General features: G+C 55.4%; 100 protein-coding genes and 1 tRNA gene (2 of these 101 cut by a window edge). 79 read left to right on the top strand and 22 right to left on the bottom strand.

Annotation, left to right across the window (positions count from 1 at the left end):
• From NR195_RS14000 to NR195_RS13935, 14 genes are all read left to right on the top strand, one after another.
• Window positions 1–289: the 3' portion of a type VI secretion system Vgr family protein gene (locus NR195_RS14000; RefSeq protein WP_256844631.1), read on the top strand. It extends 2,348 nt beyond the left edge of the window; 289 of the gene's 2,637 nt are visible here — the last part of the coding sequence; the start codon falls outside the window, past its left edge; its stop codon occupies window positions 287–289.
• Complete coding sequence (locus tag NR195_RS13995; protein WP_033772340.1) at window positions 282–821, top strand: hypothetical protein; 540 nt, start codon at window positions 282–284, stop codon at window positions 819–821. Before NR195_RS14000 ends, NR195_RS13995 begins: the two co-directional genes overlap by 8 nt.
• Window positions 822–829: 8 nt before the next feature.
• On the top strand, window positions 830–2,734 hold the full coding sequence (locus NR195_RS13990; protein WP_250488646.1) for a LysM peptidoglycan-binding domain-containing protein: 1,905 nt from the start codon (window positions 830–832) through the stop codon (window positions 2,732–2,734).
• Window positions 2,731–3,411, top strand: a complete 681-nt coding sequence (locus NR195_RS13985) for a hypothetical protein (RefSeq protein ID WP_033772338.1) — start codon at window positions 2,731–2,733, stop codon at window positions 3,409–3,411. The genes NR195_RS13990 and NR195_RS13985 overlap by 4 nt, the downstream gene beginning before the upstream one ends.
• Window positions 3,412–3,440: 29 nt before the next feature.
• On the top strand, window positions 3,441–3,707 hold the full coding sequence (locus tag NR195_RS13980) for a PAAR domain-containing protein (protein WP_071998046.1): 267 nt from the start codon (window positions 3,441–3,443) through the stop codon (window positions 3,705–3,707).
• A 3-nt stretch (window positions 3,708–3,710) separates the two neighbouring features.
• Window positions 3,711–4,871 carry a hypothetical protein gene (locus NR195_RS13975; RefSeq protein WP_256844630.1) on the top strand — a complete coding sequence of 387 codons (1,161 nt, stop codon included), beginning with the start codon at window positions 3,711–3,713 and terminating at the stop codon, window positions 4,869–4,871.
• Window positions 4,858–8,277, top strand: a complete 3,420-nt coding sequence (locus tag NR195_RS13970; protein WP_256844629.1) for an ImcF-related family protein — start codon at window positions 4,858–4,860, stop codon at window positions 8,275–8,277. The genes NR195_RS13975 and NR195_RS13970 overlap by 14 nt, the downstream gene beginning before the upstream one ends.
• Window positions 8,277–9,872 carry a type VI secretion system protein TssA gene (gene tssA, locus NR195_RS13965; protein WP_256844628.1) on the top strand — a complete coding sequence of 532 codons (1,596 nt, stop codon included), beginning with the start codon at window positions 8,277–8,279 and terminating at the stop codon, window positions 9,870–9,872. Before NR195_RS13970 ends, tssA begins: the two co-directional genes overlap by 1 nt.
• 20 nt (window positions 9,873–9,892) lie before the next feature.
• Window positions 9,893–11,656, top strand: coding sequence for a type VI secretion system baseplate subunit TssF (tssF, locus tag NR195_RS13960; RefSeq protein WP_158149145.1), 1,764 nt, complete (start codon window positions 9,893–9,895; stop codon window positions 11,654–11,656).
• Window positions 11,611–12,714, top strand: a complete 1,104-nt coding sequence (tssG, locus tag NR195_RS13955) for a type VI secretion system baseplate subunit TssG (RefSeq protein ID WP_182504375.1) — start codon at window positions 11,611–11,613, stop codon at window positions 12,712–12,714. Before tssF ends, tssG begins: the two co-directional genes overlap by 46 nt.
• A complete protein-coding gene (gene tssJ, locus NR195_RS13950; protein WP_171820335.1) occupies window positions 12,695–13,231 on the top strand; it encodes a type VI secretion system lipoprotein TssJ in 537 nt (178 codons plus the stop codon). Before tssG ends, tssJ begins: the two co-directional genes overlap by 20 nt.
• Window positions 13,224–13,676, top strand: coding sequence for a type VI secretion system baseplate subunit TssE (gene tssE, locus NR195_RS13945; protein ID WP_062758737.1), 453 nt, complete (start codon window positions 13,224–13,226; stop codon window positions 13,674–13,676). Before tssJ ends, tssE begins: the two co-directional genes overlap by 8 nt.
• A gap of 14 nt (window positions 13,677–13,690) precedes the next feature.
• Window positions 13,691–14,161: a hypothetical protein gene (locus NR195_RS13940; RefSeq protein ID WP_033788154.1), complete on the top strand. Its 471-nt coding sequence runs from the start codon at window positions 13,691–13,693 to the stop codon at window positions 14,159–14,161.
• Between the two features lie 91 nt (window positions 14,162–14,252).
• Window positions 14,253–15,638, top strand: a complete 1,386-nt coding sequence (locus NR195_RS13935; RefSeq protein ID WP_033772325.1) for a VasL domain-containing protein — start codon at window positions 14,253–14,255, stop codon at window positions 15,636–15,638.
• A 229-nt stretch (window positions 15,639–15,867) separates the two neighbouring features.
• On the opposite strand, the gene NR195_RS13930 is transcribed toward NR195_RS13935, so the two are convergent.
• Together NR195_RS13930 and NR195_RS13925 are read right to left on the bottom strand one after the other, a co-directional pair.
• Window positions 15,868–15,942: transfer RNA gene (locus tag NR195_RS13930), tRNA-Arg, on the bottom strand.
• Between the two features lie 304 nt (window positions 15,943–16,246).
• Complete coding sequence (locus tag NR195_RS13925) at window positions 16,247–17,182, bottom strand: formate/nitrite transporter family protein (protein WP_010671426.1); 936 nt, start codon at window positions 17,180–17,182, stop codon at window positions 16,247–16,249.
• Window positions 17,183–17,424: 242 nt separating this feature from the next.
• Here NR195_RS13925 and ccmA point away from each other — a divergent pair, with 242 nt between their 5' ends.
• From ccmA to mlaA, 10 genes are all read left to right on the top strand, one after another.
• Entirely contained in the window at window positions 17,425–18,042 is a 618-nt protein-coding gene (gene ccmA / locus NR195_RS13920; protein WP_022625094.1) for a cytochrome c biogenesis heme-transporting ATPase CcmA, read from the top strand.
• Complete coding sequence (gene ccmB, locus NR195_RS13915) at window positions 18,042–18,701, top strand: heme exporter protein CcmB (RefSeq protein WP_060680661.1); 660 nt, start codon at window positions 18,042–18,044, stop codon at window positions 18,699–18,701. The genes ccmA and ccmB overlap by 1 nt, the downstream gene beginning before the upstream one ends.
• A gap of 68 nt (window positions 18,702–18,769) precedes the next feature.
• Complete coding sequence (locus tag NR195_RS13910) at window positions 18,770–19,510, top strand: heme ABC transporter permease (protein WP_010257913.1); 741 nt, start codon at window positions 18,770–18,772, stop codon at window positions 19,508–19,510.
• A complete protein-coding gene (ccmD, locus tag NR195_RS13905) occupies window positions 19,507–19,740 on the top strand; it encodes a heme exporter protein CcmD (RefSeq protein ID WP_249654695.1) in 234 nt (77 codons plus the stop codon). Before NR195_RS13910 ends, ccmD begins: the two co-directional genes overlap by 4 nt.
• On the top strand, window positions 19,737–20,222 hold the full coding sequence (gene ccmE / locus NR195_RS13900; protein ID WP_061901238.1) for a cytochrome c maturation protein CcmE: 486 nt from the start codon (window positions 19,737–19,739) through the stop codon (window positions 20,220–20,222). Before ccmD ends, ccmE begins: the two co-directional genes overlap by 4 nt.
• A complete protein-coding gene (locus tag NR195_RS13895) occupies window positions 20,219–22,177 on the top strand; it encodes a heme lyase CcmF/NrfE family subunit (protein WP_256844627.1) in 1,959 nt (652 codons plus the stop codon). Before ccmE ends, NR195_RS13895 begins: the two co-directional genes overlap by 4 nt.
• Window positions 22,174–22,731: a DsbE family thiol:disulfide interchange protein gene (locus tag NR195_RS13890; RefSeq protein ID WP_010257920.1), complete on the top strand. Its 558-nt coding sequence runs from the start codon at window positions 22,174–22,176 to the stop codon at window positions 22,729–22,731. Before NR195_RS13895 ends, NR195_RS13890 begins: the two co-directional genes overlap by 4 nt.
• The gene (locus NR195_RS13885; protein ID WP_033788173.1) at window positions 22,728–23,180 is read left to right on the top strand and encodes a cytochrome c-type biogenesis protein; all 453 of its coding nucleotides are present in this window, start codon (window positions 22,728–22,730) and stop codon (window positions 23,178–23,180) included. Before NR195_RS13890 ends, NR195_RS13885 begins: the two co-directional genes overlap by 4 nt.
• On the top strand, window positions 23,180–24,388 hold the full coding sequence (gene ccmI / locus NR195_RS13880) for a c-type cytochrome biogenesis protein CcmI (protein WP_256844626.1): 1,209 nt from the start codon (window positions 23,180–23,182) through the stop codon (window positions 24,386–24,388). The genes NR195_RS13885 and ccmI overlap by 1 nt, the downstream gene beginning before the upstream one ends.
• Before the next feature lie 150 nt (window positions 24,389–24,538).
• On the top strand, window positions 24,539–25,303 hold the full coding sequence (gene mlaA / locus NR195_RS13875; RefSeq protein WP_022625091.1) for a phospholipid-binding lipoprotein MlaA: 765 nt from the start codon (window positions 24,539–24,541) through the stop codon (window positions 25,301–25,303).
• Window positions 25,304–25,439: 136 nt separating this feature from the next.
• On the opposite strand, the gene fadL is transcribed toward mlaA, so the two are convergent.
• Window positions 25,440–26,723, bottom strand: a complete 1,284-nt coding sequence (gene fadL / locus NR195_RS13870; RefSeq protein WP_010671434.1) for a long-chain fatty acid transporter FadL — start codon at window positions 26,721–26,723, stop codon at window positions 25,440–25,442.
• Window positions 26,724–27,081: 358 nt separating this feature from the next.
• Here fadL and NR195_RS13865 point away from each other — a divergent pair, with 358 nt between their 5' ends.
• From NR195_RS13865 to sixA, 4 genes are all read left to right on the top strand, one after another.
• Window positions 27,082–27,378 carry a YfcZ/YiiS family protein gene (locus tag NR195_RS13865; RefSeq protein ID WP_010671435.1) on the top strand — a complete coding sequence of 99 codons (297 nt, stop codon included), beginning with the start codon at window positions 27,082–27,084 and terminating at the stop codon, window positions 27,376–27,378.
• Between the two features lie 158 nt (window positions 27,379–27,536).
• Window positions 27,537–28,847, top strand: coding sequence for an acetyl-CoA C-acyltransferase FadI (gene fadI / locus NR195_RS13860; RefSeq protein ID WP_256844625.1), 1,311 nt, complete (start codon window positions 27,537–27,539; stop codon window positions 28,845–28,847).
• Window positions 28,847–30,943 carry a fatty acid oxidation complex subunit alpha FadJ gene (gene fadJ / locus NR195_RS13855; RefSeq protein WP_256844624.1) on the top strand — a complete coding sequence of 699 codons (2,097 nt, stop codon included), beginning with the start codon at window positions 28,847–28,849 and terminating at the stop codon, window positions 30,941–30,943. Before fadI ends, fadJ begins: the two co-directional genes overlap by 1 nt.
• A gap of 224 nt (window positions 30,944–31,167) precedes the next feature.
• On the top strand, window positions 31,168–31,650 hold the full coding sequence (sixA, locus tag NR195_RS13850; RefSeq protein WP_010257941.1) for a phosphohistidine phosphatase SixA: 483 nt from the start codon (window positions 31,168–31,170) through the stop codon (window positions 31,648–31,650).
• Between the two features lie 29 nt (window positions 31,651–31,679).
• Here sixA and smrB read toward each other — a convergent pair whose 3' ends face one another.
• Entirely contained in the window at window positions 31,680–32,228 is a 549-nt protein-coding gene (gene smrB, locus NR195_RS13845) for an endonuclease SmrB (protein ID WP_256844623.1), read from the bottom strand.
• A gap of 159 nt (window positions 32,229–32,387) precedes the next feature.
• On the opposite strand from smrB, the gene prmB reads away from it, so the two are divergent.
• From prmB to NR195_RS13815, 6 genes are read left to right on the top strand one after another with little or no spacing between them, the layout of a single operon-like run.
• The gene (gene prmB, locus NR195_RS13840) at window positions 32,388–33,320 is read left to right on the top strand and encodes a 50S ribosomal protein L3 N(5)-glutamine methyltransferase (protein WP_182504370.1); all 933 of its coding nucleotides are present in this window, start codon (window positions 32,388–32,390) and stop codon (window positions 33,318–33,320) included.
• Window positions 33,321–33,365: 45 nt separating this feature from the next.
• Entirely contained in the window at window positions 33,366–34,451 is a 1,086-nt protein-coding gene (gene aroC, locus NR195_RS13835) for a chorismate synthase (RefSeq protein WP_010257950.1), read from the top strand.
• A gap of 4 nt (window positions 34,452–34,455) precedes the next feature.
• The gene (gene mepA / locus NR195_RS13830) at window positions 34,456–35,280 is read left to right on the top strand and encodes a penicillin-insensitive murein endopeptidase (protein WP_010257953.1); all 825 of its coding nucleotides are present in this window, start codon (window positions 34,456–34,458) and stop codon (window positions 35,278–35,280) included.
• 8 nt (window positions 35,281–35,288) lie between these two features.
• Window positions 35,289–36,092: a sulfite exporter TauE/SafE family protein gene (locus NR195_RS13825; protein ID WP_010671439.1), complete on the top strand. Its 804-nt coding sequence runs from the start codon at window positions 35,289–35,291 to the stop codon at window positions 36,090–36,092.
• Between the two features lie 19 nt (window positions 36,093–36,111).
• A complete protein-coding gene (locus tag NR195_RS13820; protein WP_003854284.1) occupies window positions 36,112–36,657 on the top strand; it encodes an elongation factor P hydroxylase in 546 nt (181 codons plus the stop codon).
• A gap of 32 nt (window positions 36,658–36,689) precedes the next feature.
• Complete coding sequence (locus tag NR195_RS13815; protein ID WP_010257960.1) at window positions 36,690–36,974, top strand: YfcL family protein; 285 nt, start codon at window positions 36,690–36,692, stop codon at window positions 36,972–36,974.
• A 33-nt stretch (window positions 36,975–37,007) separates the two neighbouring features.
• Here the strand turns inward: NR195_RS13815 and mnmC are convergent, their stop codons facing one another.
• The gene (mnmC, locus tag NR195_RS13810; protein ID WP_256844622.1) at window positions 37,008–39,014 is read right to left on the bottom strand and encodes a bifunctional tRNA (5-methylaminomethyl-2-thiouridine)(34)-methyltransferase MnmD/FAD-dependent 5-carboxymethylaminomethyl-2-thiouridine(34) oxidoreductase MnmC; all 2,007 of its coding nucleotides are present in this window, start codon (window positions 39,012–39,014) and stop codon (window positions 37,008–37,010) included.
• A 154-nt stretch (window positions 39,015–39,168) separates the two neighbouring features.
• Here mnmC and fabB point away from each other — a divergent pair, with 154 nt between their 5' ends.
• Entirely contained in the window at window positions 39,169–40,389 is a 1,221-nt protein-coding gene (gene fabB, locus NR195_RS13805) for a beta-ketoacyl-ACP synthase I (protein ID WP_010257968.1), read from the top strand.
• An 85-nt stretch (window positions 40,390–40,474) separates the two neighbouring features.
• Here fabB and NR195_RS13800 read toward each other — a convergent pair whose 3' ends face one another.
• Entirely contained in the window at window positions 40,475–41,899 is a 1,425-nt protein-coding gene (locus tag NR195_RS13800) for a PLP-dependent aminotransferase family protein (RefSeq protein WP_010671441.1), read from the bottom strand.
• Between the two features lie 87 nt (window positions 41,900–41,986).
• On the opposite strand from NR195_RS13800, the gene NR195_RS13795 reads away from it, so the two are divergent.
• The gene (locus tag NR195_RS13795; protein ID WP_010671442.1) at window positions 41,987–42,430 is read left to right on the top strand and encodes a rhodanese-like domain-containing protein; all 444 of its coding nucleotides are present in this window, start codon (window positions 41,987–41,989) and stop codon (window positions 42,428–42,430) included.
• Between the two features lies 1 nt (window position 42,431).
• Here NR195_RS13795 and flk read toward each other — a convergent pair whose 3' ends face one another.
• Both flk and NR195_RS13785 read right to left on the bottom strand, forming a co-directional pair.
• On the bottom strand, window positions 42,432–43,481 hold the full coding sequence (flk, locus tag NR195_RS13790) for a flagella biosynthesis regulator Flk (protein WP_256844621.1): 1,050 nt from the start codon (window positions 43,479–43,481) through the stop codon (window positions 42,432–42,434).
• Between the two features lie 203 nt (window positions 43,482–43,684).
• The gene (locus tag NR195_RS13785; RefSeq protein ID WP_187484429.1) at window positions 43,685–44,584 is read right to left on the bottom strand and encodes a DMT family transporter; all 900 of its coding nucleotides are present in this window, start codon (window positions 44,582–44,584) and stop codon (window positions 43,685–43,687) included.
• Between the two features lie 97 nt (window positions 44,585–44,681).
• Between NR195_RS13785 and NR195_RS13780 the strand changes: the two genes are divergently transcribed.
• The 15 genes from NR195_RS13780 to hisP all read left to right on the top strand — a co-directional run bounded on the left by NR195_RS13780 (window position 44,682) and on the right by hisP (window position 59,042).
• Window positions 44,682–45,461, top strand: coding sequence for an AraC family transcriptional regulator (locus tag NR195_RS13780; protein ID WP_256844620.1), 780 nt, complete (start codon window positions 44,682–44,684; stop codon window positions 45,459–45,461).
• A gap of 55 nt (window positions 45,462–45,516) precedes the next feature.
• The gene (gene pdxB / locus NR195_RS13775) at window positions 45,517–46,650 is read left to right on the top strand and encodes a 4-phosphoerythronate dehydrogenase PdxB (RefSeq protein ID WP_033778724.1); all 1,134 of its coding nucleotides are present in this window, start codon (window positions 45,517–45,519) and stop codon (window positions 46,648–46,650) included.
• A gap of 302 nt (window positions 46,651–46,952) precedes the next feature.
• On the top strand, window positions 46,953–47,960 hold the full coding sequence (locus tag NR195_RS13770; protein ID WP_033778725.1) for an aspartate-semialdehyde dehydrogenase: 1,008 nt from the start codon (window positions 46,953–46,955) through the stop codon (window positions 47,958–47,960).
• 2 nt (window positions 47,961–47,962) lie between these two features.
• The gene (gene truA / locus NR195_RS13765; protein WP_045139793.1) at window positions 47,963–48,766 is read left to right on the top strand and encodes a tRNA pseudouridine(38-40) synthase TruA; all 804 of its coding nucleotides are present in this window, start codon (window positions 47,963–47,965) and stop codon (window positions 48,764–48,766) included.
• 29 nt (window positions 48,767–48,795) lie between these two features.
• Window positions 48,796–49,458 (top strand): DedA family protein, encoded by a 663-nt coding sequence (locus NR195_RS13760; protein WP_010257990.1) that lies wholly within the window; start codon window positions 48,796–48,798, stop codon window positions 49,456–49,458.
• Window positions 49,459–49,602: 144 nt separating this feature from the next.
• Window positions 49,603–50,517 carry an acetyl-CoA carboxylase, carboxyltransferase subunit beta gene (gene accD, locus NR195_RS13755; protein WP_010257992.1) on the top strand — a complete coding sequence of 305 codons (915 nt, stop codon included), beginning with the start codon at window positions 49,603–49,605 and terminating at the stop codon, window positions 50,515–50,517.
• Window positions 50,518–50,611: 94 nt separating this feature from the next.
• A complete protein-coding gene (gene folC / locus NR195_RS13750) occupies window positions 50,612–51,880 on the top strand; it encodes a bifunctional tetrahydrofolate synthase/dihydrofolate synthase (protein ID WP_187492446.1) in 1,269 nt (422 codons plus the stop codon).
• Window positions 51,870–52,652, top strand: a complete 783-nt coding sequence (gene dedD, locus NR195_RS13745) for a cell division protein DedD (RefSeq protein WP_010257997.1) — start codon at window positions 51,870–51,872, stop codon at window positions 52,650–52,652. Before folC ends, dedD begins: the two co-directional genes overlap by 11 nt.
• Before the next feature lie 265 nt (window positions 52,653–52,917).
• The gene (gene cvpA, locus NR195_RS13740) at window positions 52,918–53,403 is read left to right on the top strand and encodes a colicin V production protein (protein ID WP_003854265.1); all 486 of its coding nucleotides are present in this window, start codon (window positions 52,918–52,920) and stop codon (window positions 53,401–53,403) included.
• Between the two features lie 37 nt (window positions 53,404–53,440).
• Window positions 53,441–54,958 carry an amidophosphoribosyltransferase gene (purF, locus tag NR195_RS13735; protein ID WP_010258001.1) on the top strand — a complete coding sequence of 506 codons (1,518 nt, stop codon included), beginning with the start codon at window positions 53,441–53,443 and terminating at the stop codon, window positions 54,956–54,958.
• Window positions 54,959–55,070: 112 nt separating this feature from the next.
• The gene (locus tag NR195_RS13730; protein ID WP_010258003.1) at window positions 55,071–55,640 is read left to right on the top strand and encodes a UbiX family flavin prenyltransferase; all 570 of its coding nucleotides are present in this window, start codon (window positions 55,071–55,073) and stop codon (window positions 55,638–55,640) included.
• Window positions 55,641–55,899: 259 nt separating this feature from the next.
• A complete protein-coding gene (gene argT, locus NR195_RS13725; RefSeq protein WP_010258004.1) occupies window positions 55,900–56,682 on the top strand; it encodes a lysine/arginine/ornithine ABC transporter substrate-binding protein ArgT in 783 nt (260 codons plus the stop codon).
• 179 nt (window positions 56,683–56,861) lie between these two features.
• A complete protein-coding gene (locus NR195_RS13720; protein ID WP_010258006.1) occupies window positions 56,862–57,551 on the top strand; it encodes a histidine ABC transporter permease HisQ in 690 nt (229 codons plus the stop codon).
• Window positions 57,544–58,260 carry an ABC transporter permease gene (locus NR195_RS13715; RefSeq protein ID WP_256844619.1) on the top strand — a complete coding sequence of 239 codons (717 nt, stop codon included), beginning with the start codon at window positions 57,544–57,546 and terminating at the stop codon, window positions 58,258–58,260. Before NR195_RS13720 ends, NR195_RS13715 begins: the two co-directional genes overlap by 8 nt.
• An 8-nt stretch (window positions 58,261–58,268) precedes the next feature.
• Entirely contained in the window at window positions 58,269–59,042 is a 774-nt protein-coding gene (gene hisP, locus NR195_RS13710) for a histidine ABC transporter ATP-binding protein HisP (RefSeq protein ID WP_010258014.1), read from the top strand.
• Window positions 59,043–59,177: 135 nt separating this feature from the next.
• Here the strand turns inward: hisP and NR195_RS13705 are convergent, their stop codons facing one another.
• Complete coding sequence (locus tag NR195_RS13705; protein WP_010258017.1) at window positions 59,178–60,125, bottom strand: sugar-binding transcriptional regulator; 948 nt, start codon at window positions 60,123–60,125, stop codon at window positions 59,178–59,180.
• Window positions 60,126–60,320: 195 nt separating this feature from the next.
• Here NR195_RS13705 and dalD point away from each other — a divergent pair, with 195 nt between their 5' ends.
• Genes dalD through NR195_RS13690 form a run of 3 tightly spaced genes read left to right on the top strand, consistent with a single transcriptional unit; the run spans window position 60,321 to window position 64,489 of the window.
• A complete protein-coding gene (gene dalD / locus NR195_RS13700; RefSeq protein ID WP_010671449.1) occupies window positions 60,321–61,709 on the top strand; it encodes a D-arabinitol 4-dehydrogenase in 1,389 nt (462 codons plus the stop codon).
• Between the two features lie 2 nt (window positions 61,710–61,711).
• Window positions 61,712–63,181, top strand: coding sequence for a xylulokinase (gene xylB / locus NR195_RS13695; protein ID WP_033758495.1), 1,470 nt, complete (start codon window positions 61,712–61,714; stop codon window positions 63,179–63,181).
• A 27-nt stretch (window positions 63,182–63,208) separates the two neighbouring features.
• Window positions 63,209–64,489 (top strand): MFS transporter, encoded by a 1,281-nt coding sequence (locus tag NR195_RS13690; RefSeq protein ID WP_010258025.1) that lies wholly within the window; start codon window positions 63,209–63,211, stop codon window positions 64,487–64,489.
• 33 nt (window positions 64,490–64,522) lie between these two features.
• Here the strand turns inward: NR195_RS13690 and NR195_RS13685 are convergent, their stop codons facing one another.
• On the bottom strand, window positions 64,523–65,419 hold the full coding sequence (locus NR195_RS13685) for a TIGR01777 family oxidoreductase (protein WP_010258028.1): 897 nt from the start codon (window positions 65,417–65,419) through the stop codon (window positions 64,523–64,525).
• 182 nt (window positions 65,420–65,601) lie between these two features.
• On the opposite strand from NR195_RS13685, the gene yfcF reads away from it, so the two are divergent.
• Window positions 65,602–66,243, top strand: coding sequence for a glutathione transferase (yfcF, locus tag NR195_RS13680; protein WP_033767474.1), 642 nt, complete (start codon window positions 65,602–65,604; stop codon window positions 66,241–66,243).
• A 108-nt stretch (window positions 66,244–66,351) separates the two neighbouring features.
• The gene (yfcD, locus tag NR195_RS13675; RefSeq protein WP_010258035.1) at window positions 66,352–66,876 is read left to right on the top strand and encodes an NUDIX hydrolase YfcD; all 525 of its coding nucleotides are present in this window, start codon (window positions 66,352–66,354) and stop codon (window positions 66,874–66,876) included.
• A gap of 109 nt (window positions 66,877–66,985) precedes the next feature.
• Here the strand turns inward: yfcD and pta are convergent, their stop codons facing one another.
• A complete protein-coding gene (pta, locus tag NR195_RS13670; protein ID WP_031292718.1) occupies window positions 66,986–69,118 on the bottom strand; it encodes a phosphate acetyltransferase in 2,133 nt (710 codons plus the stop codon).
• 85 nt (window positions 69,119–69,203) lie between these two features.
• Window positions 69,204–70,406, bottom strand: coding sequence for an acetate kinase (ackA, locus tag NR195_RS13665; RefSeq protein WP_010258040.1), 1,203 nt, complete (start codon window positions 70,404–70,406; stop codon window positions 69,204–69,206).
• A 337-nt stretch (window positions 70,407–70,743) separates the two neighbouring features.
• Between ackA and yfbV the strand changes: the two genes are divergently transcribed.
• From yfbV to NR195_RS13650, 3 genes are all read left to right on the top strand, one after another.
• Window positions 70,744–71,196 (top strand): terminus macrodomain insulation protein YfbV, encoded by a 453-nt coding sequence (gene yfbV / locus NR195_RS13660; protein ID WP_010258042.1) that lies wholly within the window; start codon window positions 70,744–70,746, stop codon window positions 71,194–71,196.
• A gap of 145 nt (window positions 71,197–71,341) precedes the next feature.
• Window positions 71,342–71,836: a YfbU family protein gene (locus NR195_RS13655; RefSeq protein ID WP_256844639.1), complete on the top strand. Its 495-nt coding sequence runs from the start codon at window positions 71,342–71,344 to the stop codon at window positions 71,834–71,836.
• Window positions 71,837–71,849: 13 nt separating this feature from the next.
• On the top strand, window positions 71,850–72,509 hold the full coding sequence (locus NR195_RS13650) for a sugar phosphatase (RefSeq protein ID WP_256844618.1): 660 nt from the start codon (window positions 71,850–71,852) through the stop codon (window positions 72,507–72,509).
• 29 nt (window positions 72,510–72,538) lie between these two features.
• On the opposite strand, the gene yfbR is transcribed toward NR195_RS13650, so the two are convergent.
• Window positions 72,539–73,138 (bottom strand): 5'-deoxynucleotidase, encoded by a 600-nt coding sequence (gene yfbR / locus NR195_RS13645; RefSeq protein ID WP_010258048.1) that lies wholly within the window; start codon window positions 73,136–73,138, stop codon window positions 72,539–72,541.
• Window positions 73,139–73,213: 75 nt separating this feature from the next.
• Window positions 73,214–74,431 (bottom strand): pyridoxal phosphate-dependent aminotransferase, encoded by a 1,218-nt coding sequence (locus NR195_RS13640; protein WP_256844617.1) that lies wholly within the window; start codon window positions 74,429–74,431, stop codon window positions 73,214–73,216.
• 960 nt (window positions 74,432–75,391) lie between these two features.
• Between NR195_RS13640 and lrhA the strand changes: the two genes are divergently transcribed.
• The 15 genes from lrhA (at window position 75,392) to NR195_RS13565 (ending at window position 92,698) form a co-directional block, all read left to right on the top strand.
• Complete coding sequence (gene lrhA, locus NR195_RS13635; RefSeq protein ID WP_010258055.1) at window positions 75,392–76,315, top strand: transcriptional regulator LrhA; 924 nt, start codon at window positions 75,392–75,394, stop codon at window positions 76,313–76,315.
• A 638-nt stretch (window positions 76,316–76,953) separates the two neighbouring features.
• Window positions 76,954–77,397 carry an NADH-quinone oxidoreductase subunit A gene (locus NR195_RS13630; RefSeq protein WP_010258058.1) on the top strand — a complete coding sequence of 148 codons (444 nt, stop codon included), beginning with the start codon at window positions 76,954–76,956 and terminating at the stop codon, window positions 77,395–77,397.
• 15 nt (window positions 77,398–77,412) lie between these two features.
• Window positions 77,413–78,090, top strand: a complete 678-nt coding sequence (locus NR195_RS13625) for an NADH-quinone oxidoreductase subunit B family protein (protein WP_003854245.1) — start codon at window positions 77,413–77,415, stop codon at window positions 78,088–78,090.
• A gap of 113 nt (window positions 78,091–78,203) precedes the next feature.
• On the top strand, window positions 78,204–80,003 hold the full coding sequence (nuoC, locus tag NR195_RS13620) for an NADH-quinone oxidoreductase subunit C/D (protein WP_010258063.1): 1,800 nt from the start codon (window positions 78,204–78,206) through the stop codon (window positions 80,001–80,003).
• A gap of 2 nt (window positions 80,004–80,005) precedes the next feature.
• The gene (gene nuoE, locus NR195_RS13615; RefSeq protein ID WP_010258066.1) at window positions 80,006–80,521 is read left to right on the top strand and encodes an NADH-quinone oxidoreductase subunit NuoE; all 516 of its coding nucleotides are present in this window, start codon (window positions 80,006–80,008) and stop codon (window positions 80,519–80,521) included.
• A gap of 2 nt (window positions 80,522–80,523) precedes the next feature.
• Window positions 80,524–81,864 (top strand): NADH-quinone oxidoreductase subunit NuoF, encoded by a 1,341-nt coding sequence (nuoF, locus tag NR195_RS13610; RefSeq protein ID WP_029519446.1) that lies wholly within the window; start codon window positions 80,524–80,526, stop codon window positions 81,862–81,864.
• A 112-nt stretch (window positions 81,865–81,976) separates the two neighbouring features.
• Window positions 81,977–84,700: an NADH-quinone oxidoreductase subunit NuoG gene (gene nuoG / locus NR195_RS13605; RefSeq protein ID WP_256844616.1), complete on the top strand. Its 2,724-nt coding sequence runs from the start codon at window positions 81,977–81,979 to the stop codon at window positions 84,698–84,700.
• A complete protein-coding gene (gene nuoH, locus NR195_RS13600) occupies window positions 84,697–85,674 on the top strand; it encodes an NADH-quinone oxidoreductase subunit NuoH (RefSeq protein ID WP_003854240.1) in 978 nt (325 codons plus the stop codon). The genes nuoG and nuoH overlap by 4 nt, the downstream gene beginning before the upstream one ends.
• An 11-nt stretch (window positions 85,675–85,685) precedes the next feature.
• A complete protein-coding gene (nuoI, locus tag NR195_RS13595) occupies window positions 85,686–86,228 on the top strand; it encodes an NADH-quinone oxidoreductase subunit NuoI (RefSeq protein WP_003854239.1) in 543 nt (180 codons plus the stop codon).
• Window positions 86,229–86,238: 10 nt separating this feature from the next.
• On the top strand, window positions 86,239–86,790 hold the full coding sequence (nuoJ, locus tag NR195_RS13590) for an NADH-quinone oxidoreductase subunit J (RefSeq protein ID WP_010258075.1): 552 nt from the start codon (window positions 86,239–86,241) through the stop codon (window positions 86,788–86,790).
• Window positions 86,787–87,089 (top strand): NADH-quinone oxidoreductase subunit NuoK, encoded by a 303-nt coding sequence (nuoK, locus tag NR195_RS13585; protein ID WP_003854236.1) that lies wholly within the window; start codon window positions 86,787–86,789, stop codon window positions 87,087–87,089. The genes nuoJ and nuoK overlap by 4 nt, the downstream gene beginning before the upstream one ends.
• Window positions 87,086–88,921, top strand: a complete 1,836-nt coding sequence (gene nuoL / locus NR195_RS13580) for an NADH-quinone oxidoreductase subunit L (RefSeq protein ID WP_010258078.1) — start codon at window positions 87,086–87,088, stop codon at window positions 88,919–88,921. The genes nuoK and nuoL overlap by 4 nt, the downstream gene beginning before the upstream one ends.
• Window positions 88,922–89,131: 210 nt before the next feature.
• The gene (gene nuoM, locus NR195_RS13575; RefSeq protein WP_010258081.1) at window positions 89,132–90,652 is read left to right on the top strand and encodes an NADH-quinone oxidoreductase subunit M; all 1,521 of its coding nucleotides are present in this window, start codon (window positions 89,132–89,134) and stop codon (window positions 90,650–90,652) included.
• 6 nt (window positions 90,653–90,658) lie between these two features.
• Entirely contained in the window at window positions 90,659–92,116 is a 1,458-nt protein-coding gene (gene nuoN, locus NR195_RS13570) for an NADH-quinone oxidoreductase subunit NuoN (protein WP_010258083.1), read from the top strand.
• Window positions 92,117–92,239: 123 nt separating this feature from the next.
• The gene (locus NR195_RS13565) at window positions 92,240–92,698 is read left to right on the top strand and encodes a GNAT family N-acetyltransferase (RefSeq protein WP_010671456.1); all 459 of its coding nucleotides are present in this window, start codon (window positions 92,240–92,242) and stop codon (window positions 92,696–92,698) included.
• A gap of 34 nt (window positions 92,699–92,732) precedes the next feature.
• Here the strand turns inward: NR195_RS13565 and NR195_RS13560 are convergent, their stop codons facing one another.
• A complete protein-coding gene (locus tag NR195_RS13560) occupies window positions 92,733–94,391 on the bottom strand; it encodes a glucan biosynthesis protein D (protein ID WP_022625071.1) in 1,659 nt (552 codons plus the stop codon).
• A 335-nt stretch (window positions 94,392–94,726) separates the two neighbouring features.
• Here NR195_RS13560 and elaB point away from each other — a divergent pair, with 335 nt between their 5' ends.
• Window positions 94,727–95,038 carry a stress response protein ElaB gene (gene elaB / locus NR195_RS13555; RefSeq protein ID WP_010258091.1) on the top strand — a complete coding sequence of 104 codons (312 nt, stop codon included), beginning with the start codon at window positions 94,727–94,729 and terminating at the stop codon, window positions 95,036–95,038.
• 239 nt (window positions 95,039–95,277) lie between these two features.
• Window positions 95,278–96,474, top strand: coding sequence for a nicotinamide mononucleotide deamidase-related protein YfaY (locus tag NR195_RS13550; RefSeq protein WP_256844615.1), 1,197 nt, complete (start codon window positions 95,278–95,280; stop codon window positions 96,472–96,474).
• Between the two features lie 336 nt (window positions 96,475–96,810).
• Here the strand turns inward: NR195_RS13550 and yfaE are convergent, their stop codons facing one another.
• From yfaE to ubiG, 4 genes are all read right to left on the bottom strand, one after another.
• Complete coding sequence (yfaE, locus tag NR195_RS13545) at window positions 96,811–97,071, bottom strand: class I ribonucleotide reductase maintenance protein YfaE (RefSeq protein ID WP_010258095.1); 261 nt, start codon at window positions 97,069–97,071, stop codon at window positions 96,811–96,813.
• 2 nt (window positions 97,072–97,073) lie between these two features.
• Window positions 97,074–98,204 (bottom strand): class Ia ribonucleoside-diphosphate reductase subunit beta, encoded by a 1,131-nt coding sequence (nrdB, locus tag NR195_RS13540; RefSeq protein ID WP_010258096.1) that lies wholly within the window; start codon window positions 98,202–98,204, stop codon window positions 97,074–97,076.
• A gap of 72 nt (window positions 98,205–98,276) precedes the next feature.
• Window positions 98,277–100,562: a class 1a ribonucleoside-diphosphate reductase subunit alpha gene (nrdA, locus tag NR195_RS13535; protein ID WP_010258098.1), complete on the bottom strand. Its 2,286-nt coding sequence runs from the start codon at window positions 100,560–100,562 to the stop codon at window positions 98,277–98,279.
• A 526-nt stretch (window positions 100,563–101,088) separates the two neighbouring features.
• Window positions 101,089–101,814, bottom strand: coding sequence for a bifunctional 2-polyprenyl-6-hydroxyphenol methylase/3-demethylubiquinol 3-O-methyltransferase UbiG (ubiG, locus tag NR195_RS13530; protein ID WP_010671459.1), 726 nt, complete (start codon window positions 101,812–101,814; stop codon window positions 101,089–101,091).
• Between the two features lie 177 nt (window positions 101,815–101,991).
• Here ubiG and gyrA point away from each other — a divergent pair, with 177 nt between their 5' ends.
• Both gyrA and rcsC read left to right on the top strand, forming a co-directional pair.
• Window positions 101,992–104,664 carry a DNA topoisomerase (ATP-hydrolyzing) subunit A gene (gene gyrA, locus NR195_RS13525; RefSeq protein WP_010258103.1) on the top strand — a complete coding sequence of 891 codons (2,673 nt, stop codon included), beginning with the start codon at window positions 101,992–101,994 and terminating at the stop codon, window positions 104,662–104,664.
• 489 nt (window positions 104,665–105,153) lie between these two features.
• Window positions 105,154–108,006: a two-component system sensor histidine kinase RcsC gene (rcsC, locus tag NR195_RS13520; protein WP_010248396.1), complete on the top strand. Its 2,853-nt coding sequence runs from the start codon at window positions 105,154–105,156 to the stop codon at window positions 108,004–108,006.
• 54 nt (window positions 108,007–108,060) lie between these two features.
• Here the strand turns inward: rcsC and rcsB are convergent, their stop codons facing one another.
• Genes rcsB through NR195_RS13505 form a run of 3 tightly spaced genes read right to left on the bottom strand, consistent with a single transcriptional unit; the run spans window position 108,061 to window position 112,544 of the window.
• Window positions 108,061–108,711 carry a response regulator transcription factor RcsB gene (gene rcsB, locus NR195_RS13515; RefSeq protein WP_009089068.1) on the bottom strand — a complete coding sequence of 217 codons (651 nt, stop codon included), beginning with the start codon at window positions 108,709–108,711 and terminating at the stop codon, window positions 108,061–108,063.
• 1 nt (window position 108,712) lies between these two features.
• Window positions 108,713–111,370 carry a phosphotransferase RcsD gene (gene rcsD / locus NR195_RS13510; RefSeq protein ID WP_010248389.1) on the bottom strand — a complete coding sequence of 886 codons (2,658 nt, stop codon included), beginning with the start codon at window positions 111,368–111,370 and terminating at the stop codon, window positions 108,713–108,715.
• Between the two features lie 19 nt (window positions 111,371–111,389).
• Entirely contained in the window at window positions 111,390–112,544 is a 1,155-nt protein-coding gene (locus NR195_RS13505; protein ID WP_033767459.1) for an MFS transporter, read from the bottom strand.
• A gap of 737 nt (window positions 112,545–113,281) precedes the next feature.
• On the opposite strand from NR195_RS13505, the gene NR195_RS13500 reads away from it, so the two are divergent.
• A protein-coding gene (locus tag NR195_RS13500) for an Ig-like domain-containing protein (RefSeq protein ID WP_256844614.1) crosses the window boundary here: on the top strand, window positions 113,282–115,343 show its 5' end (the start). 15,941 nt of this gene lie beyond the right edge of the window; only the first 2,062 of its 18,003 coding nucleotides appear in the window; the start codon lies at window positions 113,282–113,284; its stop codon lies off the right edge, out of view.

Below are 115,343 nucleotides of genomic sequence, written 5' to 3'. Positions count from 1 at the left end.
GAAGTTTACTGCATCGTCTGTTGCAGGAGTTCCAGTTGCTGCCGCGGCATACATGTTGACATCGAGTAATGGGCAGAAATTATTTGGTAGAACAGACGAGAACGGTGAAACATTTCCTGTTTACTCATCAAACCCGAATGAGTCTTTTGAACTTGAAATGATTCAAAGTGATTATTGGTACGATAGTGAAAATATTGTGGACAGAGTACATTGCACATCATTTTCAGATATGTCATTCCAGGACGATGGCTGTCAATGCAGTGATTGTGAGGGGAATAAAAGTGCGTGATATTACTTTTAAGTTTAAAATTTTGTTATGTATGTTGCTGACTCCATCTTTTTCTTTTGCAAGTGGCACATGGAATGCTAAATCAGCACAAATGCAATGTGGCTCAGCTTTGGTAAAGGTCAGTGCTGAATGCCAGGTGAATCAAAAAAGCCCAACGGAGAATATATGCAAAAATTACCACTTGGAAATAAAGAACGGCACGAATAATAAAGAGTTTTCTTTGCCATACATCCCGAACAGCCAAAAAGCTCTCCTGGAAAAACAGGGTTATTCCTTCAATAATGTAGTTAAGCCTGGTGATTGGGCTCCCTCCACTATGAAATGCTATGACAATGAAAATATTGTGATCGGATACCATCTTGGGCTGGATGAAGATGAGAGCGTAAAGGGATCATTGTTGTCATATATTGATGCCCCATTTATTGATCTTTCAGGGAACTTTATTACAGGCAACAAGCTTTCTGAGCTTAGATCTCGAGAAATGAAAAACCCCTACGATAATACAAGCATAGACTTTATTAGCAATCGCTGAGGTATGGTATGTCTGATTTATATGAGTATTTAAATGCCAAAAAGGGAAAGGCATATTTTGATGACCAGATTAAACCATTTTCTTTAATCTCAATCTATCCGGATATAGATACATCCCGAAAGCTAAGAGGTAACAGTCGTACAATAGGAGATGCTAATAAAGATGTCCAGGATACTATTATAGATATGATAATTACCATAGCTGTCCGCTATGGATTAAGTTATAAAGAGATATCTTATATATTATTAACTACTAAGGTTGAGTCTGGATTTAATCCCGATGCGGCAGCGGGGACTACCAGTGCAGCTGGTTTAGCACAAGGAACGGTTGGTTTTATCAACGATGCATTGACACAATCTGAAGACATTCTTGGTTTTCAGCTAGATCTTCGTAATGAGGAAGTTTTTGACGCTGAAAAAGGATGCTATGCGGTTATTTATTCCTTTTTACTTAACAAATCGAAGGTGATGGAGAGTTACACATCAGATCAAAGTGAATACTGGGAATGGCTTTATTTGTTGCATCATGATGGTGCCTATAGTTTAGGAAAATATCTCGATGGTACACGTGAGAAAAGTGCAGATGGCGAGAAGTGGGCGCTTTATATAACTAAGCATTTATCAGTTGTGGAAGGGTTACTAAAAAATACTGAAGTTAATACTATATTTAAACTGTCTACCGGAAATAATACAGCATTCAAAAACAAAAATTATATTGCTGCAATTTTTCCATTTCCCATTTCAACATGCCCAAATTTAGTGTCAGACTATGAGAAAGCTCTAGTTTTTATCAAAGGCGTGACTGATGCAAACGGGATGACTAAATCAGTCAATGCTATCGCAGGTTCAGAAATTGTGTTTGCTATTCTTGCTGATAATTACAAAGAATTAGCCAAAGCAACTGTTGAAAAAAATACCAATGAAAAGCATAAGACTCTAACTTATACCGTTAAGAAAGGCGACACTTTATCAGCAATAGCGAAGAAATATCGTGTATCAGTAGAGAAATTGGCAAGAATTAATAAGATCCATAACGTCAACATGTTGCGCATTGGTGCGAAATTAAAAATACCTGATAGTAATCAAAACCATGGATATGTTAGCCGCTATGTTTCTGAGCAGACCAGGAAAGAGATTCTCAAAAGCATCGGAGTTGAAAATGCTAATGCTAAAGCAGCCATTGAGTATTCAAGAAGCCATATCGTTTTACCTAAAGGAAGCAAGTCAGCAGACTCGGAAAAGAAAAATAATGTAATTCATATTAAAACGACGACGACGGATAAGTCCGTTGCTCGCAGGAGTAAAAATGAACCAGAGAAGCATCAGACTACTTCAGAGGGAAAGGCAAAAGAAATTTCTGTTGTTAACGACTTTGAACCTCTAGTCAAGTTTCGAACTGATATATCTGAAAAATTACAGAGCTTGGTTTCTGCTCATTCAATTGATGTTATTAAAGGAATAATGAAATCTGCAGGTGTCCATAAAATTACTATCACTAGCACCCTACGCACTCCCGAAGAGCAAGTGGAAGCAATGTACAACAATATGTGCAACAAGGGTGTACAATCCCAGCTTGATTATTATGCTGCTGCGGGTCGGGAGGTTGTACAAGTAGGTATCGCTGTGGGTGGCATAGATAAAAGTAAGGAGAATCAGGTTAAAAAAGCCATGATTGATAAAGTCAATTCTTTACAAAAAGATGGACGTCTTGTTTCAAAACATTGTGTTTCGCTTGAATCGTATGCTCAGAGAAATGTATTTGATATAAGTAAAAGATTATTACCTGTCACTTTGCAGCGGGCTTTTGATAAGGCTATTACAAAATATGTAAAAGATAATCCAGGAAAAGTGAAATATATCAGTCCATTTGAAAATCGTGGTGAGCCAGCATTCCATGTGGAGATTGTACAATGAATAAAATATTGTTTTTTATTGCTGTCGTTCCTTTTTTTGCATTTTGCAATACTATTAAGGTAAAAGATGGTCTGTATTATGGATATTGGGTTTATAAAGATCATGGTGCCGTGAAAGAGTATGGTGTTTTAGCTAACGAACCTAGAAAATTGATGGGTGAATATATATTAACGCCTGTTCATAAGTTTACTGATGATAATGAAATATATATTAAAGTTAAGGGGGGTATCCCAATCGTATATTTTTATCAAAAAAGTGTTGGGTCTGATCTGAATACGGTTGGATGGGCTGGCGCTAGATTTACTGAGGGGGATATGATTATTTCTACAAGCACTATTCGAATGGTCACAGAGGATGCCACAGACCATATATTTGTTGGTGAGGAATTCTTAGGGAAACGGATAAGGCTTAAAAAGGATGAAGTGGTTCCGTTGTCATTAATTGATGACAATAGTTTTAATGTGGACTGTAATCAATACTTGGATATTAATGCTTATAGGGAGAATGGTATTCCTGATTATGAAGAGCCAGATCCAAAAGGACGGGAAGGGATAGGTTTATCTTATCCTGCAACGGTTTTTGCAGTCGGTGAACTCGGTGTTTGTTCTGCATTTCTCGATGATGATATTGTTCCTCAAATTAAAAACGGATGGATTCATTTCCGTCGACTCAATTAAAACATATAAACTAATTTGTTAGGTGTGATATGTCCAAAGGATTTGTATTGCCAGGAGATAAAACTACTCACGGCGGTGAGGTTATATCTGCATCTTCGACCATAATCGTGAACGGAAAGAATGTAGCCCTCGTTGGCGATGAAATTAATTGCCCTGTTGAAGGGCATGGTATTAATGCCATTATAGAAGGGTCACCAGAATGGATCTCTGATGGGAAGCCTGTTGTTGTGGATGGCTGCGAATGTGAATGTGGTTGCCATGTTATCTCCAGTGCGCCGGATTGTTCAGTAGGATAAGTTATGAGCTGGGAGCGTCAGAAAGCTACAATTTCTGCAGAACCTGATGAGCCGTCACTGGTCATCTGGCTGATTGCAGGCCTTATTGCTGTTATTGCTGGAGTGTTGCTCTTTGTACTCCACGCCAATCAGTTTCTGGATGAATTGCAAAAATTTAACCTCTGGATTGTTGCCGGAAGCCCTCTTTTTATCTGGTTCGTGACGATTTGTATTCGCGGCTGGATGTATAACCACGCAATGGATCGTCACCAGTTTGAATCTGATGAAGCAGATTATGCACAGCAGCAATGGATTTCCTGGGCCGGGCGTTATCTGGCGGTTCTGCATAGCCGGGTTATCCTGCCTCATGAATTGACGCCATCCACATTTCTGCAGGCCCCCAAAGATCTTGAGCAGGGTAGCTCTCTTTCTCGGGGAATAACGTTACCTGTGGGCGAAGATGCTTTTTCAGCATTGATTGGGGGCCTGGACATATCAGAATTACAGCGCTTAACTGACCTCCCTTTCCACGCAACCTTACTGACGGATTCACACGATCCTGATAAGACATTGCAGAGAGAATTTTCAGCATGCTGGCTCCAGTTAGTTGGACAGGCGTTTCCCGTACCGTTACTGACAATTCTTAAAGACCGAACCTTCGATTGGGTGGGCGAACGTCTTAAATCCCCGATTCTGGATGTTGAGCTTCTGTTAGTTCACCAGACTCAGGGAGGGAATGAGTACAGTGATTCGCTCTCGGCTTTAATGCTGACCTCTGATGATGTAGCAACGAAGTATCAGCTTAACCATCACGCTCGCCTTCTTCGGCCTATGTCGCTTGAATCAACCCAAATGCTGAGTGAAGAGCTTGATACCTTTTTCTCGACCCAATCACAGGCTATCGCTGCGCGTGCAATAGTGGGTGACAGCATGGAGTGGGGTTATGATTTTTCCACTCTGCTGGCCAGTGCAAAACAATATGAAGGCCGCTGGAAACCCCAGCAGTGCCATTGGCTGGAGAAATATGCCGGGCTCAGCGGTCCTTTCTCACCGTGGATTATGGCCGCCGTCGTCAGTGATATAGCTATGCTCACAAAAGAAGATTGCCTGATGCTTTCGGGTGACAAAGAGCAGCGATTTGTAAATACCGTAACTACAGGGAATCTGATGAATGGCGAAGGATAACTCAGTGTGGCGTGGTAACTGGGGACGCATCAGTATTACTGCGCTGATTGCTGTCGCGATCGGATTGGCTATCTGGAAAAAGGGGGATGCGTTCGGACTGACCAGTATTGGCCTTAAGCTGCTGGTATTTATGGCGGTGATAATCCTTCTGCTGCTTGTCCGCCATGGCAAAATCATTTGTCTTGCGATTAAACAACAGTGGTCGCGTTTTCAGGCAAAGCGTAAAAGTGTCCTGCCTGCCGATGAAGGACGTGTCAAACAGACCGCCCCACGCAATGTCACCGTCGACTCCATCCGCCTGGCCATGCGTAACCTCTACGGTCGGCGCTGGGGCCGTAAAACACGTATCCTGCTGATAACTGGTACTGCTGCAGAAGTGGAGCAGCTCACACCCGGCCTCACCAGCCAGCTCTGGCAGGAAGATCGCGGCACGCTATTGCTGTGGGGCGGTGACCTCAATACGCCAGCAGACAGCGCCTGGCTGACCGCGCTGCGCAAACTGCGCCGCGGTCCGGTGGATGGGCTGGTGTGGGTCACCTCGGCCTTTGACCAGCTCTCAGCACCGGGACTGGAACAGCCGCTGCCGGTACCGTCTGAAAGCACCATGGACTCCCTGTCTCATGCCATTAGCGCGCGTATGGAAACGCTTGGCTGGAAACTCCCGCTGTATGTCTGGTCCCTGCACCCGCGCGCCGATAAGCAGGAAGGGCGCATTACGCAGGCTACCGGCTGCCTGTTACCTGTCGGTTGTCGTACCGAAGGGCTGGCAGAACAACTCTCTGCCCTGACGCCGGATTTGACTTCACAGGGTCTGCAGCAGACCTGCTGTGAGGTGAAACATAACTTCTTACTGACGCTGGCTGACCAGCTCATTCGCGAACCAGAAAGTGTGACTGCACCGCTGTCGGTGATGCTCAATCCGTACCGCCCGCTGCCGCTGGCTGGTGTGGTGTTTAGTCAGCCCTCTGCCGGTGCTGAACGTGCTGTTACGCACCACTGGGGCATGGATAACCGCTGGGATATTCTGCCTGAATCCGTCCGGACGCTTCCTGCCGGACTGCGTCCGCGCAAGCCGGGCATTCCATGGCGCAAAGTGTTTGCGTCGGTTATCGCCCTGGCGATGGTGGGCTGGGCTGCATGGATGAGCATCGCGTATGTCACCAACCGCAGCCAGATTGACGGCGCGAATATCCAGACCGCACTTGCCGCCCGACAGAATCAGCCGCTGGAGCAGCGCCTGCACGCGCTGTCTGAACTCCAGAAAACCCTGGCTCGTCTGCAGTACCGCTCTGAGCATGGCGTGCCGTGGTACGAGAAGGCCGGCCTGAGCCAGAATAATGCCCTGCTGGCAGCACTCTGGCCACGCTATCAGGACAGTGCACTGCCGCTGTTGCGGGATGCGGCCGCAACCCATCTTCAAAAGCAAGTCAGCGCCTTTAACGCGTTGCCGCCGGGTAGCCCACTGCGTGAGCAGATGGCAAAAGCCACCTATGACCAGCTCAAGCTCTACCTGATGCTGGCGCGTCCGGAACATATGGACGCGGCCTGGTTCAGCCCGGCGCTGTTGCACGACTGGCCAAAACGCGATGGCGTGAAAGACGGTGTCTGGCAGGGCGTGGCGCCGTCACTGCTGTCGTTCTATGGTGCGCAGCTGGTTGCGCACCCTGAGTGGAAATTGCGGGCAGATGAGAACATGGTCAGCCAGGCGCGTTCCCTGCTGGTTCGCCTGATGGGCTTACGTAACAGTGAGTCGACCCTGTACCAGAAGATGCTCTCCCAGGTGGCGCATCTGTATGTCGATATGCGCCTTGAAGACATGACCGGCGATACCGATGCATCCCGTCTGTTCAGCACTACGGAAATCGTGCCGGGCATGTTCACCCGTCAGGCCTGGGAGCAGGCCGTGCAGCCCGCCATCGAAAAGGTGGTGAAGGCGCGCCGGGACGAGCTTGACTGGGTGCTGACTGACAGTAAGCGTCAGGTGAATAAACAGAACGAAACCTCGCCGGAAGCAATGAAAAAACGTCTGACCGAGCGCTACTTCGCTGACTTCGGCGGAGCCTGGCTGGAGTTTCTTAACAGCCTGCGCTGGAACCGGGCCACCACGCTGTCGGACTCTATTGACCAGCTGACTCTGATGGCTGATGTGCGTCAGTCACCTCTGGTGGCGTTGATGAACACCCTCAATGTGCAGGGGCGCACGGGTCAAACTGGCGAAGCGATTTCGGATTCCCTGGTTAAATCAGCGAAGAACCTGCTCGGTGGTGACAACAAAGATGCCATTGACCAGAGTGTCGGGGTTCATGGCCCGCTGGATGCGACCTTTGGCCCGGTGCTGGCGCTGATGGACAAGATCCGCACGGGCGCACAGGAGTTGAGTCTGCAGTCGTACCTCACTCGCGTCACGCAGGTGCGTCTGCGCCTGCAGCAGGTCACCAATGCCGCTGACCCGCAGGCCATGACCCAGACCATCGCCCAGACCGTATTCCAGGGTAAAGCGGTTGACCTGACCGAAACCCGTGACTACGGCAGCCTGATTGCCGCCGGTCTGGGGCAGGAGTGGAGCGGCTTTGGGCGTGCGGTGTTTGTGAATCCGATGGAGCAGGCCTGGCAGCAGGTGCTGACCCCGGCGGCCGACAGCCTCAATGCACAGTGGCAGCAGGCGGTGGTGGCTGAGTGGAACGCCGCCTTTGGCGGACGTTATCCGTTTAACAACTCCGGCAGCGACGTCTCCCTGCCGCTGCTCGCAAAGTACCTCAATGCGGATTCCGGGCGTATCGCGCAGTTCCTGCTGACCCGTCTCAAGGGCGTGCTGCACAAAGAAGGTAATCACTGGGTACCGGACAGCATTAACTCGCAGGGGCTGACCTTTAACCCGGCGTTCCTAAACGCCATCAACACCCTGAGTCATATCTCGGATGTGGCCTTCACTGAAGGCAATGCCGGCATGAACTTCGAGCTGCGCCCGGGCACCGCCGCTGGCGTGATGCAGACGGATATGATTATCGACAGCCAGAAGCTGACCTATTTGAACCAACTGCCAGCGTGGAAGCGCTTTTCGTGGCCTGCGGATACCGAAGTCCCTGGCGCGAACCTGAGCTGGGTTAGTATCCAGGCTGGCACCCGTCAATATGCCGAAATTCCGGGAGCATGGGGCTGGATACGCCTGCTTGATAAAGCCGCCGTCAGTGCTTACCCGGGTGTCGACAGCAGTTACAGTCTGAGCTGGAAAGCGCAGGATGGCCGTATGCTCAATTACACCCTGCGTACCGAAGCGGGCGAGGGGCCATTGGCGCTGCTGAAGCTGCGTAATTTTCGCCTGCCGGAAACCATCTTCAGCACCACCGGCGTCATACCGTCAGACCCGGCGACAGATACGGCCAGTGACGACGGGGAGGCGTACTGATGAGCACACTCAATGCCTTACTCAGTGCCTGCCAGGCAGAGCAGGAACCATTACTTTTAGAAACCCGTGTGCGTGTGGCGCAGTGGGGCAGCTGGCTGCAGCCGCTGTCCGGTTCATCACCCGTGGGCGAGGATCCGGGCTATAACGATGACTTCCAGCAGATGCGCGAGGAGGTCAACAAGCTCTCCGGCGCGGATACCGAGCTCATCTGCCGGCTGGCAGAGAAGCTGCTGACCACGACCGCCAAAGATATCCGTGTGGCGACGTACTACTGCTGGGCGAAGCTGCACCGCGAAGGTGAGCAGGGGCTGGCGGAAGGGCTCGAACTGCTGGCCGGTTTGCTGGAGCGCTTTGGACCACAGCTGCACCCGCAGCGTGACCGCAGCCGTAAGGCGGCACTGGAATGGCTGGCAGGGTCGCGCATGACCGACTCGCTTTCCCTGTACCCGGAAGTGGTCAGGATCGATGCGATGCGAACCACTGGTGCGCTGCTGCTGATATCACAGCTTATTGAGAATGAGCCCGATGAAACCCGTCCTGAACTCAATGCGCTGTACGGTGCCCTGGAAAGTCGTTTGCACAAAGCGGGGGGCGTGGATGCCGTGGTACCGCAGAACGCCAGTACCAGCGAAACCCCTTCACCTGCCAGTCACAACGATGCACCGGCTATCGGGCGTATCACTTCCGGCCAAGATTTGCTGGCCCAGGCCCGCACCCTCACCGAATATCTGCGTGAGCAGCCGGACGGCTGGCTGTCAGCACACCATCTGATGAAGAGCCTGCGTCACGACACCCTGCGGGCTATCCCGGCCCCGGATGCGCAGGGGCGTACACGCATCGAGCCACCAAGGGCGGATCAGCGCGCGTTACTCAAACGCCTCTACCTGCAGCAGAACTGGGCTGAAATGCTGGATACAGCAGACAGCACGTTTTCCCGTGGTGCCAACCATCTTTGGCTGGATTTACAGTGGTACATCCACCAGGCGCTGACGAAATCCGGCAAGGAAACGCTGGCCGACATTGTCACGGCTGATCTGAAAGGGCTGCTGTCGCGCCTGTCCGGGCTGGAGACGCTGGCGTTCAGTGACGGCACGCCGTTTGCGGACGAAGTGACGCTGAACTGGATCCAGCAGAGCGTGCTGGACACCGTCGGCGGTTGGGGTAATGACACGCCATCAGCCCCGGTCACCGCCGGTAACGATGACATTCTGTCGCTGGAGCCGGAAGCCGTAGCGCTGGCCGACAGTGAAGGCCCGGATGCGGCGCTGGGCTGGTTGCAGACCCGGCCCGGCATCGCCACCGCGCGCCAGCAATGGCTGTTGCGACTGCTAATGGGCCGCATTGCTGAGCAGTACGGTAAGAATGACCTGGCGGTGCACCTGTTTGCAGAACTGGGTGAGCGCGCCAGAGAAGTGACCCTCAATGACTGGGAGCCAGAGCTGCTGTTTGAGGTACAGGCCCGTCATCTGAAACTCCTGCGCCTGAAAGCCGGTCGCAGTGAGGCTGATAAGACCCGCCTTACGCCGGTAATGGACCAGTTACTTGCCGGGCTGATCGCCGTCGATCCCGCCCGTGCCGCCGTGCTTTGCGGTTAAATCCACAGGAACAGAAATAAATGGAAGATTTGACCCTGCGTTATTACGACGCGGAAATGCGCTACCTCCGTGAAGCGGCCAAAGAATTTGCTCAGACCCATCCGGATCGGGCCGCGATGCTGGATCTGGATAAGGCCGGCACACCTGATCCCTATGTCGAACGTCTGTTTGAAGGTTTTGCTTTTTCGATGGGGCGGCTGCGCGAGAAGATTGACGACGACCTGCCGGAACTGACCGAAGGGCTGGTCAGCATGCTCTGGCCACACTACCTGCGCACCATTCCTTCACTCTCAGTAGTGGCGTTCACACCTGCGCTTCAGGCCGTGAAGATGGCGGAAGTGATGCCAGCGGGTCTGGAAGTGTATTCCCGCCCGGTGGGGCCTAAAAATACGGTCTGTCGCTACCGTACTACCCGGGATGTGATGCTCAACCCGCTGAACATCTCAGGGGTGACTATGACCACTGAGCCTGACGGGCGTTCGCTGCTGCGGATGCGCTTTGCCTGCAGCACTCAGGCAGACTGGTCCCATGCTGACCTCAGTCACCTGAGCCTCTATCTTGAGGCTGACGCGCCCGTCAGTAGCCAGCTGCACCTGATGCTGACCAGAAGGCAGGCCGCTCTGTATATGCGCCTGCCCGGGCAGATCGACCGTATCCGGCTTGACGGGTATTTCTCACCGGGCGGGTTTGCCGAAGAGGATGGGCTGTGGCCGAAAGGCGACACCGCATTCAGTGGCTACCAGCTGCTGCTGGAGTATTTCACCTTCCGCAACAAGTTTATGTTTGTCCACCTCAACGGTCTGGACGACATTACGCCGCCTGCCGGGGCTGAGTACTTCGACATCGAAGTGGTCTTCAGCACGCCGTGGCCATCAGACCTGCCGGTCACCGATGATGCGGTTCGCCTCCACTGCGTGCCGGTGATTAACCTGTTTACGCTGGAGGCTGACCCTCTCACCATCACCGGGCTTGAAAGTGAGTACCTGCTGCGTCCTAAGCGGCTCCAGGACGGGCATACTGAGATTTATTCGGTGGATTCGGTTACCGGTTCAAACCGCACCAGTGATGCCGAATACGTGCCGTTCAGCAGCTTCCGCCACAAGGGCGGGATGATGCGCAGTCATGCGCCACCTCGCTATTACCACACCCGCGTTAAGCGGGGTGTCACCGGGCTGTATGACACCTGGCTGATTCTGGGCGGGCACCAGTGGGAAGATGACCGCCTGTTTGAGCGCGAAGCCGTATCGCTGCAAATCACCGGCACCAACGGTCAGTTACCGCGCCGGGCGCTTCAGAGCACGCTGCTCGACCGCAGTGAGCAGGTGGTCAGTACACCGCTTTCAGTACGCAACCTCTGTAAGCCCACGCTGCCGGTTTACCCGCCTGCGGAAGACCGTTTCCACTGGCGGGTATTGAGCCACCTCGGCTCCGGGTTTCTGAATATGATGAGTACTGCCGAAGTGCTGCGCGGGACGCTGGCACTCTATAACTGGCAGGGAGATGAACTGAATACCCGGCGTCTGGAGGCGATTCAGCAGGTGGAGCACCACCGCCTGCAACGTTTTGAGCAGGGCTACCTGCTGCGGGGGCTGGATATCGAAGTGACCCTCGACAGCAACGGCTTCACCGGCGAGGGCGATATTCACCTGTTCGGTGAAATGCTAAACCGGTTCTTTGCTCTGTATGCCGATATGAACCAGTTTAACCAGCTCACCCTCATTGTTCAGCCAGAAGGAAAATGCATCCGGTGGAAAGAGAATCACAGTCCGCGCCTGCCCGGCTGATAGCGCAACTGGGGGACCGGCTGCCATATATCAACTTTTACCGCTTCTGCCAGTTGCTGGAGCAGAACCAGCCGGACAAACCGGTTACGGGCAGTACCTGGCAGGTACGTCATGAACCGGTACGTTTTCGGCCACACCCGGGGATGGGTTTTCCGGCTTCAGAAATTAAAGGTATTGAGCAGTCTGAGCATTCGCATCTGCCGCCGACTGTGCGCATCACCTTTATGGGACTCTACGGCGTGGAGTCCCCGCTGCCGACGCACTATATCGATGACATTACCCAGCGACGGGAAGGGTATGAGGCCACCGCGGATTTCCTCGATATCTTCAACCACCGGCTGATTGCCCAGTACTACCGTATCTGGCGTAAATACTCATACCCGGCGACTTTCGAAGAAGGCGGTAAGGACAACACCTCGCAGTACCTGCTGGGACTTGCCGGGCTCGGGATTAACGGCTGCACGGACAGTATCGCGACTCCGGCTTCACGCTTTCTGGCACTGCTGCCGGTCATGTTGCTGCCGGGGCGTACCGCAGAAGGCATGGCCTCGCTGGTGCGCCTGCTGGCACCCAACACACAGGCGAAAATCTGGCACCACGATAAACGCCGCGCGCCGCTGAAAAAGCCCCTGACCATGAGCGTCAGCCAGCCCGTCACCCTGACAAACCGTCCGGTGATGGGCAGCTATGCCACCGACGTGAACAGCCGGGTGCTGATGCGCCTGACCACCTCTGACCCGGCTGAAGTACAGGGCTGGTTACCGGGCGGGGAGCTTCACACGGATTTAATGGCGCTGCTGCATGTCTATCTTGGCTCCCGCCTCGATGTGCGGTTACAGCTGTGTGTCGACCGAAGTCTGCTGCCTGACGCGACCATCAGCAGTAAACCGCAGGCAGGTGCCGTGCAACTGGGCCGTACCGCCGTGATGCGGCCGCTGAATGCAGCGAACACCGTCATGCACCCCAAAACCATAACCATCAATCTTGGCCGCTATGAGCGTGTACAGGAAAATATTCAACGCAGGGAGACCGATGAAGATGGCGATTACCGCTGGTAAATTTCCTCTGGTTGCACTGGCCGCGGGCATCACACTGATGCTCGCTGGCTGTGGGCTGACCCAGAAAGTGACAGACGGCACCGTTGCCGTGACCAAATCGATTTTTTACAAGCAGGTAAAAACCCTGCATCTGGATATCCGCGCCCGCGAGGCCGTTAACAGCAATGCAGGCGGGGTGGCGCTGTCGACGGTGGTGCGTATTTACCAGCTCAAAGACCGGAAAACATTCGACATGACGGACTATCCGTCACTGTTTAAGGCTGACAGTCAGGCCATCAAAGCAGACCTGGTGGCGGAGAAAGACATCCGCCTGCAGCCGGGTGGGGCAGTGACGGTTGATATGCCGATGGAAGAGAGTGCGCAGTATGTGGCGGTGGCCGGGATGTTTATGTCACCGGACCAGGAGAACAACACCTGGCGTGTGGTGCTGAGTCGTGACGATCTCGATCCGGATAAAGCACGCGTCATTGAGGCGGGGAACAACCGGCTGACACTTCAGGCGCTGAAAGATGAGTGAGTTATCCCGTCCTTCATTGTATGAAACACTCTACGGCAACTTCACCGGCGGCCTCGATCTCCATCAGGTCAGTGAACAAAATCAGGTGATTTTGTCCGTGCTCGATAACATGCAACGGATCCTTAACTGCCGTGCTGGCACGCTGGCGCATCTGCCGGACTATGGCCTGCCGGATATGACCAAAATCCTGCAGGGCATGCCGGGGACTGCCCATGAACTGATGGGTGCTCTGTCGGCTGTTCTGCTCAGATATGAGCCACGCCTGAGAAAAATAGCCGTTGTCCTGCTGGAACAGAACATCCCCGGTGAGTTGCGCTACGCCATTGATGCGGAACTTAACGGTGTTGGCCTCGTACGCTATGGCACAGAGTTTATGCCAGAAGGGCGGGTTCTCCTGCGACACCTGAAGCAACAGCAGTATCTCGACACAGCAACCCGGCTGTAAGGCCAGTTAATACCATGTCAGTAAAATCACAGTTCCTCGAAAAACTACAGGCCAGAGAGCCAGCCCCGATCTTATCTACCAGCAAGACTCAGGCCGATATTGCAGAGTTTCGCCTGCGAATGGTGCAGCTTCAGGAGCAGATGGATGCGTGGCTGGTGGGTACCGGATTGAATGTGGAAACATTTACCGTTGCTGTTACGGATCTGCTGGTGGAGGACAGGACTTTTGAGATTGCCGCTATCACCCTGCGTTACGACGATCGCTCTGTAAAATTTACACCGGTATTTTTGTACGGTCAGGGCGTGACAGGATGCGTGGAAGTGACTCTTCATGCAGAAGGCAGTGTGACGTCTGTGGGGCGCCTTTTCATGCGGGCAGGTCATTTCAGTGACTGGTCCTTTACTCCGCCGGGAGCATTATCCCGTCCCGGACAGAGTTTTGATGAAAGCACCTTTTTTAGTCTGATTCTGGCGCTTCTGCCATAACTGCTGGTATTGCAGTACCCGTTCCTCTGAATATGCCCGCATAAGCGTTAATCCTCCATATTTCCGTACGCGTCAAAATGGACAACTGGTCATGAATCACATCCCCCCACATAAAATCAAAACCGGTGGTGACCCGCGCACGCTACCGGATTATGCCGCCCTGCGTGATGAACTGAGTAAGCTGACACATCCGGCTCGCCCGGATGTGAACTGGCGTTATGCCGAAAAACGCTGTCTCTCACTGTTTGAGCAGAATGGTGTGGAGCTACAGACGCTGTCCTGGTACACGCTGGCCCGAACGCAACTGGCTGGTTTATTGGGGCTCAATGAAGGTCTGGCGATACTCGAGGCACTGATAAGCCATCAGTGGGGCGCACTCTGGCCGCAGCCTGTCCATGCCCGCATGAAAATCCTCAGCAGTCTGAGTCAGCGTTTACAGCAACTGATTCGCTCGCTCCCGCTAAATCACAGCGACCTCAGCCAGCTGTATCGGGCGGAGCAACAGCTTACCGCTCTGGGTGAGGTGCTGCAGGGCCTGGAGCTTAAGCATCTGAGCCAGCTCGATACGTTACGTACCTTGATGCACAACAGTGCTGCCAGGCTGGAACACAGCGATGGCATAACCAGCACCAGGCCGGACATTCAGCCAGGTATCAGGTTGCCTGCCACCGCGATGAATAGTGCCGCAGCATCCACGAGGGACCTTGCTGGTAGTCCGCCTGAAGATACGTCAGCAAGCGTAGTGAAGTGGGTTTATGCGGCGCTGCCGGAACACCAGGCGAATGCAGAAGCAATGGCGGCAATGCCCAATCAGGTAAAAAAATGGAAATTCTTCGCTGCCGGGATGTGTACCATGCTGGTGGTAAGCACAGTCACACTATGGAGCTGGCAGTTTCTTAATCGGCCAGTCCCGTTGCAGACTCAGCTTGCAGCCTCACTGGCTCCATTGCCTGCATCTCTCACGCCTGAACAACTGGATATGTGGCGTCAGCAAGCTCCGTTACCACAGGTTTTAATAACACAAACACAGCAGCAGCTTGCCCGGCTGGGTAAATTGCCTCCTGACTGGAATATTGAATACAGTCGACAGTTGCTGGAACAGGTCCGGGTACTTTGGCCGGAGCAGGCTAAGCCACTAATCCAGCAGTGGCAGCAACAACTTAATGCTGCCGCATTGCCAACAGAACAGCTGAATGGCTGGTCTCAGGGAATGGCGACACTACAAAAACTGAGTGACAGGCTGAACGAACTGGATGTGCAGAAAGGAAAATACCTGACGGTCAGTGAGCTGAAGTCAGTCGTTTTTTCCGCTATGCAGTCCTTTAATCAATCCATACCGGCTGAAGAGCAGCTAAGGGTATTGTCACAAAATCCAGCAGGCGAACCTTTGCCTGCTGCTGTCAGAGCTCAGCTGGAGATGCATCTGAAGCAACTGATTGCCCGTTATGCAGAAATAAAACAGGATTCATTAAAATAAAAAAGATATTTAAAGCACAGGTATCCAGCTAATAACCCAGACCTGGCAGGTCATAATCACAACTCATTCACTGGTGTTGATGGATTTGCCTAAAGAACATAGCCAGGGCCGGCAAATGATTATTGATTCTGAGAAGAAAAAGGGCAAAGGGGGATAGCCGTCAGTAATGGCTTGATATTGATTATTAAGAGTTTTAATTGATAGGGCGGGTTTAAGTACAGGGCAGGTCTGGTGTCCCCTGCAGGAATCGAACCTGCAACTAGCCCTTAGGAGGGGCTCGTTATATCCATTTAACTAAGAGGACAGCGGCGCGCAGTATAGCGCAAACAGGCAGTGAGATTCACTACATCGCCGTCCGTTTGCTCATTCCGTCAGCAATCCCGGTTTTCTGCACGCGCTAACGTTACGTGCAGAAAGCGGAAACAGCTGTACTGAAGTCCGGGATGTCATCCAGACTGAAGCGGCACCCCGACTCTTAAATCTTCACTCCCTCTTTACAGCAGACACTTCCAGTAAACGTTTTTCAGACGCCCGCCTGGCAAATCGCCTTCAGCAAACAGACCAGAAAGGCAGACAGAGTGGTTCAATCTGCTCTGCCTGCCCTGGATTTACTCAGCCTTTTCCTGCTCTTCACGCTGGCGACGTTTCTCCTGCTTCTTCTTCTCAGCCTTCGCTTTAGCCACGGCCGCTTCACTCATGTCGTTGCGGATCTGCGCGTGGCTGATCAGGGCAAAAATCAGCGTGCCGCCGGTAATGTTGCCGAGCAGCGTCGGCAGGGCAAACGGCCAGAAGAATTCATACCAGCTGATGCTGCCATTAAAGACCAGATAGAGCACTTCCACCGATCCCACCACGATATGCGCCAGATCACCCAGCGCAACCAGCCAGGTCATCATCACAATCACCAGCAGTTTGGCACCCCCCGCCGAGGGGAACATCCAGACCATGGTGGCGATAATCCAGCCGGAGATCACTGCATTGGCAAACATCTCGCCGGGCGTATTTTCCATCACCTTCATACTGATGTTGGTAAACGCCTGACGGGTAGCTTCGTCAAATATCGGCATCTCATTAAACGCCAGCGCACCCAGTGCCGTCCCGATCAGGTTACCCAGCAAGACGATGCCCCATAAACGTAATAGCAGGGCGCCATTACTCCAGGTCGGTTTGTGCATCACCGGCAGGACTGCCGTGACGGTATTTTCGGTAAACAGCTGCTGACGCGCCATGATGACGATAACAAAACCAAAGGTATAACCCAGGTTTTCAAGCAGAAACGCCCCTGGTACGCCATCCAGATGCACCTGAAATATCCCCTTCGCCATCAGCGAGGCGCCCATGGATAAGCCCGCCGCAATGGCTGACCAGAGCAGCGCCATACCGTCGCGCTCCAGCTCTTTTTCCCCATCCTGCCGTATCTCTTCATGGATGGCGGCGGCGCGGGAGGGTAAAGCCTCCTCATCGACTTCGATGTCAGTGCCCTTATCCTTCTCTTCACTCTCGACGTCGTTAGGACCCTGTTCATTACCTGATGAAGGCTTCATATTTTCTCCTGGTGATAGTGCTGTCGCGTAATAAGCGTAGCCGTTTTTTATTTGCCGATAATGTAACGATCGATGCGAATAAGCGTAACAACGTTTTTCGGAACTGCATTTTTATTCAGACTGCGGGCGATACCGCACGAATAAACCCATGGCATCGAAACTGAGCGGTGGCTCACACTTCGGCCCACAGCAACATTGTGGTAATATCCCGGCCACTTTTAGCTGGTGCGATTCCCCCCTCGATGTTGGAAATCATTACGCTCACTTGTGCATACGACGAACGTGCGCTGTTCCGGCAGCTCTCATTTCGCGTCTCTGCAGGCGACATTGTGCAGATTGAAGGTCCCAATGGTGCCGGTAAGACCTCACTCTTGCGCCTGCTGGCTGGCCTGAGCCGTCCTGAACAGGGTGAAATACGCTGGCAGCAGCGGCCAATCCTGCGGCAGCGCGAAGCCTGGCATCAGGCGATGCTCTATCTGGGCCATCATCCCGGTGTCAAAGGCGTGCTTACACCGCTGGAAAATCTGCGTTTCTACCATCCTGATTGCAGTGATGCGCAGATCTTTGCTGCGCTGGAAAGCGTCGATCTCACGGGAGACGAAGAGGTGCCGGTTAGCCGGTTATCGGCGGGTCAGCAGCGTCGGGTAGCGCTGGCGCGGCTATGGCTCAGCCAGGCCCGCATATGGATTCTCGACGAGCCGCTGACCGCCATCGACAAAGCGGGTGTTAAAAAATTAATGGCGAAATTCGCCCGGCATGCCGATAACGGTGGCGCAGTGATCCTGACAACCCATCAGGATTTGCCCGCGGATGCTGCGCGGGTGCGCAAAATTCGCCTCGGCGACGGGGAGGCAGGCTGATGCTGTTTCGCCTCATTCAGCGTGAATTGCGCATCGCCTTTCGCGGCGGGGCTGATGTGATCAATCCGCTCTGGTTTTTCCTGATTGTTATTACCCTGTTTCCGCTGGGCATCGGACCTGACCCGCAACAGCTGGCGCGTATTGCACCGGGCGTAGCCTGGGTTGCCGCGCTGCTGGCGTCGCTGCTGGCGCTGGAGCGGCTGTTTCGCGATGACTTCAGCGATGGTTCGCTGGAGCAACTGGTACTGCTGCCGACGCCGCTGCCGGTAACGGTTATCGGCAAAGTAGTGGCGCACTGGCTGGTCACAGGCGTGCCGCTGATTATCCTGTCGCCGCTGGCCGCGCTGCTGCTGTCGCTGGATTTTAATGGCTGGCGGGCGATGGCCCTGACGCTGCTGCTCGGCACGCCAACCCTGAGTTTTCTCGGTGCCATTGGTGTAGGTCTCACGGTGGGTTTACGGCGCGGTGGCGTACTGCTTAGCCTGCTGGTGCTGCCGCTGGCCATTCCGGTCTTGATCTTCGCCAGTGCGGCGATGGAGGCGGCCAGTCAGGGGTTGCCGATTAATGGCTATCTGGCGATTCTCGGCGCGATGCTGCTGGGCAGCGCCACGCTCTCCCCGTTTGCCACGGCGGCAGCGCTAAGAATTACTTTGCAATAACAGCCGTTGAAATAACCGCGCGTAAAAGACGCGGCAACACTCTTTTATCGTTAATGTGAGCATTTGATATGTGGAAAGCGTTACATCAGCTGGCCAGGCCCGAACGGCTCTATCAGTTTTCGGGGCGACTGGTGCCGTGGTTCGCCATCTCAGGGCTGGCGGCGTTGCTGCTGGGCTGGGCCTGGGGCTTTGGATTTGCTCCCGCTGACTATCAGCAGGGCGACAGTTTCCGCATCATGTACATTCATGTGCCCGCCGCGATGTGGTCGATGGGCATTTATGCCTCGATGGCCATCGCCGCCTTTATCGGCCTGGTGTGGCAGATGAAAATGGCCGATCTGGTTTCCGCCGCCATGGCACCGGTGGGCGCGGTCTTTACCTTTATTGCGCTGGTCACCGGATCCGCATGGGGCAAGCCGATGTGGGGGACCTGGTGGATCTGGGATGCACGCCTCACTTCGGAGCTGGTGCTGCTGTTCCTCTATATGGGCGTGATTGCGCTCTGGCATGCTTTTGATGACCGCCGCACCGCAGGGCGGGCCGCGGGTGTTCTCATTCTGGTCGGCGTAGTTAATCTGCCGATCATTCACTTTTCAGTACAGTGGTGGAATACCCTGCATCAGGGCTCGTCGGGCATTCTCCAGCAGGCGATTGCGCCAGTGATGCGAACGCCGCTGCGCTGGGCAATCATCGGTTATCTTCTGGTGTTTATCACGCTGACCCTGATGCGGCTGCGCAACCTGATTCTGTTAACCGAACGTCATCGTCCCTGGGCGATTGATGTGGCGAAGCGGGGAGAGCAGGCATGACACCCGCCTTTTCCTCCTGGCACGCTTTCTTTGAGATGGGGGGCTACGCCTTCTATGTCTGGCTGGCGGTTGCCTGCACGCTGATTCCGCTTGTCGGGCTGACGCTGCATACCCTGTTGCTGCGCCGCCGCCTGCTGGCTGAGATCCGCCAGCGCGACGCGCGGGAACGCCGCATCCGGGCAGCGAAATCTAAAAAAGCCGCGGCTGAAGCGGCAGGAGAGATATTGTGAATACCCGTCGACGCAACCGCCTCTATGCGGCAGTGGCGATTCTGCTCGGCCTCGGCCTGGCCACCGCGCTGGTGATGTATGCGCTGCGCTCAAACATCGATCTGTTCTATACCCCAGGTGAAATCCTTTACGGCAAAGGCGAGGCGCACGAGAAGCCCGAAGCGGGCCAGCGGCTGCGCGTTGGCGGCATGGTGATGCCCGGCAGCGTCCGGCGCGATCCGAATACGCTTGCCGTGTCGTTCAAACTTTATGATGCCCGCGGCGTGGTCAGCGTCAGTTTTGAAGGCATCCTGCCGGATCTGTTCCGTGAAGGGCAGGGCGTCGTCGCGCAGGGCGTGCTGGCGGCGGGCAACCAGGTGATCGCCAAAGAAGTGCTGGCGAAACATGATGAGAAATATACGCCGCCGGAGATTGAAGACGCGATGAAGAGTAATCACACCGGCCCCCAGTCGCTGTATCAGGCGGGAAATAAATCATTATGATGCCCGAGATTGGTACTTTTCTGCTCTGCCTGGCGCTGGGGCTCTCCCTGCTGCTGAGCAGCTATCCGCTATGGGGCGCAGTGCGCCAGGATGCCCGCCTGATGGCAATGGCACGTCCGCTGGCCTGCGGTCTGTTTATCTGCATCGCGGCGGCTTTCGCGCTGCTGGTCTGGGCCTTTATCAGCAACGATTTTACCGTTGCCTATGTCGTCACAAACTCCAACAGCCTGCTGCCGGTTTATTATCGCATCGCCGCCACCTGGGGCGCGCATGAAGGATCGCTGCTGCTGTGGGTGTTGCTGCTCAGCACCTGGACATTAGCGGTGGCGATATTCAGTCGCGGTATGCCACAGGATGCGCTGGCACGCGTGCTGGCGGTCATGGGCATGATCAATCTCGGCTTCCTGCTGTTTATCCTGCTGACCTCGAATCCGTTTGGCCGCACGCTGCCGGACTTTCCGATAGACGGGCATGACCTGAATCCGATGCTGCAGGATATCGGCCTGATCTTCCATCCGCCGCTGCTCTATATGGGCTATGTCGGCTTTTCGGTGGCGTTTGCCTTTGCTATCGCCTCGCTGATGGCCGGACGGCTGGATACGGCCTGGGCGCGCTGGTCGCGTCCCTGGACCACGGCGGCCTGGGTCTTTCTGACGATTGGTATTGTCCTTGGATCGGCCTGGGCCTATTACGAACTGGGCTGGGGCGGCTGGTGGTTCTGGGACCCGGTTGAAAATGCGTCGTTTATGCCGTGGCTGGCAGGCACCGCCCTGATGCACTCGCTGGCGGTCACTGAAAAGCGAGGCACCTTTAAGGCCTGGACCGTGCTGCTGGCGATTACCGCGTTTTCGCTGAGCCTGCTGGGGACGTTCCTGGTGCGATCCGGGGTGCTGGTGTCGGTGCATTCCTTCGCCTCGGATCCGGCGCGCGGGATGTTTATCCTCGCGTTTCTGGTGATTGTTATCGGCAGTTCGCTCCTGCTCTACGCGATTAAAGGCGGGCAGGTACGTGGCCGGGTGCAGAATGAAACCTGGTCGCGCGAATCGTTTTTGCTGGGTAATAACGTGCTGCTGATTGCCGCGATGCTGGTGGTTCTGCTCGGCACGTTGTTGCCGCTGGTGCACAAGCAACTGGGCCTGGGCAGCATTTCGGTCGGTGAGCCGTTCTTCAACACCATGTTCAGCTGGCTGATGGCGCCGTTTGCGCTGCTGATGGGGATCGGGCCACTGGTGCGCTGGCGTCGCGATGAGCCGCAGAAGCTGGCAAAGCGGCTGGCGCTGGCGCTGATCGTGACCCTGGCCTGTTCCGTCATCATTCCCTGGTGGCTGCAGGATCGCATTGAGGCGATGACCGTGGTTGGCCTGCTGATGTCACTCTGGATTATCGTGCTGACGCTGCTGGAACTGCATGAGCGCGCCACTCACCGTCATCCGTTCTTTGCCGGTTTACGTCACCTGTCGCGCAGTCACTGGGGCATGGTACTGGGCCATCTTGGGGTAGGAGTGACGGTGATCGGTATTGCATTCAGCACTCAGTACAGCGTGGAACGCGATGTGCGGATGAAGGCGGGTGATAGCATCGATATTCATCACTATCACTTTGTCTTCCGCGGCGTGCAGAATCTGCAGGGGCCTAACTACAGCGGCGGCATGGGCATCATCGATGTCACGCGCAACGGCAAACATGAAGCGACGCTGCAGGCAGAGAAACGCTTTTATACGGCCGCCCGCACCATGATGACCGAAGCGGCGATTGATGGGGGTTTCAGCCGCGATCTCTATGCGGCGCTGGGCGAAGAGCTGGAGGATGGCGGCTGGGCCGTGCGCATCTATTACAAACCCTTTGTCCGCTGGATCTGGTTCGGTGGTGCGCTGATGGCGCTGGGTGGGCTGTTCTGCCTGTTTGATCCCCGTTATCGTTCGCGCAAAAAAGCGGGAATTGAGGAGCGGATATGAACAAGAAAATCCTGTTTATTCCCCTGATGCTGTTTCTGTTGCTGGCGGCGGCGCTGCTGTGGCAGCTGACACGTAATGCCGATGGCGACGATCCGACCCGTCTCGAATCCGCTCTGATCGGCAAGCCGGTGCCGCTGTTCCGGCTGGAAGCACTCGATCAGCCAGGAAAAACCTACGACCAGCGCGTGCTGACGGATGGCAAACCGATATTGCTGAACGTCTGGGCGACCTGGTGTCCGACCTGTCGCGCCGAGCATCAGTATCTGAATACGCTGGCGGAGCAGGGCATTCGCGTCGTCGGGCTGAACTACAAAGACGATCGTCACAAGGCGGTTAACTGGCTGAATACGCTGGGCAACCCCTACGCGCTGAGCCTCTATGATGGCAACGGCATGCTGGGACTGGATCTCGGCGTCTATGGCGCGCCGGAAACTTTTCTGATCGACGGTAAGGGGATCATCCGTTATCGCCACGCGGGCGATCTCAATGCGCGCGTCTGGGATCAGGAAGTGAAACCCTTGTGGGTGAAATACAGTGCGGAGGCGGGATCATGAGAATGCTGTTACTGCTGTGCGGCCTGCTGTTCAGCATCAACCTGTGGGCAAGCATCGACACGCTGCAATTTGACTCGGTGGCCCAGGAAGAACAATACCGCGACCTGACCGCTTCACTACGCTGTCCGAAGTGTCAGAACAACAGCATCGCCGACTCAAACGCCATGATTGCCGCCGATATGCGGCTGAAAGTCTATCAGCTGATGAAGCAGGGCCAGAGTCGCCAGCAGATCATCGACTATATGGTGGCGCGTTACGGCAATTTCGTCAGCTATTCGCCACCGGTCACGCCCTCAACCCTGGTTTTGTGGGCTGGTCCGGCGCTGTTTGCGCTGCTGGGCGGCGCGGTGATTATCCTGCGCAGCCGTCAGCGCAAAACCCGCAGTGAGCTGGATGAAGATGAGCAACAGCGTCTTAATGCGCTACTGAAGTCAGACAGGAAGCCGTAATGAGTGCATTTTGGATCACCCTTTTTCTGTTACTGCTGGCGGCCTGTACGCTGTTTATGGCGGCGGGCTGGCGGCAACGTCAGGCCAGCACAGGCGATCGCGATCGCCTTAATCAGCGCTTCTACCATCAGCGGATAGATGAGCTGGCACAGGATGAAGATCAGGGCGTCGTCGCTGAGCGTCCGCTGATGGAGCGGGAGTTACAGCAGACACTGCTGGCGGATATTCCACCGGCACAGACGATGAAATCACACAGCAGCAGCCGCTGGATTTTGCTGCCGGGCCTGATCGTGCTGATTGGGGTATCGCTGGGAACTTACCTGAAAACCGGTGGCCTGGCACAGCTCACGGGCTGGAAGCAGGTGCAGCAGGCGTATCCTGAGCTGCGTGCCCGACTGATGGACCCTGGCGCTAAACCGCTGAGCATGGAGGAGCTGGCGCGTTTACAGCTCGGATTGCGTACCGCGTTGCAAACGGAACCGGATAATCTGGCCGACTGGACCATGCTGGGGCGGCTCGGCATGGTGCTGAATAATGCGGAGATCGCCAGCCAGGCGTTTGAGCATGCATTACAGCTTGCTCCCAACGATCTGGCGCTGAAGCAGGATTATGCGGAAGTCCTGACGCGATCCCCCGATCCGCAGGATAACCGTCAGGCGTCACTGCTACTGCAGGAATTGCTTAAAGCGGATCCGCAAAACCTGCGTACGCTTAGCCTGCTGGCATTTAATGCTTACGGACAGCAGCAATATGATCAGGCTATCGACGCATGGCAGACCCTGCTGGGTCTGTTGCCGGCCGGTGATTCGCGACATGCGATGATCGCCCGCAGCATCGAAAAGGCCAGAAGTGCCGCCGGGCAACAGAGTCGTCAGCTGGCGCTGACCGTGACGCTGGCACCTAAGGCAGAAAAAATGTTACCGCAGGACGGAGTGTTGTATATTTCGGTTTCTGACGGTGCTTCACCGGTGCCGGTGGCTGTTAAGCGGATGCCGCTCAGTCACTTCCCGCTGTCGCTGACGCTGGATGACAGCAACGCCATGATGCCGGATCGCCTTCTTTCGGCGCAGCATCAGGTCGAGGTCCGGGTGCGTATCTCCCGTGACCCAGCCAATCCCCGGCCGGGTGACTGGCTGGGCCTGAGCGCCGTAACGCCCTGGGATGGGCATCAGCCGATCGCGGTAGAGATTAATCAGCAGCTTCCCTGAACGCATCAACTGACCGCGTTCAGGATGATGCGTGCCATTGCCTGCTGCCTCTGGCACAAAGTCAGCTATGCTCATCGGGTAAGTCGATTCGATACCGGGCTGTGACCTGAACGATGGGTAGACCTTTTTCATCCGCACAGGGAGATTGGAATGAATTATCGCCTGACCAGCCTGGCTGTCGCCAGCGTCCTTCTGGTAGGTTGTGCCAGTTCAAAGCCGGCGAATAGCGATCCTGCTCAGCGCAGCGATCCGTTCGAAGGCTTTAACCGCACGATGTTTAACTTTAACTACAACGTGCTGGATCCGTATGTATTGCGTCCGGTCGCTGTGGCCTGGCGTGATTATGTGCCGGTGCCGGCACGTACCGGCCTGAGCAACTTCCTCGGCAACCTGGAAGAACCTGCCAGCATGGTTAACGCCATCCTGGTCGGTAACGGGCGTGATGCGGGTGTGCACTTTACCCGTTTCTTCCTGAACAGCGTGCTGGGACTGGGCGGTTTCATTGACGTTGCCGGTAAGGCGAATCCGGAACTGGCGCGTGAAGAGCCGCACCGATTCGGTACCACGCTCGGTCACTATGGTGTCGGCTACGGGCCTTACGTTGAGTTGCCTGCTTACGGCAGCTTCACGGTGCGTCAGGATGGCGGCGACTACGTTGATACGCTTTATCCGATACTTGGCTGGCTGACCTGGCCAATGTCGATTGGTAAATGGACGCTTGAAGGGATTGAGACCCGCGCGCAGCTGCTGGACTCTGATGCAATCCTGAAACAGCAGAGCGATCCGTACGCCTTCATCCGTAACGCTTACTTCCAGCGTCACGACTTCCTGGCGCGCGGCGGCAAGCTCAAGCCGGAAGATAATCCTAACGCAGCCGCGATTCAGGATGACCTTAAGGATATTGACGCCGAGTAATCGCCCGCGATGCGCCGCCAGAGATGGCGGTTTTTGCCTCTTTGCGCAGGGCGTATGCTCCCTGATCCATTAAGCGATCCACGGCCACGAAAAAGGGCGACTCACCAGAGTCGCCCTTTTTAATCGTGCTATCTAATCAGAACTTGTAGTTAAAGTTCGCGCCGTAGAGCCAGGCCTTGCCTTCAGAGGTAAAGGTATAAGGACCTTCTTTCACCGTCACTTTCTGTCCGTGCATATAAGAGATGCCTAAATCCACCGAGGCATCATCGTTAAAGGCATAGGATGTACCGGCACTCAGCCATAAACGATCCTGGTCAGGGATGGAGATAGAGCGCTTATCGGCCGGAACCGGGCTGTCATCAAACGCAATACCGGTACGGAACGTCCAGTTCTTGTCGTAGGAATAGGTCGTACCCAGTGCAATGCGGTAGGCATCGTGGAAGCTTTCATCTTTATAGAACAGCGTCTGGCCGTTAGAGCCAGTGGCTTTCAGCTCCTGGAACTGGCTCCAGCTGGTGTAAGCCATGCTGTAGTGAACCGCCCACTGCGGTGCCACTTTATGCCAGCCCGACACTTCCCACATCTCTGGCAGATTCAGCGTTAACGCGCCTGGAACGGTGGTGCCGTTGGTGCCAAAAGGTACGCCTGACACTTCCGGATTATTCACCGCATTCAGCCGGGATGAGAGATTACTTTTGTAATCGCCATCAAAATCAACTTTCACTTCTGAACGATAGGTAAAGCCGAAGCGGTTATTTTCATCCACTTCATACAGGATGCCAGCATTCCAGCCGTAGCCCCACTCATCGCCTTTCAGATGGGCAACCTGCGTATCAGCCGGAACCCCCAGACGCGCGCCTGACTCACCGGCATAACGCTCAATTTTGGCTTTAGCGTAAACCGCATCAAAACCGATGCCTGCACTAAAATGTTCATTAAACCGATAAGCGGTGCTGAGATTTAAATTGCCGGTCATCAGGTCAGTTTTACCGCCGTAACCGCCAGCGGTGTAGCCATTATTAAACTCTGTTGCTAAGCCGTAGTTTGAGGTTGCAGATGCGCCAATCCACCACTGATCGTTGATGGGCTGGACGTAATGAATATTGGGTACCCACTGATTAGGGGCAATATTATTCGCATCCAGGCTGCGGCCACTGGGACTGCGACCACTGATATTTACATCCGGCGCAATATAGACAGCCCCGATAGAAAATTCCGGGCGATCCATTAACGCCATTGTCGCCGGGTTACGGCTGGCAGACGCCGCGGTATCACCCATTGCCCCTTCGCCTGAATATGCGCGACCTAAACCAATCGAAGAGAATTCATTTAACTGAAACCCAGCAGCGTAAACGTGGGAAGAGACAAGCGCCACTGCAGCCGCCACGGCTGACTTTGCAAACAGGTTTTTATGGTTCATGACCACAACCTCATGTGAATTATTATTTAACGCTATAACGTCGCGTAACAAAGGACGGCGGATTGTAGGGACTGATGTAAAGCGCACATATCAGACCAGTGCGGAGAGTATAGGTCCGACCTGTGTGCATGTTGCAATATTGTTTTTAAAATATTTCAGGTTTGATCGCTTAAAATTCGATCTGCATAACAAAAAGCCCCTGATCCTGGACAGCATAACCATTCCAGTTTGTTCTGGATCAATTTTTATTGTGATATTCGTCACTTAGCAACAGGTGCGTGGCGCATCTTTCAGCGAGCAGGTAAGATTTCGTCCATAAAATCGCTCAACCTATGCAATTGCTGGTCTGGAGAATGAAATGACTGATGCCATTAAAAAATGCAGTGCGACCGAAACCGCAGCCTGTTGTTGTGTTGATGTCGGCACGGTAATGGATAACACCGATTGCACCGCCAGCTGGTCAGAATGGTTTGCTCAGCGTGCCGATGCGGAAGCGAAATTAGCGCAACTGACCGAACGTGCCCGCGAGGTTGAATCAGAACCCTGTCTGATTGAATCGCGCTTCAGCGAAGTGGATCAGGGAGTGCAGCTGGATATCGATTTCACCTTCAGCTGCCAGGCTGAAACCATGATTTTTCAGCTCGGTTTGCGTTAAGTCCCATTACGCCGCGTCACTGCGGCGTTTTTCATTTTCGTGTTTCCCTTCGCACTTTTTCCCTTCCGATATTGGCGGCTCACCCGCTTGTGGTTAACACTGATCAGGTCAGACCTCTTCAGGCAATGATGCCACAGTCCCAGCCACAGGTGAGAACAATGATCAAAGCGCAGCCGCTGCTGACGCGTGATGGTGAACGCATCGCAATAACCCACGGATTACGCACCCCTTTCTTACGCCAGGCGACCGGCTTCCATGGCATTCCCGCCATTGAGCTGGGACGTATGGTGGTCAGCGAATTAATGGCGCGCAGTGAACTGCCGGCTGAGGTGATCGAGCAACTGGTCTTTGGGCAGGTGGTGCAGATGCCGGAAGCGCCGAACATTGCGCGTGAAATTGTATTAAGCAGCGGGTTGAGTGTGCATACCGATGCCTACAGCGTCAGCCGTGCCTGCGCCACCAGCTTTCAGGCGGTAGCGAATGTGGCAGAAAGTCTGCTGGCGGGCACCATCTCTGCCGGTATTGCCGGTGGCGCAGACTCTTCGTCGGTGTTGCCAATTGGGGTCAGTAAAACGCTGGCCCGCGCGCTGGTGGATCTCAATAAAGCCCGCAGCTTCGGTCAAAAACTGCACATCCTGCGGCGTCTGCGCCCGCGTGATCTGCTGCCGGTCCCGCCCGCAGTGGCGGAGTATTCGACCGGCCTGCGCATGGGCGACACTGCGGAGCAGATGGCTAAGAGTCACGGCATCACGCGCGAAGCACAGGATGCGCTGGCGCTGCGATCCCATCAGCATGCCGCAAGGGCCTGGCAATCCGGGGTACTGAATCAGGAAGTCATGGCAGCCTTTGTGCCGCCGTGGAAAAGCGCCATCGATCAGGACAATAACGTGCGGATGAACGCCAAAGCGGAGGATTACGCCCGACTGCGTCCGGCATTTGATCGCCAGCACGGCAGCGTCACCGCGGCCAACAGCACGCCTCTCACCGACGGCGCGGCGGCAGTGATTCTGATGCGCGAGGGCCGCGCCTGTGAACTGGGCATCAGGCCGCTGGGCTATCTGCGCAGCTACGCCTTTACCGCCATTGGTGTGCAGCAGGATATGCTGCTGGGCCCGGCATACGCTTCACCACTGGCACTGGATCGCGCCGGCATAACCCTGGCCGATCTGACGCTGATCGATATGCATGAAGCTTTTGCTGCCCAGACGCTGAGCAACCTGCACATGTTTCGCGACGAGCGCTTTGCCCGTGAAGTGCTGAATCGCCCACACGCGCTGGGCGAAGTGAATGAAGAGCGCTTTAACGTGCTGGGCGGATCGATCGCCTATGGTCATCCTTTTGCCGCCACGGGCGCGCGCATGATCACCCAGACGCTGAATGAATTACGCCGTCGCGGTGGCGGGTTAGGACTGGTAACAGCCTGCGCGGCAGGCGGCTTGGGTGCGGCAATGATTCTGGAGGCCGAATAATGGAGCAGAATGCGTTTCATCTGAAGATGCGACTGGATCACGTCGGCATTATTACGATCGATGTCCCTGGTGAGAAGATGAACACCCTGAAAGCGGAATTTGCCGGGCAGATCACCGCCATCATTGCGGAAGCGCGACGCGATCCGCAACTGGCTGGCCTGGTGCTGATTTCCGGCAAAGCGGACAACTTCATCGCGGGCGCAGACATCAGCATGATTGACCGCTGTAAGAGCGCGCAGGAAGCCGAAGCGCTGGCAAAACAGGGCCAGGAAGTAATGGCTGCGCTCGACGCGCTGCCGTTCCCGGTGGTCGCGGCAATCCACGGCGCCTGCCTCGGTGGCGGGCTGGAACTGGCGCTGGCCTGTGATGCCCGTATCTGCTCGCTGGATGATAAAACCCGCCTCGGTTTGCCGGAAGTGCAACTCGGCTTACTGCCAGGCTCTGGCGGCACTCAGCGGCTGCCACGCTTAATCGGCGTGCAGCAGGCGCTGCCACTGATTCTGACTGGCAAAGCCCTGCGGGCGAAACAGGCCCGTAAGCTGGGCGTGGTCGATGACGCGGTGCCGCAGGCGATTCTGCTGGAGACCGCCATTGCCCGGGTGAAAAAGGGCAAGGTTAGTGTACGAACGCTGCCGCTGCGCGATCGTCTGCTGCATGGTCCGGTTGGCCGTCAGGCGCTGTTTGCGCTGGCGACCCGACAGACCGCAGCCAAAACGCAGGGTAACTATCCGGCAGCAAAACGCATTATTGAGGTGGTACGCATCGGGCTGGAGCAGGGCAGTCGGGCCGGACATGAGGCTGAAGCACGCGCTTTTGGTGAGCTGGCGATGACGCCAGAATCTGTTGCGCTGCGCGGGATCTTTTTCGCGACTACGGCCATGAAAAAGGAGCGGGGCGGTGAAGCGGAACCCGGCACCGTCAAGCGTGTTGGTATCCTCGGCGGCGGCCTGATGGGCGGCGGCATCGCCAGCGTCACTGCAATCAACGCCGGGTTGCCGGTACGCATTAAAGATATCAGCCTGGAAGGGGTGAACCATGCGCTGAAAACCAGCTGGGAACTGCTGAGCAAAAAGGTTAAACGGCGCCAGCTCACTCCGGCACAGCGTCATCAGCAGATGGCACGTATCACGGGCGGCATCGATTATCAGGGCTTCTCACAGCGCGACGTGGTAATTGAAGCCGTATTCGAAGATTTAGCCCTGAAGCAGCAGATGGTCAGCGAAGTGGAGGCACACTGTCAGCCGCATACGCTGTTTGCCTCAAATACCTCTTCGCTGCCGATTGAGGCGATTGCCGCCGGCGCCCAGCGTCCTGAGAATGTCATCGGGCTGCACTATTTCAGTCCGGTAGAGAAAATGCCGCTGGTGGAGGTGATTCCTCATCTCAATACCTCTACCGCGACGCTGGTGACGATTGTGGCGCTGGCGCGCAGCCAGGGTAAAACCCCGATTGTGGTGGCGGACAAGCCGGGCTTCTATGTTAACCGCATCCTGACGCCCTATATAAATGAAGCGATGCGCTGCCTGCTGGAGGGCGAACCGATTGACCATATTGATCGGGCGCTGGTGAAGTTTGGTTTCCCGGTCGGCCCGATTCAGCTGCTGGATGAGGTCGGTATCGACGTTGGCAGCAAAATCAGTCCCATCCTGTATCAGGCTTATGGTGAACGCTTTGCCGCCCCCGCTGCTTTTGATGCGGTGCTGAAAGATGGCCGCAAGGGGCGTAAAAACAGTAAAGGCTTTTATCGCTATGACCAGCCGCGCTGGCAGCGTAAAAAACCGGACGCTTCGCTGTATACGTTGCTGAAAGTCTCGCCGCAGGCCAGGCAGAGCGAAGCGCAGATTGCTGAACGCTGCGTGATGATGATGCTGAACGAAGCGGCTCGCTGTCTTGATGAGCAGGTGGTTCGCTGCGCCCGCGATGGGGATATCGGTGCGGTGTTTGGCATCGGCTTTCCGCCTTTCTTAGGCGGCCCGTTCCACTACATGGACAAACTGGGCGCGGCGGAAGTGGTCAACAGATTAACCCGGCTTGCGCAGCAGCATGGCGAACGATTCACACCCTGTGAGGCGCTGATTCAGGCGGCTGCAAAATAGACGAAATTTTACATTTCTGCTGAAAATGGAATAACCAATCCGATTCAGCGGCTTAGAAAAGCGCCGCCAGAGTGTGCGGCGCAGCATGATTCTGAGAAGTGCTTATTTAATAAACAACCGGTTGACTATACTAAAGCCATTAGGGTAAAACACAGCGTTCATTCGCAGAGTGAAGAGTCAGGCGCTACGCGTCGGGCGATGTCGACAAACAACAGCGGTGCTTTATGCAAGTTTTTATCATGCGTCACGGCGATGCGGCTCTGGAAGCAGCCAGTGATTCAGTCAGGCCTTTAACCTTATGTGGCTGCAATGAATCACGTCAGATGGCCAACTGGCTTAACAGCCAGACGCCGGACATTGAGCGTGTCCTGGTGAGTCCCTATTTACGCGCGCAGCAAACGCTCGCGACCGTGCGTGAAGCCTTTCCCCTGCCGGAAAGCCAGGACGTTCTGCCGGAATTAACGCCGGGCGGCGATCCGGAGATGGTCGGGTGCTATCTGCAGGCCCTGGCGAATGAAGGCGTGAAATCGGCTCTGGTGATTTCACATTTACCGTTGGTGGGGTATTTAGTCTCTGAACTGTGCCCGCAGGAAGCACCGCCAATGTTCGCCACTTCCGCTATTGCCTGCGTGGAATTCGATCCCGCAGCGAGTGCCGGTAAACTGCTGTGGCAGGTCAGTCCCAAAAAGCTGGCTAAAGCAATCTGACGTCTGTGGGCCGATCATTCCGGCCCTTCTCAGGGCAATTCAGGCGGTTGCCACTCCTCAATCTCAATCAAAACCAGCAGTGCGGCGTCACCGCCGAACATTTTGGGTGCCTGATGAAAAGCCATCACCCACGGATGCTGGGCCAGCCACAGCGGCGTCTGCTGCTTCAGAATATGCTTTCCATGACCGGTCATGACGCTGGCGCAGAACAGATGTTCACGGCGGCAGGCGGCGATCAGTGTCCCCAGTTCCTGCTTGGCCTGCTGCTGCGTTAAGCCGTGCAGATCGAGGAAAATCTCTGGCGTATAGTCGCCACGACGTAATTTCTTCAGCTCAAAATGGCTGACATCGGCGCGCACATAACGGGTGGCACCTTCCGTTGAGAGCAGTGGCTGAAACTCATCCGAAAAGTAATGACTGTTGTCCGCCTGCTCTGAAAGCAGACGCTTTACCGGAATGTGGCGGGTTTTAACCGGCGCTTTGTGGACAAACGTGTCCTGTTTTAACTGGCGTGTACCCGTCATTAACTGGCGAAACAGCGCCTGGTCATCCGGGCTTAGTGGTGTTTTTTTACTCATGGCAGGTCAGTCATATCAGAAAAGGCTGTCACACAGCAGAGTCGATACCTTACCGTTAAGCGTCATTAAATGTCAGCTTTTTCACCTCGCTGCGCTGAATTCTCCCCGGCTTCATGGCACACTACTGGCCGATTTAGCAAAAGGCCTGCGGAGGGCTACGTGGACAAAATTTTCGTCGATGAGGCAGTGAACGAACTGCACACCATTCAGGACATGCTGCGCTGGGCGGTCAGCCGCTTTTCCGCTGCCGGAATCTGGTACGGACATGGCACAGACAATCCCTGGGACGAAGCCGTTCAACTGGTCCTGCCGTCACTCTGGCTGCCGCTGCATATTCCTGAAGATATGCGCAATGCGCGTCTGACCGCCAGCGAACGTCTTCTGATCGTCGAGCGCGTCATTCGTCGCGTTAACGAGCGCATTCCGGTCGCCTATCTGACCAATAAAGCCTGGTTTTGCGGCCACGAATTCTTTGTTGATGAGCGCGTGCTGGTGCCGCGTTCACCGATTGGCGAACTGATTGAGAACCGCTTTGCCGGTCTGGTCAGCACGCCACCCCATCATATTCTGGATATGTGTACCGGCAGCGGCTGCATCGCGATTGCCTGCGCCTATGCCTTCCCGGAAGCGGAAGTGGACGCGGTGGATATCTCTACCGGTGCGCTGGCGGTTGCCGAGCAGAACATTGAAGAACATGGTCTGATTCATCAGGTTACGCCGATTCGCGCTGACCTGTTCCGCGAACTGCCACCGCTGAAATATGATCTGATCGTCACCAATCCGCCGTATGTTGATGCGGAAGATATGGATGATCTGCCGAACGAATATCGCCACGAACCGGAGCTGGGGCTGGCGGCAGGCAGCGACGGCCTGAAGCTGGTACGCCGCATTCTGGCCTGTGCACCAGATTATCTCAGCGAGCAGGGCGTCCTGGTCTGCGAAGTGGGCAACAGCATGGTGCACATGATCGAACAGTATCCCGACGTGCCCTTTACCTGGCTGGAATTCGACAACGGCGGTGACGGCGTCTTTACGCTGACGCGCCAGCAGATTGTCGACGCAAAACACCATTTCTCTTTTTACAAAGACTAAAAGTGGGGCGAAGCATCGCCCGCCGAACCCTGAGAAGGAAACAGCATGGCCGGAAACAGCATCGGGCAATTTTTTCGAGTAACGACCTTTGGCGAGTCCCATGGGCTTGCGCTGGGCTGTATCGTTGATGGTGTGCCGCCAGGTATTCCGCTGACCGAAGCGGATATTCAGCATGATCTTGATCGCCGCCGTCCTGGCACATCGCGCTATACCACGCAGCGCCGCGAGCCGGATCAGGTGAAAATTTTGTCCGGCGTCTTTGAGGGTGTGACTACCGGTACTTCGATTGGCCTGCTGATTGAAAATACCGATCAGCGTTCGCAGGATTACGGCGCTATCAAAGATCTCTTCCGTCCGGGCCATGCTGATTACACCTACGAGCAGAAATATGGTCAGCGCGACTACCGTGGCGGTGGACGCTCGTCGGCGCGCGAAACCGCGATGCGCGTGGCGGCCGGTGCGATTGCCAAGAAATACCTGCAGATGAAACACGGTGTCGTGGTGCGCGGCTATCTGTCACAGATTGGTGACATCGCCTGTGAGCTGAAAGACTGGAGCATCGTGGAAGAGAATCCGTTCTTCTGCCCGGATGCGGACAAGCTGGAGGCGCTGGATGAACTGATGCGCGGCCTGAAAAAAGAGGGCGACTCCATTGGCGCTAAAGTCACGGTCATGGCAGATCACGTGCCGCCAGGCCTGGGCGAGCCGGTATTTGACCGACTGGATGCCGATCTGGCGCATGCGCTGATGAGTATTAATGCCGTTAAAGGCGTTGAAATCGGCGACGGCTTTGCGGTGGTTAACCAGCGCGGCAGTCAGCATCGCGACGAGATCCGCCACGATGGTTTCCAGAGCAACCACGCCGGGGGCATTCTGGGCGGCATCAGCAGCGGCCAGACCATCAGCGCCAATCTGGCGATGAAACCAACCTCCAGCATCACCGTGCCGGGTAAAACTATTACCCGCGACGGCGAAGAAGTGGAGATGATCACCAAAGGCCGCCACGATCCCTGCGTCGGGATCCGCGCAGTGCCGATCGCCGAGGCGATGATGGCGATCGTCCTGATGGATCATCTGCTGCGCCAGCGGGCGCAGAACGGTGACGTTAACAGCTCCGTACCGCGCTGGTGATGCCATGAAGGCTCTTCTGCTTACCCTGAGTGCGCTGTTGATCAGCGCCTCCAGCCTGGCGGCGACGCCGTGGCAACGCATCCAGCAGCCGATCACCGGCGCACCGCAGTCAATCGGTGGCTTTGCCAACGGCTGTATTGTTGGCGCCGAGGCGCTGCCGCTGAATTCACCGCACTATCAGGTGATGCGTCAGGATCAGCGGCGCTACTTTGGTCATCCCGATCTGATTCAGTTTATTCAGCGTCTCAGTACGCAGGTGCATAACCTGCAACTGGGCAACGTGCTGATTGGTGACATGGGCATGGCAGCAGGCGGGCGTTTCAGCAGCGGTCACGCCAGCCATCAGACCGGGCTGGATGTCGATATCTGGCTGCAACTGCCGAAAACCCGCTGGAGCGCCCAGCAACTGCTGAAACCGCAGCCGCTCGATCTGGTCGGGCCGGGTGACAAAAATGTGATTGCGCGTCACTGGCAGCCGGAAATTGATAGCCTGATTAAACTGGCCGCCAAAGATGATGATGTGACACGGATCTTCGTCAATCCGGCGATTAAAAAGCAGCTTTGTGCCGATGCGGGTAACGATCGTGACTGGCTGCGTAAAGTGCGCCCGTGGTTTGCTCACCGGGCCCATATGCATGTGCGCCTGCGCTGCCCGGCGGGCAGTATCGGCTGTGAAGATCAGCCCGCACCGCCTGCTGGCGATGGCTGCGGCGCAGAGCTGCAGAGCTGGTTCCTGCCGAAACAGCCTGGTTCGGGCGCACCGGTGAAACGTGAGCCGCCGCCATTACCGCCTGCCTGTCAGGCCCTGCTGGATAAACATCTACTGTAAGGGATTCCATGGATTGGTTTGTGGTCAGCCCGCTGCTCGTCGGGCTGCTGTTTTTAATCGCCATGCTCGCCGGTTTTATTGATTCAATCGCGGGTGGCGGGGGATTACTTACGGTACCTTCGTTGCTGGCGGCGGGCCTTTCTCCGGCCCAGGCGCTGGCGACCAATAAACTGCAATCGGTCGGTGGATCGTTTTCCGCCAGTCTCTACTTTATCCGGCGTGGTGCGGTCAATCTGAATGAACAGTGGCTGAACATTGCCATGACGCTGCTGGGTTCCGTGCTGGGCGCGATACTGATTCAGCGCCTGCAGGCGGATTTCCTGCGCCAGATGCTGCCGCTGTTTTTAATCGCTATCGGTCTGTGGTTCCTGCTGATGCCGCGACTCGGCGAAGTGGATCGCGCGCGCCGTCTGCAGGGTCTGGCCTTTGCCCTGGTCGGCGGCGGAGCTGTGGGATTCTATGACGGATTTTTCGGACCGGGCGCAGGCTCTTTTTATGCGCTGGCTTTCGTCACGCTCTGCGGCTACAACCTTGCCAAAGCGACCGCCCATGCCAAGGTCCTCAATTTCACCTCGAACCTCGGCAGCCTGCTGTTCTTTATGTTCGGCGGCAAAGTGGTGTGGGGAACCGGCCTGATCATGATGCTCGGCGCTTTCTGCGGCGCGCGTCTGGGCGCAAGACTGGTGCTGAGCCGCGGACAGAAGCTGATCCGCCCGATGGTGGTGATTGTGTCTGCCGTCATGAGCATTAAATTACTGTGGGACAGCCATGGCAGCGCCGTTATGGCCTGGCTTGCCACGCTGCAATCGTAACCTAAAACCTGATACCGTCATGAACCCGACACATCATTATGAACAGCTGATCACGCTGTTTGATCGCTGTTTCAGCGATGAATTTCAGACCCGTCTAATTAAAGGCGATGATGAACCGATCTATCTTCCTGCTGATGCCGAATCGCCGTGGAACCGTGTGGTCTTTGCTCACGGCTTCTACGCCAGCGCCCTGCATGAGATCTCTCACTGGTGCATCGCCGGTGAAGCGCGCCGCAAACTGGTCGATTTTGGCTACTGGTACTGTCCGGATGGCCGCGATGCGCTGACCCAGAGTCAGTTTGAAGCGGTGGAAGTGAAGCCACAGGCGCTGGAATGGATGTTTTGTACGGCGGCAGGCTTTCCCTTCAACGTGAGTTGTGACAATCTCGACGGAGATTGTGAGCCGGATCGCATTGCGTTCCAGCGTAAAGTGCATGCTCAGGTCATGAGCTATCTGACGTCGGGCATTCCCGACCGTCCCGCGCGTTTTATTACCGCCCTGGCGGAATTTTATGGCAGGCCTTCATTAACAGCATCGCAGTTTCCCTGGCCGGACGATCTGTGATGCAGAAAGGCATTATTAAAAGAGGAATTGAGATGATCGCAGAATTTGAAGCGCGTATTCTGGCCCTGATTGACGACATGGTCGAGCATGCCAGTGACGATGAGCTGTTCGCCAGCGGTTATCTGCGCGGGCATCTGACACTGGCCGTCGCTGAAGTGGAGCAACTGGGCGAACATACGCCAGAAGCGCTGCAGATTCAGGTGACCCGCAGTCTGCAAAATGCCATTGCTGCCGGAGAACTCTCGCCGCGCGATCAGGCATTAGTGGTCGGGATGTGGGATAACCTGTTTGTTCAGGCACGCCAGCTCTCCGCGTAGTGGTGCAGGGCGGCGTGCCGCCCTTAGCGTCCGCTAAACGGCTTTTCCCTTCAGTAATTTCCTCACCCAGTAACGATTCGGATTGAGTGCTGCCAGGGTACTGGCATCCAGAGGCTGCGGCTCGCCCGCCAGCTGAGCTGCCAGCACTTCGGCTGCCAGCGGCGCACTGCACAGGCCGCGCGATCCCAGCGCCCCAAACAGATACAAGCCCGCAAGATCGGGTGCGTCAGCGATATCGCTGCCTGCCGCCTGCTGTGCCGGTAAATCAGCATACTGCGCCAGCGTAGCAGCATAATCCGGCACGCCGCCCACCATCGGCAGGTGATCCCGGGTGGCGCAGCGCACCCCCATTCTCGCCTCTCCGTCACTGACATCCACCGTTTCGGCCCAGCTGCTGTCAGGCAGGCAATGCAGCAGGCGGCTGCGGTTCTCCTGCTGATCCTCCTCCCGATACGCGGTTGCGGTATCGCCACGGTGATAGCTGGCCCCGATACAGTGCGTACCAAACTGCGGGCTGACAGGCGTCAGATAGCCGTCGTAACAGAGCACCGTTTGCAGCGCGTTGAGGCCCGGCGTGGAGGGAACATGGCTTACCTGACCGGCCACCGGATAGGTCGGCAGCGGGGCGCTTTGCGCAAAGTCGGCAATCGCATGACCGTTTGCCAGTACGACGGTCGGATGACGCACCGCCGGACGATCGCTGAACGTCAGCGTCCAGTGATCATCCTCCCGGGAAAGCGCGTTCACCCGGTGCAGCCAGTGAATGCGCAATCCCTGGGTCTCGCCATGCGCCAGCATCGCGGTGGTCAGCTCTGCCGGTGAGAGCCAGCCGCCTTGCGGATAGAAAATGCCGCCACAGCCATGTTCAACATTTGCCAGTTTTTCAGCTTCTGCCACATCGACGCCACAGGCGATGATTTCAGGCAGGTCCATCGCCAGCATCTGATCGATCTTCTTACGGCTTTTCTCATCCCAGCCCAACTGCAGCACACCGCTCCAGTGATGCTCATAGGTGACGGTTAATTGATCATAGAGCCGCCGGGCAAAGCTGAAGGCCGAGGGGAAAAAAGTGGCAAGCGCCGGGTCGTGCTGATTGAGCAGCGGATAGAGCGCTCCCTGACGATTGCCGGATGCGCCCAGCGCGGGCGCCTCATCGGCGCAATAAAGCGTTACCCGCCAGCCGCGACGCAGCAGCGCCAGCGCCAGGGTGGCACTGGCGACGCCGCCGCCAATCAGGGCTACATCACGCTGCTCCGCAGCCTGACGATGATACCAGGGCTGTGCGGCGGGCAGCGGAGGCGCATCCTGCAACGGCCCGCATAGCATTTCGCGCTTCGGACCAAATCCTTTGCGGCGGATGACCGCAAAGCCCGCCTGCTGCAGACCGCGCCGGACAATGCCTGCGGCGGTAAAGGTCGCGAAGGTCCCCTGCGGCCGCGCCAGTTTTGCCATCATGCCGAACAGCTCCGGCGTCCACATATCCGGGTTCTTTGAGGGCGCGAACCCATCCAGGAACCAGGCATCTACCTGACGATTCAGGCTCTCATCCAGCTGGCCCATCAGCAGGTTAATATCGCCCAGCCACAGGTCGAGCGTGATGCGGCCGCCATTAAACAGCAGACGCTGACAGCCGGGCAGGGCAGCGGGCCACTGCGCCTGCAGCGCCTCCGCCCAGGGGGCCAGTTCGGGCCAGTGCTGCTGCGCCGCAGTTAAATCTTCACGGGTTAACGGAAATTTCTCAAAGCTGATGAAATGCAGACGTTTTAAAGTGGCGTCGGGCTGTTCGCGCTGAAACGCATCGAACGCCTGCCAGAGCGTCAGGAAATTAAGACCGGTGCCAAAACCGCTCTCCGCCACGATCAGCAGATCGCGCGGATGCTCAGTAAAACGCTGGGGAAAACCGTTGCCGCCAAGGAAGACATAGCGTGTCTCTTCCAGACCGTTGTCATTAGAGAAATAGACATCGCCAAACGCTCGGGAAACAGGTGTACCCTGTTCATTCCAGTTTAGCTTTGCATGTTCAACCGGGGTCAATTTCACGGTAAAGGCTCGTTTTTCAGGCAGTGGCGCGATTCTAGCGACCCGCGTGACATGACGCAAATTTACAAAAGGAAATAGCTGATCGGACTTGTTCGGCGTACAAGTGTACGCTAGAGTGCATGCCAATTAAGAAGAAGTGGATGAGGAAGATTGAATGAAACGTGCTGTGATTACTGGCTTAGGGATCGTTTCCAGTATTGGTAATAACCAGCAGGAGGTGCTGTCATCTCTGCGTGAAGGACGCTCTGGCATCACCTTTTCTGAAGAGATGAAAGATTCCGGCATGCGTAGTCACGTCTGGGGTAACGTTAAATTAGATACCACCGGCCTCATCGATCGCAAAGTTGTGCGCTTTATGAGTGATGCGTCCATCTATGCTTATCTTTCCATGGAAGAAGCGATTAAAGATTCTGGCCTTAGCGCTGAAGCGTATCAGAGCAACCCACGTGTGGGTCTGATTGCGGGTTCAGGCGGCGGCTCCCCACGTTTCCAGGTATTTGGTGCTGACGCAATGCGCAGCCCACGCGGCCTGAAAGCGGTTGGCCCTTATGTTGTCACCAAAGCGATGGCCTCTGGCGTCTCTGCCTGCCTCGCAACGCCATTCAAAATTCATGGCGTAAACTACTCGATTAGCTCCGCCTGTGCCACCTCTGCGCACTGTATCGGTAACGCCGTTGAGCAGATCCAGCTTGGCAAACAGGATATCGTTTTTGCGGGCGGCGGCGAAGAGCTGTGCTGGGAAATGGCCTGTGAGTTCGACGCCATGGGCGCGCTCTCTACCCGTTACAACGACACGCCAGAAAAAGCGTCACGCACTTATGACAATGAGCGCGACGGCTTTGTTATCGCCGGTGGCGGTGGCATGGTCGTCGTTGAAGAACTGGAGCATGCGCTGGCACGTGGTGCGCATATCTATGCCGAAATCGTCGGTTATGGTGCCACTTCAGACGGTGCAGACATGGTTGCTCCATCAGGTGAAGGCGCAGTGCGCTGCATGAAGATGGCGATGCACGGTGTCGATACCCCAATTGACTATCTGAACAGCCACGGAACCTCTACCCCGGTGGGTGATGTGAAAGAGCTGGGCGCGATTCGTGAAGTGTTTGGCGATAACACGCCATACATCTCAGCAACGAAAGCGATGACCGGCCACTCTCTGGGTGCGGCTGGCGTGCAGGAAGCGATCTACTCGCTGCTGATGCTGGAGCATGGCTTTATCGCGCCAAGCATCAACATCACCTCGCTTGACGCGGCAGCAACCGGTATGAACATCGTCACTGAGCCGATGGAAAAAGAGCTGACTACCGTGATGTCTAACAGCTTTGGTTTTGGCGGTACCAACGCCACATTGACCATGCGTAAATATCAGGCGTAATTATTACGTCAGCACTCTGAAGGGCCGGCTTGCCGGCCCTTTTTGTTTTACAGCCCATCCGCTTTACCTCGTTCAACCCTCCGTTTTAGCCCTCCCGCTGCAGCAGCCGCAGCAATGTATCGCATCCTGCCACAATCTCGTCAGGCGTCAGTGCGGCAAAGCCCAGCATCCAGCCTTGCTGAGATGAAGGCCCGGCATAGAGCGGACTCAGACGCGGCAGCAGCAAACCCTGTTGAGCCGCCAGTGCGCTTAATCGCGCTTCATCCTGTTGCAGTCTGACAGTTACCTGTAATCCGCCGCTGCTGACAATCGGCGTGATCCACGGCGACAGTTGCTGAGCGATTAGCGTCAGCAGCAGATCGCGACGGCTGTGATAGAGCTGACGCATCAGCCGCAGATGGCTGGCGAAATGTCCCTGTTGCAGAAAGGCGGCGGTGACAGCCTGCGGCAGCAGGGCGCTGTGTCCATCCAGCACGCTGCGTGCCTGGCCTATGGGGGTAATCAGCGCGGGCGGGACCACCATCCAGGCCAGCCGCAGGGAGGGAAACAGCGACTTCGAGAAGGTGCCCAGCGTAATCACCCGCTGATGGCGATCCAGTCCCTGTAGCGCAGGGATAGGACGTTCGTCGTAGTGAAATTCGCTGTCATAATCGTCTTCGATCAGCCAGCACCGGTTGCGCTGCGCCCAGTCCAGCCACGCCAGGCGTCGCGTCAGGCTCAGCGTCACGCCGGTAGGGTAATGATGCGATGGCGTCAGATACATCAGTTTTGCACTGCCGCTGGCGGGGATGGCACCTTCGGCATCGACCTCAATCCCGCGCACCTGTGCGCCGGCAGCCAGAAAGGCGTTACGCGCACCAGGATAGCCCGGCTCCTCCATCCATACCTCATCACCGGGATCGACGAACATCATTGCCAGTAACTGCAGTGCCTGTTGTGAACTGGTCAGAATGATCACCTGTTCCGGCTGGCATGCCACGCCCCGGGAAAGTGCCAGATAATCCGCGAGTGCGCTGCGTAACGGCAGGTAGCCGCAGGGATCGCCATATCCCATTGCGGCACTGCCCAGTGAACGCTGCACGCTGCTGCCGAGGCGTCGCCACGTGTCATGGGGAAAAGCGCGTAACTCCGGTGAACCGGCGGCGAATGCATGGGGAAAAGGGGGATCCTGACAGCCACCGGTTGCCAGTACCTGCTGGCCCCGCGCTGAGAAACGGACGGGCTGAGGCCGGGCTGGAAATGATGATGAGTGGGTGGGGATGATGATGGCAACAAAAGTACCGCGACCGGTCTCGCGTCGCAGATAGCCTTCACTTTCCAGCTGTCCGTAGGCCGCTTCCACCGTCACACGTGACAGACGCAGATCCTGCGCCAGCTGCCGACTGGACGGCAACTGCTGACCAGCATGCAGATGGTGCCGGTTGATCGCCAGTCGCAGGGTAGAGCAGAGCCGCTCGCGCACGCCGCCACTGGTCTGATGCTGGAAAAGTTGTAATAACGGTGAAGACATATGGGTCTTATACCTGATGGGGAATGGGTATCAGTAAGCAGTCCACTTTGCCGTAAACTGCAGACTCACCACAACAGGAGAATCGCTATGTCATCGGTTTTACGAATTCCGGCCGCCACCCCGCAGCAAAGCCTCGACTATCTGCAGGCAAAACTCGCTTTTTACACCGACGCCTGGGATCTGGCGGAAGATCTGGGGCGGCAAATCCCGGATATCGTGGTAATCGATGCTCGCGCGCCGGAGGCTTATCGCGCCGGGCATATTTGCGGCGCGATCAACTTTCCGCATCGCGAGATGGATGCCACTACCACGGCCCGGCTCGATCGCAGCAAAGTTTATGTCACGTATTGTGACGGCATTGGCTGTAACGGCTCGACGAAAGCGGCCTGGAAACTGGCCTCGCTGGGATTTCAGGTGAAGGAGTTGATTGGCGGGCTGGATTTCTGGAAACGTGACGGTCATCCGCTGACCTGGGGTGATGCACCGGGCGAATGGCCAGTCGCCGCGCCCAAAGCATTCTGTGGCTGTTAACTCAGAGGAGCACCCAGAGTAAAAGGGTGATGACGACCAGTGCGACAAAGAAGCCCAGCAGGGGGCGCTCTGCCAGAGGCTGAATCGCGGGCGGCAGCGACGCAACAAAGGGTGACCAGATCGGCTGGGGTTTTATCTCGCTGGCAGCCAGCGGCTGTTCGAGAAGTTTTTCTGCCCGGTCGGCGCGCCGGCTGAACAGGAAGTTCAGCAGATCCTGGGTCTGCGTTACGGTGAGCACCGTCTGCGGCGTGGCCTGGAAACGCTGCTGGCTGTAATCCTCCAGTTGCTGCCGCTCCTGCTGATCAAGCGGCTGTTTCAGGGACGCTTCCAGCAATTGCAGCGTCGGTGCGCTGTGCTGACTCAACGTCTGACGTACCTGCAGATACTGTGTCAGCAGTGGGAAGTGGCGCGACGGGATGGGATCACCGCTGGTCAGATTGACCAGTTTCAGCGCAGCCGTCCACAGCTTACCGGTGGATTCGCCAGTGGCAGCGGCCAGGCGTACCACCTGCTGATTCAGCGTATGGTGCTCGGCAGGCAGCAGCGTGCGATCGCTGACGCGGATCTGCTGCGGCTGAGGAATCGTCATCTGCCCGTTCTGCAGCATCGTCAGCACCTGGCGCAGCTGATCCTGGCTCAGCGCGCTCAGTACGGTCTGACCAAATTGCTGACGGATAAAGTCGCTGACGGCCTGACGGTTATTCCCTTTCGGCAGCAGATCGGTGAGCTGGGTCATCAGCTGGCGTGTGGCATGCCCATTTTGCGTCTGCGTAAGGCGGCCATTAAGGTACTGTTCCGCTGCCGGAAAATGACGCGACTGCAACTCCGCTTCACTTTTTACGCCCACTTCATGGCGTACGCCCGCCCACAGTTCAGGCGCTTTAAGATTACTGAGCGATGAGATACGCACGATCAGCCGTTCTAACGTCGTGCGCTGCGCAGGGGAGAGGGGCTGTTCACCGGCCACTGAACCGTGACGCGTAACGCCAGTTTGCGGATTGACAGATGAACGATCGCCGACCGGCACACCGGGGCCGCTGAGTGGTTGCATGGCGGATTCCTTGGGAAAACAGAACAGCGTGGGGTGCGCCGGAAAATGAATAGGCCATGATAGCAAAAGCCCCCGGGAAATCCCACGGGGGACATGCGTTTCGGCGCGAGATTTACGCTTCAGCTGTAGACTCTCTTCACTGCCATCCTCAACAGTACCCTCACTCGCCACAGCCGCTACCCGTAATCTGCCGGCCGCGCTATTCAGGGCAGCGGGTGACTCACCGGTTTACGGCGGGTTAAGGGGGTACGCAGCCGCTGCGCCAGTATCACACCGCCAAGCGTCAGACCGCCGCCAATCCAGTGGTAACTGTGTAGTTGCTCATGCAGAAAAATCACCGCGATCACCGCGGTAAATACCGGGATCAGATTCATAAAGATACTGGTGGTGCTGGCACCCAGACGCTGCACACCGTGGATCCACAGGAACGGCGCGATGATCGAAGCAAACAGACCGGCAAAGGCCACCAGCGGCAGGTTGTGCCGGTTAAGCGCCACCTCGGGGGCCAGCAGAAAACCAGGCAGCAGCAGAACGACGCCAAATAAAATCTGCACATACAGGCTTTGCCAGATCGGCAGCGGCAGTGCCCAGCGTCGTGTCAGCACGCCATACAGCGCATAGGCGGCGGAGGCGGCCAGCATCAGCAGTTCGCCTTTGCCCAGGCCATGATTCAGCAGCTGCATCACGTTACCCTCACTGACCAGCCACACCAGACCGGTAAAGGAGATGATGCTGCCAAGCAGGATGCCGAGCGTCGGCGCAATCCGCAGGATCACCACGCTCAGCAGCACGGTGAGCAGGGGGATGAGGGCGCCGATAATGCCCATAAAGAGTGCGCTGACACTGTGTGCTGCGTAGTAGGCGAGACTCTGATAGAGCACCATGCCGAGCAGGCCAAGGATCGCCAGCCGCCAGAGGTGCGGTTTAATGACCTGACGCGTGCGCCACACGCCGGGCAGCACAAAGGGCGTCAGCACCAGCAGCGCCAGTAACCAGCGGTAGAATGAGATCGCCGCCGGATCGATCGCATCCGCCGAGAGTTTGCTGACAATTGAGTTGATCGACCAGATTATTACCGCAAAGAGCGGGTACAGGAAAAACATGCTGACTCTCCACACGCCATAATGAGGCGCAGTGTACGCTTGTCCGGATTTATTCAGATAGTTAATATCGGACAAAATTAGTTGTGGAGCGGACAGAATGACCCTGAAAGTGATCTACCAGCCGCCCCTTGACGCGCCGCAACTGCGCTACTTTATGCGTTATGAGCAGGCCAATGCCCGCACCGAATATCTGCCGCATGCGCATGCCTGGGGTCAGCTCATTATGGTGAAAAGCCACGTACTGGAGATGCAGGTCGAGGGTGAGCGATTGCTGACACCGGCAGATATTCCGGTCTGGATCCCACCGGGTCAGCTTCACAGTAGCTATAACCATCGTCAGGCACAGTTCCGTACTTTTAATCTGGCGGCTCCGTTATGCGCCGATCTGCCCTGGCGCGCCTGCCTGCTGCTGGTCGATCCCATTGCACATGCCATTATGGATGAGTTTGCTGAGCAGCAAATCGAGCAACCCGAAACGGATGCGCAGTGGCGGCTGTGCGAGGTGCTGCGCGATCGCCTGCAGCTGGCGCAGGTACAGGAGAGTTATCTGCCCACCTCTGACGATAAATTTCTGGCGCCGGTGTTACATGCGCTGGAAGCGCATCCGGGCGATAACACCACGCTGGCAGGCTGGGCGGGGCGGGTCTTTACCACCGAACGGACGCTGGCGCGGCGCTGCCAGCAGCAGCTTCATATGACCTTTGGCGAGTGGCGGCAGCGGCTGCGGTTTCTGCGCGCCATTGTGCTGCTGGAGCAGGGGGAAAGCGTGCAGAGCATCGCCCATGAGCTGGGGTACAGTTCAGCTTCGGCGCTGATTGTGATGTTCCAGCAACAGGCGGGAACCACGCCCGAACGCTACCGTGCACGGTTAGGCTAACGCGTCGCTTTGTGCCAGAATAATTGCCTGATATGTAACTGACAGGAAAGCCGTGGTGAAAATTCTGGTCGATGAAAATATGCCTTATGCCCGTGAGCTATTCAGCCGTACCGGCGACGTGGTCGCGGTGCCGGGGCGTCCGCTGCCGGTGGCTGAACTGGCCGATGCCGATGGCCTGATGGTGCGCTCAGTCACCCAGGTTAATGAGGCCCTGCTGGCAGGAAAGCCGGTGAAATTTGTCGGAACCGCCACGGCGGGCACCGATCATATCGACGAGAACTGGCTGCAGCAGGCGGGCATTGCGTTCTCTGCCGCACCCGGCTGTAACGCCATTGCGGTGGTGGAGTATGTTTTTTCTGCGCTGTTGCTGCTGGCGGAACGCGATGGTTTCCAGCTGCGTGACCGCACTGTCGGCATCGTTGGCGTCGGTAACGTCGGTGGGCGACTGCAAAAGCGTCTTGAGGCCTGGGGCATCAAAACCCTGCTGTGCGATCCGCCGCGCGCCGATCGCGGTGATGAGGGGGATTTCCTGTCGCTGGAGGCTGTGACAGAGCAGGCTGATATTCTGACGTTCCATACGCCGCTGTTTAAAGAGGGCCCGTATAAAAGCTGGCATCTGGCGGATGCGGCGCTGCTGATGGCGCTAAAGCCTAATACTATTCTGATCAACGCCTGTCGCGGCCCGGTGGTGGACAACAGCGCGCTGCTGGAGGTGCTGAAAATGCGGCACGATCTTAGCGTCGTGCTGGATGTCTGGGAGCCGGAGCCGGATCTGTCGCTGGCGCTGCTGGATAAGGTCGATATCGCCACGCCGCACATCGCGGGCTACACGCTGGAAGGCAAAGCGCGCGGCACCACCCAGGTGTTTGAAGCCTGGTGCGACTTTATTGGTCAGCCGCAGCAGGTGCCGCTCAGTACCTTACTGCCGGTGCCGGAATTCAGTGAAATCACCCTGAATGGCCCGCTGGATCAGCCAACGCTGAAACGCCTGGCGCATCTGGTGTATGATGTGCGCCGCGATGATGCCCCCCTGCGTAAAGTGGCGGCGAAACCCGGCGAGTTTGATCGCCTGCGCAAGCAGTATCAGGAGCGCCGCGAGTGGTCATCGCTGCAGGTGAACTGCGATGACGCCACAACCGCTGAGCTGCTGAACCAGCTGGGCTTTAACGCAATCATCTCCCCGGAATAGCGGGCGCTGCAGGTCAGGCGCCCTGGCGCGGTTTCCGCACTGAATTAATCAGTGAACGGAAGGCGCGCGCTGCTGGCATGTCTGCATGACGGCGGGTTCTGGGGGGATATACCCAATGGATTTCGGGTTGCATTGAGGCGGCAAGAGAACGAATCCCGATGAGCTTACTCATGTAAGTGATTCGGGTGAGTGAACGCAGCCAACAAAGATGCAACGTGAAAGACGACGGGGATAAATCTGAATCCCTGGGCGGTGAATATCACCGCCTTCTGTTTTTATGTCATTGTCTGGAGTAAACCAACATGTCTGACGGCTGGAATATTGCGCTACTTGGCGCGACAGGCGCAGTAGGGAACGCTGTACTGGAACTGCTGGCGGAACGCCAGTTCCCGGTTGGTGAATTATATTTGCTGGCCAGCGAAAACAGCGCGGGCGAAATCAAACGTTTCGAAGGCCGCTCGGTGCGGGTCGAAAATGCGGAGACGTTCGACTGGTCACAGGCGCAGCTGGCCTTTTTCGTGGCGGGACGTGACGCCTCTGCGCGCTTTGCCGATGAAGCGGCCAATGCCGGTTGTCTGGTGATCGACAGCAGCGAGCTGTTTGCGCTGGAACCCGATGTGCCGCTGGTGGTGCCGGATGTGAATCCGCAGGTGCTGGCAGATTATCGCAATCGCAACATCATCAGCGTGGCGGATAACCTGGTAAGCCAGCTGCTGACCGCAATTAAACCACTGGTGGATGCGGCCGGATTGAGTCGTTTACAGGTGACTAACCTGATCTCAGTCTCCAGCTACGGCAAAGTGGCTGTTGATGCGCTGGCCGGGGAAAGTGCCCGCCTGCTGAACGGTCTTCCGGCCGATGAACACCATTTTGGTCGTCAGCTGGCGTTTAATCTGATGCCACAACAGGCCGACGCAGAAGGCAGCGTGGAGAGTGAGCGTCGCCTGATTGATCAGGTGCGTAAGGTATTGCAGGACGAAGGCTTACCGATTGCGGTCAGCAGCGTACAGGCTCCGGTGTTCTACGGTAATGCGCAGATTGTGCATATCGAAAACCTGCGCCCGCTCTCTGCGGAAGAAGCGCGTGCCGAACTGGCGCTGGCGTCAGATATTCGTCTGAGCGAAGAGGATGAAGTGCCGACGCCGGTCACGGATGCCTCAGGCAACGGCGAACTGAGCATCGGCGCTGTGCGCAACGACTACGGTATCCCGGAACTGCTGCAGTTCTGGTCAGTGGCGGACAACATTCGTTTTGGCGGCGCGCTGATGGCGGTGAAAACCGCTGAGAAACTGGTTCAGGAGTATCTGTAACCATGTCCGATGGTCAGACGCAAAAACTGGCGCTCGGCATCGAGTATGACGGCAGCCATTACTACGGCTGGCAGCGTCAGAATGAAGTCCGCAGCGTGCAGGAGAAGGTTGAGCGCGCGCTGTCGAAAGTCGCCGATCATCCGGTCAGCATTTTTTGTGCTGGCCGCACCGATGCAGGCGTACACGGGACGGGGCAGGTGGTCCATTTCGAGACCACCTCGCAGCGGCCTGATGGCGCCTGGACGCTGGGCGTCAACGCTAATCTGCCGCCGGATATTGCGGTGCGCTGGGTGAAAGCGGTGCCGGATGAATTTCATGCCCGCTTCAGCGCCACGGCCCGACGCTATCGCTACCTGATCTACAATCAGCGTCTGCGTCCGGCGGTGCTGGCGCAGGGCGTGACGCACTTTTACCATCCACTGGATGCGGAGAAAATGCAGCGCGCCGGGCAATGTTTGTTAGGCGAGAATGATTTCACCTCATTCCGAGCCGTGCAGTGCCAGTCGCGTACACCGTGGCGCAACGTGATTCACCTCAACGTGACGCGTCAGGGCCCCTACGTGATTGTGGATATCAAAGCCAACGCCTTTGTGCATCACATGGTGCGCAATATCGTGGGCAGCCTGATGGAGATAGGCTGCGGCAATAAGCCGGAGTCATGGATGGCAACGCTGCTGGCGGCGAAGGATCGGACATTAGCCGCAGCCACAGCCCGGGCAGAGGGGTTGTATCTGGTGGCGGTGGATTACCCATCCCACTTTGCGTTACCACAGCCGTCGATGGGACCGTTGTTCCTCGCGGATTAATTCACTTTCAGGACTTAAAAGGGCGCGCCATGGAGTTTCTCCATTTTCTGGTTGATTTTATTCTGCACATTGATGTGCATCTTGCCGAACTGGTTGCACAGTACGGTATCTGGATTTACGCTATTTTGTTCCTGATTTTGTTCTGCGAAACCGGTCTGGTGGTGACGCCCTTCCTGCCGGGTGACTCGTTGCTGTTTGTGGCGGGCGCACTGGCGGCGTTGCCGGGTAACGATCTTAATGTGCATGTGATGGTGGCATTATTAGTGGTGGCCGCGGTTCTGGGCGATGCAGTGAACTACACCATTGGCCGCCTGTTTGGCGAACGGTTGTTCAGTAACCCGAACTCGAAGATTTTCCGTCGCAGCCATCTGGATAAAACCCATGCGTTTTATGCCCGTCATGGTGGAAAAACCATTATCCTGGCGCGCTTCGTGCCGATCGTGCGAACCTTTGCGCCGTTTGTTGCCGGTATGGGCCATATGTCCTATCGCCACTTCGCGCTGTTCAACGTAACGGGTGCGCTGCTCTGGGTGCTGCTGTTCTCCTATGCCGGCTACCTGTTTGGCGATCTGCCGGTGGTGCAGGAAAACCTGAAGCTGCTGATTGTGGGCATTATCCTGGTCTCGATTCTGCCAGGTGTGATTGAAGTCTGGCGTCATCGCCGTCAGGCTAAGCAGCAGAAGCAGCCGTAAGGCTGCGCTCAGGGGTAAGACCAGATTTTTATCCACAGTCTGAACAGGTTGTGGTTTAATGAGCGACATTTACCGTCTGCTGAAGCGGTTTTCAGCAGTATCAAGACGACTGGACCAGGTCAGTTTTAAACAGAAAGGTCATCAATGAGCTGGATTGAACGCATTCTTAATAAAAGCACCGGAACGCCTGTGCGCAAAGCCAGTATCCCGGAAGGGGTCTGGACCAAGTGTGACAGCTGTGGTCAGGTGCTCTACCGCGCCGAGCTGGAGCGTAATCTTGAGGTCTGCCCGAAGTGTGACCATCACATGCGGATGCACGCCCGTGAGCGCCTCGGCAGTGTCCTCGATCAGGGCACGATGGTTGAGCTGGGTAGTGAACTTGAACCTAAAGATCTGCTCAAGTTCCGTGACTCCAAAAAGTACAAAGATCGTCTGATCGCGGCCCAGAAAGACACCGGTGAGAAAGATGCGCTGGTGGTCATGAAAGGTCAGCTGCACGGCATGCCGGTTGTTGCGGCGGCCTTTGAATTTGCCTTTATGGGCGGTTCAATGGGCTCTGTGGTCGGTGCGCGTTTTGTACGTGCGGTTGAGCAGGCGTTAGAAGATAACTGCCCGCTGATCTGCTTCTCCGCCAGCGGCGGGGCGCGTATGCAGGAAGCGCTGCAGTCGCTGATGCAGATGGCGAAAACCAGTGCGGCACTGGCAAAAATGCGTGAGCGCGGTCTGCCTTATATTTCCGTGCTGACTGACCCGACTATGGGTGGTGTTTCGGCCAGTTTTGCCATGCTGGGCGACCTCAATATCGCGGAACCTAAAGCACTGATTGGCTTTGCCGGTCCACGCGTTATTGAGCAGACCGTGCGTGAAAAACTGCCGCCGGGCTTCCAGCGCAGTGAGTTCCTGATTGAAAAGGGCGCGATTGATATGATTATTCGCCGTCCGGAAATGCGCTACAAACTGGCAAGCCTGCTGGCAAAAATGATGAACCTGCCGGCACCGCTGCATGACGGTGAACAGTCCGCTCCGGCGACGACTGAATCGGAAAGCAACGAGGCCTGACAGGAGATAGAGAGGTGCGTCCAAAGCACCTCTTACCAATGCACCGTATACCGCAGCAGCAGCCTGCCTGGTATAAATAAGCAAAACGGGACATATGGACAATCTTCACCTTCCCCAAGCCACGTCGCCTTTGGCCACGTGGCTTTATTATCTTGAGCACCTGCATACTCAGGCCATTGAACTGGGTTTGGACCGTATTCGTCAGGTAGCGCTTCGTCTCGACCTGCTGAAACCCGCTCCTTTTGTCTTTACCGTGGCCGGTACTAATGGCAAAGGCACCACCTGTCGCACCCTGGAAACGCTGCTGATCGCCGCGGGTTACCGCGTTGGCGTGTACAGCTCACCGCATCTGGTGCGCTATACCGAGCGCGTGCGGGTTCAGGGAGAGGAGCTGAGTGAAGCGCAGCACTGCGCCAGTTTTGCGGAGATTGAAGCCGGACGTGCAGATATTTCGCTGACCTATTTTGAATTTGGCACGCTCTCTGCGTTGAATCTGTTCCGCCAGGCGCAGCTGGATGTCGTGATCCTCGAAGTCGGCCTCGGCGGACGGCTGGATGCGACAAACATCGTGGATGCCGATGTCGCGGTGGTCACCAGCATTGCACTCGATCACACCGACTGGCTTGGTCCGGATCGCGAAAGCATCGGGCGTGAAAAAGCCGGTGTGTTCCGGGCGGGGAAACCTGCGGTAGTGGGTGAACCAGATATGCCGCAGAGTATTGCCGTGGTCGCACAGGAAAAAGGTGCGCAGCTGTTGCAGCGCAACCGTGACTGGTCGTGGCATGCGCAGGCAGAAAGCTGGTCACTGCGTGATGCGACAGGTGAGCTGAACGATCTGCCGCTGCCGCAGGTGCCGCTGCCTAACGCGGCGACCGCGCTGGTGGCGCTGCGGGTCTCCGGGCTTGAGGTCAGTGAGGCGCAGATTCGCGCCAGCCTGCCGCTGGCGATGCTGCCAGGCCGTTTTCAGACCCTCAGCGAATCACCGCGCGTTATTCTGGATGTCGCCCATAACCCGCATGCGGCAGCGTATCTGGCGTCGCGGCTGGCGTCACTGCCGAAACGCGGCAAAGTGCATGCCGTGGTGGGCATGCTGCATGACAAAGATATCGCCGGTACGCTGGCGGCGCTGGCACCGGTGGTCGATACCTGGTACTGCGCGCCCCTCGAGGGTCCGCGCGGCGCCAGTGCTGAGCAACTGCTGAACAACCTGTCGCAGGGCGAGGCTTTTAGTTCGGTTGAGCTCGCCTGGCAGCAGGCACGCCAGCGGGCAGCGCCGCAGGACATTGTGCTGGTCTGTGGTTCATTCCACACCGTTGCACAGGTCATGGAATCGATTGAAACGGAGAAAGGACGTGGCAAGTAAGTTTCAGAACCGTTTAGTCGGCACCGTTATTCTGGTCGCCGTTGGCGTGATTGTGCTGCCAGGGCTGCTGGATGGTCAGAAAAAGCATTACAAAGAGGAGTTCGCCGCCATTCCGCTGGTGCCGAAACCTGACGATCAGCAGGACAGCGAAATGGTGCCGCCGGTAACCCAGTCGCTGCCGGCACAGCCGCCGGAAGGCGCGGGCAATGCGGTCAGCAGCAGCAATGGCAACGGTAAAACCAACGCTACGGCAGAGCAGGGTCGGACTCAACCGGAAGACGAGAGCGATCCGGTAGTGGTCTCGCCGCCGCCGGTCCATCAGTCTGTGCCCGCACAGACGGTGACGAAGCCGAAGGTCGTTGAGCAGCAGAAACCGAAAGTAACAGAGCAGCCTAAGCAGAAGCCGGTCGAACAGCAGAAGCCAAAAGTCGTGGAGCAGCCTAAACCTAAACCGGTTGAACAGCCTAAAGTGGTCGAACAGCCGAAGCAGGAAGAGCCGCCGAAAACGGCAGAGACGACAGCGCCGGCAGGGCAGGCTTATGTGGTGCAGTTAGGTGCGCTGAAAAACGCCAGCAAAGTGAATGAGATTGTCGCGCAGCTGCGGCTGTCGGGCTATCGCGCCTTTACCGTGCCTTCAACGCCGGTACAGGGTCAGATCACCCGCATTTACGTTGGGCCTGATGCGTCGAAAGCCAAAATGCAGAGTGCGGTTGGCGAGCTGAAAAGTATCTCAGGACTGGGCGGTGTCGTGAAACCCTACAGCGCCCGCTAAAACGGGCGATTGGCGCTGCCGATAGCAGTAACAGGCAGCGTCTTTTACCCCTCAGGCAGCGCGTTTAATGCGCGCTGCCGTGAAAAAAATTGACGATTTTCAACGGCCTGTCCGGCTGAGAATCACCCGGGCGATAGCGTTTTTTTTCATCGCCTTTTTTATGGATGCAGAAAAAGAAAACCGCTACGCAAACGTTTTCTTTTTCTGTTAGAATGCGCCCCGAACTGGATGCAGGGGTGCAATTGCACTGGCGCTGGAAGAGTTCATGATCTGGATTGATTACGTCATTATTGCGGTAGTTGGTTTTTCGGCTCTGGTCAGCCTGGTCCGTGGGTTTGTCCGGGAAGCCTTATCTCTTGTTACCTGGGGATGCGCGTTTTTTGTCGCCAGTCATTACTACGCCTACCTTGCAGTCTGGTTTACAGGTTTTGACGACGAACTGGTTCGTAACGGTATCGCCATCGGTGTGCTGTTTGTGGCGACCCTGATTGTGGGGGCCATTGTGAACTACGTTATCGGCACGCTGGTGGAAAAAACCGGCCTGTCGGGAACCGACCGGGTGTTGGGCGTCTGTTTCGGGGCATTGCGTGGTGTGCTGATCGTAGCCGCTTTGCTGTTCTTCCTCGATACATTCACTGGGTTTTCCAAAAGTCCGGACTGGCAACAGTCTCAACTCATTCCCGAGTTCAGTTATATAATCAGGTGGTTTTTTGATTACCTGAAAAGCACGTCGAGTTTTTTACCCCGGTGATGTGACCGGGAGTGCGGCTTAATGAGGAAATGACAACATGTGCGGTATTGTCGGTATCACCGGTTTCATGCCGGTCAACCAGTCGATCTATGACGCGTTAACGGTGCTCCAGCACCGCGGGCAGGATGCCGCAGGCATTTGTACTATCGATGCGCTGAAATGTTTTCGCCTGCGAAAGGCAAACGGCCTGGTCAGCGACGTTTTCGAAGCACGCCACATGCAGCGTCTGCAGGGCAATATGGGGATCGGTCACGCGCGTTATCCAACCGCGGGAAGCTCCAGTGCCTCTGAAGCGCAGCCATTCTATGTAAACTCCCCGTATGGCATCACCCTGGCGCACAACGGTAACCTGACCAACGCCCATGTGCTGCGTAAGCACCTGTTTGAAAAGGGCCGCCGTCACGTTAATACCACCTCAGATTCTGAAATCCTGCTGAACATCTTTGCGCAGGAGTTAGATCGTTTCCAAAACGATCCGCTGACAGCCGACAACATCTTTGCTGCGGTTGCTGCCGTGCATCAGCAGGTGCGCGGAGCCTATGCGGTAGTGTCGATGATTATCGGCCACGGCATGGTCGCCTTCCGTGATCCCAACGGTATCCGTCCGCTGGTGCTGGGCAAGCGCGTTATCGCTGATGGCCGCACCGAATATATGGTCGCCTCCGAGAGCGTGGCGCTGGATACGCTGGGCTTTGAGTTCATCCGTGACGTTGCACCGGGTGAAGCGGTTTATGTGACTGAGGCGGGCCAGCTGTCTACCCGCCAGTGCGCTGAAAATCCGAAAAGCAATCCGTGCCTGTTCGAGTATGTCTATTTTGCGCGTCCCGACTCCTTCCTCGACAAAATCTCGGTCTACAGCGCCCGTGTCCGTATGGGCACCAAGCTGGGTGAGAAAATTGCGCGCGAGTGGGAAGATCTCGATATCGACGTTGTGATTCCGATTCCTGAAACCTCCACCGATATCGCGCTGGAAATTGCACGTATTCTCGACAAACCCTATCGCCAGGGCTTCGTGAAGAACCGGTACGTTGGCCGTACTTTTATCATGCCGGGCCAGCAGTTACGTCGCAGCGCGGTGCGCCGCAAGCTCAACGCTAACCGCGCCGAATTCCGTGATAAAAACGTGCTGCTGGTGGATGACTCTATTGTTCGCGGTACCACCTCAGAGCAGATTATTGAGATGGCGCGTGAAGCGGGCGCAAAAAGGGTTTATCTGGCGTCAGCGGCGCCGGAAATTCGTTTCCCGAACGTCTACGGTATCGATATGCCCAGCGCCACGGAACTGATTGCGCATGGCCGTGAAGTGGAAGAGATTCGCCAGCTGATTAAAGCCGATGCGCTGATCTTCCAGGATCTGGACGATCTGATCGAAGCGGTTCGCGAAGAGAATCCGGACATTGCACAATTTGAGTGCTCGGTGTTCAACGGCATTTACGTGACGAAAGATGTCGATCAGCAATATCTGGAGTATCTTGAGTCGCTGCGTAATGATGATGCCAAAGCGCTTCAGCGGCAGAACGAAGTCGAAAACCTCGAGCTGCATAACGAAGGCTGATACCTTCAGCAGGCGGGCAGCATAAAACAGGGCGGGAGCAATCCCGCCCTGTTTGTTTTCAGAAACCCGCAGGCCGCGTATGATGGCCCATTGGCTGACATAAGGTTGGAATATGAAACGACTCATCATTGGCATCTCTGGCGCAAGCGGGGTGATCTATGGCGTGCGCATGCTGCAGGTGTTGCAGCAGGTGGAAGAAGTAGAAACGCATCTGGTCATGAGTCAGGCGGCGCGTCAGACGCTGGGACTGGAGAGCGATTATTCGCTGCGTGACGTGCAGGCGCTGGCCGATGTGGTGCATGACGTGCGCGATATTGCAGCAAATATCTCATCTGGATCGTTTAAAACGCTGGGCATGGCGATTTTACCCTGCTCAATGAAAACGCTCTCTGGCATCGTCCACAGTTACAGTGACTCGTTGCTGACCCGTGCGGCTGACGTGGTGTTAAAAGAGCAGCGTAAGCTGGTGCTGTGCGTGCGCGAAACCCCGCTGCATGTTGGCCATCTACGAATGATGACCACTGCCGCAGAGCTGGGTGCCATTATTATGCCACCCGTGCCGGCATTCTATCATCGGCCTGAAACGATCGATCAGCTGATCGATCAGACCGTTAACCGGGTTATCGACCAGTTTGATATCGAATTATCGGAAGATCTCTTCACGCGCTGGCAGGGTGCATAAAGTTCCGCTGGCGCACTTATTTAGTGCATAAGCGCGCCTCGGATCACTCTTCGTGCATTTGACGCACCAAAAGTTAACAACGTCGCTTTTTCTCTTTTACTTCACTGCTATATTCCCCTCACAAACACAGCGTTTTCGCCTGTCTGACATCACGCTAACAGCGTGGTTAACTTGCAGAACTGGCATGAAACATGCAAATTACTTTGCGCAAACACATCACGAACCACATAACAAAAAGCACTTCACTTGAGGGTAATCTATGAAAAAGCGTGTTCTGGCTCTTTCCCTGATGCTGGGCTTATCCAGTGCTGCCAGCGTTTTCGCGGCGGTTCCGGGTTCAATCCGTATCGGCACAGATCCAACTTACCCACCGTTTGAGTCGAAAAACGCGCAAGGCAAGTTAGTGGGCTTCGATATCGACCTCGCTAACGAAATCTGTAAACGTATTCATACCCAATGTACCTATGTAGAGAGCGACTTTGATGCGCTGATCCCTTCGCTGAAAGCGAAGAAAATTGATGCCATCATCTCCTCACTTTCCATCACAGCGAAACGTCAGGAAGAGATCGCCTTCTCGGAAAAACTCTACGCCGCGAACGCGCGTTTAGTCGCGCCGAAGGGATCGAAAATTGAGCCGACCATTGAGTCGCTGAAAGGCAAAAACATCGGCCTGCTGCAGGGCACCACGCAGGAAACTTACGCCAATCAGAACTGGCGGCCAAAAGGGGTGAACGTCACGCCTTATGCAAACCAGGATCTGGTCTATCAGGATCTGAATGCCGGTCGTATTGATGCTGCCTTCCAGGATGAAGTGCAGGCCAGCGAAGGATTCCTGAAGCAGCCGGTCGGTAAAAATTACGCCTTCGCCGGTCCGGCCGTGAAAGATGACAAGATTTTTGGCGTCGGTACCGGCATGGGACTGCGTAAAGATGACAGCGAACTGAAAGCCGCCATCGACAAAGCCTTTGCTGACATGCGTAAAGATGGCACCTACGACAAGATTGCGAAGAAATACTTCGATTTCAACGTGTACGGCGACTAACCATCCTGTCGCTTTACCCTCTGTGTCCGTTTTGCCGGGTCTGAGCCGGTTCTGCCAGGTGCAGAATCGGGTTCTTTTCCGCTAATGGCGGATGGCATCTGCAACAGAGAGGTAAAGCTAAACTGCCCGTCTCGCTTGCGGGCAGCGTTTCGTTTTCACCCCACGACAGGACCCTCTCGATGCTGTATGGCTATTCTGATGTAATTCTTCGGGGCACGCTGGTGACGCTGGAGCTGGCGCTCACTTCCGTCGTGCTGGCAGTGCTGCTGGGCCTGATTGGCGCAGGCGCGAAACTGTCGCGCAGCCGGCCACTGGCGATGATTTTTGAAGGCTACACCACGCTGATTCGTGGCGTGCCAGACCTTGTACTGATGCTGCTGATCTTCTACGGTCTGCAGATTGTCCTCAACCAGATAACCGATGCGCTGGGTATGGCGCAGTTTGATATCGACCCGATGGTCGCCGGTATCATCACGCTCGGCTTTATCTATGGTGCCTACTTCACCGAAACGTTCCGCGGCGCCTTTATGGCCGTGCCTCAGGGGCAGATTGAAGCAGCAACCGCGTTTGGCTTTACCGGCGCGCAGGTGTTCCGCCGCATTTTGTTTCCGGCCATGATGCGCTACGCGCTGCCAGGCATCGGCAACAACTGGCAGGTGATTCTGAAAGCCACCGCGCTGGTCTCGCTGCTGGGGCTGGAAGATGTGGTGAAGGCGACGCAGCTGGCAGGAAAAAGTACCTGGCAGCCGTTCTACTTCGCCATTGTGGCCGGTGTGATTTATCTGGTATTCACCACGCTGTCAAACGGTGTGCTGTGGTGGCTGAACCGGCGCTATACGGTGGGTGTGAAGAGGGCGAGTTATGATTGATATTATTCAGGAATACTGGAAATCGCTGCTCTGGACTGACGGTTATCGTTTTACCGGTGTAGCTATCACCCTGTGGCTGCTGATCCTCTCGATCACCATTGGCGGATGTCTGGCAATCCTGCTGGCGATAGCGCGGGTTTCCCCTAACCGGTTTATCAGCTTTCCGGTCTGGCTCTTCACCTACGTCTTTCGCGGCACGCCGCTCTATGTGCAGCTGCTGGTGTTCTACTCCGGCATGTACACGCTGGAGATTGTGAAAGGCACTGAACTGCTGAATGCCTTTTTCCGCAGTGGTCTGAACTGTACGCTGCTCGCCTTCACCCTCAACACCTGCGCCTACACCACGGAAATTTTTGCCGGTGCGATTCGCTCGGTGCCACACGGTGAAATTGAGGCGGCACGGGCATACGGCTTCTCCACCTTTAAACTCTATCGCTGCATTATCCTGCCATCGGCGCTGCGTACGGCACTGCCGGCCTACAGCAACGAAGTGATTCTGATGCTGCACTCCACGGCGCTGGCCTTCACCGCCACCGTGCCGGATCTGCTTAAAATCGCGCGGGATATTAACTCGGCGACCTATCAGCCGTTTACCGCCTTTGGTCTGGCGGCTGTGTTGTACCTGATTATCTCTTACGTGTTGATCAGCCTGTTCCGCCTGGCGGAACGTCGCTGGCTGGCCCACGTGAAACCCTCTTCATCGCATTGAGTAGAACTATGGCTGACAATAAATTAAGCGTCACCGAATTGCATAAGCGTTACGGTGAACATGAAGTGCTGAAAGGGGTCTCGTTAACTGCTAAAGCGGGCGATGTGATCAGTATCATTGGATCGTCCGGCTCAGGGAAAAGTACCTTTTTACGCTGCATCAACTTCCTCGAAAAACCGAGTGAAGGCAGCATCATGGTGAATAACCAACAAATCACCTTAGTCCGTGACAAAGATGGTCAGCTCAAAGTGGCTGACAAAGAGCAGCTGCGCGCGTTACGTACCAGCCTGACCATGGTGTTCCAGCACTTTAATCTGTGGAGTCACATGACCGTGCTGGAAAACGTGATGGAAGCCCCGATTCAGGTGCTGGGGCTGAGTAAAGCGGCGGCGCGTGAGCGTGCCATCAAATACCTCGATAAAGTCGGGATTGATGCGCGGGCGCAGGCAAAATATCCGGTTCACCTCTCCGGTGGTCAGCAGCAGCGTGTGTCGATTGCGCGCGCGCTGGCGATGGAGCCAGAGGTGTTGCTGTTTGACGAACCCACTTCGGCGCTTGATCCGGAGCTGGTCGGGGAAGTACTGCGCATCATGCAGAAGCTGGCTGAGGAGGGCAAAACCATGGTGGTCGTGACCCACGAGATGGAGTTTGCCCGTCACGTCTCCAGCCATGTCATTTTCCTGCATCAGGGTAAAATCGAAGAGCAGGGACCGCCTGCGGAACTGTTCGGCAGTCCGAAAAGCCCGCGTTTACAGCAGTTCCTCAAGGGATCGCTGAAGTAACGGTTAGATGTTAGTTAAGGCGAGGGAATCAGGGCACCGGCGTAACGTGCCCTGCGCAGAATAAGTGCGAGCCGCGTTTGAGATTTTGCGTCATCTCTGCGTTCTGCCCTCGCACTCTGCATCCATGCTGAGATATCACTTTTGCAGTAGCTTCAGCGCCGTATCCTCATCGGTCACCAGTCCCGATACCCAGCCGCCCTGTAATGCGGCACGGATTGCTGGATACTTGCGCTCGCTACCCGCAAAGCCAATAATTTTACGCTGAGTCCGGCTTTCCAGTCGCACGCTGGTCAGTAGCTCATCCGTTTCGCCCCATACCCGCTCACCCTGCTGATTGAAAAAGTGACCGAGCATTTCGCCCACCACGCCGCGCCCATTTAGCGCCTCGACCTGCGCATCTGTGATGAATCCCTCGGCATTCAAAGGACAGCCCGGCATCACTTCGCCAATACCCACAAAAGCCACGTCCGCCTGTAATGCGCGATCAATGACGCGCTGGTAAACCTTATGCTGCACCCACATCGCTTTATCCTCTGGGGTGTCGGCGTATAAGGGGGCGGGGATAAAGAAATACTTACCTTGCATCTTTTCGGCCATCTTCAACGGTACGTCATAGCGTGTACCGGAATCATCCCGCGCAATGGCACCAATCATGGAAACGCAATGATGCTGCGGGCGATCAACCCAGGGTAGCGCATCGATCATTGAGCGCAGGGTTTTACCGGAACCAATACCGAACACCTGAGGCGTTTCCTCATTGATGAATTGTGTCATCACCGCCGCGCCTTCAACTGCCAGCATTTGTTGAATAGCCTCATCATTCAGACTGGCAGATGGCACAACGCGGCACAAATCCAGACCAAACTTCGCCTGTACCTCACGCGCCAGCTGCAGACAGTGTGTGACGGGATGATCAATTTTTACGTTCACCATGCCCATTTCACGTGCACTGGATACCAGCCGCTGCGCTACCTGTCGTGACAATCCCAATGCCTGCGCAATCTCCTGCTGTGTCACGCCTGCGACGTAATACATCCATGCGGCACGTGCGGCCAGCTCCTGCTTTTTTTCTTCTCTGCTCATCACGATGTTCCGTCGAATTTGAGGGGACATCTTAACGCCGTGCGGGTCGAAAAGCACTAACTGAGCAAAAGCCCAGGATGGGAGCAAAAATATTATTTGTGACTCAGCTCGCAGAAGGATCTTCGTAATAGGCACTATGCTACAGGTCATCGGGCAAATGCCCTTAGGTGTGGCAAATGTTTAAATGAGGCGATTATGAACAACCAATCAGTGTGGATGCACATCGGCGCGGGATCTTTTCATCGTGCACATCAGGCGTGGTATCTGCATAAACTGCGTGAGCAGGGTGATGAAAGCTGGAGCATCGCGCTCGGCAATATCCGTAATGACGCAGTGCCGCTGCTCAATCAGCTCGCGGCGCAGCAGGGAGAATATGTGCTGGAAACCGTGACGCCTGAAGGTAAGCGCGACTACGAAACCATCACTTCGCTGCGCAAAATTTTGCCCTGGGATAGTGATATCAGTGCGTTGATCGAGCAGGGGGCCAGTGCGGAAACGCGTGTGATTAGCTTTACCGTGACCGAAGCGGGTTACTACCTGACGCCCGCGTTTACCCTGGATCTCAATCAGGCAGATGTGAAGGCCGATCTGGGTGGCGATATCCGCACCCTCTACGGTGCACTCAGCCATATTCTGACACAGCGTGTTGCGCAAGGCGGTCCGCCGGTTACGCTGCTGAACTGCGACAATCTGCGGCACAATGGTGAGCGTTTCCGTGACGCCTTCCTGGCGTTTCTTACGGCCAAAGGCGATACCGCGCTGGCCGACTGGGTGCGCACGCAAACCCGTTCACCGAATACCATGGTTGATCGCATTACACCCCGTCCTACTCCGGAGGTGGCAGAACGCGTGCAGGCGGCGACCGGCAAACAGGATGGCGCAGCAGTAATGGCCGAATCTTTTATTCAGTGGGTCATTGAGGATGATTTTATTGCCGGGCGCCCGGCGCTGGAAAAGGTCGGTGTTGAACTGGTGGAATCGGTACTGCCGTGGGAAGAGGCGAAAATTCGCATCCTCAATGCGACACATGCTGCGATTGCCTGGGCGGGCACACTGATTGGTCTGAACTATATCGATGAGAGCACCAGCCATCCGGCGATTTATCAACTGGCTCACGACTATGTGACCCAGGATGTCATTCCTTCTCTGTCTCCCAGCCCGCTTGATTTAGCGGATTATCGTGACGTGGTGCTGGCCCGCTTCAGTAATCCTTACATTAAAGATACCAATCAGCGCGTCGGTGCCGATGGTTTATCCAAAATTCCCGGCATGGTGACGCCAACCCTGCAACAGTGCTACCAGCGCGGTGCGCAGCCCACCGCAACGGCGGTGATTCCGGCACTGTTCTTCCTGTTTATGCAGCGATGGGCCGATGACAATTTACCCTATTGCTATCAGGACGGTGCGCTACAGGTCGATACGCTGCGTAAGCAGTTCGCCAGCGCCGATCCGCTCCATGCATACCTGAGTGATAGCGCGCTGTTTGCGGAACTGGCATCTGATAAGGCGTTTCATGAATTAGTCACCCGCCGTGTTGCGAGTTTGCAGCAGTGGCTGAAACAGCCTGAACTGGCGGCGGTGTAATTATGTATCTCGGCATTGATATTGGTACCTCAGAGCTTAAAGCGCTGATCATTAATACGCACGGTGAGATTGTGGCGGCTCAGCACGCCACGCTGAGCGTGCAGCGTCCCCATCCCCACTGGGCTGAACAGGATCCTGAATGCTGGTGGCAAGCCTGCAGCGAGGTTCTGGCGGGATTACGTCATCAGTTTCCTCTGGCATGGGCCGCGATTCGCGCTATTGGATTATCGGGACAGATGCACGGGGCCGTGTTGCTGGATGCCGGGGGGAAGGTGCTGCGTCCGTGTATCCTCTGGAACGACACGCGCAGTGCACCGCAGTGTGAAAGGCTACGGAAGAGCAATCCCCGGATAATGGAAATTAGCGGCAATATGATTATGCCCGGCTTCACTTTGCCGAAACTGCACTGGGTCGCGGAAAATGAGCCAGAAATTTTCAGCCGCATCGATAAGGTCCTGCTGCCGAAAGATTACCTGCGCTGGCGTCTTACCGGGCGCTTTGTCAGTGAGCCTTCGGATGCTGCCGGAACGCTGTGGCTCGATGTCTCCCGGCGTGACTGGTCGGAAGAACTGCTGGCCATCACCGGACTGAAGCGTGCCCAAATGCCTGAACTGGTAGAAGGCAGTGCCATAAGTGGACGCCTGCAGCCGACGCTGGCGAGCGAGTGGGGTTTATCTACTGCGGTTACTGTCGCGGGAGGCGGCGGTGACAATGCCGCATCGGCAGTCGGTGTGGGGGCGGTGAATCCCGGTGATGCGTTTATCTCATTGGGTACCTCCGGTGTGATTTTTGTCGTAAACGACCGCTTACGGGCTGACCCTCAATGCGGGGTGCACGCCTTTTGCCATGCGTTACCGGGCCGCTGGCACCAGATGAGTGTGATGCTTAGCGCCGCCAGTTGTCTGCGCTGGTTGTGCAATCTGCTGTCGGTCAGTGAAAGCCAGCTGATGGAGGAGATGGTCCAGCTCAGTGATGAGCAAGTGCGTAGCGCCCCGGTTTTCCTGCCCTATCTGTCTGGTGAACGCACACCACATAACGATCCTGACGCATCCGGTTCTTTCTTCAATCTGCGCCATGAAACCCCGCGCGCCTTGCTGGGCTATGCGGTGGTTGAAGGCGTGGCATTTGGGCTGGCTGATGGGTTGAGTGTGCTCGGCGATGCCAGGCATCACATTCAGCAGTGCAGCCTGACCGGTGGTGGCGCACGTAGCACATTGTGGGCTCAATTGATTGCCGATGTGCTGCAACTGCCCATTGTTACCCATCCCGCCAGCGCATCTGGCGCGCTGGGTGCGGCACGTTTAGCGTGGCTGGCTGATGGCGGCCTTGAGCATGAGGTGTGTCTGAAGCCGGCTGTGCAGGCACGCTACCAACCGGACGAGACGCGCGGTGCCGTGCTGCAAAAGCGGCTATGTCTGTTCCGGGAACTCTACATCCAGCAACAACAGGTGCGCAGTTTGCTGCCTGCATAACGACTAACCAGACAGAAGGTAATTGTGATGCAATCGAACGAATACTGGTTTGGCTTACCGAAAAAGATGTTCTGGGGTTTCCTCGCTATCGCAATCTTTATGGCGGGTGATGGCTTTGAAATGGCGTTTCTGTCGCGCCATATCACCGATATGGGCTTTACGCCCGCGCAGTCTGCAGTCGTATTCACCTTCTATGGCTTAGCGGCAGCCCTGGCGGCCTGGGCATCTGGCGTGGTAGCCGAGTTGATCACACCGCAGCGCGCGATGATGATTGGCTTTGTGTTATGGATCGTGATGCATACGCTGTTTATGTCGCTGGGGCTTGGCCTGCGCAACTATCCGCTGATGGTGCTGTTCTACGGCATTCGCGGGCTGGCTTATCCGCTGTTTATCTACTCTTTCATGATGATGCTGGTGCAGGTCTTACCGCGCGAAAAACTGGCGGCGGCGACCGGCTGGTTCTGGGCGATGTATTCTGTCGGCATCGGGGTGATTGGCAGCTATCTGCCAAGTCTCACCATTCCGATGCTGGGGGAAACGGGGACGCTGTGGCTGGCTATTATCTGGGTGGCATGTGGTGGGATCCTCGCATACTTCAGCCTGCGCAAGGTACCGGTGGATCGCTCTCGTGTGAATTTGCCGATGCGTGACAAGATGACAGAGATGGCGCGTGCCGTGACCATCCTGTTCACCAATCAGAATGTGTTTTATGCCTGCCTGATTCGCATCATCAACACGCTGTCGCTGTTTGGTTTCGCCATTATCATGCCACTGCTGTTTGTCGATCGTCTCGGCTTTACCATCTCTGAATGGCTACAAATCTGGGCGGTGTTCTTCTTTGTCACTATATTTACGAATATCTTCTGGGGCCTCACGGGAGAGAAGCTGGGCTGGATCCGTCAGGTGCGCTGGTTTGGTTGCCTGGGGATGGCCATCTCCAGCCTGACCTTTTATTATCTGCCGCTGTATGCGGGTCATAACTTCTGGGTCGCATTAATCCCTGCGGTAATGCTGGGCATTTTTGTCGCCGCGTTTGTACCGATGACCGCTGTATTTCCCACGCTGGAACCGCATCATAAAGGCGCTGCGGTCTCTATTTACAACCTCTCCGCAGGACTCAGTAACTTTGTGGCACCGGCTATCGCCTCAGTCATGCTGCCGTTCTTCGACATTGTCGGTGTGGTATGGGCCTATACCGGGCTATACGTGTTCGCTGGCGTGCTGACCTTTATTATTCGTGTGCCACAACCGGGGCATACGCGTGAAGAGAAGGTAGTGAAGTCGCGTGTAGCAGAGCAGCGTAACTAACGAAACATACGGCGGCCCAGGGCCGCCGTATGTTTATCCTGCGACATCCTGCAGCGCTTCCTGCAAATCGTACCAGCGGAAGCCAAAGCCTGAGGCTTCCAGCCGTTTTGGCAGCACATGCTGTCCTCCCAGCACCAGCACCGACGATTCGCCCATCATCAGTTTAATGGCGCTGGCAGGCGTGCGCATAAAGGCCGGACGATGCATCACCCGGCCCAGGGTGGCGGCAAACTGCTCGTTACGCACCGCGTAGGGAGCGACCATATTGAACGGACCCCGCAGATCATCATGCTCCAGCAGCCAGATAATGGCGTTTAGCATGTCATCAATGTGAATCCACGGCATGTACTGTTTACCACTGCCAATCGGCCCGCCGATGCCGAGTTTAAAGGGCAGCTTCATTTTGCTGAGTGCGCCGCCCTCAGACGCCAGCACCACGCCGGTTCGCAGCAGGCAGACGCGGGTGCGTTCGCTTTCAGCCGCGAGCGCCAGCTGCTCCCAGCGGGCGCAGAGCTGATGAGTAAACTCATCCTGACCCTGATCCTCTTCAGTCAGTACCAGATCGCCGGTGTTGCCATAAAAGCCGGTTGCCGAACCTGAGATCAACACGGACGGTGGTGTGGCGCTGGCGTTGATCAGTGAGACGATCTGCTCGGTTATCTGCCAGCGGCTTTCACACAGCTGCTGTTTATGCGGCTCCGTCCAGCGTTTGTCGGCAATAGGTTCTCCCGCCAGATTAATGACCGCATCGATCGTATCCAGGTTCGACTGTTGCGCCAGCCCTGACCAGAGCGCGACCTCTTCGCCCAGTTTTTCACGTGCGCTGACCACGTCACGCGTCACCACACTGATCTGATGCCCCAGCTGTTGCAGGCGCGGAATCAGGTGACGGCCAATCAGTCCCGTGCCACCGGTAATAAGAATGTGCATGTTGCGGCTCCCTTGATGTTTTTGTTATTTGCATCTTTCAGCATAGAAGAGTCGAGCCACTCTATCGTGAGTCGCGTCGCGCTTTCTTATTCCGGAGGCAGAGATCGGATCAGCTCAGCGTTGCCTTCCCAAATAAAAATCGGTAAACATGATGCAACCCTGACAGCCAATTGAGGTAACCGATGAATTATCCGTCCATCACCCTGTGGTCAGATTCATCATTTTTCAGTCCTTACGCCATGTCGGCCTATGTTGCTCTTACCGAAAAAGGGATCCCTTTCCAGCTGAAGCGCGTCGATTTGTCGCAGAATCAGCAATACGCCGCGGCTTACCGCGAGCTGTCGCTGACCTGCCGGGTCCCGACCCTGCAGATTGATGCGTTCCTGTTAAGCGAATCCTCGGCGATTACCGAATATCTTGAAGAGCGCTTTGCGGCGCCCGAATTTGAGCGCCTCTATCCCCGCGACCGCGAGAAGCGTGCCCGCGCCAGAGAGATCCAGGCCTGGCTGCGCAGTGACTTCCTGTGGATACGTCAGGAGCGTCCCACAGAAGTGCTGTTTGCCGGTGAGCGCTTTGCGCCGCTGACCGCATCAGCGCAGCAGGCGGTGGATAAACTGGTTATGGCCGTCGATCGCCTGCTGCCGGACGGGCAACAGAACCTGTTTGGCGAGTGGTCAATTGCGGATACCGATCTGGCGGTGATGCTTAACCGGCTGGTATTGCATGGCGATCCTTTGCCCGCGCGTCTGCGGGATTATGCTGAGTTTCAGTGGCAGCGAGCCTCAGTACAGCTGTGGTTAGCAGAAAGTGGTAAAAATCGGTAACAGCCAGGGCTTGCTCAGGCTGCCGGAAGTGATTACCTTACGCCACATAAAAATAAAGACGTGGCAAACTGCGTACCCAAGTGTACGCCAAACAGGAAAGGGTTACGGATGGTGGATCAAACTGCGGGTGACGGCATCGAGTGGGTCGATATCGTAAACGAAGAGAATGAAGTTGTTGCTCAGGCAACACGTGCGCAGATGCGCGCTGAGTGCCTGCGTCACCGCGCTACCTATATTGTGGTTCATGACGGTATGGGCAAGATTCTGGTGCAGCGTCGTACTGAGATAAAAGATTTTATGCCGGGCAAACTGGACGCAACCGCAGGCGGCGTGGTGCAGAGCGGTGAAGATATGCTGGAGTCTGCGCGACGTGAAGCGGAAGAGGAGTTAGGGATTGCCGCGGTGCCGTTTGCTGAGCATGGCAAATTCTACTTCGAAGATCAGCACTGTCGCGTCTGGGGCGGACTGTTCAGTTGTGTGTCACACGGGCCATTCGCCATGCAGGAATCGGAAGTCGATGAGATTATCTGGATGACGCCCGATGAGATCACCGCACGTTGTGATGAGTTCACTGACGATTCGCTTAAAGCGCTCTCTCTGTGGATGAGCCGCAACGGCGATAACCGGGCCTGAAAACGGGCGCTTTAACGCGTCTCAGCGATCCGCATTAAAGCTTCCGGCTCTGTTACCGGCGAAAAAAAGGCATGCCCTGGGGCATGCCTTTTTCGTTCTTACCTGACGCTTAGCCTTGTTCAGCCTGCTGAGACTGAATGGCGGTTAAGGCGATGGTATAGACGATGTCATCAACCAGCGCACCGCGCGACAGGTCGTTAACCGGCTTACGCATACCCTGCAGCATCGGCCCGATTGAGATCAGATCGGCTGAACGCTGTACCGCTTTATACGTGGTGTTACCGGTGTTCAGATCCGGGAAGATAAAGACGGTGGCGCGACCGGCAACCTGTGAATCTGGCGCTTTCGACTTCGCCACATCTTCCATGATCGCGGCGTCATATTGCAGCGGACCATCAATGACCAGATCAGGACGTTTTTCCTGCGCGATACGCGTTGCTTCACGCACTTTTTCAACGTCGCTGCCTGCACCTGACGTGCCGGTAGAGTAGGAGATCATCGCAACACGTGGATCGATACCAAAGGCTTTAGCAGAGTCGGCTGACTGAATTGCGATCTCAGCCAGCTGCTCAGCGGTGGGATCCGGGTTAATCGCGCAGTCACCGTAAACCAGCACCTGCTCCGGCAGCAGCATAAAGAACACCGATGAAACCAGTGAGCTGTTAGGCGCTGTTTTGATCAGCTGCAGAGGCGGACGAATGGTGTTGGCGGTGGTGTGAACCGCACCTGAAACCAGGCCATCCACTTCGCCACTCTCCAGCATCATGGTGCCCAGCACCACGTTATCTTCCAGTTGTTCCTGGGCGACCACTTCGGTCATCCCTTTGCTCTTACGCAGCTCAACCAGACGCGGCACGTAGTTTTCACGCACCTGTTCCGGATCAACAATCTCAACCCCTTTGCCCAGTTCGACACCCTGAGCCGCAGCAACACGCTGAATCTCATCCGGGTTGCCTAACAGTACGCAGGTGGCGATACCGCGTTCAGCACAGATAGCGGCCGCTTTAACCGTACGCGGCTCGTCACCCTCTGGCAGCACGACGCGTTTGCCCGCTTTACGCGCCAGCTCAGTCAGCTGATAGCGGAAGGCCGGTGGCGACAGGCGACGGCTGCGCTCTGACGTGGCGGTCAGTGACTCAATCCAGTCGGCATTAATGTAGCTGGCAACATATTCCTGCACTTTCTCGATGCGCTGCGTATCATCAGCGGGCACTTCAAGATTAAAGCTCTGCAGGCTCAGAGAGGTCTGCCAGGTATTGGTTTTCACCATGAACACCGGCAGGCCGGTCTGGAAGGCACGGTCACAGAGGCGCGCGATACGATCGTCAATCTCGTAGTTACCGGTCAGCAGGATAGCGCCGATCTCAATGCCGTTCATGGCGGCCAGACAGGCGGCGACCAGTACATCCGGGCGGTCTGCGGAAGTCACCAGCAGTGAGCCTGGACGGAAATGCTCCAGCATGTGCGGGATACTACGGGCGCAGAAGGTGACCGATTTAACCCGGCGGGTCTGAATCTCACCTTCGTTGATGATGCGCGCATCCAGGTGGCGGCACATATCGATTGCGCGGGTGGCGATCAGATCAAAGCTCCATGGCACGCAGCCCAGCACCGGCAGCGGGCTGTCTGAGAACAGCTGCTTAGGATCGATATTGGCGATGCTGGCTTTTGACGAGTCATCAAAAATTTCTGACAGATCAGGGCGGGTACGCCCCTGATCATCGACCGGCGCGTTGAGTTTATTGATGATCACGCCAGTGATATTTTTATTCTTCTGACCGCCGAAGCTGCTCTGCGTCAGTTCAATGCGCTCTTTCAGCTGTGCCGGAGAGTCATTGCCCAGCGCCATCACGAAGACGATTTCCGCATTCAGGGTTTTCGCGATTTCATAGTTCAGCGCGTTGGCGAACTGATGCTTACGGGTAGGGACCAGACCTTCAACCAGCACCACTTCCGCATTCTGCGTGTTGGCATGGTAACGGGAGATGATCTCTTCCATCAGCACATCCTGCTGGTTCGATCCCAGCAGTGATTCAACACGTGACATCTGCAGCGGTTCAGCGGCAGGAATCGAGGAGTTCTTACGGATAATAGTGGTGGTTTGATCCGGCGTATCGCCGCCGGTACGCGGCTGAGCAATCGGCTTAAAGACGCTAAGTCGAACGCCTTTGCGCTCCATGGCGCGGATAACGCCGAGGCTGACGCTGGTCAGGCCGACGCTGGTGCCGGTCGGAATGAGCATAATTGTACGTGACACGTTTGAACCTCTCAGTAATGGCAGGGTGTCAAAAACAACTCCGTCAGCCTGAGCTGACGGAGAGAAGTGTTTACGCAGTCAGACGCGCGGCGTCCTGGGCGATGACCAGCTCTTCGTTGGTCGGGATCACCAGCGCCGGGCGGGTGCCTTCTTTATTGATGTAACCAGACTTGCCGAAACGGGCCGCCAGGTTGCGATCGTGATCGACGTCAAAGCCCAGCAGTGCCAGTTTTTTCAGTGAGAGTTCACGAACCATCGCGGCGTTTTCACCGATGCCGCCAGTAAATACCACGGCGTCCAGGCGGCCATCCATCAGCGCAGTGTAGCTGCCGATATATTTCGCCAGGCGATGACAGAAGACATCCATTGCGCGCTTCGCATCTTCTTTGGTGGTGTAGTTATCTTCCACGTAGCGGCAGTCGCTGGTGACTTCAGTCAGACCTAACAGGCCAGACTCTTTGGTCAGCAGTTTATTGATGGCATCGACGCTCATACCCAGCGTATCGTGCAGGAAGAAGATAATTGCCGGGTCGATGTCGCCACTGCGGGTACCCATCACCAGGCCTTCCAGTGGGGTCAGGCCCATTGAGGTGTCCACACACTCGCCGTTGCGAATGGCAGAGACAGAACCGCCGTTACCGAGGTGGCAGGTAATAATATTCAGTGACTCAAGCGGCTTGTTGAGCATTTTGGCCGCTTCGTGGGTCACATAGAAGTGGCTGGTACCATGCGCGCCATAGCGACGAACGCCATGCTCTTTATACAATTTGTACGGCAGCGCATAGAGATAAGACTCTTCCGGCATTGTCTGATGGAAAGCGGTGTCAAATACCGCGACATTCTTATCTGACAGGTGAGGGAAGTTTTTCATCGCTTCATCAATACCGATCAGATGAGCCGGATTGTGCAGCGGTGCAAAAGAAGAGGCGTCTTTGATGCCCTGTACCACTTCTTCAGTGATGATGACTGACTGAGTCAGCTTCTCGCCGCCATGAACGATACGATGGCCGATTGCAGCAATTTGTGCCGAAAGCTCAGGTTTTTGTGCCAGAATGGTTTTAACGATAAAGTTCAGCGCTTCACTATGCGCTGCGCCAGCACCCAGAGGCGCTTCCTGTTTTTCGCCTTCCAGCTTCCATTTGATGCGGGCTTCAGGAAGGTGGAAACATTCCGCCAGGCCAGACAGGAATTCTTCACCGCTGGCAGGGTTGAGGATGGCAAACTTAAGGGAAGAGCTGCCACAGTTCAGAACCAGAACTAACTTACTCGACATGGAAGTACCTATTTTTTGAGAGTGGCTAAATAAAACGCAATCAGACTAACAGCGTAGCCCATGAAAGCTGGTAGATTAATGACAAACATCATGCGGTAGACAGAATTCTGCATTTCCGCAAAAAATTTCGGCAATCTTACGCGAAAATTTGAAGATTGCCTCGTCTGAACCTGGCTCAGGCCTCTTCCCAAAAGCGCAATCCGCTTCCGGAAAGGGGGGAAAACGGCGTCAGAATAGCTGGAGTCACCTTTAAAGACAAAAATAATTGAAGGATGTCACGTAAAGTTGTGTAGTTATAACTATTTTTTAATTTTTACAGCATTAGTTGAGGTGAGCCATGGCGAATGAATCTGGCAGTACCAATTGGTTTCGGATGTTTCAGCGCGGCCAACACTATATGAAGACCTGGCCGGCTGATAAGCGCCTGGCACCCATGTTCCCGGAAAACCGTGTTTCATCGGCAACGCGTTTTGCTATTCGCTTTATGCCCCCTTTGGCGATTTTTACGCTGACCTGGCAGATCGCGATGGGCGGTCAGTTAGGCCCGGCCGTGGCGACCGCGCTGTTTGCCTGTACCCTGCCGATGCAGGGATTATGGTGGCTGGGAAAGCGTTCTGTAACGCCGCTGCCGCCGACGCTGCTTAACTGGTTTCATGAAGTTCGTGCCCGGCTGGAAGAAGCGGGGCAGGCGACAGCGCCAGTAGAAGGCAAGCCGACCTATCAGGCGCTGGCCGATCTGCTAAAGCGGGCGTTCAAACAACTCGACCGCACTTTCCTCGACGATCTCTGACCTATCCCGGGCTGGCGGTAAAATATTTACCGCTAACCTGCGGCCAAATCAAAGAATGGTGATACGGCGATTTCCGTGTCGCTAACGCTGTGCAATGATTTCTCCATTGTCGATTAACTGAGCGGTCTCTGACCGGGAGTAAATGATGGAAATGACCCATGCACAGCGTTTGATTCTCACTAATCAGTACAAAATGATGGCCATGCTTGAGCCGGAAAATGCGGAGCGTTTTCGTCGTTACCAGACTATCATCGAACGCGGTTATGCGCTGCAGATGCGGGAGCTGGACAAAGAGTTTGGCGAACTCAGCGAAGCGATCTGCCGGACGGTGATCGATATTATGGAAATGCATCACGCTCTCCACGTCTCCTGGTCGAACCTTAAAGAGAAAGGTGAGCTTGAAGAGCGCCGTCTGGCCTTTCTGGGCTTCGATGCGGCAACGGAAGCGCGCCTGCTGGGTTATGTCCGTTTTATGGTCAATACAGAAGGGCTTTATACGCACTTCGATTCCGGCACCCATGGTTTTAATGCGCAGACCCCAATGTGGGAAAAGTATCAACGGATGTTAGCTTTGTGGCAGACTTGTCCGCGCCAGTACCATTTAAGTGCAAACGAAATTGCGCAAGTGATTAATGCCTGATGAGGAGTAGCGCGTGACCTACAGAGGTTTTCTATTTGATTTAGACGGCACGCTGGTGGATTCACTGCCAGCGGTTGAACGAGCCTGGAGCCAGTGGGGTGCCCGTCATGGCATCGCGGCTGATGAGATTCTGGATTTCATTCATGGCAAACAGGCGATCACCTCTCTGCGTCATTTCATGGCAGGCCAGTCGGAAGAGGCTATTCAGGCGGAGTTTGTTGCGCTGGAGCAGGCTGAAGCGGCGGACACCGACGGTGTGCAGGCGCTGCCAGGGGCCAACGCGTTGCTGAACCGGCTGAACGAACTGCAGATTCCCTGGGCGATTGTCACTTCCGGTTCAGTGCCGGTCGCACATGCACGTCATAAAGCCGCAGGCTTACCGAAGCCTGCCGTGTTTATTACCGCTGAACAGGTGGCTAAGGGCAAACCGGAGCCCGATCCCTACCTGCTTGGCGCGGAGAAGCTGGGATTAGCGGCGACATCGTGCGTGGTTGCAGAAGATGCACCTGCCGGAATCTTATCCGGCCTGAATGCTGGCTGTGCGGTGATTGCCATCAATGCGCCGTCGGAGACACCCCGGCTGGATGAGGTAGCGCTTCAGCTCGACTCACTGGCGTCACTGGTGATAACCCGCGAGTCTGACGGCAGCTTTACCTTCCGTCAGCAGGCTTAAGGGCTGGCCCGGCGGCCAGACCGCCGGGCTTAGAGTGGCGTATCCTGCGAGATTTCATCCAGTGACAGGCTGAAGCTCGGAATAAACACCTCAACGAAGTAATCCATCTCCGGTGAACGCCGAAGTGCCAGGGTCTTTTCCAGCCGCGCTTTGGCCAGTAAAAATTCGTTGTTCCCGGCAGACAACTCCTCAAGACATTTTACATATGCACAGAGCGCATCCGCCTGTTTCACAACCGCCTGCTCCTCTTCGCTGTGCAGATGCTCATCGATCAGCGGGCGATAGATCGCCTGAAACTCTTCAGGCAGCATCTCAATCAGCTTCTGCTGAGCAATCTTCTCGATTTTCTTATATTCGTGGGCGATCTGCGCGTTGTAATATTTTACCGGAGTCGGTAAATCGCCGGTGAGCACTTCGCTGGCATCGTGGTAAAGCGCCAGCATGGCAATGTGATCGGCATTAAGCGACCCGTTGAATTTAAGGTTTTTGATCACGGCCAGGGCATGCGCCACCATAGCGACCTGCAGACTGTGTTCGGAGACATTTTCGGTGCGCACATTGCGCATCAGCGGCCAGCGATTGATCAGCTTAAGACGGGAGAGATGAGCAAAGAAGTGGCTTTGTGTCATGAGCGTTCCTGTTGGCTGGCGGGGGAGAGACAGGCTCTGGCTCTCCCCAAATAGCGTCAGTATACGCGGGCCTGATTATTGACGATAGCCTTGCAGGAAGCGGCCAAATTTATTGATCGCCATCTCAAGATCATCCACACGAGGCAGCGTAACAATGCGCAGGTGATCGGGCCATGGCCAGTTAAAGGCACTGCCCTGAACCAGTAGCACCTTCTCCTGTAACAGAAAGTCCAGCACCATCTTCTGATCGTCGAAAATGTTGAATTTTTTGGCATCGATTTTCGGGAACATATAAAGCGCGCCCTGCGGCTTCACACAGCTGACGCCTGGAATATCGTTGATCAACTCCCAGGCGCGCTGCCGCTGCTCGTAGAGACGACCACCCGGCATGATAAATTCGCTAATGCTCTGGTAGCCGCCCAGCGCCGTCTGAATCGCATGCTGCGCCGGTACGTTGGCACACAGGCGCATCGAGGCGAGCATCTCCAGTCCTTCTATATAGCCTTTAGCATGTTTCTTTGGCCCGTTCAGTACCATCCAGCCCTGACGGAAACCGGCAACGCGATAGGTTTTAGAAAGGCCATTAAAGGTAACAGTCAGCAGATCGGGTGCCAGCGCTGCGATGCAGTGATGCTGTGCATCGTCATAGAGGATCTTGTCGTAGATCTCATCGGCGAAAATAATCAGGTTATGCTGACGCGCAATTTCAACCACCTCTAACAGCAGCTCTTTGCTGTAGACCGCGCCAGTGGGGTTATTCGGGTTGATAATCACGATGCCGCGGGTACGAGGCGTTATCTTGCTGCGGATATCATCGAGGTCAGGGAACCAGCCTGCTGATTCGTCACAAAGATAGTGCACTGCTTTACCGCTGGAGAGGGAAACCGCAGCCGTCCATAACGGATAGTCGGGGGCCGGCACCAGCATTTCGTCGCCGCTGTTCAGTAACGCCTGCATCGCCTGCACGATGAGTTCTGAAACACCGTTGCCAATGTAGATATCTTCTACGGTGACATCGCGCATGTCGCGCGCCTGGTAGTGCTGCATGATCGCTTTACGGGCGGAATAGAGACCCTTGGAGTCACAATAGCCCTGAGAGCTGGGAAGGTTACGAATAACATCGACCAGTATCTCATCCGGTGCTTCAAAACCAAACGGCGCCGGATTGCCGATGTTCAGCTTCAGTACTTTGTTACCTTCTTCTTCGAGGCGCTTAGCCTCTTTCAGTACCGGGCCACGGATGTCATAGCAGACGTTATCGAGTTTTCCGGATTTATCAATTTGAAAATTCATTGTTACCGCCTTAATGGGCAGAATCCTTTTGGCTGCCACAGAAATCCAACCAGCACAATGTACTCTCCTGACAGTCACAAAAGAAGGGTGCCGCCCCGTTTTGGCGGGTTCAACAACTTTTTGCCCGGTGCGCAGCGTAAAAAATATTTGTTGTCGCGTAAACTGGTTAATAAAACCATAAATTGACATTGATTCAGGATTTTAACTTGTCCAAAGCGCTGCTGAACCGACATATGGCTTTAGCATCATGAACGCTATCTGGAAGTTATTGAAATGGAACTTTTCTTTGCACCTGAAATATACACTTAGAGAAATAGTTAAAGGATATTTTATAAATGTTCAAATTATGGACGATTTTAGAACGTGCCTAAGGATTACGCCTTAACGCTGCTTAAGAGTGGCGCGTTTAAGGCCTTGTGTTCGCCGGAAAAGTGCCAAAAGCAGAGCTTCATATGGCACCTTTATTGCAGGATTGTGAGCCGTACTTAACACTTCCTCACTAAATTTCAGAACGCTGAAGGCTTAAAAAGTGATCAATAATGTGGCATAAGGGTCTGGAAATGCCTTTAGCACAAAATTTACAGCGCTTTTCACAAAATCATTTCCATTTTGAAGTCAAAAATGATTAAGTATAATTTATTATTTAGTGCACTGTGCCGCTTCGCTTTGATAGCCCGTAAAGTGCGCTTTCTATCCCACACGATTCTTTCTGGTGGGAATAAGACAACTACGCAGCTTCCTGCATTTGCGCACCCAGCGCCATCGGTTCAGAAGTTGTATCTGTCTTGAATAGCACTATGACCCTTCAGAGGAGTCAACAGTGCAGGATCCACATAAACTTTTTTTGTGTCAGTCTTCACACAGGACTGTCATTGAGCACCATTACTGCTTATCACTTTGATAAGCTTGTGATAACACCAGGGTAGTAGTTCGTAAAAATCTTATAAGTGAAGAAAAAACATGACTAATGCAAATCGTCCGATACTGAATCTCGACCTCGATCTGCTGAGAACCTTCGTTGCCGTTGCGGATTTGAATACCTTTGCAGCTGCTGCTGCAGCGGTCTGCAGAACCCAGTCAGCAGTCAGTCAGCAGATGCAGCGTCTGGAACAATTGGTAGGTAAAGAGCTGTTTGCCAGACATGGACGTAATAAGCTTCTGACAGAGCACGGTATCCAGCTTTTAGGCTATGCGAGAAAAATTCTTCGTTTTAACGACGAAGCCTGCACATCTCTGATGTACAGCAACATTCAGGGCGTGCTGACTATTGGCGCCTCTGATGACACCTCTGACACTATTCTGCCGTTCCTGCTAAACCGGGTGACCTCGGTTTATCCGAAACTGGCAATCGATGTGCGGGTTAAACGTAATCCGTTTATGATGGAAATGCTCAATCAGGGTGAAGTGGACCTGGTTGTGACGACTTCCAGCCCGGGCAATTTTACCTATCAGGTACTGCGTACTTCACCTACCTTGTGGTACTGCGCAGCGGATTATATCTTCCAGCGTGGCGAAGCCATTCCACTGGTATTGCTGGATGAGCCAAGTCCTTATCGTGATATGGCTATCGATCATCTCAACGAAGCGGGCATCCCGTGGCGTATCTCTTATGTCGCTTCCACACTGGCTGCAGTACGCGCAGCGGTGAAAGCGGGACTGGGCGTGACGGCACGTCCGGTCGAGATGATGAGCCCGGAACTGCGTGTTATGGGTGCAGCTGAAGGACTGCCGGTACTGCCGGATACGCAATATCTGCTGTGCCGTAATCCTGACAGCGATAATGAGCTGGCGCTGGCCATCTTCAATGCCATGCAGTCCACCAATGATCCTTATAACCTGAGCAATAATCCCGACGGTTCACTGTTGCTGGATGATGAAGAGTAATTTCGCTAACGTGTTGTACTCAATACCCGCGTGATTGCCTTAATAAACGCTTATAAATAAGCCTCTCCTTCCCTGAAAAGAACGAGAGGCTTTTTTGTGCCTGACCCTCGTCCGATGTTCCTTACTGCTCATCTGCCTCTCCTGACCCGACTAAAAAAGTTTCACCACCTGCTTAATTGAAACATCCAGACCAAAAAACCGAACGCTTTGTTCCGAATCACCGTTTCAGGTGGGGAAAATTAACGCATAAAGGGCAAAAGTGTGTTCTGGATCAAAAAAATAGCCCTGGAAAGGGGAGGGAAAATTCAGTGATACCTGTCAAAATATGTTTGTTAAATGCACGATCCATGCATGTGAATACCCGCTACACTAAAATTAACCCTACAGACTGAAGCGATTTAGCTGGAAAGCGGGGCATCATTTGTTAATAATATGATGCAGGTGTGAAATAATGTTTGGATACTTTTGTCAAAGTTGACAAAAGGTTATAGAAAGGAGTAAAAAACCCCATAAAATAGCTGCTTATTACGTAATAACAGCGACATTTGAAAGGTTTTTATCCTTCCCTTGAATCGATGTGGTCAGTTTGCTGCGGGAAACGCGTGCAGGATGCCAGCGCCACTTTTGATGAGTAAGCAATGAGTATGTCAACTACCACCGAAATCATCGCTCAGCACTGGGCGTTTATCGTATTTATCGTTATTGCCTTTGGCCTGTGTGCTTTCATGCTGACCGGAGGATGGCTGCTTGGCGGCAGAGCGCGCGCCCGCTACAAAGACACGCCATTCGAATCGGGCATTGAATCCGTTGGTGATACCCATATCCGCCTGTCGGCGAAATTTTATCTGGTTGCGATGTTTTTCGTCATCTTCGACGTCGAAGCCCTCTTTTTATACGCATGGGCGACTTCAATCCGTGAAAGCGGTTGGATCGGCTTTGTGGAAGCCGCAATTTTCATTTTGGTGCTCCTGGCGGGTCTGGTCTATCTGGTACGCATTGGCGCACTGGACTGGGCTCCAGCTCGCCGTCGCGTGGTGGTCAAAACCACTACGGTCAGCCACACCAATCCTCATAAGCAGTAAAAGAGAGGCAATAAGATGGACTATACGCTCACCCGCATAGACCCGAACGGTGGTGAGAACGACCGTTATCCTCTGCAAAAGCAGGAAATCGTCAGCGATCCGCTGGAGCAGCACGTTCATCGCAGCGTTTATATGGGCAAACTCGAAAATGCCCTGCATGACATGGTGAACTGGGGACGTAAAAACTCCCTCTGGCCTTATAACTTTGGCCTGTCCTGTTGTTACGTTGAGATGACAACATCGTTCACCGCGGTCCACGACGTAGCACGTTTTGGCGCCGAAGTTATGCGCGCTTCGCCACGTCAGGCCGATTTCATGGTCATTGCCGGTACGCCGTTCACCAAAATGGCCCCGGTTATTCAGCGTTTGTACGATCAGATGCTGGAACCCAAATGGGTGATTTCCATGGGTGCCTGCGCCAACTCTGGCGGCATGTATGACATCTATTCCGTGGTGCAGGGTGTCGATAAATTCCTGCCGGTCGATGTTTATATTCCTGGCTGTCCGCCACGTCCTGAAGCGTATATGCAGGCACTGCTGCTGTTGCAGGAGTCGATCGGCAAAGAGCGCCGTCCGCTCTCGTGGGTGGTTGGCGATCAGGGCGTTTATCGCGCCAACATGCCATCTGAGCGTGAAAGAAAACGCGGCGAGCGCATTGCAGTCACAAACCTGCGCAGCCCGGACGAAGTTTAAAACCGTATGGATGGAAAACAGCGCCTGCAGCAGAACATCACAATTTAATGCATGGCCCCATCCTGACGCCTTCATTTGAGTGCCTGAGACCAGGCCGGAATGGTGAGTAACGTATGACAGATTTGACCACGCAAGATCTCGCTCAGCCTTCATGGCAAACCCGTGATCACCTTGATGACCCGGTGATCGGCGAGTTGCGTAACCGTTTTGGGCCGGATGCCTTCACTGTTCAGCCAACCCGTACCGGTATTCCGGTGGTGTGGGTGAAGCGTGAACAGATACTGGAAATTATCGAGTTCCTGCGTAAATTACCCAAGCCTTACGTCATGCTTTATGACCTGCATGGCGTGGATGAGCGTTTACGTACCCACCGTGCAGGCCTGCCTGCGGCGGATTTTTCCGTTTTCTACCACCTGCTGTCGATTGAACGCAACCGCGACATCATGCTCAAGGTGGCACTCTCTGAAAACGATATGCATCTGCCGACCATCACCCGCCTTTTCCCGAATGCCAACTGGTATGAGCGTGAAACCTGGGAGATGTTTGGTATCACCTTTGATGGTCACCCGCATCTGACGCGCATCATGATGCCGTCGACCTGGGAAGGCCATCCGCTGCGTAAAGATTACCCGGCGCGCGCCACCGAATTCGATCCGTTTACGCTGACCAAGCAGAAAGAAGATCTGGAGATGGAAGCGCTGACCTTTAAGCCTGAAGACTGGGGCATGAAGCGCAGCACCACCAACGAAGACTTCATGTTCCTGAACCTCGGGCCTAACCACCCGTCGGCGCACGGTGCGTTCCGCATCATTCTGCAGCTGGATGGTGAAGAGATTGTCGACTGCGTGCCTGACATCGGCTATCACCATCGTGGTGCCGAAAAGATGGGCGAGCGTCAGTCGTGGCACAGCTACATTCCTTACACTGACCGCATCGAGTACCTCGGCGGCTGCGTAAACGAAATGCCGTACGTACTGGCGGTGGAGAAACTGGCCGGTATCGTGGTGCCCGATCGCGTTAATGTGATCCGCGTGATGCTCTCTGAGCTGTTCCGCATCAACAGCCACCTGCTTTATATCTCCACCTTTATTCAGGACGTCGGGGCCATGACGCCGGTGTTCTTTGCCTTTACCGACCGTCAGAAAATCTATGACGTGGTTGAGGCGATTACCGGTTTCCGTATGCACCCGGCGTGGTTCCGCATCGGTGGTGTCGCGCATGACCTGCCGCGAGGCTGGGAACGTCTGCTGCGTGACTTCCTCGACTGGATGCCAAAACGTCTTAAAGAGTATGACAAAGCGGCACTGCGCAACAGCGTACTGATTGGCCGTTCCAAAGGCGTTGCTGCTTACAACATGGAAGAGGCGCTGGCGTGGGGCACTACCGGTGCTGGTCTGCGTGCTACCGGTCTCGACTTTGACGTACGTAAATGGCGTCCCTACTCCGGCTACGAAAACTTCGATTTTGAAATCCCGGTCGGCGACGGCATCAGCGATGCTTACAGCCGCGTCATGCTGAAAATGGAAGAGATGTGGCAGTCGCTGCGCATTCTTGAGCAGTGTCTCAACAACATGCCAGAGGGTCCGTTTAAAGCGGATCATCCGCTGACCACGCCGCCACCGAAAGAGCGCACGCTGCAGCACATTGAAACGCTGATCACGCACTTCCTGCAGGTTTCGTGGGGGCCGGTGATGCCAGCCAATGAGTCGTTCCAGATGATTGAAGCGACGAAAGGGATCAACAGCTACTACCTGACCAGCGATGGCAGCACCATGAGCTACCGCACCCGCGTGCGTACGCCGAGCTTCCCGCATCTGCAGCAGATTCCTTCAGTAATCCGTGGCAGCCTGGTATCCGACCTGATCGTATATCTGGGTAGTATCGATTTTGTTATGTCAGACGTGGACCGCTAATTATGCACGATCAACACATTGCCATTAAAACGATCGACCCTAACGAGGTCTTCGTGCTGAGCGCGGAAGAGCATCACGCCATTGAGCACGAAAAACACCACTATGAAGATGCGCGTGCAGCCTCGATTGAAGCGCTGAAGATCGTGCAGAAACAGCGCGGATGGGTGCCGGACGGCGCTATCAATGCGATTGCCGAGGTACTGGGTATCCCGGCGAGTGATGTTGAAGGTGTGGCGACATTTTACAGCCAGATCTTCCGTCAGCCGGTTGGCCGTCATGTGATCCGTTACTGTGACAGCGTGGTCTGTCATATCACCGGTTATCAGGGCATCCAGTCAGCACTGGAACAGCAACTGAATATCAAACCGGGTCAGACCACTGCCGATGGCCGCTTTACACTGCTGCCAACCTGCTGTCTGGGTAACTGCGATAAGGGGCCAACGATGATGGTGGATGAAGACACGCATGTGCATCTGACGCCGGAAGGCATCCCTGGTTTGCTGGAGCAGTATCAATGACAATTAAACAGATCATTCGCACTGCAGAAACGCATCCGCTGACCTGGCGGATGCGTGACGACAAGCAACCTGTCTGGCTTGACGAATATCGCAGTAAAAACGGCTATGCCGGTGCGGAAAAAGCGCTGAAAAGCATGTCGCAGGATGAAATCGTTGCGGCAGTCAAAGATTCAGGCCTGAAAGGGCGCGGCGGTGCGGGCTTCTCCACCGGGCTGAAGTGGAGCCTGATGCCGAAAGATGAGTCGATGAATATCCGTTACCTGCTGTGTAACGCCGATGAGATGGAGCCGGGCACCTATAAAGACCGCCTGCTGATGGAGCAGATGCCTCACCAGCTGGTGGAAGGCATGCTGATCAGCGCCTTTGCGCTGAAGGCTTACCGTGGCTATATCTTCTTACGTGGCGAATACATTGAAGCCGCGGTGCATCTGCGTCGTGCGATTGCTGAAGCGACGGAAGCGGGCTATATCGGTAAAAATATTCTCGGTACCGGCTTTGACTTTGAGTTGATTGTCCACACCGGCGCAGGTCGTTATATCTGCGGCGAAGAGACGGCACTGATTAACTCACTGGAAGGTCGTCGTGCTAATCCGCGTTCGAAACCGCCATTCCCGGCGAGTGCGGGCGCGTGGGGCAAACCGACCTGCGTGAACAACGTGGAAACCCTCTCCAACGTTCCGGCGATTCTGGCCAACGGCGTGGAGTGGTACAAAAACATCTCTAAAAGCGAAGATGCCGGTACCAAAATGATGGGCTTCTCCGGACGGGTTAAAAATCCCGGCGTCTGGGAGCTGCCATTCGGTATCACCGCACGTGAAATCCTTGAAGATTATGCGGGCGGTATGCGTGACGGACTGAAGTTCAAAGCCTGGCAGCCCGGCGGGGCAGGGACTGACTTCCTGACCGATCAGCACCTGGATCTACCCATGGAATTTGCCAGCATCGGCAAAGCGGGCAGTCGTCTGGGTACGGCGCTGGCGATGGCGGTCGATCACGAGATCAACATGGTCTCGCTGGTGCGTAACCTGGAAGAGTTCTTTGCCCGTGAGTCGTGCGGCTGGTGTACACCGTGTCGCGATGGCCTGCCGTGGAGCGTAAAAATTCTGCGTGCGCTGGAGCAGAAGCAGGGTCAGCCAGGCGATATCGAAACCTTACTGCAACTCTGCCGTCAGCTTGGCCCGGGTAAAACCTTCTGCGCGCACGCGCCGGGTGCGGTTGAGCCCCTGCAGAGTGCGATTAAATATTTCCGTGAAGAGTTTGAAGCCGGCATGGCACCGCAGGTGTTTGGCAATACCCGCGCCATTGGCGGGATCCAGCCAAACCTGCTGAAAGCGCGCTGGTAATTCGTCGAAGAACACGGAACAGGCCTGGTGCCGCCGCCCCGACAATGTCGTGCGTCGGGGCAAGAATATGATTAACGCTCGTCTCTGACGAGCCTTACGGAAGCATGTCACTATGGCTACAATTCATGTAGACGGTAAAGAGTATGATGTGAACGGAGCGGACAACCTGCTACAGGCATGTCTCTCTCTGGGCCTTGATATTCCTTACTTTTGCTGGCATCCGGCGCTGGGAAGCGTTGGGGCCTGCCGCCAGTGTGCGGTAAAGCAATTCCAGAATGCCGAAGATACCCGCGGCCGTCTTGTCATGTCCTGCATGACGCCGGCCTCTGACGGCACATTCATCTCCATCGATGATGGCGAAGCGAAAGAGTTCCGCGAAAGCGTGGTGGAGTGGCTGATGACCAACCACCCGCACGACTGTCCGGTGTGTGAAGAGGGCGGTAACTGTCACCTGCAGGATATGACAGTAATGACCGGCCACAGCTTCCGCCGCTATCGCTTCACCAAACGTACCCACCGTAATCAGGATCTCGGCCCGTTCATCTCCCATGAGATGAACCGCTGTATCGCCTGTTACCGCTGCGTGCGTTACTACAAAGATTATGCCGATGGCAAGGATCTGGGTGTCTACGGCGCGCACGACAACGTCTACTTTGGTCGTCCGGAAGATGGCACGCTGGAGAGCGAATTCTCCGGTAACCTGGTTGAAATCTGCCCGACCGGCGTCTTCACCGATAAAACGCACTCCGAACGCTATAACCGTAAATGGGATATGCAGTTTGCGCCGAGCATCTGCCAGCAGTGCAGTGTGGGCTGTAACACCAGCCCGGGTGAGCGTTATGGTGAGTTACGCCGTATCGAAAACCGTTATAACGGCACCGTAAACCACTATTTCCTGTGTGACCGTGGCCGCTTTGGCTATGGCTACGTGAACCGTAAAGATCGCCCACGCCAGCCGATGCTGCTGCGCGGCAACGACTGGGTGACGCTGAACGCAGAGCAGGCGGTCAATGCCGGTGCAGATTTGCTGCGTCAGGCGAAAAAAGTGATCGGTATCGGCTCGCCGCGCGCCAGCATCGAAAGTAACTTCGCGCTGCGTGAACTGGTCGGTGCAGAGAACTTCTCTACCGGCATGCCAGCGGGCGAGCAGGCCCGGCTTGAACTGATGCTGAAAATCCTGCGTGAGGGCGGTATCTATACGCCATCGCTGCGTGAAATTGAAAGCTACGATGCGGTGCTGGTGCTGGGCGAAGATCTGACCCAGGTGGGCGCACGCGTGGCGCTGTCAGTGCGTCAGGCCGTGAAAGGCAAAGCGCGCGACATGGCTGCGGCTCAGAAAGTGGCAGACTGGCAGATCGCCGCGATCCTGAACATCGGTCAGAATGCGAAACATCCGCTGTTTATCACTAACGTCGATGAAACCCGTCTGGATGATATCGCGGCATGGAGCTATCGCGCACCGGTTGAAGATCAGGCGCGTCTCGGTTTCGCTATCGCCAGTGCGCTGGATGAAACCGCTCCGGCAGTGACCGATTTCGACAGCAAACTGAACGGCAAAATGGATGTCATCGTGCAGGCGCTGGCCGGCGCGAAAAAACCGTTAATTATTTCCGGGACCCATTCCGGCAGCAGCGCGATGATCGAAGCGGCTGCCAACGTGGCCAAAGCGCTCAAAGCGCGCGGTGCCGACGTCGGGATTACGCTGCTGGCGGGACACGCCAACAGTATGGGTCTTGGCCTGATGGGCGGCAATCCTCTGGAGAGCGCGCTGGAGCAGCTGAGCAACGGTGAAGCCGATGCGCTGGTGGTACTGGAAAATGACCTCTATCGCCATGCACCGAAAGCGCTGGTGGATGCGGCGCTGGCCCAGACCACTAACGTGATTGTGGTTGATCATCAGCGCACCGCGACGCTGGAGAAAGCGGGTCTGGTGTTATCAACCGCCAGCTTCGCCGAAAGTGATGGCACCTCGATCAACCATGAAGGCCGCGCACAGCGTTTCTTCCAGGTTTACGATCCTTCTTACTATGACAACAACGTAGTGATGCTGGAGAGCTGGCGCTGGCTGCATTCGCTGCACAGCACGCTGAAAAGCCGTCACGTCGACTGGACGCAGCTGGACCACGTGATCGATGCGGTGGTCAGTCATCTGCCACAGCTGGCCGGAATCAAGGATGCGGCACCGGATGCCAGCTTCCGTATTCGTGGACAGAAACTGTCGCGTTCACCGCACCGTGCCAGTGGCCGTACCGCGGCGCGCGCCAATATCAGCGTGCACGAACCGCGTCAGCCGCAGGATCAGGACACGATGTTCGCCTTCTCAATGGAAGGGAACAACCAGCCAGGCGCACCGCGTTCGCAGATTCCGTTTGCCTGGGCACCGGGCTGGAACTCACCGCAGGCGTGGAACAAGTTCCAGGTTGAAGTGGGCGGCAAACTGCGTAATGGCGATCCGGGTGTACGGCTGTTTGAAGCCAGCGCAGCCAGTCTGCCCTGGTTCAGCAACGTTCCGGCGGCATTCGTCAGTGAAGCGCAGTGGCGCGTGGCCCCTCTCTACCAACTGTTTGGTAGCGAAGAGATGTCACAGCGTTCACCGGTCTTCCAGCAGCGTATGGCACCGCCTGCACTGGTGATTAACCCGGAAGATGCAGCGAAGCTGGGCGTCAACAATGGCGCGGCGGTTGAGTTCATCTGTGCCGGTGAGACAGTGCGTCTGCCGGTCCGTTTCTCGGCGTCACTGCAGGCGGGACAGATTGGTCTGCCGCTGGGCATGCCGGGCGTTCCGCCATTCCTGGCGAACGGTAAAATCGACACTCTGCAGGAGGCGGCGCAATGAGCTGGTTAACACCGGACGTTATCGACATTCTGCTGGCCATTGTTAAAGCCATCGTGATTCTGCTGGTGGTTGTGGCCTGCGGCGCGTTCATGAGCTTCGCCGAGCGTCGTCTGCTCGGCCTGTTCCAGAACCGTTACGGACCAAACCGCGTAGGCTGGGGCGGCTCGCTCCAGCTGGTAGCGGACATGATCAAAATGTTCTTTAAAGAGGACTGGGTTCCGCCGTTTACCGACCGCTTTATCTTTACCCTTGCGCCGGTTATCGCCTTTGTTTCACTGCTGCTGGCCTTTGCTATCGTGCCGGTTTCGCCAACCTGGATGGTGACAGACCTGAATATCGGTCTGCTGTTCTTCCTGATGATGGCGGGCCTTGCGGTCTACGCGGTGCTGTTTGCCGGCTGGTCGAGTAATAACAAATACTCGCTGCTGGGCGCGATGCGCGCCTCGGCGCAGACCCTGAGCTACGAAGTGTTCCTGGGTCTGTCGCTGATGGGTGTGGTAGCGCAGGCGGGCTCGTTCAATATGAACGATATCGTCAACAGCCAGACGCACCTGTGGAACATCATTCCGCAGTTCTTCGGTTTCGTGACCTTCTGTATTGCTGGCGTGGCGGTGTGTCACCGTCATCCGTTTGACCAGCCAGAAGCGGAGCAGGAACTGGCGGACGGTTATCACATCGAATATGCCGGTATGAAGTTCGGCCTGTTCTTTGTCGGCGAATATGTGGCGATCACCACCGTTTCAGCGCTGATTGTGACGCTGTTCTTTGGTGGCTGGCACGGCCCATTCCTGCCGCCGTTCATCTGGTTCGCCCTGAAAACGGCGTTCTTTATGATGATGTTCATCCTGATTCGTGCTGCGCTTCCGCGCCCACGCTACGACCAGGTGCTGTCATTCGGCTGGAAAGTGTGTCTGCCGTTGACGCTGTTGAACCTGCTGGCGACTGCCGCAGTGATTCTCTACACAGCGCCGTAAGGGGTTAACAAATGACTTTGAAAGATATTGTCGTAGGCTTTGGCACGACAGTTCGCAGTATCTGGCTGATCGGGCTGCACGCCTTCGCCAAACGTGAAACTCAGATGTATCCGGAAGAGCCGGTTTATCTGCCACCCCGCTATCGTGGCCGTATCGTATTAACCCGCGATCCGGATGGTCAGGAGCGTTGCGTCGCCTGTAACCTGTGTGCGGTTGCCTGCCCGGTTGGCTGTATCTCGCTGCAGAAAGCCGAAACCAAAGATGGCCGCTGGTATCCGGAGTTCTTCCGCATCAACTTCTCACGCTGCATCTTCTGCGGCATGTGTGAGGAAGCCTGTCCGACCACGGCGATTCAGCTGACCCCCGATTTCGAACTGGGTGAGTTTAAGCGTCAGGATCTGGTGTATGAGAAGGACGATCTGCTGATTTCGGGGCCGGGTAAATATCCGGAGTACAACTTCTACCGCATGGCAGGTATGGCGATTGACGGTAAAGATAAGGGCGAAGCAGAAAACGAAGCGAAGCCTATCGACGTCAAAGGCTTATTACCTTAAGGAGCAAGGCATGGAATTTGCGTTTTATCTTTGCGGGCTGGTGGCGGTGCTGACGACGTTGCGCGTCATTACCCACACTAATCCGGTACATGCGTTGCTGTACCTGATCGTTTCGCTGTTATCGATCGCGGGCGTCTTCTTCTCTATGGGAGCCTATTTTGCCGGTGCGCTGGAGATCATCGTCTACGCCGGTGCCATTATGGTGTTGTTCGTCTTCGTGGTCATGATGCTGAACTTAGGCAAGCAGACCGAGAAGCAGGAGCGTGAGTGGCTCAGCCCTTCACTGTGGATTGGCCCGGGTATCGTCTCGTTGCTGCTGCTGGTCGTAATGGTCTACGCCATTCTGACTGCCAACGATCAGGGCATCGATGGCACCATCATCGACGCCAAAGCGGTCGGCATCAGCCTGTTCGGTCCTTACGTACTGGCGGTTGAACTGGCCTCAATGCTGCTGCTGGCGGGTCTGGTCGTGGCGTTCCATATCGGTCGCGAGGAGCGTCAGGGCGAAGTCCTGAGTAACCGTAATGCTGACGCCGCTCAGGTGAAAAAGGAGAACGCATGATCCCGTTACAACATGGATTGATTCTTGCTGCCGTGCTGTTTGTCCTTGGACTGACGTCGCTGGTAATACGCCGCAATCTGCTGTTTATGCTGATCGGCCTTGAAATCATGATCAACGCCGCCGCTTTAGCCCTGGTGGTTGCCGGGAGCTATTGGGGTCAGGCCGATGGACAGGTGATGTATATCCTGGCGATCAGCCTGGCGGCAGCGGAAGCCAGTATTGGTCTGGCACTGCTGCTTCAGCTCTATCGTCGTCGTCAGACGCTGAACATTGATACTGTGAGCGAGATGCGCGGATGAATCTTCTCTATTTAACTGTCTTGTTTCCGCTGATCGGCTTTCTGCTGTTAGCGTTTTCGCGCGGTCGCTGGTCAGAGAACCTGTCGGCCACGATTGGTATGGGATCCGTGGGTCTGGCGGCCCTGACCACGGCGATGGTCGGTTTTGACTTCTTCGCCAACGGTCAGCAAGCCTACACGCAGGCGCTCTGGACCTGGATGCATGTCGGCAACTTCGACATGAAGGTGAACCTGACGCTGGATGGCCTGTCGCTGACCATGCTGTCTGTCGTGACCGGTGTCGGTTTCTTCATTCACATGTTCGCCTCCTGGTACATGCGTGGAGAAGAGGGCTACTCCCGCTTCTTCGCCTACACCAACCTGTTTATCGCCAGCATGGTTGTTCTGGTGCTGGCCGATAACCTGATGCTGATGTATCTGGGCTGGGAAGGGGTAGGCCTCTGCTCTTATCTGCTGATCGGTTTCTACTACAGCAATCCGGAAAACGGCAAAGCGGCGATGAAAGCGTTCATCATTACCCGCGTGGGCGACGTCTTCCTGGCATTTGGTCTGTTCATCCTCTACAACGAGCTGGGCACGCTGAACTTCCGCGAGATGATGGAGCTGGCACCTGCGCACTTTGCCGCAGATAACCATATGCTGCAGTGGGCAACGCTGATGCTGCTGGGTGGCGCGGTCGGTAAATCGGCTCAGCTGCCGTTACAGACCTGGCTGGCAGATGCGATGGCTGGTCCGACACCGGTTTCGGCACTGATCCACGCCGCGACCATGGTGACAGCAGGTGTCTACCTGATTGCCCGTAGCCACGGTCTCTTCCTGCTGACGCCGGAAGTGCTGCATCTGGTCGGGATTATCGGGGCGATTACCCTGGTGCTGGCAGGCTTTGCCGCGCTGGTACAGACCGATATTAAACGTGTTCTCGCTTACTCCACCATGAGCCAGATTGGCTACATGTTCCTGGCGCTGGGTGTTCAGGCGTGGGATGCAGCGATTTTCCATCTGATGACGCACGCCTTCTTTAAAGCGTTGCTGTTCCTCTCTTCGGGTTCAGTGATTCTGGCCTGCCATCACGAGCAGAACATTTTCAAAATGGGTGGCCTGCGTAAGAGCATTCCGCTGGTCTACACCTGCTTCCTGGTGGGCGGCGCGGCGCTGGCGGCACTGCCGCTGATTACGGCGGGCTTCTACAGTAAAGATGAGATCCTGTTTGGCGCACTGGCTAACGGTCACATCAACCTGATGGTTGCGGGTCTGGTGGGGGCGTTCCTGACCTCTATCTATACCTTCCGTATGATCTTCATCGTGTTCCACGGCGAAGAGAAAATTCATGCGCACGCCGGTAAGGGCATTACCCATCATCTGCCGCTGATTGTGCTGCTGCTGCTCTCCACCTTTATTGGTGCGCTGATCACGCCGCCGCTGGCAGGTGTACTGCCAGCCAATGAGTTCGGTGAAGCGGGCAAAGTGGGACTTGAAATCACCTCGGGCGTTGTAGCGATTGTCGGCATTCTGATCGCTGCCGCGCTGTGGCTGGGCAAACGTGAGCTGGTTACCCGTATCGCAAACAGTGCACCAGGCCGTTTCTTCGGCACATGGTGGTTTGCGGCCTGGGGCTTCGACTGGCTCTACGATAAAGTGTTCGTCAAACCTTATCTGGGTATTGCGTGGCTGCTGAAGCGCGACCCACTGAATGGCCTGATGAACCTGCCTGCACTGCTGTCACGTATTGCCAACAAAGGCCTGGTAGTCAGTGAGAATGGCTACCTGCGCTGGTACGTTGCGTCAATGAGTGTGGGCGCCGTGCTGGTGCTGGCTCTGCTGCTGGTGATTTAAAGATTGATGAGCGGGGCAGGTTAGCTAATCTGCCCATTGAGAATGTCAAAAATTGTCCTGAGCAAGGGCGTTATCGTCGCGGCCAGTTTGGTTACCGCCAGCGCACAGCAACCGGAGCATACCGAGGTATGTGAGGATTGCGAGCACTGCCGGGAGCCAAAATGGCAAGTAAGATAGCCCGAACTAAGACAAAGAAAAGGGAAGTGTGCCGTGTTATTACCTTGGCTAATTATCATACCCTTCGTCGGTGGTCTGATCTGCTGGCTCACTGAGCGCCTCGGCGCGAAGGTGCCACGCTGGATCGCACTGATCACTATGGGGCTGACGTTGGCGCTTTCACTGCAACTCTGGTTGCAGGGAGGCTATTCACTGACGCAGGCAGCGGGCATTCCGCAGTGGCAGTCAAGTTTCTCCGTTCCGTGGATCCCACGCTTCGGCATCAGCTTCCATTTAGCCATTGATGGCCTGTCGCTGCTGATGGTGGTGCTGACCGGCCTGCTCGGTCTGATGGCGGTGCTCTGTTCCTGGAATGAGATTTCAAAGTATCAGGGCTTCTTCCACCTGAACCTGATGTGGATCCTGGGCGGCGTAATCGGTGTTTTCCTCTCCATCGACCTGTTCCTGTTCTTCTTCTTCTGGGAAATGATGCTGGTGCCGATGTACTTCCTCATCGCGCTCTGGGGTCATAAAGCATCGGACGGCAAAACCCGTATTTCCGCCGCGACCAAATTCTTCATCTATACCCAGGCTTCAGGTCTGGTGATGCTGATTGCGATTCTGGGCCTGGTGTTTGTCCACTACAACGCGACTGGCGTCTGGACATTCAACTACGAACAGCTGCTGCAGACCCCAATGTCGAGCGGTGTTGAATATCTGCTGATGCTGGGCTTCTTTATCGCCTTTGCGGTGAAGATGCCGGTGGTACCGTTGCACGGCTGGCTGCCGGATGCGCACAGTCAGGCACCAACGGCTGGTTCTGTCGACCTGGCGGGTATCCTGCTGAAAACCGCAGCTTACGGTTTACTGCGTTTCAGTCTGCCGCTGTTCCCGAATGCGTCAGCCGAGTTTGCGCCAATCGCCATGTGGTTGGGCATCATCGGTATCTTCTACGGTGCCTGGATGGCCTTCTCGCAGACTGATATCAAACGTCTGATTGCTTACACCTCGATTTCGCACATGGGCTTTGTGCTGATTGCCATCTACACCGGCAGCCAGCTGGCGCTACAGGGCGCGGTGATTCAGATGATTGCGCACGGTCTCTCCGCTGCAGCACTCTTCATTCTGTGTGGTCAGCTGTATGAGCGTCTGCATACTCGTGATATGCGTCAGATGGGTGGCCTGTGGTCGCGCATCAAATGGATTCCGGGTCTGTCGCTGTTCTTTGCCGTTGCCAACCTCGGTATGCCAGGCACCGGTAACTTCGTCGGCGAATTTATGATTCTGACCGGCAGCTTCCAGGTGGTGCCGATGATTATCATCATCGCGACCTTTGGTCTGGTGTTTGCCTCGATTTACTCGCTGGTGATGATGCAGCGCGCTTATTACGGCGAAGCGAAATCGAAAGATCCGCTGCCAGGCATGTCACCGCGTGAGTTTATGACCATCGGTGTTCTGGTGGTGCTGCTGGTGCTGCTGGGCGTCTATCCACAGCCGATTCTGGATACTTCGCACGCTGCCATGAGCAATATTCAGCAGTGGTTTACCGCTTCAATTTCAACTACAAGGCCGTAATTCGCCATGACAATAACTCCTCACCAATTGATTGCGTTGCTACCGCTGTTAATCGTCGGATTGACGGTGGTGGTTGTGATGCTGTCCATTGCCTGGCGACGCAACCACTTCGTTAACGCCACGCTAACGGTAGTTGGCCTGAACCTGGCGCTGCTCTCGCTCTACTTTGTCGGTCAGGTCGGAGCGATGGATGTCACGCCGCTGCTGCGCGTCGATGGCTATTCGATGTTCTATACCGCGCTGGTCATGCTGGCGAGTCTGGCGACCTGTACCTTTGCCTATCCATGGCTGGCGGGCTTCCCGGACAACAAAGATGAGTTCTACCTGCTGGTGCTGATTGCGGCACTTGGTGGCATCGTGCTGGCCAGTGCTAACCATCTGGCTTCGCTGTTCATCGGCATTGAGCTGCTTTCGCTGCCGCTGTTTGGTCTGATTGGTTACGCCTTCCGCCAGAAACGTTCACTGGAAGCCGCACTGAAGTACACCATTCTTTCGGCGGCGGCCTCGTCGTTCCTGCTGTTTGGTATTGCGCTGATCTACGCCGACTCCGGTAACCTGAGCTTTGTGGCGCTGGGCCAGAGCCTGACTGACAGCATGATCCACGAGCCACTGCTGCTGGTGGGTCTGGGTATGATGATTATCGGTCTGGGCTTTAAGCTCTCACTGGTTCCGTTCCACCTCTGGACCCCCGATGTTTATCAGGGTGCGCCTGCGCCGGTTTCAACCTTCCTGGCCACCGCCAGCAAGATTGCTATCTTCGGTGTCATCATGCGTCTGTTTATGTATGCGCCGGTGACCGACAGCGAAGCGGTGCGCACAGTGCTGGCCATGATCGCCTTCGTGTCGATTCTGTTCGGTAACCTGATGGCGATTTCGCAGAGCAACATCAAGCGTCTGCTGGGTTACTCCTCTATCGCCCACCTCGGTTATCTGCTGGTGGCACTGATTGCGGTGAAAGATCATCAGCTGTCGCTGGAAACGTCGGGCGTTTACCTGGCCGGTTATCTGTTCAGCAGCCTGGGCGCGTTTGGTGTGGTGAGTCTGATGTCCAGCCCGTATCGTGGCCCGGATGCTGACTCGCTCTACTCCTATCGCGGTCTGTTCTGGCATCGTCCTATCCTGTCAGCGGTGATGACGGTGATGATGCTGTCACTGGCGGGTATCCCGATGACGCTGGGCTTTATCGGTAAATTCTACGTTATCGCTTCAGGCGTCAGTGCGCACCTGTGGTGGCTGACCGGTGCTGTAGTCGCGGGTAGTGCGATTGGCCTCTACTACTATCTGCGCGTGACGGTGAGTCTCTACCTCAGCCCGCCAGAACTGCATACCCGTGATACCCCGGCTAACTGGGCATTTACGGCCGGTGGTGTGGTAGTACTGATTTCTGCCATTCTGGTGCTGCTGTTAGGGGTTTACCCGCAGCCGCTGATCAGACTGGTGCAGATGGCTCAGCCGCTGATGTAAGCGCGTTGCTGCGACTGACGAATCAGGCCTCCGGGCCTGATTTTTTTTGCCTGTAAGAGAGTGTCACCAGCAGGTGCTGGCGACACCGCGCTGATGTAGAGTGTGTGGTTTAAAGGAGAGACCATGGACATTAACTGGCAGGATAAACACCATAGCGAACTGACCCCCTCACAGCTCTATGCACTGCTGGCGTTGCGCAGTGCCGTGTTTGTGGTGGAACAGCAGTGCGCTTACCTTGATGTGGATGGCAAAGATTTGCACGCGGAAAACCGGCATCTGTTGGGAATGGCGGATGATCAACTAGTGGCCTATGCGCGACTACTCTCCCCGGAGGATGAGACCAGCCCGGTGAAAATCGGACGGGTGATTGTTTCAGATCGGGTTCGTGGTGCGCGGCTGGGGAATCGTCTGATGGAGCAGGCAATCAACAGTTGTCAGCAGCACTGGCCGGGCCGCGATCTGTTTCTCTCCGCGCAGGCGCATCTGGAAAGTTTCTATGGGCAGCATGGCTTTGTCGCGGTGGGGGAGAACTACCTGGAAGATGGGATCCCTCACGTCGATATGCTGAAGAACGCGCCATAAAAAAAAGGCGAGGCCTGAGCCTCGCCTGTTTACATCAACCCACCGTCATCTGGCGGTCATCGACATATTTACGCTGATCCGGCGCAGGCGGGAAATATTGATAGAGCCAGGTTTCACTCAGCGTCTCATCTTTGCTGCGCAGGAACAGACGCATCTCTACCGGCTCGGTGGAATCGCTATTCGGATACCAGTCAAACAGGATGCGATAGCCCTTAAGCGGATCGACATAAAGAATCTCAACCTGCTTCACGCTGCCGGATGAAACGGTAATCACCGGCTCAATACCTTTCGGCGCAGCAGCCTGCAGATCGCCACCAATAAAATCAATGGCGAAGCGGCGGCACCAGGTTTCCGGGAAGTGTTCGCCTGGCGCCCAGCCTTCCGGGAAACCACCGATACCGGTACGGGTTGCATCCACGCGCGCCAGACCGCTACGCACCGGCGGCAGACCACTCCAGTAAAGCTTGTAGGAGAAGTTCAGCTCGCTGCCCGCTTTGACCGGCTCAGCCGGTTGCCAGAAGCAGACCACGTTATCCAGCGTTTCACCCGTGGTCGGGATCTCCATCAGGTTGATCGCGCCTTTGCCCCACTTACCGACCGGCTCAACCCACAGGCTGGGACGTTTGTCATACCAGCCAATCACATCCTGATAATCTTTGAAGTCGTGATTAAGCTGCAGCAGGCCAAACCCACGCGGATTCTCATCTTCATAGGCGTTGAACTGCAGACGCTGAGGATTATTCAGCGGGCGGGCAATCCATTCGCCTTTACCGGTCCACATCGCCAGACGATCGGAGTCATGGATCTGCGGATGGTAAGTGTTACACATGCGGCGTTCGTTGGTGCCGCAGCTGAACATACTGGTCATTGGCGAGATGCCAATCTGACGGATCTCTTTACGGGCAAACAGGTGGTTTTCCACCTCCATCACCACGCGTTTCTCTTCGCAATGGATGATGAATTTATAAGCACCGGTGACGCTGGCACCATCCAGCAGGGCGTAGCAGGTAAAGGTGGTATCTTCCGCTTTTGGCGTTTCAAACCAGAAGGCGGTGAAATCGGGAAACTCCTCCTGGCCATTGCTGAAGGTGTTGATCGCTACGCCACGCGCCGAGAGGCCGTACTGGAAAGTATCGTCAACGGCACGGAAGTAGCTTGCGCCAAGGAAGGAGACGATGTCGCGACGGGCCAGTTCCGGTTTTTTAAAGGCGCGGAACCCGGCGAAGCCGAGGTCAGTTTTGCCCTCCAGCTGCTTCGTATCGACCCTGGCGTCGTTGTAGTTGAACAATTCGGGACGGAAGTGAATTTCGCGTGCTTCGCGACTCTCACCGTCAACAGAGAACATGCGGATGCGCCGCTTGAAGCCCATACCGACATGGAAGAACTGAACGTCCAGTTGACGATCGGGCAGGTTGTTCCAGAGTGAGTGGTTGGCGTCATACTGAATTTCGTTGTACGCCTGCGGGGTCAATGTGGCCAGCGTCTCCGGCAGCGCGCCCGGTGCTCCGCCCCAGGGTTTTTTCGCCAGTGCAGCCGCGTTTTTCTTCAATACGTCGAAATCGAAGCGTACGGCGGTTCCGTCAGCAATGCCATCTTCTGCCCATGCGGATTGCGCAAACAGCGTTGACAGGCCGGTCATGCCGCTGACGGCGGAGAAGGCCATTGACGCTTTCATAAACATTCTTCGATTCATGCCAGAGATTATTCCTTAGCTGTTCGAGGGTGTCGTGACTGTCGTGCAAAATGCACTTTCATGGCCCGATAATCACAGGCAACAGAGGGGTACGACAGTAGGGTTACTGGAAAATTCAGTCACGACAAAATTTATCAGATTAATCAAAGAAGCGAAGCGAAATTCCGCGGTTGCCGCTGCGTCTTACACTTCTTTGCGTAGCGAAACGGCGCACAGCCTGCACTGAGCAAGATTAACAGATGAAAAATCAGGTGATTCCTGGAGCAGGAAATCAGCAGAGCGCCAGATTATGACTATAGTTAATGAACTGCTTTGCAATTCACACGGAGGAAACGATGGTAAATCAGACAAATCAATTCGAAACGGGCCTCGATGACGATATTGCGTTACTGACTGAAACGCTGGAAGAAGTCCTTAAGGCATCAGGTGATCCGGCCGATCAGAAGTACATTGAGCTTAAGAGCAAAGCCGAACAGGCGCTGAACGATGTGAAATCCCGTGTCAGCCAGGCGTCCGATAGCTACTACTATCGCGCTAAACAAGCGGCTTACCGTGCAGACGACTACGTGCACGAAAAACCGTGGCAGGGTGTCGGTATCGGTGCAACAGCCGGTCTGGTACTTGGTCTGCTGCTGGCGCGTCGTTAACCGCGATTCGCTGACCTGGTTGTAGCAGACAACTGTAGTAAAAAAACGGCGGGGCAATCCCGCCGTTTTTATTGGTTTTTAACTCCCTGAACACCTTCACCACTCTTGATCCTGCTTCACCCTCGCTATCTTTATGTGCAACGTGCCTGAGACGCAGTGGTCACAATCCCTGGTGATGCCGATTGTGTCTGGCGGGAGGAGTTCGTACAGTAAAGCAAACGTGAAAAGGAGAACTCAACGTGATTAGAGTAGAGATGCTGTCGACCGGGGATGAGGTGCTGCATGGCCAAATCGTCGATACCAACGCAGCCTGGCTGGCGGATATGTTGTTCCAGCAAGGGTTGCCTATGACCAGCCGTACCACGGTAGGAGATTCACTCGAATCGCTAATCGCCACGCTACAGGCGCGCAGCCATGAGGCAGATGTGCTGATTGTGAATGGCGGTCTGGGGCCGACCAGTGACGATCTCAGTGCGCTGGCAGCAGCCAGAGCCTGTGGCGTTGAGCTTGAGGTGCAGCAGGAGTGGCTGGAACAGATGGAAGCCTGGTTCGCCAGCCGGGGACGCGTGATGGCGGCCAGCAATCGCAAGCAGGCGGAAATCCCGGCCAATGCGGAACTGATTGATAATCCGGTCGGTACCGCCTGTGGCTTTGCCCTGCAACTCAATCGCTGCTGGATGTTCTTCACGCCTGGTGTGCCGTCTGAATTTAAAGTGATGGTGGAGCAGCAGATCATCCCCCGTCTGAAAGCGAAATTTTCACCGCCCGAGCCACCGATTTGTCTGCGGCTGACCACCTTTGGTCGCGGTGAAAGCGATATTGCCGCCGAACTGGAGCCGCTGGCGCTGCCGGAAGGCGTGGTCATGGGATATCGCTCGTCCATGCCGATCATTGAGATCAAGCTCACCGGCCCGGCCAGTCAGCGGGTGGCGATGGAGCAGGTGTGGCAGCAGGTGCGCCTGCAACTGGCGGAGTGCACCATTTTCGAAGGTACCGAAGGCTTACCGGCGCTGCTGGCACGTGAGCTGGAGCAGCGCGGTGAGCAGCTGGCAATCAGTGAGCAATACACCGCCGGACTGCTCTACTGGCAGTTGGCTGGCGCCAGCGTGCCGCTACGTGGGGCTTACATCCTGCCATCCCGGCAGGAGACGCTGGAGCAGCAGGTGATCCGCACCCGCGAACTTGCTGCACAGCAGCAGGCCGCGCTGGCGCTCTCTGTTGGCAGCCTGGAGCAGGAGGAGATTTCGGTGGCGCTGCATACACCGGATGGCAGTTTTGGTCAGCGCGTGAAGTTCAGTACCGGTCGCCATAATCTGGAGACGCGGCAGAAGGTGGTGGCAATGATGGCGATGAACATGCTGCGCCGCTGGTTACACGGCAGCGAAGTGAGCACCGGTCACGGCTGGATTGATGTGGTTGAAACTGTCAGACAGTAATATCAGTGAAAATAAAACGGGCGCCTGAGGCGCCCGTTTTTGTATGTGACTGCGAATTAACCCCCATACAGCGTCATTCTCGCAGCAATAAATTAGCTCAAAGCGCAGGGAACACGGGCAGAGGAGGAAAGCGTCCCGCGCCTGGGACAAAAACGCCGGGAGCGTTTTTGAACAACGCAACGCGTTGGCCCGGCTACGGGCGCACCTCAGGGATGAGGTGCGTAATCGCGCGGGCCGAGCTGTCAGGCTGACGCTTTTTGCGTCTTTCCGATCTGACCGTGTTCCCTAAGCTGACTCGATCTCACAGCAAATCAAGCCAGACTTATTCCACCTCAGTTATAACTCCAGCTCAATCTCGCCTTTGGCTTTGCAGCAGCAGGGCAGGATCTCATCCTGCTGCACAAAAGCCAGCGGCCGTTGTGGGTAATGCACTTCGCCTTTCAGCAGCCGCATCCGGCAGGAGCCGCAGTAACCTTCGCGGCACTGAAACTCCACGCAGAGATTGTTGGCTTCCAGCAGCGTCAGCAGATTGGTATGTTCGTCTGTACATTCCAGCCGGGTGCCGGAACTGCGCAGAATAACAACGTCGCGGCTCATCATTAAAGCTGGAAGTCGTCGAAGTCGTTAGCGCCTACTTCAGAATCGATCTGACCCACCAGATAGGAGCTCACTTCCACTTCCTGTGGCGCAACCTGAACGTTGTCAGAGACCAGCCAGGAGTTAATCCATGGGATTGGGTTTGAGCGCGTCTGGAACGGCAAATCAAGGCCGACAGCCTGCATACGGATATTGGTGATGTACTCAATGTACTGGCAGAGAATATCTTTGTTCAGGCCGATCATTGAGCCGCCGCTGAACAGATATTCTGCCCACTCTTTCTCCTGCAGCGCTGCTTTCTTAAACAGCTCGAAGCACTCTTCACGGCACTCTGCCGCAATCTCTTTCATCTCCGGATCGTCTTCACCGCTGCGCAGCAGATTCAGCATGTGCTGGGTGCCGGTCAGGTGCAGCGCTTCATCGCGGGCAATCAGCTTGATGATTTTGGCATTGCCTTCCATCAGCTCGCGCTCGGCGAACGCGAATGAACAGGCGAAGCTGACATAGAAACGGATCGCTTCCAGCGCATTGACGCTCATCAGGCAGATATAGAGCTGCTTCTTCAGGGCGCGCAGGCTGACGACAACCGGTTTGCCGTTGACCTGATGCGTGCCTTCACCCAGCTGATGCCAGTAGTTGGTCATCTCAATCAGATCGTCGTAATAGCGTGAGATATCCTGAGCACGCGCCAGAATCTGCTCATTGGTGACGATATCGTCAAACACCACTGCCGGATCGTTAACGATATTACGGATGATGTGGGTGTAAGAACGGGAGTGAATCGTCTCTGAGAACGCCCAGGTTTCAATCCAGGTTTCCAGTTCAGGAATCGAGATAAGCGGCAGCAGCGCGACGTTCGGGCTGCGGCCCTGAATCGAATCCAGCAGTGTCTGATACTTCAGATTGCTGATAAAGATATGTTTTTCATGGTCCGGTAGCGCCTGGTAATCGATGCGATCGCGTGAAACGTCGACCTCTTCCGGACGCCAAAAGAAAGAGAGCTGCTTTTCGATCAGCTTTTCAAAGATGTCATATTTTTGCTGGTCGAAGCGCGCCACGTTTACGGACTGACCGAAAAACATCGGCTCTTTCAGCTGATCATTTTTGTTCTGTGAGAAAGTGGAGTAAGCCATAAAAGTTGTCCAAAAGTAGACGAAGCCAGGCCTCGTGAAATGAATGAGGCGGGAGATTCTCCCGCCTGACCATTAGATCTTACAGGCGCCGCTCTCGCAGCCATCATCCTGGATAGAAGGTGCCAGGTCATCCTGCGCATCTTCAGCACCGTCACGGGTGTTTTGATAGTAGAGCGTTTTCACGCCGAACTTATACGCCGTCAGCAGATCTTTCAGCAGCTGTTTCATCGGCACTTTACCGTTGGTGAAGCGCGACGGATCGTAGTTGGTGTTGGACGAAATCGCCTGGTCGATGAATTTCTGCATCAGACCCACCAGTTGCAGGTAGCCATCGTTGTTCGGCATTTCCCACAGCAGTTCGTACTGATCTTTCAGACGCTCATACTCCGGTACGACCTGACGCAGGATGCCATCTTTCGACGCTTTGATGCTGATGTGACCGCGCGGAGGCTCAATACCGTTGGTGGCATTGGAGATCTGCGACGAGGTTTCAGACGGCATCAGCGCAGACAGAGTCGAGTTGCGCAGGCCGTGCGTTTTAATCTCTTCACGCAGGCTTTCCCAGTCGAGATGCAGCGGTTCGTTGCTGATCGCGTCCAGATCTTTCTTGTAGGTGTCGATAGGCAGAATGCCCTGCGCATAGGTGGTTTCATTGAACCACGGGCAGGCACCTTGCTCTTTCGCCAGCTCATTTGAGGCTTTCAGCAGGTAATACTGAATCGCTTCAAAGGTTTTGTGCGTCAGGCCATTGGCGCTGCCATCGGAGTAGCGCACACCATGCTTCGCCAGATAGTAGGCGTAGTTGATGACGCCGATACCCAGTGTACGACGACCCATCGCGCCACGCTGGGCAGCCGGGATCGGGTAGTCCTGATAGTCGAGCAGCGCATCAAGCGCGCGTACTGCCAGGGTAGCCAGCTCTTCCAGATCGTCGAGGCTTTCGATGGCGCCGAGGTTGAACGCAGAGAGCGTACACAGGGCAATCTCACCGTTTTCGTCGTTAACATCTTCCAGCGGTTTCGTCGGCAGGGCGATTTCCAGGCAGAGGTTAGACTGGCGAACCGGCGCGATGCTCGGGTCAAACGGGCTGTGGGTGTTGCAGTGATCGACGTTCTGAATGTAGATACGGCCGGTAGAGGCGCGTTCCTGCATCATCAGTGAGAAGAGATCGACCGCTTTAACACGCTGCTTGCGGATGCTCTGATCCTGCTCATATTTGGTATAGAGGCGCTCAAACTCATCCTGATTGGCGAAGAATGCGTCATACAGGCCAGGCACGTCAGACGGGCTGAACAGGGTGATATCTTCGCCCTTCAGCAGGCGCTGATACATCAGCTTGTTGAGCTGTACACCATAGTCCATGTGACGCACGCGGTTGCCTTCAACACCACGGTTGTTCTTCAGCACCAGCAGGCTTTCGATTTCCAGATGCCACATCGGGTAGAACAGGGTGGCTGCGCCGCCACGAACGCCGCCCTGAGAACAGGACTTCACCGCGGTCTGGAAATGCTTGTAGAACGGGATACAGCCGGTATGGAACGCTTCACCGCCGCGAATCGGGCTGCCCAACGCACGGATACGACCGGCGTTGATACCGATGCCGGCACGCTGAGAGACATATTTCACAATCGCGCTGGAGGTGGCGTTGATGGAGTCCAGGCTGTCGCCGCACTCGATCAGCACACAGGAGCTGAACTGACGTGTTGGGGTGCGTACGCCAGACATGATTGGCGTCGGCAGGGAAATTTTAAACGTCGAGATCGCATCATAGAAACGCTTGATGTAATCCATACGCGTGTCGCGCGGGTAGCCGGAGAAGAGGCAGGCGGCGACCAGAATGTAGAGGAACTGCGCGCTTTCGTAGATTTCACCCGAAACGCGGTTCTGCACCAGATATTTGCCTTCCAGCTGCTTCACAGCGGCATAGGAGAAGTTCATGTCACGCCAGTGGTCGAGGAACTCGTCCATCTGCGCAAACTCTTCCTGGCTGTAATCTTCCAGCAGGTGACGATCATATTTGCCCATGTCGACCATCTTAACGACCTGGTCATAGAGCTTTGGCGGCTCAAACTGACCATACGCTTTTTTGCGCAGGTGGAAGATCGCCAGGCGGGCAGCCAGGTACTGATAGTCAGGGGCATCGCGGGAGATGAGGTCTGCTGCGGCCTTGATGATGGTCTCATGAATGTCAGAGGTTCTGATGCCATCATAGAACTGAATGTGAGAGCGCAGCTCAACCTGTGAAACTGAGACGTTGTTCAGCCCTTCAGCTGCCCAGTCCAGCACACGGTGAATTTTGTCGAGATCAATGCGCTCCTGGCGGCCATCGCGTTTAGTAACGAGCAGACTCTGGTTCATGTCGCGTTTTTACCTTTGCGTGAGTATCCAAAAATTAAAAGAAATCCCGGTTTATACACAGCCTATTCATTGTGAATAATGTGTGGATAAACACTACATCTAGGGGGTGATGGGAAAAGCCATAACTACATGGGGGCATATTTTAGTATTTTACGGCCGCTTAACAAGAGCAAAAAATGATGGCTGGAGGGGTTGTAATTCTTGCGAAATTTCTTAGCCCACGCCTTGTAAGGCCTGGCATCATGTCAACCAGATCACACTTTTTTTTCTTATTATGATCGGGCGCGTGTTTCTTATTCAATCCTCAGGATTCAGCAGGAAAAGGGATGAAAAATGGCTAAAAGCCGCTAGCGGGTTGCTGGTCAGCAGAGAATCGGATGCGGTAACGCTGAAGAGGATGGAGCCGGGCTGATGTAACCTATTGGCAGACATCAGAATGCCTCTGGCGCGGTGAGTGCTGTGACCGGCACAGGGAGAACGGGCGCAGAAGAGGAGATGCCCGCCCTGATTCAGGCGGGCGGGTCACTCAGACGGCGCGGTGGGTGTGCACCATATAATTCACGTCAGTGCCGGGAGCCAGTTTGAATCGGTTAGTCACCGGGTTGTAATGCAGGCCAATGATGTGGCGTTCACGCAGGGCCGTTTCATCGACCCAGCCCAGCAGTTCGGAAGGACGGATAAATTTCTTCACGTCGTGGGTGCCGCGCGGCAGCATGCGCAACACATATTCCGCACCAAATATCGCCAGCAGCCAGGCTTTTGGATTGCGGTTCAGCGTAGAGAAAAAGACTTCGCCGCCGGGTTTGACCAGCTTCGCACAGGCGTGAACCACTGAGCGCGGATCCGGCACGTGCTCCAGCATCTCCATGCAGGTCACCACATCATATTTTCCGGCGTGCTGCTCCGCATGCTCTTCGACGGTCTGCTGCACGTAGTCCAGCGTCACTCCGCTCTCCAGAGCATGCAGGCGCGCCACGGCCAGCGGTTCCGCGCCCATGTCCAGACCCGTGACCACGGCGCCTTCGCGCGCCATACTTTCGGCTAAGATGCCGCCGCCGCATCCGACGTCGAGCACGGTTTTACCGAATAAGCCGTTGCTGTGCTGCGCGATATAGCCCAGGCGCAGCGGGTTAATGCGGTGCAACGGTTTAAATTCACCCTCCAGATCCCACCAGCGCGAGGCAACGGCCTCAAACTTGGCAATTTCCTGCGCATCGACGTTCTGCTGATGATTCTGCGGTTGTGCATTCATTGAATCGTAACTCCTGACAAAATGTGCCCACAGTATAAACGCTTAACCGCAGATGGCACACCTTTCAGGCGCAAGGAAAAGCGGGTGAAATCGGTGGTTAGCGTTCACCAGAGCATTGCAGTGTGATATACTTTCGCACCTTTAAAATCCGGGATTAAGTAGAGGGATAGCGGCTCCATGAGCGACCTTGCGAGAGAAATTACACCGGTCAATATCGAAGAAGAATTAAAAAATTCTTACCTCGGTTACGCCATGTCGGTCATCGTTGGCCGAGCTTTACCCGATGTGCGTGATGGCCTGAAGCCGGTTCATCGTCGCGTACTTTTTGCGATGAGCGTACTGGGTAACGACTGGAACAAACCCTATAAAAAATCTGCCCGCGTCGTCGGTGACGTTATCGGTAAATATCACCCGCATGGTGATTCCGCCGTATACGACACCATTGTACGTATGGCCCAGCCTTTCTCCCTGCGTTACATGCTGGTGGACGGACAAGGCAACTTCGGTTCCATCGACGGCGACTCCGCCGCGGCGATGCGTTATACCGAAATTCGCATGTCGAAAATCGCCCACGACCTGTTAGCTGACCTGGAAAAAGAGACCGTCGATTTCGTACCGAACTACGACGGCACTGAGCAGATCCCTGAAGTTCTGCCGACCAAAATTCCTAACCTGCTGGTGAACGGCTCTTCCGGTATCGCCGTGGGTATGGCAACCAACATTCCGCCGCATAACCTGCGTGAAGTGATTAACGGCTGTCTGGCTTACATTGAAAATGAAGACATCAGCATTGAAGAGCTGATGGAGCACATTCCGGGGCCAGATTTCCCGACCGCCGCTATTATCAATGGTCGCCGTGGCATCGAAGAAGCGTACCGCACCGGACGCGGTAAAATTTATATTCGTGCGCGTGGCGAAGTGGAAGCTGATGCTAAAACGGGCCGCGAGACCATCATCATTCATGAGCTGCCGTATCAGGTTAACAAGGCACGCCTGATTGAGAAGATTGCGGAGCTGGTGAAAGAGAAGCGTGTCGAAGGCATCAGCGCACTGCGCGATGAGTCTGATAAAGACGGCATGCGTATCGTGATTGAGATCAAGCGCGATGCGGTCGGCGAAGTCGTGCTGAATAATCTCTATTCACTGACCCAGTTGCAGACCTCGTTTGGTATCAACATGGTCGCCCTGCATCAGGGTCAGCCGAAGATCATGGCGCTGAAGGAGATTCTGGACGCCTTTGTTCGCCATCGTCGTGAAGTTGTGACGCGTCGTACTATCTTTGAACTGCGTAAAGCGCGCGATCGTGCGCATATCCTGGAAGGTCTGGCGATTGCGCTGGCGAATATCGATCCTATCATCGAGCTGATTCGTCGTGCACCAAACCCGGCAGAAGCGAAAGCGGGTCTGATTGCACAGTCGTGGGATCTCGGTAACGTGTCAGCGATGCTCGAGCGTGCCGGTGATGACGCCGCGCGTCCGGAGTGGCTGGATCCACAATATGGCATCCGTGATGGTCAATACTATCTGACCGAGCAGCAGGCTCAGGCAATTCTGGATCTGCGTCTGCAGAAACTGACCGGCCTTGAGCACGAGAAGCTGCTGGATGAGTATAAAGCGCTGCTGGAGCAGATCGCTGAGCTGCTGCGCATTCTGTCGAACGCGGACCGTCTGATGGAGGTGATCCGCGAAGAGCTGGAGCTGATGCGTGATCAGTTCGGTGATGAGCGTCGCACAGAGATTACCGCCAACACGGCTGACATTAATATCGAAGACCTGATCAATCAGGAAGATGTTGTGGTGACATTGTCGCATCAGGGCTATGTGAAGTATCAGCCGCTGACCGACTATGAAGCGCAGCGTCGTGGTGGTAAGGGCAAATCAGCCGCACGTATCAAAGAAGAGGATTTCATTGATCGTCTGCTGGTCGCCAATACGCATGACACGATTCTTTGCTTCTCCAGCCGTGGCCGTCTCTACTGGATGAAGGTTTACCAGCTGCCGGAAGCAAGCCGTGGCGCACGTGGACGTCCAATCGTCAACCTGCTGCCGCTGGAAGCCAACGAGCGTATTACGGCGATTCTGCCGGTACGTGAGTATACCGAAGGCTTTAATATCTTTATGGCGACCGCGCTCGGTACCGTGAAGAAGACCGCACTGAAAGAGTTCAGCCGTCCACGCAGCGCGGGCATTATTGCCGTGAATCTGCGTGACGACGATGAGCTGATCGGTGTGGCGCTGACCAACGGTAACGATGAAGCGATGCTGTTCTCAGCGGCCGGTAAAGTGGTGCGCTTTGCAGAAACCGCAGTCCGTGCGATGGGTCGTACCGCCTCTGGCGTACGCGGCATCAGGCTGGCTGAAGGCGATCGCGTTGTGTCATTGATTGTGCCGCGTGAAGAGGGTGCAATTATGACCGTGACGCAGAATGGTTACGGCAAGCGTACGGCCAACAGCGAATACCCGACCAAGTCGCGTGCGACTCAGGGTGTTATTTCAATCAAAGTGACCGAACGTAATGGTCCGGTGATTGGCGCCGTTCAGGTCGTTGATGGCGATCAGATTATGATGATCACCGATGCCGGTACGCTGGTGCGTACCCGCGTTTCAGAAGTGAGCGTCGTGGGTCGTAATACCCAGGGTGTGATTCTGATTCGTACCGCAGAGGATGAGAACGTCGTGGGTCTGCAGCGTGTTGCCGAGCCGGTTGAAGAAGAAGAGCTGGATTCAATCGACGGTAGCGTGGCGGAAGGCGAGGAAGATATCGCGCCGGAAGCAGAGAACGACGATGAAGAGATTGCGCCGGAAGCGGATGCAGAAGACGAAGACGACGCGGCTGAAGACGAAGAGTAATTTGTCTGGCGTGAGCTGAGGTTCGTTGCAGAAACGGCAGGTCAGGGGAAACCCGGCCTGCCGTTTTTTTTGTGTGATGGGGAGGGAGCAGGGAGCTTAGGGCTGGAGGCTGGAGGCTGGAGGCTGGTTGCTGGTTGCTGGTGGCTGTGAGTTGGGAGCCGCCGAAAGGCCCACTATGCCCGATCGCAAAGGATTCCCGCATCCATGCGGATCGGCCACGCCATCGCGGGCCAGACGCTTTGCTCTTCGGGCATAGCAGGCCTTTCTTGTTGGGGTTGTGATGTCGCTTTGATGGGATATGTGTGTATTTGTTTAAGCCGTGAGAGGCGGCCATTTTTTGTTGGGATAAAGATGTTGCTTTGGCTGTCTTAAAAGATTCCCAAACCGCCCGCTAAGCCTGCGGCTGGCTGGCTTTTTACGCCCGATAAAGCTAGTGTATGGGCATTAAAAATCGATGATGCGACTAACCTTGCCAACTGCGAGTTACCTTTGAAATATCCTGTCTCTTTCCGCACTACGCTTCGCATCTCGCGCTATCTTTTCCGCGCGCTGGCGCTGCTAATCTGGACGCTGGGCGCCGTTCTTACTGCGTTTTACATTATCAGCGTGCTGCACAATAAAGAGACGCAGGTTCGGCAGGAGTTTGCCAGCAACTACGGCACGATACAGTGGTATGTGCGCCATTCGGCGGACATGATGCGTGAGCTGAAATATATCACCGAGAACCGCTTAACCAACGCCAGCAGCGGTCTGGATGTGCTGACCGGTATGATGCCAGGCAAAACATCCCAGCCGCAGTTTACGCCCCTGTTTTCGGATGGCGACTGTACCTCGATGAGCAATACCTGGCGCAACTCGCTCGATTCACTCAGTTACTACATCAATTACTGGAAAAGTAACTTCGCCTCATCGTATGAGCTGAATCGGGTGTTCTTTATCGGTGGCGAGAGTCAGTGTCTGGCCGACTTCACGATTGGCAGCAGCAATGCTGACCGGGAACGCAGCCTGAAATCGCTGCGTGAGAATGTGCTGCGCTATCGCAATAGCAGCGAAGAAGATCGCCGCAATCCGATGTACTGGATTAATAGCAGTGCTCAGCCAGGCGTCGGAACCTTCTTTATGGTGGTGCCCGTCTACGTTGCTAATAAGTTACAGGCGCTACTGGGCGTCGAACAGAATATCCGGCTGGATGAGTTTATTCAGCCGGGCAGCCTGCCGATTATCGCGTCCATTACCGATGAAAATTATCGTCCACTGCTAAATTCGCGGCGCGGCGGGCTGGGCTTCTCGCTCGATAGTCTTCCTGATGATAAAACCTGGTTCGGATACCTGAATGGTTATCGTCAGCTGGTTCTGAAAAAGCCGCTGCCGCCTTCCGATCTTAACGTGGTGTGGTCGATATCTACCGACGTGATGGTGGATCAGCTCAAGCTGATGATCATTAATGCGCTGCTGCTCAATATTTTCAGCGCCGTTATTCTGTTTACCCTCGCCTGGCTGTTTGAGCGCCGGATGTTCCTGCCGGCTGAGGAGAACGCGCACCGGCTGGAAGAGCACGAGCAGTTTAACCGTAAGATTGTCGCCTCTGCGCCGGTCGGGATCTGTATTTTACGCACCAGCGACGGCACCAATATTCTGAGTAACGAGCTGGCGCACAATTATCTGACGTTGCTGACGCAGGAAGATCGCCTGCGGCTGAATGAGATTATTGGCGGGCAGCAGGTCAACTTTGTCGATGTGCTCACCGGCAGTAATACCAATCTGCAAATCAGCTTCGTGCATTCGCGCTATCGTAATGAGAACGTGGCGATTTGCGTGCTGGTCGATGTCTCGGCGCGCGTGCGGATGGAGCAGTCGCTGCAGGAGATGGCCCACGCGGCAGAGCAGGCGAGCCAGTCAAAATCGATGTTCCTTGCCACGGTCAGTCACGAACTGCGCACGCCGCTTTATGGCATTATCGGTAACCTCGATCTGCTGCAGACCAAAGAGCTGCCCAGCGGTATCGACTCGCTGGTGACGGCGATGAACAACTCCTCCAGCCTGCTGCTGAAAATCATCAGCGATATTCTCGACTTCTCAAAAATCGAATCAGAGCAGCTGAAAATTGAGCCGCGTCCGTTTGCACCTCGTGAAATCGTGACCCACATCGTCGGCAATTATCTGTCGCTGGTGGTGAAGAAGCGGCTTACGCTCTACTGCTTTATCGAACATGACGTTCCGCAGGTGCTGGACGGCGATCCGCTGCGTCTGCAGCAGGTGATCTCGAACCTGCTGAATAACGCGATTAAGTTCACGCATACGGGCTGTATTATCCTCCACGCTTACGTTGCGCAGGGCTATCTGGCATTCCGCGTCCGTGATACTGGCGTCGGCATTCCGGCAAAAGAGCTGCCACGCCTGTTTGATCCCTTCTTCCAGGTGGGAAATGGCGTGCAGCGTAATTTCCAGGGCACCGGGCTGGGACTGGCGATCTGTGAAAAGCTGATCAACATGATGGATGGCGACATCGAGGTCGACTCAGAGCCAGGCATGGGCAGCCAGTTTATTGTGCGTATTCCAATCTACAAAGGGCAGAAGCCATCACTGATGCTGCTGGAGGATTTACAGGATAAGAAAATCTGGCTGGCGATGCGCAACGAGTACCTCGCGGAATTTATCACGCGTCAGATTCAGCAGCAGGGCATTCAGGTCGGGGAGTATAACGGTAAGCCTGGCCATGACGATGTGGTGATGACCGATTACGAACTGGATATTGATGTTCCGTTGCGGGCACTGGTCACTTTCGATGGATCGCATGTGGATATGCCGCGTGAACGTCAGCCTGGCCGCTGGATCCACTCTACCGCCACGCTGCATGAGGTTCCGGCGCTGCTGGCGCGCATCTATCGAATCGCACTGGGCAACGACGCCGCAGATGCGCTGTTGCTGGCCGCACCGGTAGAAGAGAAAGTGCATAACGATGACATCATGGTGTTGATTGTCGATGACCATCCGATTAACCGCATGCTGCTGTCGGAACAGCTCGGCACGCTGGGCTATCAGGTGAAGACTGCGCAGGATGGCGTTGATGCACTTAATGTACTGAGTCGTAATGAGATTGATATCGTACTGACCGACGTGAACATGCCGAATATGGATGGTTATCGCCTGACGCAGCGGTTGCGTCAGCTGGGCCATCTCTTCCCGGTCGTTGGCGTGACGGCGAATGCGCTGGCGGAAGAGAAACAGCGTTGCATGGATGCGGGCATGGATAACTGCCTGTCGAAACCGGTGACGTTAGATGTGCTGAAAGTGACGCTGGCAATCTATGCTGATCGGGTACGTAAAACGCGGATGGGATAGGGCAGGAAAGGGCAGAGGCGAGGCGGTGCAGGCTGCACCGCCTCAGGAAGTAACTTAGTCTCTTTCGACCTGAGTCTGGCTGACAGACGACAGGTAGTTCAGCAGTGCGATATCGTTATCCACGCCCAGTTTCATCATCGCTGATTTCTTCTGGCTACTGATGGTTTTGATACTGCGGTTCAGCTTCTTGGCAATCTCGGTGACCAGGAAACCTTCTGCAAACAGACGCAGCACTTCGCTCTCTTTCGGTGACAGGCGTTTGTCGCCATAACCACCCGCGCTGATTTTCTCCAGCAGTTTCGCAACGCTTTCCGGCGTATATTTCTTGCCTTTCTGCAGTGCAGCCAGTGCCTTTGGCAAATCGGTTGGCGCGCCCTGTTTCAGTACAATCCCTTCGATATCGAGATCAAGCACTGAACTCAGAATCGCCGGGTTATTGTTCATGGTCAGAACAATAATCGAGAGATCCGGGTAGTGGCGTTTAATATATTTAATCAGCGTAATACCATCGCCATACTTCTCACCTGGCATAGAGAGGTCGGTGATCAGGACGTTGGCGTCAAGCTTGGACAGATTATTGATCAGTGCTGTTGAGTCTTCGAACTCACCTACAACGTTAACCCATTCAATTTGTTCCAGAGATTTTCGGATACCGAAAAGGACAATTGGATGGTCATCGGCAATAATTACGTTTAAGTTATTCATCTTATTGGTTACCTTGCTGCAGCAGTTGATTGACGTAAGCGTCAATATCACTGGTGGTATTTGTAATGTTTGAATCGTCACACGCTTTAATGTGGTGTTCTAACTCTTCACAAAGCTGTTTGCCGGGAGTCAGATTGAGCATGGCAAACACGCCCTTTAGGCGATGCGCTGTCTGAGCAAGCGAGGCGTAGTCCTTTTCCGCCGACTCAGTATACAGCCTCTTCACATCAACCGGTACTGTCTCCGTAAACAGCTGGAAATAGCCGCCGCTCATCAATGGCGTGGCCGCGTCGTCTTCCGTGTCGTTATCCATCACATCATGCGACAGTTGCTTCTCTATCAGTGCCAGCAATGCATCCAGCAGCGCATTACTGAGATTGAAATTGACCCGATACTGCTGGTCGTTCAGTGCATGGTGCCCCAGTTCATCTTCCGCCAGCAGCAGTGCCCAGCCGCTAAGCTTTGATGGATCGTCGGTCACCAGCACATCGTGATCCTGACCGGAAATGCGCTCGTCGGGTGTCAGACAACGCGCTCCCCAGTTTTCCAGATGGCGGCAGACAATTTTATGCACGTCCTCCACGGTGATCTCCACCAGCGCGGTAACGCCATCCAGAATTTTTTCCTCTTCTTCTTCGCGCTTCTGCTCCAGCACCAGCGGCAACTGCATGTTGTAGCGCGTGCCGATATCCGCTTTTGCCACGATATCCAGGCTGCCACCCATCTGCTTGCAGAGCTGCTTACAGAGGAAGAACGCCATGCCAGAAGCCTGTCCGTAGCGATCCTGACTGGTATCGCCCAGGAACGGGAAGTCGACATTGGCCAGTTCATCCACCGTCAGGCCCGCACCGGTATCCACCAGTTCGATAATCAATCTATCGGCCTGCTTGTCCGCAGCCTTAACTTCCAGGGTGATTTTCCCCCAGCGGGTGGTGGTCAGGGCGTAGTGCATCAGCGTGGTCAGCACTTTACGCAGGGCGCGACGGTCGCCAAAGCGCGTCTCATCATTAGCCAGGTGATTATTCACCACCAGCGACAGCCCTTTGCGGCGCATCAGCGGCAGGCTTTCCAGCGCGATCTCATCCAGCAGTTCCTGCAGGTTAAAGACGGTCGCATCGGGTGACCAGTCGTGCGCCTCAAGCCGGTTCAGCAGCACGATATCATCCACCAGCCGCGCCAGCCCCTGACTCTCATCGAGCAGGTCCAGCACGGTCTCATCGGCATCACGCTGGCTGAGCTGTACCAGCTGCGTCACCATCTTCTCCAGGGGCTGATTCAGCGCGTGGCCCAGATTGTGCAGCAGCTGCTGTCGCATCTGATGGTTACGATCCAGCACCTGCTGCGCTTTTTGCAGCTTCTTATTCACCAGCAGCTCGCGATCCTGGTCACGCATCATAAACAGCTGGGTATGCGGCGACAGCACGCTGCGGGCGTGGCGAATCTCATACACTTCGTTATTGATGGTGGCCTGCAGCACGCCCTGATGCTGGTCGGACATATTAATGATCTTCTGCAGATTGAGGTGAGGCAAAAGATGTTCAGCAATCTTATTGCTCAGCAGGGTGCGGTTGCTGGCAAAGTCATACACCAGCAGGCCGACAGGCAGACTGGCCACAATCTCTTCATTCAATACCCGCAGCGAATCGAGTTCAGCGCTCTGATTCTCGCTGGGACGCAGCGACTGCTGGCGCAGCAGCACGATACCCGCCAGTGAAAGCAGGAACAGCAGCAGGTTGATCAGCAGCGGCCAGAGCAGATTATGCAGGGTGTCGATAATCAGACGGCCAATCGGCACCTGATAAACCAGCTGCAGCGAGGTGCTGGGCAGGGTGGCCGTAATCTCGATATTGGGATTAACCAGTGAGATGCGGGTATTTTCCACCTCCTGCTGTTCACTGCTGCTGGCAGGCATTGAGCTGTCCTGACGCAGCTGGAAATTTTCCAGCGGCATGTTCTGCGGAACAATATCGTTAACCGGCAGATCAAAGGCGACCACCGTGGCCAGATGGCCTGGCTGGTTAAAGGTGGTACGCAGCGTGAAATAGTGATCGTTCTGGAAGGCGAGGTGGCGCAGCGGTGAGAAACTCTCGCGCTCATCGAGCGCATTCGCCTGCTGCAACATCTCAGCACGACGACCATCGACCATTGAACTGATGGCGCTCTCTTTATAGCGCGTCGCCATATCTTTCAGCGGCAGGGTCGAGATCATAATCAGGCTATTGTCCTGACCATTTAAAAAGTACATCGACCAGGTGGGATTTTCTGCGCCCCACAGCGTGTCGAGATAGTTCGACATCCGCATGGTCATGTCCAGCGTGCTGCTGTCATGTGAGCCGAAAATCAGCGCTTCCGTTTTACGCCGGGTTTTTTCCAGGTAGTAGACGTCAGGACGCAGTCGCGTTTCCTGCAGGTTACTGCCGGGTGTTGCACCTGCCGCACTGGTAGAGAGGTTTTCATAGATCTGCCAGGTGGCAAAGCGATAGGCATCAATGCGCTTCTGAACGTCACGAGCCAGATCGTCCATGGCATAGCGCTTCCCGGTCAGCCAGGCATTCACCGAGTTATGCACCATAAAGCCCAGCGCCAGCAGGAGCACCAGATTGAAAACCACAAAAAAGCGGGTGACGTTGCCGGAGGTCAGTGGAAACTTATACAACATAGCGTGTCAGGTACCTGAATTATTGCGCAACTTTTCGCGCACTGGCGGCTACCGCTAACAGCAACAGGGCGATCGCTAAAAATGCGCCGCTGAGGCTGATCCATTGCGAAATGAATCCGATTAAAGCCGGACCTGAGAGAATACCCGCATATCCTAGCGTTGTCATGGCAGAAATCGCCAGGTTCGCAGGCATATCCTGTTGATTCCCGGCAGCATTGAACAACATCGGCACCGTGTTAGATAAACCAAAGCCGACCAGCAGGAAAGCCAGCAGGGCGATCTCCGGCCACGGCAGCCAGACGGCCAGACTCATGCCCGCGGCGGCGGTCAGCGCGCCGGTCAGCATCACCGGGTAGCGACCAAAACGCTGGATGATCTTATCGCCGCTAAAACGTCCCAGCGTCATCGCCACGGAAAAGACCGCATAGCCCAGTCCGGCCCAGGCGGGTGACATCTCCGGGTTCTGCAGCAACAGCAGCGCGCCCCAGTCCAGCACGGCCCCTTCCGCCAGGAACAGGATAAAGCAGAGCAGGCCAAGAAACGCGACCCAGCCGCGTGGGATCACCAGCCAGGGTTGATCGGGCTGATGCAGGCGTTCATTCATTAAGACCGGCAGTCGCCACAGCAACAGCAACAACATCACTGCCATTACCACCAGCGTGGCGGCCAGGGGTGAAAAAGACTGGCTCAGCAACAGGCTGACCGTGCCCGCACCCAGAATCCCACCAAGACTAAAGAAGCCATGGAAGCCGGACATCATCGGTTTATCCGCCGCCTGCTCAACCTGAACCGCCTGATAATTCATCGCCACATCCAGCATGCCCAGCCCGGCGCCAAACAGCATCAGCGCAGCCGCCATGATTAGATGAGAGTCAGCCGTGGCCAGCAGCGGCATCATCATCAGCACTAACAGGGTAGAGAAGCACATCACCCGACGGCAGCCAAACCGCGCCACCAGTGTGCCGGTCACCGGCATCGCGGCCAGCGAACCAATACCCAGACAGAGCAGTAACGCGCCCAGTGATGCACCGCTGAGCTGCAGACGATCGCGGGCAAACGGCACCAGTGGAGCCCAGGCTGACATTCCTAAGCCATTGATCAAAAAGATGGTGCGTGTGCCCCAGTTCAGGCGGCTCTGATGTTTGTTTTGTTGTGCAGCGTCCAGTGCGGTCATAGGTCAGATTCATCAATGGTAAAGCGGAAAAGTGTAGCACTGGCCGTGAGTCAGTGGTCGTTGCGCCTCTTATCAGGAAGGGGGCAGCAACATGGCATAAATGACAAAACCGGGAGTTTACCGACTTTTGTCGCGCTGCGAATTTTTTCCAGAACTTTCCTGGCATGACCACCGCCCCGCAGAATGACTTAACTCAAATTTCACTGTCGTTTTTCAACGACTTGCTGCTGAAAAATCGGATCAGGGCCACTGATAAATGATGGCTGAATCGCTTAATGAACAAATTTTTTTACAGCCCTGATGTTCCGGTAGTGGTGGTTTTTTAACCTTTCCGCATCATTTCCGGAAACAGTCAGCAATAAATTGACATGTAAAAACAAAGGCAAAGCGGATTTTATGAAACCCTTTTTTCAAGTGAGGCTTATGTAATTAAGATTAAACCATAATGAAATCTGTACATTGAAATTGTTTTTTAACACGGCTACGCTAAAACTTAATCTGTCAGAAACGTTACATTTTGCGTGAGTCTGTACAAGTAAAACTAACAATAATAGCGTCACTCGCCACTGTGATTAGGGACGTGTGACCAGCTTTGGCTTTGCCGTTTCGACATACACCAGGTTAAGACATCTTCTGATCTTCAGAAGGTGAAACTATGTGTGAACACTGTAAGCATAAAATAATTTTATGTTTATGGATTCAGTATATTAGCTAATCTGGTGGAGTAGAGGTTACAAATGGCAGAACTCACGCAAGGCCGTGTAGACATTATCTCGCGCGAAAACGGCACACTCATCTCGCAGTCCGTCAGCGGTTCGTCACAATCCATTAACCTCACCGAGCCCAGCGTCGTGCGCATCAGCGGCACCCGCGACATGGTGACGCAGTATGAGCGCCAGGGTAACGATCTGGTGCTGCATATGCGCGACGGCAAGACTGTCCGCTATCAGAAATTCTTCCTCGACGACGCCGATGGCCAGCACAGCGAACTGGTGTTCGATGATGGCGTCAACCCACCGGAACACGCGCTCTTTCCGCAGACCGCAGAAGGGGCTGAACTCGCTTCCACGTCGGTCACGCCAACCTATGAATCACTCGACAGCGTAGAGCCGCTGCTGCTGGCAGATAACGCCAACACCTCGATGGGTGTGATAACGGCGGGCGGTCTGGGTGTGCTCGGCTTAGCCGGTCTGGCCGTTGGCGTCGGCGGTGGTGGTGGCGGCGGTGGGGGTAACGGTGGCGGCAATGACGGTGGCACCGATCCCGGAACACCGGTCACGCCGGGGACGCCTGCCATCACGCTCAATGCATTCGCTGGCGATGATGTTCTGGATAACGCGGAAAAAAGCAGCGATCAGGTACTGAGCGGCACCACCAGTAATGTCGAAGCGGGTCAGATTGTCACTGTCACGCTTGGCGGCCAGACCTACAACGCCGCCGTCGGTGCTGACGGCAGCTGGAGCGTTACTATCCCTGCTGCCGCGCTGGCGGGACTCGCCGCAGGCACCACCACCATCGACGTCAGCGTCACTAACGCGGCGGGCACGACGACCACCGGCAGCCTGCCCATTACCGTCGCGGCCGCCGATCCCGGCACACCGGCTGCGCCGTCCATTAGCCTGAACCCGTTTGCGGGCGATAACCTGCTGGATAACAGCGAAAAAACCACGCCACAAACGTTGTCCGGCAGCACCAGCAATGTCGAAGCGGGCCAGCAGGTCAGTGTGACATTGGGCGGACAGAGCTATAACGCCACTGTGGGGGCGGATGGCAGCTGGAGCGTCTCAATACCGGCTGCCGCACTCTCGGCGCTGGCTGCAGGCAGCAGCACCATTTCGGTCAGTGTGACCAGCGCCGCGGGCACGGCGGCTGCCGCCAGCCTGGGTATCCAGGTGCAGGCACCTGACACCACCCCTGGTGTGCCAGCCCTGACGATCGCCCCGTTTACCGGCGACGACGTGCTGAGCAACGCAGAAAAAACCAGCGATCAGATTCTTAGCGGCAGCACCACCAACGTCGAAGCCGGGCAGATCGTCACGGTTACACTGGGCGGCCAGAGCTACAGCGGCAGCGTGGCAGGCGACGGTAGCTGGAGCATTATCGTGCCTGCTGATGCGCTGACCGCACTGGCATCCGGCACCACCACGGTGACTGCCACCGTTGCTAACCAGGCAGGAACCGCCGCCAGCGGTAGCCTGACCGTAAACGTAGAACCACCACTGACTCAGCCGGGTACGCCCGTTATCACCATCGATCAGTTTGCCGGTGATGACATTCTCAGCAATGCCGAGAAAAGCAGCGATCAGGTTCTTAGCGGCACCACCACCAATGTGGAAGCGGGCCAGATTGTCACCATCACGCTGGGCGATCAGACCTACAGCGCAGTAGTGGATGCGCAGGGCAACTGGAGCGTCACGCTCTCGCCTGCGGCACTGAATGCGCTGGCAGCCGGTTCGGTGGCGATTTCCGCGGTCGTCACCAGCCAGGCTGGCATTGAAGCCAGTGAAAACCGCGCGATCAGCATTGATACGCCGGTCGTTCCGGGCCCGCCATCCGTCACGCTGGATGATTTTGCCGGGGACAACGTGCTGAGTAATGGGGAGAAAGCCACCGATCAGACACTCACCGGCAGCACCAGCAATGTTGAACCCGGTCAGCTGGTAACAGTCACCCTGGGCGGCCAGACTTACAACGGCAGCGTTGATGCGCAGGGCAACTGGAGCGTTACTTTGCCATCGGCGGCCCTGAGCGCCCTGGCGGCAGGTGAAACGACGCTGACGGTTTCAGTCAGCAATGTGG

Origin of the sequence: Pantoea sp. Ft-CA_14 (genome assembly GCF_024520875.1) — a bacterium.
In the GTDB taxonomy this organism is placed as follows: domain Bacteria; phylum Pseudomonadota; class Gammaproteobacteria; order Enterobacterales; family Enterobacteriaceae; genus Pantoea; species Pantoea agglomerans.
Note: the sequence above shows the minus strand (reverse complement) of the source record. Positions and strands in the feature narration are given on the sequence as shown.

Excerpts from the sequence above, each read along its gene's own strand:
- NR195_RS13890 (WP_010257920.1), top strand. The coding sequence starts at position 22,174 with ATGAACAAGAAAATCCTGTTTATTCCCCTGATGCTGTTTCTGTTGCTG.
- NR195_RS13760 (WP_010257990.1), top strand. The coding sequence starts at position 48,796 with ATGGAGTTTCTCCATTTTCTGGTTGATTTTATTCTGCACATTGATGTG.
- yfaE (WP_010258095.1), bottom strand. The coding sequence starts at position 97,071 with ATGAGCCGCGACGTTGTTATTCTGCGCAGTTCCGGCACCCGGCTGGAA.
- NR195_RS13935 (WP_033772325.1), top strand. The coding sequence starts at position 14,253 with ATGAATCACATCCCCCCACATAAAATCAAAACCGGTGGTGACCCGCGC.
- NR195_RS13925 (WP_010671426.1), bottom strand. The coding sequence starts at position 17,182 with ATGAAGCCTTCATCAGGTAATGAACAGGGTCCTAACGACGTCGAGAGT.
- NR195_RS13970 (WP_256844629.1), top strand. The coding sequence starts at position 4,858 with ATGGCGAAGGATAACTCAGTGTGGCGTGGTAACTGGGGACGCATCAGT.
- NR195_RS13655 (WP_256844639.1), top strand. The coding sequence starts at position 71,342 with ATGGAAATGACCCATGCACAGCGTTTGATTCTCACTAATCAGTACAAA.
- tssA (WP_256844628.1), top strand. The coding sequence starts at position 8,277 with ATGAGCACACTCAATGCCTTACTCAGTGCCTGCCAGGCAGAGCAGGAA.
- ccmI (WP_256844626.1), top strand. The coding sequence starts at position 23,180 with ATGAGTGCATTTTGGATCACCCTTTTTCTGTTACTGCTGGCGGCCTGT.
- NR195_RS13825 (WP_010671439.1), top strand. The coding sequence starts at position 35,289 with ATGGATTGGTTTGTGGTCAGCCCGCTGCTCGTCGGGCTGCTGTTTTTA.
- fadJ (WP_256844624.1), top strand. The coding sequence starts at position 28,847 with ATGGAGCAGAATGCGTTTCATCTGAAGATGCGACTGGATCACGTCGGC.
- nuoG (WP_256844616.1), top strand. The coding sequence starts at position 81,977 with ATGGCTACAATTCATGTAGACGGTAAAGAGTATGATGTGAACGGAGCG.
- NR195_RS13690 (WP_010258025.1), top strand. The coding sequence starts at position 63,209 with ATGCAATCGAACGAATACTGGTTTGGCTTACCGAAAAAGATGTTCTGG.
- yfbR (WP_010258048.1), bottom strand. The coding sequence starts at position 73,138 with ATGACACAAAGCCACTTCTTTGCTCATCTCTCCCGTCTTAAGCTGATC.
- lrhA (WP_010258055.1), top strand. The coding sequence starts at position 75,392 with ATGACTAATGCAAATCGTCCGATACTGAATCTCGACCTCGATCTGCTG.
- folC (WP_187492446.1), top strand. The coding sequence starts at position 50,612 with ATGGACAATCTTCACCTTCCCCAAGCCACGTCGCCTTTGGCCACGTGG.
- smrB (WP_256844623.1), bottom strand. The coding sequence starts at position 32,228 with ATGAGTAAAAAAACACCACTAAGCCCGGATGACCAGGCGCTGTTTCGC.
- fadL (WP_010671434.1), bottom strand. The coding sequence starts at position 26,723 with ATGAACCATAAAAACCTGTTTGCAAAGTCAGCCGTGGCGGCTGCAGTG.
- truA (WP_045139793.1), top strand. The coding sequence starts at position 47,963 with ATGTCCGATGGTCAGACGCAAAAACTGGCGCTCGGCATCGAGTATGAC.
- NR195_RS13625 (WP_003854245.1), top strand. The coding sequence starts at position 77,413 with ATGGACTATACGCTCACCCGCATAGACCCGAACGGTGGTGAGAACGAC.
- NR195_RS13780 (WP_256844620.1), top strand. The coding sequence starts at position 44,682 with ATGACCCTGAAAGTGATCTACCAGCCGCCCCTTGACGCGCCGCAACTG.
- cvpA (WP_003854265.1), top strand. The coding sequence starts at position 52,918 with ATGATCTGGATTGATTACGTCATTATTGCGGTAGTTGGTTTTTCGGCT.
- NR195_RS13565 (WP_010671456.1), top strand. The coding sequence starts at position 92,240 with ATGGACATTAACTGGCAGGATAAACACCATAGCGAACTGACCCCCTCA.
- fabB (WP_010257968.1), top strand. The coding sequence starts at position 39,169 with ATGAAACGTGCTGTGATTACTGGCTTAGGGATCGTTTCCAGTATTGGT.
- NR195_RS13815 (WP_010257960.1), top strand. The coding sequence starts at position 36,690 with ATGATCGCAGAATTTGAAGCGCGTATTCTGGCCCTGATTGACGACATG.
- argT (WP_010258004.1), top strand. The coding sequence starts at position 55,900 with ATGAAAAAGCGTGTTCTGGCTCTTTCCCTGATGCTGGGCTTATCCAGT.
- gyrA (WP_010258103.1), top strand. The coding sequence starts at position 101,992 with ATGAGCGACCTTGCGAGAGAAATTACACCGGTCAATATCGAAGAAGAA.
- NR195_RS13940 (WP_033788154.1), top strand. The coding sequence starts at position 13,691 with ATGTCAGTAAAATCACAGTTCCTCGAAAAACTACAGGCCAGAGAGCCA.
- NR195_RS13985 (WP_033772338.1), top strand. The coding sequence starts at position 2,731 with ATGAATAAAATATTGTTTTTTATTGCTGTCGTTCCTTTTTTTGCATTT.
- nuoI (WP_003854239.1), top strand. The coding sequence starts at position 85,686 with ATGACTTTGAAAGATATTGTCGTAGGCTTTGGCACGACAGTTCGCAGT.
- NR195_RS13630 (WP_010258058.1), top strand. The coding sequence starts at position 76,954 with ATGAGTATGTCAACTACCACCGAAATCATCGCTCAGCACTGGGCGTTT.
- NR195_RS13785 (WP_187484429.1), bottom strand. The coding sequence starts at position 44,584 with ATGTTTTTCCTGTACCCGCTCTTTGCGGTAATAATCTGGTCGATCAAC.
- NR195_RS13795 (WP_010671442.1), top strand. The coding sequence starts at position 41,987 with ATGTCATCGGTTTTACGAATTCCGGCCGCCACCCCGCAGCAAAGCCTC.
- pta (WP_031292718.1), bottom strand. The coding sequence starts at position 69,118 with ATGCTCATTCCGACCGGCACCAGCGTCGGCCTGACCAGCGTCAGCCTC.
- nuoJ (WP_010258075.1), top strand. The coding sequence starts at position 86,239 with ATGGAATTTGCGTTTTATCTTTGCGGGCTGGTGGCGGTGCTGACGACG.
- nrdB (WP_010258096.1), bottom strand. The coding sequence starts at position 98,204 with ATGGCTTACTCCACTTTCTCACAGAACAAAAATGATCAGCTGAAAGAG.
- yfcF (WP_033767474.1), top strand. The coding sequence starts at position 65,602 with ATGAATTATCCGTCCATCACCCTGTGGTCAGATTCATCATTTTTCAGT.
- NR195_RS13640 (WP_256844617.1), bottom strand. The coding sequence starts at position 74,431 with ATGAATTTTCAAATTGATAAATCCGGAAAACTCGATAACGTCTGCTAT.
- ackA (WP_010258040.1), bottom strand. The coding sequence starts at position 70,406 with ATGTCGAGTAAGTTAGTTCTGGTTCTGAACTGTGGCAGCTCTTCCCTT.
- nuoE (WP_010258066.1), top strand. The coding sequence starts at position 80,006 with ATGCACGATCAACACATTGCCATTAAAACGATCGACCCTAACGAGGTC.
- NR195_RS13800 (WP_010671441.1), bottom strand. The coding sequence starts at position 41,899 with ATGTCTTCACCGTTATTACAACTTTTCCAGCATCAGACCAGTGGCGGC.
- NR195_RS13560 (WP_022625071.1), bottom strand. The coding sequence starts at position 94,391 with ATGAATCGAAGAATGTTTATGAAAGCGTCAATGGCCTTCTCCGCCGTC.
- tssF (WP_158149145.1), top strand. The coding sequence starts at position 9,893 with ATGGAAGATTTGACCCTGCGTTATTACGACGCGGAAATGCGCTACCTC.
- sixA (WP_010257941.1), top strand. The coding sequence starts at position 31,168 with ATGCAAGTTTTTATCATGCGTCACGGCGATGCGGCTCTGGAAGCAGCC.
- accD (WP_010257992.1), top strand. The coding sequence starts at position 49,603 with ATGAGCTGGATTGAACGCATTCTTAATAAAAGCACCGGAACGCCTGTG.
- NR195_RS13685 (WP_010258028.1), bottom strand. The coding sequence starts at position 65,419 with ATGCACATTCTTATTACCGGTGGCACGGGACTGATTGGCCGTCACCTG.
- mepA (WP_010257953.1), top strand. The coding sequence starts at position 34,456 with ATGAAGGCTCTTCTGCTTACCCTGAGTGCGCTGTTGATCAGCGCCTCC.
- nuoN (WP_010258083.1), top strand. The coding sequence starts at position 90,659 with ATGACAATAACTCCTCACCAATTGATTGCGTTGCTACCGCTGTTAATC.
- tssJ (WP_171820335.1), top strand. The coding sequence starts at position 12,695 with ATGGCGATTACCGCTGGTAAATTTCCTCTGGTTGCACTGGCCGCGGGC.
- nuoL (WP_010258078.1), top strand. The coding sequence starts at position 87,086 with ATGAATCTTCTCTATTTAACTGTCTTGTTTCCGCTGATCGGCTTTCTG.
- NR195_RS13865 (WP_010671435.1), top strand. The coding sequence starts at position 27,082 with ATGACTGATGCCATTAAAAAATGCAGTGCGACCGAAACCGCAGCCTGT.
- NR195_RS13720 (WP_010258006.1), top strand. The coding sequence starts at position 56,862 with ATGCTGTATGGCTATTCTGATGTAATTCTTCGGGGCACGCTGGTGACG.
- NR195_RS13990 (WP_250488646.1), top strand. The coding sequence starts at position 830 with ATGTCTGATTTATATGAGTATTTAAATGCCAAAAAGGGAAAGGCATAT.
- elaB (WP_010258091.1), top strand. The coding sequence starts at position 94,727 with ATGGTAAATCAGACAAATCAATTCGAAACGGGCCTCGATGACGATATT.
- rcsD (WP_010248389.1), bottom strand. The coding sequence starts at position 111,370 with ATGTTGTATAAGTTTCCACTGACCTCCGGCAACGTCACCCGCTTTTTT.
- yfcD (WP_010258035.1), top strand. The coding sequence starts at position 66,352 with ATGGTGGATCAAACTGCGGGTGACGGCATCGAGTGGGTCGATATCGTA.
- nuoH (WP_003854240.1), top strand. The coding sequence starts at position 84,697 with ATGAGCTGGTTAACACCGGACGTTATCGACATTCTGCTGGCCATTGTT.
- nrdA (WP_010258098.1), bottom strand. The coding sequence starts at position 100,562 with ATGAACCAGAGTCTGCTCGTTACTAAACGCGATGGCCGCCAGGAGCGC.
- tssE (WP_062758737.1), top strand. The coding sequence starts at position 13,224 with ATGAGTGAGTTATCCCGTCCTTCATTGTATGAAACACTCTACGGCAAC.
- dalD (WP_010671449.1), top strand. The coding sequence starts at position 60,321 with ATGAACAACCAATCAGTGTGGATGCACATCGGCGCGGGATCTTTTCAT.
- ccmD (WP_249654695.1), top strand. The coding sequence starts at position 19,507 with ATGACACCCGCCTTTTCCTCCTGGCACGCTTTCTTTGAGATGGGGGGC.
- ccmA (WP_022625094.1), top strand. The coding sequence starts at position 17,425 with ATGTTGGAAATCATTACGCTCACTTGTGCATACGACGAACGTGCGCTG.
- NR195_RS13910 (WP_010257913.1), top strand. The coding sequence starts at position 18,770 with ATGTGGAAAGCGTTACATCAGCTGGCCAGGCCCGAACGGCTCTATCAG.
- aroC (WP_010257950.1), top strand. The coding sequence starts at position 33,366 with ATGGCCGGAAACAGCATCGGGCAATTTTTTCGAGTAACGACCTTTGGC.
- nuoK (WP_003854236.1), top strand. The coding sequence starts at position 86,787 with ATGATCCCGTTACAACATGGATTGATTCTTGCTGCCGTGCTGTTTGTC.
- NR195_RS13885 (WP_033788173.1), top strand. The coding sequence starts at position 22,728 with ATGAGAATGCTGTTACTGCTGTGCGGCCTGCTGTTCAGCATCAACCTG.
- NR195_RS13715 (WP_256844619.1), top strand. The coding sequence starts at position 57,544 with ATGATTGATATTATTCAGGAATACTGGAAATCGCTGCTCTGGACTGAC.
- NR195_RS13820 (WP_003854284.1), top strand. The coding sequence starts at position 36,112 with ATGAACCCGACACATCATTATGAACAGCTGATCACGCTGTTTGATCGC.
- NR195_RS13975 (WP_256844630.1), top strand. The coding sequence starts at position 3,711 with ATGAGCTGGGAGCGTCAGAAAGCTACAATTTCTGCAGAACCTGATGAG.
- ubiG (WP_010671459.1), bottom strand. The coding sequence starts at position 101,814 with ATGAATGCACAACCGCAGAATCATCAGCAGAACGTCGATGCGCAGGAA.
- NR195_RS13895 (WP_256844627.1), top strand. The coding sequence starts at position 20,219 with ATGATGCCCGAGATTGGTACTTTTCTGCTCTGCCTGGCGCTGGGGCTC.
- NR195_RS13730 (WP_010258003.1), top strand. The coding sequence starts at position 55,071 with ATGAAACGACTCATCATTGGCATCTCTGGCGCAAGCGGGGTGATCTAT.
- NR195_RS13770 (WP_033778725.1), top strand. The coding sequence starts at position 46,953 with ATGTCTGACGGCTGGAATATTGCGCTACTTGGCGCGACAGGCGCAGTA.
- rcsB (WP_009089068.1), bottom strand. The coding sequence starts at position 108,711 with ATGAATAACTTAAACGTAATTATTGCCGATGACCATCCAATTGTCCTT.
- flk (WP_256844621.1), bottom strand. The coding sequence starts at position 43,481 with ATGCAACCACTCAGCGGCCCCGGTGTGCCGGTCGGCGATCGTTCATCT.
- NR195_RS13980 (WP_071998046.1), top strand. The coding sequence starts at position 3,441 with ATGTCCAAAGGATTTGTATTGCCAGGAGATAAAACTACTCACGGCGGT.
- xylB (WP_033758495.1), top strand. The coding sequence starts at position 61,712 with ATGTATCTCGGCATTGATATTGGTACCTCAGAGCTTAAAGCGCTGATC.
- nuoC (WP_010258063.1), top strand. The coding sequence starts at position 78,204 with ATGACAGATTTGACCACGCAAGATCTCGCTCAGCCTTCATGGCAAACC.
- NR195_RS13705 (WP_010258017.1), bottom strand. The coding sequence starts at position 60,125 with ATGAGCAGAGAAGAAAAAAAGCAGGAGCTGGCCGCACGTGCCGCATGG.
- yfbV (WP_010258042.1), top strand. The coding sequence starts at position 70,744 with ATGGCGAATGAATCTGGCAGTACCAATTGGTTTCGGATGTTTCAGCGC.
- tssG (WP_182504375.1), top strand. The coding sequence starts at position 11,611 with ATGCATCCGGTGGAAAGAGAATCACAGTCCGCGCCTGCCCGGCTGATA.
- hisP (WP_010258014.1), top strand. The coding sequence starts at position 58,269 with ATGGCTGACAATAAATTAAGCGTCACCGAATTGCATAAGCGTTACGGT.
- fadI (WP_256844625.1), top strand. The coding sequence starts at position 27,537 with ATGATCAAAGCGCAGCCGCTGCTGACGCGTGATGGTGAACGCATCGCA.
- purF (WP_010258001.1), top strand. The coding sequence starts at position 53,441 with ATGTGCGGTATTGTCGGTATCACCGGTTTCATGCCGGTCAACCAGTCG.
- mlaA (WP_022625091.1), top strand. The coding sequence starts at position 24,539 with ATGAATTATCGCCTGACCAGCCTGGCTGTCGCCAGCGTCCTTCTGGTA.
- NR195_RS13505 (WP_033767459.1), bottom strand. The coding sequence starts at position 112,544 with ATGACCGCACTGGACGCTGCACAACAAAACAAACATCAGAGCCGCCTG.
- ccmB (WP_060680661.1), top strand. The coding sequence starts at position 18,042 with ATGCTGTTTCGCCTCATTCAGCGTGAATTGCGCATCGCCTTTCGCGGC.